Source organism: Nonomuraea sp. ATR24 (assembly GCF_041950485.1).
Taxonomy (GTDB): domain Bacteria; phylum Actinomycetota; class Actinomycetes; order Streptosporangiales; family Streptosporangiaceae; genus Nonomuraea; species Nonomuraea ceibae.
On the sequence record NZ_JBGNUU010000002.1, the window covers coordinates 230,185 to 340,739 of the forward strand.

Genomic DNA, 110,555 nt, shown 5'->3' on the forward strand with positions numbered 1-110,555 from the left:
GCCCGGAGGACCCAGCCGGGGCCGCGCCCGGGAAGACCAGGCCAGGGTGGCGGCGGCCTTCACGGGAGCCGGGGACGACCTGCCTGCGGGCCCAACGGGCTTCCCGCCACGCGGTTCGGCCGTCCGCGGTCCCGGGAGAGGCGTGAGGGCGGCGCGTCGGAATCGGGCGCGGGCCGTCGACGGCATGCGCGTACGCCGAACGGGGGCTGCCGCGCCGGGCAGCCCGGAGCGCCGCCACGGCAGGCGGCCCGGCCGCAGGCGTCACACCACGGGCGTGAGGCCGGGCAGCGGCGGCGCCCTCACGTGCCGGACGTGAGGGTCCACCCGCGTGCGAAGCGGGAGGGCGTCAGCCCGCGAGGGGGACGGCGGTGGGGAGCTGGGGCTGGGCGGGGACGCCCAGGAGGTCCTCCACCGTCGAGACGAACGTGTCGGCCTCGGCCAGCAGCTCGTCGGCGTCGGCGGCGCTGACGCCGCGGACCATGCCCGCCTCGGCGGCGGCGCGCTTGGCGGCGCTCACCGAGAAGTAGGCGGCCCACTCGGCGAGCTGGGGCTCGGCCTCGGGCAGCAGCTCCCAGGCGCTGCGCAGGCGACGCCGGCGGCCTTCCATGGGCCGGGGGCGGGCGGCGAGGATCGCCGCTGCCGCGCGCAGGGCCGCGAGGTGGGCCGACACGTAGCGCGAGGCCGGGGTGCGGGCGGCGGCCGCCTCCGCCAGGCAGGAACGGGAGTCGGTCAGGTGTGCCCGAACCGCAGGCGACAGCCGGGGCCCGGGCGTGTCTCTGTGCCGTGGTGCCATCTTGCGCGCCTCCTTCGAGTCGTGGGGCGACTCCCCGGCGTCCAGCCGGTGAGGTCAACAATCGCAGACCGCACCGACATTTCCGCCGGGCCGGCCGGACGAGGAGCTTCCCCTCTCCCCGTCCGGCCAGGACGCGCCCACTCGTCTCCGCCGACGACGAGGACGCGCCCTTCGCCCGTGGAGCCTGGCCGCGGGTGCCGCGTGGGGGAAGCGGCACCCACGACCAGGTCCGACGACGTGAGCCGCGAGCCTCACGCCACTAGGTCGAACATAATTTCGATCACGCTCGGTGTCAACCTGTTCCACGAACACAGGTTCGATCAGCGTGTCCCAAGAGCCGCCGAACCGTCGCCCGGGGGAGGCCTGACGCCCGTCCCGGCCCTGGCTAGCATGACCGGCATGGGCCCCGTTCTGATGACCGCGATCCTGACCCTTCCTGCTCTCGCGTTGCTGCTGGTCCCGTTCCACGACGAGTCCGGCGCGGCCGACTCCCGTAACGGCCTGGCCGGGTTGCGCACCCGCGAGACGCTGGCCTCGCGTGAGGCATGGGACGCGGCGCACGCCTGGGCGCGGGGGCCGATGCGCGGGCTGGCGCTGGTCATGGCGGGGGTGCTGGCCGCCGCCGTGGCCGCCGAGGCGGCGCTGGACCTGCCGGAGCCGGCCGGGGTGGCGTTCGCCCTGGCGCAGGCGCTGCTGCTGGTGGGCGGGCTGGCGCTGATCGGCCGGCGCGCGCACCTCGTGGCCGCCCGGGTGAACCGGGAGCTCGCGACCGGCTCCTGACGTCCGGGAGCGCGTACGCCCGGGAACGTGCCATCCGCCCCGACTTCACACCCCCGAGGAGAGGCTCCATGACCGTCGCGTACGACACGAGCTCGCTGGCCAGGTTCACCGGGGCGGTGCGGGGGCGGGTGCCGCTGCTGATCGGCGCGGTGGCGATCGGCGCGCCCGCCGCGTTCGCCTTCGACGCGGGCCTGCAGCTCGGCGAGGACGTGATGCACCTGGGCGGCCCGCTGAGCCTGCGCTCGGTGCGCAACCGGCTGTCGCGGCTGCTGTACGACCGGCGGTTCGGCGTCAGCACGGCCGATTTCGCCGATCTGTCGGACTTCGGGCTCGACCATCCGGAACGGGTCTACTACTCCCCCGCCCACTGGGGCACGCTGCGGCGCGCGCTGCCCCGGGACCACGTGGGCGGCGGCGACGTGTTCGTGGACCTGGGCGCGGGCAAGGGCCGGATGGCGCTGGAGGCGGCCAGCCGCTACCCGTTCAGGCGGGTGATCGGCGTGGAGCTGTCGGCGGAGCTGACCGAGGTGGCGCGGGCGAACCTGGCCGGCACCCGGCTGCGGCTGCGCGCGGGCGGCGTCGAGTTCGTCAACTCCGACGTGCTGGACTACGTCATCCCGGACGACGCCACGGTGGTGTTCCTGAACAACCCGTTCAGGGGCGAGATCTTCGCGGCCACGATGGACGGCCTGATCGCCTCGGCCGACCGGCGGCCCCGCCCGATCACGGTGATCTACTTCAACCCGGTCGAGGAGGCGTACCTGCTCGGGACCGGGCGTTTCCGCCACGTGCGCACGGTGACGCGCCGCGGCGGGCGGCCCGGCGACGTGTACGGGACGACCCGCGTGTACGAGGTCGTCCCGGCCGTCAGTGACGCCGGTGGCCGCCGGCCCGTGGAGGACGGGCGGCCACCGGCGTCAGGCGATCGCGATCGCCCCTGACGGGCAGAGGGTCACGGCCCGGCGGACCGCGTCCTCCTGGTCGGCGGGCGGCTCGGGCTTCAGCAGCATGACTGTGCCGTCGTCTTCGCTCTGGTCGAACACCTGGGGCGCGGTGAGCGCGCACATGCCCGCCCCGATGCAGACCGTGGTGTCGGCTTTGATCTCCATGTTCTAGACCTACCAGGTGACGGGCAGCCGGTGCACACCGTAGATGCTCATGTCCGTGCGCATGGGCACCTCGTGCGGCTCCACGGCCAGGCGCAGATCGGGGAAGCGGCGCAGCAGGGCCGCGTAGCCGATGCGCATCTCGATGCGGGCGAGCTGCTGGCCGAGGCACTGGTGGATGCCGTGGCCGAAGGCCAGGTGGCCGCCCGCGGGCCTGGTGACGTCGAGGGTGTCGGCGCCGGGGAAGCGGCCGGGGTCGCGGTTGACGACCGGCAGGTGGAGGGTGACGGCGTCGCCCTTGGCGATGAGCCGCCCGCCGATCTCGACGTCCTCCAGCGCCGCCCGGATCGGGCCCAGGTGGATGATGCTGAGGTAGCGCAGCAGTTCCTCGACGCCGTTGTCGACCACCGACGGGTCGTCGCGCATGGCGGCGAGCTGGTCGGGGTTGGTGAGCAGGGCGTAGGTGCCGAGGCCGAGCATGTTGGCGGTGGTCTCGTGCCCGGCGATCAGCAGCAGGATCGCGACGCCGGTGAGCTCGGCGTCGTCCAGCTCGCCGCCCACGGCCAGGCCGCTGAGCAGGTCGTCCTCGGGGTGTGCGCGCTTGCGTCCGATGAGGCCGCTCAGGTACGCGGAGATCCGGCCGAGCGCGGCGAGCGCGTCGTCGGCCTTGGTCTCCAGGTTGACCAGGATGCGGGAGTCGTCCTGGAACCGCTCGCGGTCCTCGTACGGGACGCCCAGCAGCTCGCAGATGACCAGGGACGGGATCGGCAGCGCGAACGCCTCGACCAGGTCGGCGGGGCGCGGCCCGGCCTCCATGGCGTCCAGGCAGGATTCGGCGATCTCCTGGACGCGCGGTTCGAGCAGTTTCATCCGGCGGACCGTGAACTGGCCGGTGAGGAGCTTGCGGTAGCGGGTGTGCTCGGGCTGGTCCATGCGCAGGAAGAAGCCGGGCGGGACGCTGAACCTGCCGGCGTCCTCCGGTTTGAAGCCGGGCCGGGCGATCGGCGGGTGCATGAGCTCGGGCCGGTTGCTGAAGCGCGGGTCGGCCAGCACGGCGCGGGCCTCGTCGTAGCCGGTGATCAGCCAGCCCTCGTGGCCGTCGGCGTACGTCATCCGGTGGACCGCGGCCTGCTGCCGGATGCGCGTGAAGGTGTCCGGCGGGTCGAAGGGGCGTTCGCGCCGGGTGGTCATGGTCAGATCGGTCATCTGATGGGCTCCTCTCGCCTCGATCTCCAGAAAAGCTCATCGGATGCAAATTTGCAACAGGTGAAAAACGAACTCGCATGCAGTACAGTTCGCACATGTCAGGACTGCGGGAGCGCAAGAAGCAGCGCACACGCCGGGCGCTGGCCGACGCCGCGATCCGGATGTTCACCGAGAAGGGCTACGAGGAGACGACGATCGCGGAGATCGCGGCCGCGGCCGACGTGTCGACGCGCACGTTCTTCGGCTACTTCGCCAGCAAGGAGGACGTGGTCTTCTACGACTCGGCCGCGCGGCTGGAGGAGTTGCTGGCCCGCGTCGCCGACCGGCGGCCGGGCGAGCCGGTGGCCGAGCTGCTGACGCGGGTGCTCCAGCACGGCATGGACTCCGCGGTCGGCGGTGCGAGCCACGTCCTGGACGAGGCCAAGGGGCGCATGGACCTCATCATGAGCGTGCCGGCGCTCCAGGCGCGTGGCCTGCGCCTGCTGTTCGACAGCCAGTTGCGGCTCGCCGAGGCGGTGCACGAGGCGTACGCCGGCGAGCTCGACCTGGTGGAGGCGGCGGCCGTCGTCGGCTCGCTGGTGGGCGCGGTCAAGCTCGCCACGATGGCGAGCCTGAACAGGGGCGACGTCGGCGATCAGGTGTGGGAGGTGATGGCCATGGCCGCCGGCGTCGCCGTGCGCGGCCTGGCCCACTGGGACCCGGCCGATCCGGGTGGCGCCCGTCCCGGGAGGATGTCCGCCTGAGTCACCTCCTGGGTGACGCGGGGCACGCCGGGTCGCGCCAGGCCGTCCACCCGTGCCCCTTTCCGCCCTCGCCGGTGGCTACCCACCCGGCGGGCGGCGGCCCGGCGTCCTCGGGCACGAGCGCGCTGCAGGCGCCCGGCGGCGGCCCCTGCTTGCGGCCGTCGTACAGGTCCAGGGCCGTCCACCACACGCGGTGGGTGAGCGGCACCCAGATCCCCCAGTGGACCCGCGTGTCGACCGCGAACCCACCGCCGGGCGGCGGCGCGTGCAGCCAGCCGGTGGCGGGGGCGGGCGGCGCCTTCGGGGCGAGGTCGGCGGCGAAGGCCACGTGCACCGCCGCCAGCACCGCCGTGGCCACCACGATCCGGGTACGGCGGCGGGCGAACAGGCAGGCGGCCGCCAGGCAGGCCAGCAGGATCAGCGCCGCCCGGGACGTCGCGACCAGGTCGAGCGCGTCGCGTACGCCGCTGAGGAAGGACGTCTCGGGGAAGTCGAAGGCGATGTACGCGTAGCGGCGCAGCCGGTCCCCCGCGTACCAGGCGGCGACGCCCCCGGTGGCGGCCAGCAGCGCGGCCGAGGCGGCCACGTGCCGCAGCGCCGCCGCCCGCCGGGCGCGCACCAGCACGAGCAGCCCCGCCAGCATCCAGGCGACCGCCACGCACGACAGGTAGCGGCCGTAGGCGTAGTTGCCGACCCGGTGCTCGTCGGGCAGCGCGGCCGAGGAGGCGTAGGCGATGCCGAGCGTCACGGCCAGCAGCGCGGCGGCCGTCACCCGGCGCGCGAGCGGCCCGCGCCGCACGGTGACGACGGCGGCCCCGGCCAGGCCGACGCCCGCGAGCCCCCACGTTCCGGCGATCAGGTACCAGAGCTGCCCGGCCGCCCCGGACAGCGCCCACGCCTGCCCGTCCGGCGTGGTGAGCCGGGAGACCAGCAGCGCGGTGAGGTCGCGGGGCCCGCGCGGGTAGAGGGCCGCGGACACCGCCGCGTTGAGCGCCCACCCGGCCGCCGCCACCGCAGCGGCCACCAGCGCCCCGGGGAGCACGGCGGTCCCGTACCCGCGGCGGGCGAGCACGAGCCCGGCCATGAGCACGACGAGGACGGCCAGGACGACCGTGCCGCGCAGGTGCACCGCCGTGGCGTACGCGGCGAGCGCGCCCGCGAGCACCCCTGCCCGTGCTCCCGGCCATGCCCTCGCCCGGCCGGGACCGCGCCTGACCAGGTCGTGCACGGCGAGCAGCCAGCCGAGCACGATGCTGGGCAGGATCGCGTCGGCCAGCGCCAGCCCCGAGAACAGCAGCCCCGGCGGCGCGAGGGCGGCGGCGAACCCCAGCGCCGACGCGCCCCGCCGGCCGATCCCGAACCGCCGCAGCAGCAGGTACGCCAGCGGGAACGCCGTGGCGGCGGCCACCGACCCGGCCACGACCACCAGCCGGTAGACGGTGGCGGGGTCGGAGGTCAGCCAGTGGATCGGCGCCAGCAGCAGCGGGTAGCCGCCCCGGTAGAACGTGGTGCCGCTGAAGTCGGCGGCGGGCCCGCCGGCCAGCCAGCGCGCCCCGGCGAGATAGCCGGTCTCGTCCGGGTTCGCCACCGGCCCGGCGTGGTAGCGCGACAGCCACAGCCTCACCAGCACCTGGGCCACGAAGCCCGCCACCAGCAGGCTCGGGAGCGCGAACCGGCGGCGGGCGCGCGGCGGCCGTTCCGGCGCGGCCGGCGGGACGACGGACGGGACGGCAGCGGACAGCACGGATCTCCCCCAGTGCCGTCACCGGGTCCCTCCCGGCGCCGGCCCGGAGAGTCCACCAAGCGCCGCATAACCCCCACGTCACCCGATGTGGTGACGCGGACGTTATGCGGGGGTCAGCGGGCCGGGGTCAGCGCCGGAACTTGCCGCGCACGTGCACGGGGACGCCGGTGCCGAGCAGGCCGGGCAGCTCCTCGGCCACGTTCATCGGCAGCCGGACGCAGCCGTGGGAGGCGGGCTGGAGCGGCACCGACAGCGCGCCGTGGAAGGCGATCCCGCCGTTGAAGAAGATCGGGTTGTACAGCTCGCCGAGGTAGGACTTGTGCCAGCCGTCGCGGCGCCAGGTGGTCTTGTACGTGCCCGTCGGGGTGGTGGCCGAGCCGCAGAAGCGCTGCTCCTTGCCCTGCCAGACGGTGGTCTCGCAGTAGGGGATGCCGCTGCCGGAGGAGATGTGGCTGATCAGCCTGGCCTCGCCGCGCACGTACAGGACCAGGATCTGGGTGGTCAGGTTGACCTCGGCGCGGGTCGGCTTGCCGTTGGGGGCCAGGACCTTCGGGGCCTTGGGCGCCTCCAGGGCGGACCAGGTGGCCTTGCCGACGGTGCTGGTCGGCTTGATGCCGTTGACCTTCTGGAACGCCCACACGGCGGCCAGCGTGGTGCCGCCGTAGCGGCCGTCGGCCTTGCCGGGGCGGTAGCCGAGGTCCCGCAGGCGCTGCTGCAGCCAGACGACGGCCTTGCCCTTGTCGCCCAGCTTGAGCTTCTTGTCCGGCGCCGTGACCGGGGCCGAGGCGGCGGCGCCCGCGGCCAGGGGCACAGCGGCGGGCACAGCGGCGGCAGGAACGGCGGAGGGAGCGGCTGCTGACGTGTGCGCCACCGTCGTCGTGCCGCATCCGGCGAGTGCGACGGCCCCCGCCGTCAGGAGAGCGGCCATCCCAGGTCGACCCCGCACCGGTATCACCTCTCAAATCATTAACAAACGAATCAACGGACCCTATACCACCACTGGACACGGTCAAGTGATGCTCAACCTGTTTAGAGTGTGCGCATGTCTGAGAAGTTGCCCGCCAACGCGATACGCGTGGAAGCCGCGCTCCGGAGCCTGGGAGCGGCCGGCGAGATCGTCGTCCTGCCGGAGAAGGCGCCCACCGCCGCCACCGCGGCGGCCCAGCTCGGCTGCGAGGTCGGCGCGATCGCCAACAGCCTGATCTTCGACGCCGACGGTGAGCCGCTGCTGGTGCTGACCAGCGGCGCGCACCGGGTCGACGTGGAGCTCGTCGCGCGCACCGCCGGCGTGCGGAAGGTGCGCCGGGCCACGCCGGAGTTCGTCAGGGAGGCGACCGGGCAGCCGATCGGCGGCGTGGCGCCCGTGGGTCACCCGGCTCCGGTGCGCACACTGGTGGACACCTGGCTGGGCAAGCACGAGGTGGTGTGGGCCGCGGGCGGCCATCCGCACACGGTGTTCCCGACGACGTTCGACGAGCTCGTGCGCATCACCGGCGGCACCCCGGCCGACGTCGAGTAGGCGCGTGACGGCGTGCCGGGCGCGTGGCCCGGACGGGAGTAGGGTGCGACGATGATCGAGTTTCGCGGTGCGGGGCCCGCCGAGTTCGCCGAGCGGCTGGACACGGTGATCGGCATCTACACCGCCGCCATGCGCCCGCCCGCCGAGCAGATCGCCGGCCGCACCACAATCATGCGAAATCATGGGACATATCCCTATTTCCAGTGCTACTTCGCAGAATTGCACGATTCACCCCGTACGGCCAGTCCGCTGGTCGTCGGGTTCGCGTACGGGTTCCGCGGCGCGCCGGGCCAGTGGTGGCACGAGGTCGTGCTGCGGGCCCTGCGCGAGCGCGCGGGCGACGAGGCCGCCGAGGCCTGGATGGGCCACGCCTTCGAGCTGGCCGAGATCCACGTGCACCCCGACTACCAGGGCAAGGGCATCGGCCGCGCGATGATCACCACGCTGTGCGCCGGCCGCCCCGAGCGCACCGCGGTCCTGTCGACGCACGACCGGCCGACGGCCGCCCGCCACCTCTACGCCAGCATGGGCTTCACCGACCTGCTGACCGGCTTCGTCTTCCCCGGCGGCCACGAGGCGTACGCGATCGCGGCCCGCCCGCTCCCCCTCCCGCCGCCCACCGCCTGACGCCTTCCGCCAGCCTCCGCCTGACGCCTCCCGCCGCCCTTCGCCTGACGCGAGGTTTTATCAGGCTTGGCACGGGGCACGAAACATTACAGAGAGCACACGCTCTTTTACTCTCCGATCGCAGGTCCCCTGCCGTCACCCGCCCGGTCCCCCTGCGGGCGGGTGGCGGCGCCGCTCAGCGCAGCACGGGGTTCGCCCTCGGCCGGCCCTTGAGCTCGTGGAAGTGCGGGGTGCCGGCCACCAGCAGCACGCCGTCCCACAGCCGCCCGGCCGCCTCGCCCTCGGGCACGCGGGAGATCACCGGGCCGAAGAAGGCGACGCGCTCCCCCGGTGACGTGGTCACGGCGACGACCGGCGTGCCCGACTCGCCGCCGATCGCGGCCATCGCCCTTGCGTGCGAGGCCCGTACGAGGTCGTCGGACTCGGGGGTGAGCGCCGCGTCGGCGAGGTCCTCCGGCAGGCCGGCGGCCCGCAGGGCCGTCGTCAGGTCGCCGAGCCAGTCCTGGTCGTCGCCGCCGGTGGTCCACAGCGCGGTGTAGAGCCGGCCGAGCGCGTCGGAGCCGTAGCGGTCGGCCACGGAGGCGCACAGCCGGGCGGGCACCCACAGGTAGCCCTCCGGGTCGCCCTCGGGATCGTCGTCGCGGCCCTCGTTGAGCACCGACAGGCTCATCACGTGCCAGCGTGCCTCGACCGGCCGCACCCGGGTCACCTCCACGAGCCAGCGGGAGGTGAGCCACGTGTAGGGGCAGGACGGGTCGAGCCAGAAGTCTGCGATCATCCGTCCAGTCAACAGGAGATCAGCCCGGGACGGGCGCCGGCTCGATCCGCTGGAACACCTCGCGCGAGGCGCTGGAGCGGTTGAAGGTGATGAAGTGGATGCCGGGGGCGCCCTCGTCGAGCAGCCGCTGGCACAGCTCGGCGCCGTGCTCGATGCCGAGCGCGCGCACGGCGGCCGGGTCGTCGGCGACGGCCTCGAAGCGGGCCGCCACGTCGGGCGGGAACGGCGCGCCGGACAGCTGCTCGGAGCGGGCGATCGTGCTCATCTGCGTCACCGGCATCACGCACGGGATGATCGGCGTGTCGCAGCCCCGGGCCGCCACCCTGTCGCGCAGCCGCAGGTAGTCGTCGGCCTGGAAGAACATCTGCGTGATCGCGTAATCGGCCCCGGCGCGGCACTTGCGCACGAAGAACTCGGTGTCGGACTCGATGGACGGCGAGCGCGGGTGCTTGTAGGGGAAGGCGGCCACGCCCACGCAGAAGTCGCCGGCCTGGCGGATCAGCCGCACCAGCTCCTCGGCGTAGAGGACGCCCTCGGGGTGCTGGACCCACTCGCCGCCCGGGTCGCCGGGCGGGTCGCCGCGCACGGCCAGGATGTTGCGCACCCCGGCGTCGGCGAAGCGGCCGACCAGGTGGCGCAGCTCGCGCACGGAGTGGTTGACGGCGGTGAAGTGGGCGACGGGCGTCAGCGTGGTGCCGCGCGCGACCCGCTCCACGATGTCGACGGTGCGGTCCCGGGTGGTGCCGCCCGCGCCGTAGGTCACCGAGACGAACGTCGGCCGCAGCGACTCCAGCTCCCTGATCGCCTTCCACAGCTGGCGCTCGCCCTCGTCGGTCTTCGGCGGGAAGAACTCGAAGGAGAACGACCGGCCGCCGGAGGCGAGCAGCTCCCGGACGGTGGGGACGCGATCGGGCAGGACGGAGGGTCGACCAAGGGCCATGCGACAAGATTACCCGGTGGCCGCGCGGCGCCCGACTCTCTACCTGCTCGGTATAGCCGATATGTCCGGCCACTAGTCTCAAGGCATGAGCACAGACGCCGCGAAGATGGACAACCTGCGCGCCCAGGTGGACCGTCGCATCAGGCAGTTCGTCGAACGGCAGTTGCCCGTCACCGGCGACCCCGACCTGGAACCGCTGCGCACCGCCGCCGACGAGCTGCTGGCGGGCGGCAAGAGACTGCGCCCGGCCTTCTGCTACTGGGGCTGGCGAGGCGCCGGAGGCGGCGACGTGCCGGAGATCTTCACCGCCGCCGCCTCGCTGGAGCTGCTGCAGGCCAGCGCCCTGGTGCACGACGACGTGATGGACAAGAGCGACCTGCGCCGGGGCATGCCCGCCGCCCACCGGCGCTTCCAGACGCTGCACGAGAAGTCGGGCTGGCACGGCTCGGCCACGCAGTTCGGCGAGGGCGCCGCGATCCTGCTCGGCAACCTGCTGCTGATCTGGTCGGGCGAGATGTGGCGCACCAGCGGCCTGCCCGCGCGGGCGCTGGCGGCGGCCCAGCCGGTGCACGACCACATGCGCACCGAGCTCATGTGCGGCCAGTATCTCGACCTGCTGGAGCAGGCGCACGGCGAGAACACCTTCGACTCGGCGCTGCGCGTGGCCCTGTACAAGAGCGGCAAGTACTCCGTCGAGCACCCGCTCCGTCTCGGCCTGGCGCTCGCCTCCGGCGGCCTGGAGCCGTGGATCGACGAGCTGTGCACCACGTACGGCACCCGGGTCGGCATCGCCTTCCAGCTGCGCGACGACATCCTCGGCGTGTTCGGCGACCCCGCGCAGACCGGCAAGCCGGCCGGCGACGACCTGCGCGAGGGCAAGCGGACGATGCTGGTGGCGCGCACCCTGGCCGCCGCCACCCCCGAGCAGGCCGGCGTGGTGCGCCGCCTGCTCGGCGACCCCGCGCTCGACGAGCCGGGCGTGGCCGCGCTGCGCGAGATCATCGAAGGCACGGGCGCGCTGCGGGCGTGCGAGGACATGATCGGCGACTATCTCGGCGAGGCGCTCGCCTCGCTCGACCAGGCGCCGATCACGCCCGAAGCCCGCACCGCGCTGGCCGGGCTCGCCGTGGCGGCTACGTCGCGGCGGACGTGAGCCGCTTGGCGAACTCGGCGGCGGCTGCCCCGGGGTCGTCGGCCTCGGTGATGGCGCGCACCACCACGACGCGGCGGACCCCGTAGGACATGACCTCGTCCAGGTTGGCCAGGTCGATGCCGCCGATGCCGAACCAGGGCCGGTCACTGCCGAGCGCCGCCGCGTGCCGGAGCAGCGACGGGCCCGGCGCGTGCCGGCCCGGCTTGGTCGGCGTGGGCCAGATCGGCCCACAGCAGAAATAGTCGACGCCCTCCTCCACCGCCGCGGCGGAAGCCTCGGCGGCGGAGTGGGTGGACCGACCGATGACGATGTCGTCGCCGAGCATTTCTCGCGCGACCGTCACCGGAAGGTCGTCCTGCCCCAGATGGAGCACGTCAGGCCGGGCGGCGAAGGCGATGTCGGCCCGGTCGTTGACCGCCAGCAGCCGGCCGTGCCGGTCGCAGGCGTCGCGGAAGACCTCCAGGAGCGCGAGCTCCTCGCGCGCCTCCAGGCCCTTCTCCCGCAACTGGACGATGTCCACGCCGCCGGCCAGCGCCGCGTCGAGGAACTCGGCCAGGTCGCCCCTGTCACGCCGCCCGTCGGTGCACAGGTAGAGGCGGGCGTCAGAAAGCGAGGGCTTGGGCACGGCGCTTGACCTCGGTGTGACGACCGGCCTTGATCGCCTGAACGGGCGACCCCGGCAGCGAGTCGTCAGGGGTGAACAGCCAGCGCAGCGCCTCCACATCGTCGTACCCGGCGTCGCGGAGCACGGTCAGCGTGCCCGGAAGGCCTTTCACCACGTCCTTTCCGTCGAGGAACACCGCGGGCACCTGTGGCCCGCCGCTGCCGCGGCGCACGCCGAGCAGCTTGTGATCCTTGAGGAGTTGCTTGGCCCGTCCCATCGAGAGGTCGAGGCGCTGGGCCACTTCGGGGAGAGTGAGCCACTCGTCAACGAGCTGGTCGGTCTCCCGGTCGATCTGTGCAACAGAAAGCGTCACGAAACCACAACTACCACATGCCGCGCTTGCTCAAACAACACAATCCCGTAGGGGTACATCTGGATCTACCAGGCGTTCCGCGTCCAGACGACGGCCCTCCTGAATGATCCGGCGGCCCTGCACGAGGTCGCGGGGCCGGTCGACGGCCAGCACCGCCGCCAGCCCGCCCTCGGCCGTCAGCCAGCAGGCCGACCACTTGCCCTCCGGCCCGCCCCGGTAGAGCAGGCGCTCGCCCGCCGGGTGGTGGCCGGCGTACTGCACCATGTGGCCGAACTGCTCCGACCAGAAGTACGGGACCGGATCGTACACGGCCTCCTCGCCCAGCAGCGTCGCGGCGGCCACCTCCGGGGCGCTCAGCGCGGTGTCCCAGTGCTCCACGCGCAGCCGGGTGCCGTAGCGGCTCGACCACCAGGCGGCGCAGTCGCCCACCGCCACCACGCCGGGCAGCGACGTGCGCAGCCGCTCGTCCGTGACCACGCCGTTGTGCAGGTCGACGTCCGAGCCCGCCAGCCACTCCACGGCCGGGCGGACGCCGATGCCCGCCACCACCACGTGCGCCTCCACGAACCCGCCGCCGACCAGCTCCACGCCGCCCTCGTCGACCGACGCGACCATCGTGTCCAGCCGCAGGTCGATGCCGTCGTACCAGCTCTCCGTCCGGGCGCCGATCTCCTCGCCGACCGCCTGCGCCAGCGGGGTCCGGCCCGCCTCCAGCACGGTGACGGCGCAGCCGGCCCGGCGGGCGGCCGTGGCCACCTCCGCGCCGATCCAGCCCGCGCCCGCGACCACCACCCGCGCGCCCGGCACCAGGCGGGCCCGCAGCTCCAGCGAGTCGTCCAGCGTCCGCAGCACGTGCTGCGGGCCGTCACCCGGCAGCGGGATCGGCTCCGCGCCCGTCGCGATCACCAGGCCGTCGTAACCCAGCTCGCCCTCGGTCGTCTCCACCACGCCCGCACGCAGCGACTTGGCCGAGACGCCCGGCCGGAAATCCACCTCCAGCGCGTCCAGGTCGGAGTCGACGAAGCTGGAGTCGGCGGAGCCCAGCAGCACCGCCTTCGACAACGGCGGCCGATCGTAGGGCCGGTGCCGTTCCTGGCCGATCAACGTGATCCGGCCGCCGAACCCCCGTGCCCGCAGCGCCTCGACGCTGCGCACGCCCGCAAGACCCGCTCCCACCACCACGACGCGATTCACGTTCATGACCATAACGGGGGCGGTGCCGCGGCGTCGCACCGAGGCCGTAGGCTGGGGGACGTAAGACGCGCGGGAGTCCGGCCGTAACCGGGCTGAGAGGAAGGCTTCACCGGGCCTTCGACCGCAAGACACCTGATCCGGATCATGCCGGCGAAGGGAGCGGACATGGACGTGATCGTGGGCGGCGGAGTCGTCGGACTGTCGATCGCCTGGCGCCTGGCCCGCTCGGGCCGCGCCGTCACCGTGGTCGACCCGGCCCCCGCTTCGGGCGCCTCCCACGCCGCGGCCGGGATGCTGGCGCCGGTCAGCGAGGTGACCTACACCGAGGAGCCGCTGCTCCGGCTCGGCATCGCCGCCCTGCGCCGCTGGCCCGCCTTCGCCGCCGACCTCACCGCCGACGCCGCCCTCCCCCCTGGAGGGACCGGCGCCCGCACGAGCGGCCCCACCGCCACCGGCGCACCCCCGCCCTCCGGGGGCGCCTCCCTGGGCGGACCTCCCGCGGGATCCGGCAGTACGGCACGGGCCGGGGGTGCGAGCGGTCCCGCCGTCTCCGGCCCCGGCAAGGCGTCCTCCCACGAGGGCGCCGCGGTTGACCCGTTCGGGGGGCTTCCGCTGCTCGGCGGGGTGCCGGCCGAGGGGCGGGACGTGCTGGATCTGCGGTCCGACGGGACGCTGGACGTGGCGTTCGGCGGGGACGACCTGGCCGCGCTCGGGGAGCTGGCCGCGTTCATGGAGAAGCTCGGCCTGCCGGTGGAGCGGCTGACCGGGCGCGAGTGCCGGCGGCTGGAGCCGATGCTGGCGCCGTCCGTGCGCGGCGGTCTGCTGGCGCCCGGCGACGCGTGGGTGGACCCGCGCCGCGTCACCGCCGCCCTGCTCGTGGCCCTGGAGCGGCGGGGCGTCCCGCTGGTACGGGAGCGCGCGGCCGGGCTGTCGCGCGAGGGCGGCCGGGTGACCGGCGTACGCCTGGAGTCCGGGGAGGAGATCTTCGGCGAGCGGGTGGTCCTGGCCGCCGGGGCGTGGAGCGCCGGGCTGGCCGACGTTCCGGTACGGCCGGTCAAGGGGCAGATCATGCGCCTGCGCTCCCCCGAGCCGCTGCTGGGCCGGTGCGTGCGCGGGATGGTGCACGGCACGCCGGTCTACCTGGTGCCCCGGGGCGACGGGGAGCTCGTGGTCGGGGCCACGCAGGAGGAGCTCGGGTTCGACACCCGGGTGACCGCCGGCGGGCTGTACGAGCTGCTGCGCGACGCCAGGGAGCTGGTCCCGGGGGTGACGGAGCTGGAGGTCGCCGACGTGGTGGCGGGGCTGCGGCCGGGCACGCCGGACAACCTGCCGATCATCGGGCCCGGCTCGGCCCCGGGGCTGGTGCTGGCCACGGGGCATTTCCGGGGCGGGGTGCTGATGGCCCCGCTCACGGCCGCGATCCTGCAGGGCGAGGAGGGCGACCTCGCGTCCCTGTGCTCACCCGCTAGATTTCGGGATATTTCATGAAATTGCTGATCAATGGAAGTACGCACGACGTGGCTGACGGCATGACCGTCGCGCAGGCCGTACAGACCCTGACCACCGCCACCACCGGCGTCGCGGTGGCCGTGAACGACGAGGTCGTCGCGCGCGGCGCGTGGGAGACGACGGCGCTGCGCGACAGCGACCGCGTGGAGGTGCTGACGGCGGTGCAAGGTGGATGACCTGATCATCGCCGGGGAGAAGTTCTCCTCCCGGCTCATCATGGGCACCGGCGGCGCGCCGTCGCTGGAGGTGCTGGACCAGGCGCTGGCCGCGTCGGGCACCGAGCTGACGACGGTGGCCATGCGGCGGCTCGACCCGGCCGCCCGCGGCTCGGTGCTGGACGTGCTGCGCGAGCGCGGCATCAAGGTGCTGCCCAACACGGCGGGCTGCTTCACCGCGGGCGACGCGGTGCTGACGGCCCGGCTCGCCCGGGAGGCGCTGGGCACCTCGTGGGTCAAGCTGGAGGTCATCGCCGACGAGCGGACCCTGCTGCCCGACCCGATCGAGACGTTCGACGCGGCCGAGCGGCTCGTGGCCGACGGGTTCACCGTGCTGCCGTACATCGGCGACGACCCGGCGCTGGCCCGCCGGCTGGAGCAGGCCGGGTGCGCGGCGGTGATGCCGCTGGGCGCGCCGATCGGCTCCGGGCTGGGCATCCGCAACCCGCACAACATCGAGCTGATCGTCGAGGCGGCCGGGGTCCCGGTCATCCTGGACGCGGGCATCGGCACGGCCAGTGACGCGGCGCTGGCGATGGAGCTGGGCTGCGACGCCGTGCTCCTGGCCACCGCCGTGACGCGGGCCCAGCGGCCCGACCTGATGGCTGCGGCGATGCGCGAGGCGGTCCGCGCGGGCCGCATGGCGCGGCAGGCGGGGCGCATCCCGCGCCGCCGCTACGCCGAGGCGTCCTCCCCGCTGGCCCCCTGACGGGACGTTCTTCCCGTCTGCCGGGGGCGCACCGGCTCTCCGGGGCCGGTGCCGGGGGGGCCTGTGCGACGGCGGGGCACGTGAGAGGCCGGGCGGGGCACGGGTCGGCATCGGTTTCGGATGGTCAGGCCCTCCCGGGTGCGAAACGCCCGTAAACTCAGCGGGGTGGACACGACGACTGCCGACCCGTTGGTCGGCCGGCTGCTCGATGGACGCTACCGCGTCGAGTCCCGGATCGCCCGGGGCGGCATGGCGACCGTCTACCTCGCGCTCGACATCCGGCTGGACCGGACCGTCGCGCTGAAGGTCATGCACCGCTCGCTCGCCGACGACCCGGCGTTCGTGCGCAGGTTCATCGGCGAGGCGAAGTCGGTGGCCAGCCTCTCCCACCCCAACGTGGTGCACGTCTTCGACCAGGGCACCGACACCGACGTGGTCTATCTGTCGATGGAGTACGTGCCGGGCAAGACGCTGCGTGACATCCTGCGCGAGCGCGACCGGCTGCCGGCCCGCGAGGCGCTGGAGATCATGATCCCGGTGCTGGCGGCGCTCGGCGCGGCCCACCAGGCCGGGATGGTCCACCGTGACGTCAAGCCCGAGAACGTGCTGCTGACCGCCGACGGCCGGGTCAAGGTCGTGGACTTCGGCCTGGCCAGGGCGATCGAGGCGACCAACCAGACGCGCACCGGCGTGATGATCGGCACGATCGGCTACATGTCGCCCGAGCAGGTGACGACCGGCGGCGCCGACGTGCGCAGCGACGTCTACGCGGCGGGCATCATGCTGTTCGAGCTGGTCACCGGCAGGCAGCCGTACGACGGCGAGACGCCCATGTCGGTGGCCTACCGGCACGTCCACGACACGGTCCCGGTGCCGTCGTCGCTGATCCACGACGTGCCGCCGCAGATCGACGCGCTGGTGGCGCACGCCACGGCCCGCGAGCCGCACGACCGCCCGGCCGACGCGACCGCGATGCTGGTGGCGGCCGTCGAGGCGCACCGCACGCTGCCCCGGCTGAGCGAGCCCGGCCGCGCGTCCGGCGCCCACTCCAGGCCGCACCCGATGCCGTCCACGATGCCGCCCGCCGCCGCTCCCGCGCACACGCTGATCCAGCCGCGCGCCGAGGTGCCGGCCGCGCCGCCGCCCCCGCCGCGCGGGCGGGGCAAGGGCGGCGGGTTCCGGCCCAACTGGTTCCTGGTGGGGCTGGCCGCGGTGATGGTCGTCGCCGTGGCGCTGACCGGCCTCTACTTCTCGCAGAAGACGCTGGCCGTGGTGCCCGACCTCGTCGGCAAGAACCTCGCGGTCGCCGAGCAGAACGCCCGCAACCTGGGCTTCAAGGTCCGCCGCGTGGAGGGCCGCCACGACGAGGAGGTGGCCGAGGGGCTCGTCCTGGAGATGGACCCGGCCGCCAAGACCGAGGTCGAGGCCGGGCAGACGATCACGCTGGTGCCGTCGCTCGGCCCCAAGCGGGTGCTGGTGCCGAAGGTGCAGGGCCTGACCGAGCAGGACGCCCGCAACGCGATCGGCAGCGCCGGCCTGACCGTGGGCAAGGTCCGCCGCCTGCAGAACCTGGAGGTCGCGCGCAACTCCGTCATCCGCACCTCCCCGCAGGTGGGCGAGAAGGTCAAGGAGGGCGCCAAGATCGACCTGTACGTGAGCGCCGGGCTGGTGATGCCCGACGTCGACGGCATGCCGAAGGACCAGGCCGCCGCGTTCCTCAGCCAGCAGGGCTTCCAGGTGCAGGTCACCGAGGTCGACGACGACGCTGAGCCGTGCACGGTGATCGCGCAGGCGCCCAAGGCCAAGGCGGAGGTCGACCAGGGCATCCCGGCGATGATCACGGTGTCGCGCTGCCAGACGGACTTCTGGCACTGGTTCAACGGTGACCAGGAGGCCCGCGACGACCAGCAGTTCGTCATCGTGCCGCAGGTGATGGGCAAGAACGTCAACGACGCCCGCAACGAGCTGCGGGCGCTGGGCTTCCGGGTGCGGGTGCGCACGGTGGGCGGCGGCGGCGTGGTGCGTTTCCAGCGTCCGGCCCCCAACAGCGAACGCCCGCCCAACTCCGAGGTGCTGCTCTGGCACTAGCCGCCCGGCGCTGAGAGGTCAGGCCAGGGTGCCGAGCAGGCGTACTCTGGCCAGCCCGCCGTCGGGGTGGATGTCGACGCGTACGCGCTCGACGGGCTCGGTGTGGCTCAGCCGGAAGCGGTGCGGCGTGTCGGGCAGCAGCGGGGTCGCCGGCAGCAGCTCGATCTCGCGGTCGCCGTCGAGGCCGGTGAGCGTGACGGCGGCGGGCGCGTTGTGCAGCAGGTGGGTGGTGTCGATCTCGGCGACCCTGATGAGGCCGCGCCCGGCCAGCCGGATGACCAGCCAGTCGTTGCCGCCGTCGCGGCGGCGCGCGGTCTCCCAGCCTTCGGCCTGGTGGCGGGGCAGGCCGGGGGCGATGACGTGGTGCGGCTCGGAGTAGAACGCGTCGGAGCAGGCGGTGACCAGCCCGCCGTTGGCCATGGCCGCCAGGTCGAGGCCGAGCCCCTCGTACACCGACAGGTCGGCTCGGGGCTCGCCGTGCACCCGCAGCCGGGCGACGCCGCCGTCGGGGAAGATGTTCAGCCGCACGTGCGTCCAGCGGCGCTCGCCCGTGACCTCGAACGGGTGGGCGGCGTCGCCGCCGAGCGGGCTGCGCGGCACGATCTCCGTCCACGCCGCCCCGGCCAGCTCGGCGGGCGCAGGATGCCCGGCGACCTCGGCGGCCTCGACGGACGCGGACGAGGGATGGTTGCCGGTGAACCAGGCGGTGTCGACGACGACGCCGCGGATCACGCCGGGCAGGCCGAGCCGCACCAGCGCCCAGTCGTGGCCGGGCTCGCGGCGGCGGCGGGTCTCCCAGCCGTCGTAGACCTGCCCCTTGCCGCCGAACGTGGCGGGCCGGAACTCCGGGCGGCCGGGCCTGATCAGCGCCTCCTTCTCGGCGAACGCCTCGTCGCTGGCGGCGACGACCGCTCCGCCGTGGCCGCGCAGCGCGAGGTCGGGCAGGTGGGTGAAGCTCGGCATCTACGTTCCCCTCAGCAAGGTCCCGTGCGGCACGCCGTCGGCGGGCCTGCCGCGCAGCCAGGTGGTCAGGACGGCGCCCCTGAGCGCGTGGCCGTGGTAGGGCGTGATCGGGTGGCGGTGGTGCAGCCGTGCTGCGTCGACGGGCTCGACGGCGTCGGGGTCGAAGGCCACCAGGTCGGCGTCGTTGCCGGGGACGATGCCGCCCTTGCCCGGCAGCCCCGCCAGCGCGGCCGGGCCCGCCGCCATCCACCTGGCCACGTCGGCGAGCCCGTGGCCGCGCCGCGCCGCCTCCGTCCACACGACGCGCAGCCCGAGCTGCAGCGAGGCGACGCCGCCCCACGCGGCGGCGAAGTCGGGCACCTTGAGGTCGGCGGTGGCGGGCGAGTGGTCGGAGACGACGCAGCTCAGCACGCCCCGGGCGAGCCCGTCCCACAGCAGGTCGCGGTTGCCGGCCGAGCGGATGGGCGGGCAGCACTTGTACGCGGTGCCGCCCTCGGGCACCCGTTCGGCGTCGAGCGCCAGGTAGTGGGGGCAGGTCTCGGCGCTGACCGGCAGCCCGGCGGCTCGCGCCGCCTCCAGCACCGGCAGGCACTCGGCGCTGGAGACGTGCAGGACGTGCGCCCGCGCGCCCGTCTCGGCCGCCAGCCGGACCACCAGTTCGACCGCGCTGCGCTCGGCCGCTCCCGGCCGCGACGCCAGGAACTCCCGGTACGAGGGGCCCGCGCAGTCCGTCAGCAGCGCCGGGTCCTCGGCGTGCACGATCAGCATCCCGCCGAACCCGGCGATCTCCGCCATGACCTCCCGCAGCTCGCCCGGCCCGAGCGGCGGGAACTCCGGCACGCCCGACGGCGACAGGAAGCACTTGAACCCGTATACGCCCGCCTCGTGCAGCCGCCGCAGCTCCTTGAGGTTGCCGGGCACGGCGCCGCCCCAGAAGCCGACGTCCACGTGGCACCGGCCCTCGGCGGCGCGCCGCTTCACGGCGAGCGCGGCGGCGTCCACGGTCGGCGGGAGCGAGTTGAGCGGCATGTCGACGATCGTCGTGACTCCTCCGGCCGCGGCGGCCCTGGTGGCGCTGGCGAACCCCTCCCAGTGCGTGCGGCCGGGCTCGTTCACGTGCACGTGCGTGTCGACCAGGCCGGGCAGCAGCGCCAGGTCGCGCAGGTCGACGTCCTCGGCGGCGGCCAGCTCGGCGTCGTACGGGCACAGCGCCTCGATCCGGCCGCCGCGCACCGCCACGGCCACCGGCCGCACCCCGTCGGGCGTCACCCCCCTCCGCGACCGCACCACCAGCTCGTACGCACCCCCGCCCGAGCTGACGGAGGCGAAGGCAGCCGCCCCCGGAACGGAGTCCGCCGAGCCCGGAGCGGACGGCACCTTGGCGGGCGGGACCGAGTCCGCCGAGCCCGGGGCGGCCCCAACCGAAGCCGCCGAGACCGAGGCAGCCTGAGCCGAGGCCACCGGGGTCGGGGCAGCCTGGGGCGGGGGAACCGGGGGCGGGGCGGGTGGGGGCATCAGGGTAGGTGGGCGGCGGCCACGCGGGCCGCGAGCTGCTGGAGGAGGGGGGCCGCGGCGGCCATGCAGCGGGCCGGGTCGGGCTCCAGGTCGGTGAGGGCGTAGGCGGCGGCGAAGCCGGCGGCCCGCAGGTCGTCGTCGGAGAGCGTGCGCCGGCCGCAGACGGCGACGACGGGGACGCCCGCGCGGGCGGCGGCCCGGGCGACGCCGGCGGGGGCCTTGCCGCGCAGCGTCTGCTGGTCCAGGGAGCCCTCGCCGGTGATCACCAGGCGGGCGCCCTCGACCTGCTCGTTGAAGCCGAGCAGGTCGAGCAGGTAGTCGATGCCCGGCTGGATGTCGGCGCGCAGGAAGGCGAGCGCGGCGAACCCGACGCCGCCGGCGGCCCCGGCGCCCGGCGCTCCGGCGACGCCCATCGGGCGGGGGACGTCGTCGTGCTCGACGGCGCCGACGAGGCCGTGGATGCGGGTGGCGACGGCGGCCAGCCGGGACAGCGCGCTCTCCAGCAGGGCGACCTGGTCGGGCGTGGCGCCCTTCTGCGGCCCGTAGACGGCGGCGGCGCCGTGCGGGCCGAGCAGCGGGTTGTCGACGTCGCTCGCCACGACCACCTCGACGCCCGAGAGGTCGAGGAAGCCGGACATGTCGATCCGGTCGAGGTCGCGCAGGGCCGCGCCGCCCGGCGGCAGCTCGCGCCCCTCGGCGTCGAGCAGGCGCGCGCCGAGCGCCTGGACCATCCCGGCGCCGCCGTCGGTGCAGGCGCTGCCGCCGAGGCCGAGGACGACGCGGGTGGCGCCCTGCTTGACGGCGTCGGCGATCAGCTCGCCGGTGCCGTGGCTGGTGGCGGTGAGCGGCTCGGGGCCGCCGGGGAGGCGGCGCAGGCCGGACGCCTCGGCGAGCTCGATGACGGCCGTGTCGCCGCGCCTGGCGTAGGAGGCGTCGACGGGCTCGCCGGTGGGGCCGGTGACGCGGGCGGTCACCCGGGTGAAGCCGCCTGCCACGGCGGCCTCGACGGTGCCGTCGCCGCCGTCGGCGACGGGCAGCTGCACCGCCGGGACGCCGAGCCCGGACGACACGGCGGCGGCGACCTCCGCCGCCGTCAGCGAACCCTTGAACTTGTCCGGGGCGACAAGCACGTGCTCAACCACTGCGAACTCCCACACGAGACGGACACGGGCGGCCCCCCTGCCGGGGGCGGGCGGGCCGGCGGTCCCCATCATCACACCCCGCCCGCGGCCCCGTGCGCGTGCCCCGGCCCCCTGTGGAAAACCGGGGCGGAAGTCGGCGGGCAGAGGGCGGGCGCCAGCGGTCATCGGCCGGGCACCCACGGGCACCGGCCGGGCATCGGCCCGTCATCGGCGCTCCGCCGCGAGGCGCAGGAGGCGGCGGTGGGCGGCGACGCCCGCGCGGCCGGCGGCGTCGTGCGGGACGGTGCGCAGCTCGCCGCCGGCGACGACGGTGCGCCCGCCGACCAGGAGCCGGGCCAGCGGCGGCTGGGGGCCGAGGACGAGCGCGCACACCGGGTCGTCGACGGCGGCCGTGAAGGGGCCGTCGACCCGCCACAGCGCCACGTCGGCGAGCTTGCCGGGCTCCAGCGTGCCGAGGTCGGCCTGGCGGCCGAGGTTGCGCGCGCCGCCGAGCGTGGCGAGCTCCAGCGCCTGCCGGGCGGTGAGGGCGTCGGGCCCTGAGTGAGCGCGTTGGAAGAGCAGCGCCTGCCGCATCTCCCCCGCCATCGTGGTCAGCTCGGAGGAGGCGCTGCCGTCGACGCCGAGCCCGACGTTGGCGCCGCCCCGCAGCAGGTCGGCGACCCGGGCGACGCCCGCGCCGAGGCGGCCGTTGGACGAGGGGCAGTGGGCGACGCCGGTGCCGGTGGCGGCGAGCCTGCCGATGTCGCCGTCGCTGAGGTGCACCGCGTGCGCCACCCACACGTCGGGCCCGAGCCAGCCGAGCCGCTCCATGTACGCGACGGGCCGCACGCCGAACTGGGCCAGGCAGTGCTCCTCCTCGTCCAGCGTCTCGGCCAGGTGGGTGTGCAGCCGCACGCCCTTGTCCCTGGCCAGCCGGGCCGCCTCGGTCATCAGCTCGCCGCTGACGGAGAACGGCGAGCAGGGCGCCACGGCGATCCGCAGCATGGAGGAGGGCGACGGGTCGTGGTGGGCGTCGACGGCGTCGGCGGTGGCGGCGAGGATGCGGTCGATCGGCTCGACGACGTCGTCGGGTGGCAGCCCGCCCGACGAGCGGCCGCGGTCCATGGAGCCGCGCGCCGGGTGGAAGCGCAGGCCGACGTCGCGGGCGGCGGCGATCTCGGCGGCGAGCAGGTCGCCGCGGCCGTGCGGGAAGAGGTAGTGGTGGTCGCTGGAGGTGGTGCAGCCGGACAGCGCCAGGTGGGCGAGCCCGGCGAGCGCGGCCCCGTGCACGACCTCGGCGTCCATGGCGGCCCACACGGGATAGAGCGTGACGAGCCAGTCGAACAGGGTGGCGTCCTGGGCGAGGCCCTGGGTGGCCCACTGGTAGAGGTGGTGGTGGGTGTTGACCAGGCCGGGCGTGGCCAGGCAGCCGGTGGCGTCGACGCGTTCGGCGTGCGGGAGGGCGGGCAGCCGGTCCATGGGGCCGAGCGCGGTGATCCGGTCGCCGTCGATCCGCAGGTAGCCGTGCGGGATCTCGGGTCCGGCGACGGGGGCGAGGTAGGCGTTCTCGATCAGCAGGGTCGTCACGCGGACGCCTTGCGCTCAGCGGCGAGCCGTACGGCGTCGAGGATCTTCTCGTAGCCGGTGCAGCGGCACAGGTTGCCGGCCAGGGCCTCGCGGATCTCGGCGTCGGAGGGCCGTTCGACGCGGGCGAGCAGGTCGTGCGCCTGGACGATCAGCCCGGGGGTGCAGAAGCCGCACTGCACGGCGCCGCACTCGACGAACGCCTCCTGGACGGGGTCGAGCCGGTCGCCGTCGGCGAGCCCTTCGACGGTGCGGACGCGGCGGCCCTCGGCCTGCCCGGCGGCGACCAGGCAGGCGCAGACGGGGACGCCGTCGAGGTAGACGGTGCAGGAGCCGCATTCGCCCTGCTCGCAGGCGTTCTTGGAGCCGGGCAGGCCCATCCGCTCGCGGAGCACGTACAGCAGGCTCTCGCCTTCCCAAACGTCCTCGACGGTTTCCTCGCGGCCGTTGACGGTGCAGGTCAGACGCATCAGGCGGCCCTCCTTCCCAGGTGGTCGCGCCACGCCCAGGCGAGCGTGCGGCGGGCCATCACGGCGACGGCGTGGCGGCGGTAGGCGGCGCTGCTGCGTACGTCGTCGATCGGCGAGGCCGCGGCGGCGCACAGCTCGCCGAAGCGGTCCAGCAGCGCGGGGGTGAGCGGCGCGGCCCAGTCGAGCTCCTTGGCCAGGAACTCCTCGGCTTCCAGGGCGCGGCGCGGGGTGGGCGCGGCGGAGCCGAGCCCGGTGCCGACGCGGCGCTCGCCGGGGTGCAGCGCGATCGCGAACGAGCAGACCGCGATCACCATGGCGTTGCGGGTGCCGACCTTGGAGAAGTACTGGGGGCCGGTCGCCGGGGCCAGGTGCACGGCCCTGATCAGCTCGTCGGGGCGCAGCGCGTGGCGTTTGACGCCGGTGTAGAACGCGTCGGCGGGGATCATGCGGACGCCGCCGTCACGCGACTCGGCCTCGACCAGCGCGCCGGCGGCCAGCAGCGGCGGGTGGCTGTCGCCGGCGGGCGAGGCCGCGCCCATGTTGCCGCCGACGGAGCCGCGGTTGCGGATCTGCGGCGAGCCGACCGTCCGCGCCGCCTGGGCCAGCCCAGGCAGCTCGCCGCCGAGCCGGTCGATGATCACGCTGTACGGGACGGCGGCGCCGATGCGCAGGCGCCCGTCCTGGTTCGTCCAGGTGGCGAGCTCGGCGATCCGGGTGAGGTCGAGCAGCGCGGCGGGCCGGCGCACGCCGAAGTTGATCTCCACCATGACGTCGGTGCCGCCCTGGATCGGCACGGCGTCCGGCCGGTCGGCCTTGGCGGCCAGCGCTTCGGCCCACGTGGTGGGGCGCAAGAAGTCCATCGGTGCTACTCCCAGGCGAATCCGGCGTCGGGGGCGTCCTCGCGCAGCACCGTGCCCTCGATCAGGCCGTAGGGTCGGTCGGCGGCGTGGAACACCTCGTTGTCGTTGCCGAGCCCGAACGGGGTCAGGTCCACGGCGACGTGGTGCTTGTTGGGCATGACGAGCCTGATCTCGCACACCTGCGGGCAGGAGGCGAGCACCCGCTCCCCCATCGCGTACAGGGTCTGCTGGAGCGAGAGGCTGTGCGTCCCGGCGAAGGCCTCCAGCAGGTGGCGGCGTACGGTCGCGTGGTCGGCGCGACCGCCGTGCTGGCGCCAGCGGGCGTCGACGGCGGTGGCCAGGACGCGGTCGGCGGCCGGGCGCAGCGTGGTGTACTCGTCGACGGCGAAGCCGCGGAACTCCGAGCCGGTCGAGTTGAGCACCACCAGGCCGCTCAGCCCCGACACCACGCTGGTGCGGCCGTCGCGGTCGTGGTGGACCAGGCAGGTGCGGCTCTCGCCGCCGGCGCGCACGAACGAGTGGTCGCCGAGCCGGTCCCAGGCGTACTCCTCGATCTCGACCCTGGCGTGGTGGATGGAGGGCCGGGCGTTCACGTAGTGGCGGGCGAGCAGCAGCGCGAAGTCCTCGATCTCGCCGACGCCGTGGCGGGCGGCGAAGGCGTAGACGGTGTTCTTCTGCGTGTCGGTCGGCAGCACGGCGGCGTTGTCGCCGGTCAGGTGGACGGCCGTCATGTCGCCGGACAGGGCGGTGCTGACGTTGAGGTCCTTGAGGTGGTGCACGCCGCCGTCCTTGGTGACGCGCACGAGCCGGGTCTCCGCCTTGCCGTACCGGTTGGGTCCCAGGACGATCGCCATCTAGCTCCCTCGGTAGGTGGAGTAGGCGTACGGGCTCAGCAGCAGCGGCACGTGGTGGTGCTCCGCGGGGTCGGTCACGGTGAAGGCGACGACGACCTCCGGGTAGAAGGGGCCGCCGGTGTCGAACACCACGCGGTTCGTGCCGTTGCCGGGCTGCCAGCCGGTGATCCTGCCGTCGGCGTCGGTGCGGCCCTCGGCGAGGGTGCGGCCGTCGTGCTCCAGCCGTACGCGCATCCCGGCGGCGGGGCGGCCGGTGGCCGCGTCGAGCACGTGCGTCGAGAAGCTCATCGGCCGGCCTCCAGGAGCTTGCCGGCCCGCAGGCGGGTGATCGCGGCCAGTTCGGCGCGCACGGTCCGGCGTTCGGTCTCGTCGTCGTCGCGCAGCCGCGCGCGGAGCCTGGCCAGCATCTGGGCGCCGGTCAGGCCGGTGGCGCATATCAGGTAGACGTGGCCGAAGCGGCGCTCGTAGGCGCGGTTGGCCTCGGCGAGGTCGGCGCGCAGGGCGTCCTCGACGCCGGACTGCTCCTGCCGCGACCAGGCGCCGCCGGTCCGCTCGCCGATCCTCGGGTGGGCGGCCAGCGCCTCCAGCACGTCGTCCCAGGCGAGCTCGCGGGCGGCCAGGGCGGCGGCGTCGGCCAGGGCGTCCGGCGACGGGTAGGGGCGGCCGGCGGCGACCCGGCCGGCGAACGCGCGGGAGGCGCAGCAGGCCAGCAGGTCGCGCTCCGCCTCCTCGGGAGGCAGGGCGTTGAAGCGGGCCAGCGCGTCGTCGGGCATGACTCGAGTACACACATGGCGGTGGTGCCCGGTCCATCCCCGGGAACTCCCAACCGGGGCGGCGGTTGGCCAAGACTTTTGTGTCATGCTCCAAGGCCGCATCCGGACGGGTCCTGGCCTGGCCATACACTGAGTGCCATCATGACCCCTACCTCTCTGATCGGCGGGCACGTCTCCGTCACGGGCGGTCTGGCCAAGGGCGGGCTCGCCTACATGGCCGACATCGGCGCCGAAATGATCCAGGTGTTCGTCACCAACCCGCGCGGGTGGGCGCTGGCCGTGGGCCGTCCCGACCAGGACGCGCTGCTGGCCGAGTCCGGCGTCGACACCTTCGTCCATGTGCCGTATCTGGCGAACTTCGGCTCACCCAGCGCGGAGACGCTGGCCAACTCGGTGGCGATCGTCCGTCACACGCTGCGCCGGGGCGTCGACATCGGCGCCAAGGGGGTCGTGGTGCACACCGGCTCGGCGGTGACGCAGCCGCGCGACGACGCGATGCGGCAGCTGCGCGAGCATCTGCTGCCGCTGCTCGACGAGATCCCCGACGGCGGTCCCGACCTGCTGCTGGAGCCGATGGCCGGGCAGGGGGCGATGCTGTGCGCGACCGTGCAGGATTTGGAGCCCTATCTGGCGGCGCTCGACTGGCATCCTCGGGCCGGGGTGTGCTTCGACACCTGTCACGCCTTCGCGGCGGGTCACGACCTGGCGGCCGAGGGCGGGGTGCGGGAGACGTTCGACCTCCTGCACAAGCTCGCGCCGGGGCGGCTGAAGCTCATCCACGCCAACGACTCCAAGGACGCGTGCGGGTCGAAGAAGGACCGCCACGAGAACATCGGGGCCGGGCTGATCGGCGCCGCGGCGTTCGGCGAGATGATGCGCCACCCGGCGGTGGCCGGGGTGCCGGTCTGCATCGAGACGCCCGGCAAGGCCGACAAGCACCGCGAGGACATCGAGACGCTCAAGCGGCTGCGTGACGGCTGACGGGGCGCGCACGGCCGCCCCCCGCTCACGCCCTTGACCTGTCGTGACAGGGGTGCCCGCCCGGCACCGTCCGGCCGCCCCCGTGTGGCCGGATCGGGGCCACGGCGGGCACCCCCTCACGTGGTCGGCCGGCGGGCCCTACCCCCCGGTAAAGGGCCCGGCAGCCGCGGTGACCCAGGTGGTCACCAGGGAGTCCGGCGCATCCGCTGGGAGCCTTGCGGCTCGCCTCCCGATGCTCCGGAGTGGCTTCCGATGCCGAAACACTACGGTCGCGATCTTGCCGGGGAAACCCCGTTGGCCCATAGCTCGGTAAGCGGTGCGTAGTCATCGATGTACGGAGCGTGTCCGATCGACGAGCGGTCACCCTGGCGCGACGAGCGGTCGGCCGGCAGGCCCTCCGGACTGTCATCGGATCGCCGTCACGGCCCGGCCCGACCGGTGTGACCTGGGAAATCTCCCCGGCATGACAAGGGGCGCGAGCACGGGGCAGGATGCCCGCGCGCCCGCGTTCACGCCTGCCCGCCCGCGCACGCCGCGCATGGCGATCACGCCCCCCTCGCAGGGGGGCGCAGGCGGGCGGCACCGTCAGGTGACGGCGCCGCGATGCTGGCGGACGAGCTGCTCGCGCACCTGGCGGGTGTGGCGGCGGCTGACCTGGAGCGTCTCGGAGCCGACGGTGAGCATCACGCGCCCGCCCTCGAAACGCAGCTCGCTGACGTGCCGGGCCGACACCAGCGTGCTGCGGTGCACGCGGATGAAGCCGGCCTCGGCCCAGCGGCGCTCGAGCGCCGCCAGCGACATGCGCACCAGGTAGCTGCCGTCGACCGTGTGCAGGCGCACGTAGTCGCCCTTGGCCTCGGCGAAGCGCACCGCCTGCTGCGGCACGAACCGGGTGCGCCCGCCCAGCTCGACGGGGATGACGTCGTCCTGCCCCGGCTCGGCGGGCGGGCCGGGCGCGGAGGCGACCTCCAGCCGGCGCACCGCCTCCGACAGCCGCTCGGCCCGCACCGGCTTGAGCAGGTAGTCGACGGCCTCCAGCTCGAACGCCTGGACGGCGCACTCGTCATGGGCGGTGACGAAGACGAGCTTGGGCGGGCTGGGGAACCCGCCGACCAGCCGGGCCAGGTCGAGCCCGTCGAGGCCGGGCATGCGGATGTCGAGGAACACCGCGTCGAGCCGCTCGCCGCCGCCGATCATCGCCACCATGTCCTGCAGCGCCGCGACACCGTCGCAGGCGGTGCGCACGTGCTCGATCCGGCTGTCCTGACGCAGCAGGTAGGCCAGCTCCTCCAGCGCGGGGACCTCGTCGTCAACGGCCAGAACACGTAGCATGCCCTCTAAGCTGCCGTAAGAAAGCCTTGCTCACAACCCCCTCGGCCACGTTCCGTAAAGAATCGATTACAGTTCGGGTCCGATCAGGGCGCGCCGAGTTGCGCCTTGGGCACGCGCAGCCGCACCTTCGTGCCCGTGCCGGGCGCGGTCTCGACCACGAGGCCGTAGTCGTCGCCGTAGATCTGGCGCATCCGCAGGTCGACGTTGGCCAGGCCGATACCGGCGCCCTCGCGGCCCGGGTCGTCGTCGAGGACCTTCCTGGCCCGGTCCGGGTCCATGCCCACGCCGTCGTCCTCGACCGTGATGTGCGCCTCCGGGCCCGCGTCGCGGGCCACGACGCGCACCTCGCCGGTGCCGCCGCGCCCCCGCATGCCGTGCTTGATGGCGTTCTCCACCAGCGGCTGCAGGCACAGGAACGGCACGGGGACGGGCAGCACCTCGGGCATCACCTGGAGGCTGAAGCGCAGCTTGTCGCCGAACCTGGCACGTTCCAGAAGCAGGTAGCGGTCGACGCAGGTGAGCTCGTCGGCCAGCGTGGTGAAGTCGTCGGCCCGGCGCAGCGCGTAGCGGGCGAAGTCGGCGAAGTCCAGCAGCAGCTCGCGGGCCCGCCCCGGATCGGTGCGGACGAACGACGCGATCGTGGTGAGCGCGTTGTAGACGAAGTGTGGGGAGATCTGCGCCCGCAGCGCCCGCATCTCGGCCTCCAGCGCGCGCCGCCGCGAGGAGTCGAGCTCGGCCAGCTCCAGCTGGCCCGACACCCACCGGCCCACCTCGGTGACCGTGCGGACCAGGGCGGCGCTCAGCTCCTCGTCGTACGCGGCCAGCGCCCCGATGATCTTGCCGTCGGCGGTCAGCGGCACCACGACCGCCCCGTACGGCTCCCCGGGGAAGACCTGCGCGCGGCCGGCGGCCAGCGTGGTGCGCGCGTAGCTGAGCACCTCGTCGGTGCACGGGCCGTCCCAGGCGAGCGCGGCGTCGGTCGAGGTGATCGCGACGGAGTGGGTGCCGAGCAGGGCGCGCAGATGACGCACGGCCTTGCGGGCGGAGTCGCGGTGCAGCCCGGTCCGCAGCGCGGGGGCGGCCAGCGCGGCCGTGTGCAGCGTGGTGAAGGTCGCCTCGGCCCCGGAGCGGCCCTCTTCTCTGGCACGGCGTCGGGCCAGCGTGTAGCCCAGGGCGAAGGCGAGGAGGGGCAGCACCACGCACGCGGTGGTCAGCATGCGCAAACCGTAACCAACATCGTCGCGCGTGGGGGCGGAAACCCTACGGCGGGCCCTCGCCGGGTTCTTCCTGGTAGGAGTAGCGCTGCTCGCGCCACGGGTCGGCGACGTTGTGGTAGCCGCGCTCCTCCCAGAAGCCGCGCCGGTCCTCCAGGAGGTATTCGACGGCGCGCACCCATTTGACGCTCTTCCACGCGTACAGGTGGGGCACGACCATGCGCACCGGGGCGCCGTGCTCGGCGGTGAGCGGGGCGTCGTCGAGGTCGGTGGCGAACAGCGTGCCGGGGGCGGTGAAGTCGGACCACCTGAGGTTGGCGCTGTAGCCGTACTCGGCCCAGATCATGACGTGGCGCACGCCGGGGTCGGGCGGCGCGGCGGCCATGAGGTCGGCCGGGGTGACCCCGCGCCAGCGCTGGCCGGGCACGGAGAACTTGGTGACGCAGTGGAAGTCGGCCACGACGTCGGTGCGCGGCAGCCGGTCGAAGTCGTCCCAGCCGAAGCGGTGCTCCTCCCCCGACGCGGTGGCGCCGGACACGCGCAGGTCCCACGTGGCGGGCTTGAACGGGGGGACCCTGCCGTAGTGGATCACGGGTAGGCCGCGGGGCACGTACTGGCCCGGTGGCAGGCGCGGCTCCTCCACGATCACTCTCCTCACGGGACTCGCGGTCCCGACCATCCTGCCACCGGCCGCGCGCCGGTTCGTCAGCGGGTCGAGTGCGCTACCATTGGCGCACTATGCGCACCGCGTTCGTGTTTTTTTATGGCGACGGACCCACAGGTCGGACCGTTCGCCACCTGACGCTGCGCTAGCAGACAGGCGAGCAGAAAGGCCCCGGGTCCACCAGGACCCGGGGCCTTTCGCGTTTTCCGGAGGAGTACAGCATGGTGATCGTGATGGGCCAGGAAGCCACGGGCGACGACGTCGCCTCGATCGTCGCCGTCGTGCGGGCGGCCGGGGTGGAGGCGTTCGTGAGCAAGGGCGTGACGCGGACGATCGTCGGCCTGGTGGGCGACGTGACGCAGCTCGACGCGGGCAGCCTGCGCGGGATGGCGGGGGTGCGCGACGTGATGCGCGTCTCGACCCCGTACAAGCTGGTGAGCAGGGAGAACCACCCCGAGCGGTCGACGGTGCGGGTGGGCGGGGTGCCGATCGGGCCGGGCACGGTGACGCTGATCGCCGGGCCGTGCGCGGTGGAGACGCCGGAGCAGACGCTGCAGGCGGCGCGGATGGCGCAGGCGGCGGGCGCGACGCTGCTGCGCGGCGGCGCGTTCAAGCCGCGCACGTCCCCGTACGCGTTCCAGGGGCTGGGCGAGAAGGGGCTGCGCATCCTGGCGGACGTGCGCGAGGAGACCGGCCTGCCGATCGTGACCGAGGTCGTCGACGCGCGGGACGTGGAGCTGGTCGCCTCCTACGCCGACATGCTGCAGGTCGGCACCCGCAACGCGCAGAACTTCGCGCTGCTGCAGGCGGTGGGCGCGGCGGGACGGCCGGTGATGCTCAAGCGCGGCATGAACGCCACGATCGAGGAGTGGCTGATGGCGGCCGAGTACGTCGCGCAGCGCGGCAACCTGGACGTGGTGCTGTGCGAGCGGGGCATCAGGACGTTCGAGACCGCCACCCGCAACACGCTCGACGTCTCGGCGGTGCCGGTGGCGCAGCGGCTGTCGCACCTGCCGGTGATCGTGGACCCGTCGCACTCGGGCGGCCGGCGTGACCTGGTGATGCCGCTGACCAGGGCGGCGCTGGCGGTGGGCGCCGACGGCGTGATCATCGACGTGCACCCGCACCCCGAGCAGGCGCTGTGCGACGGGCCGCAGGCGCTCGTCGACGCCGACCTGGGCGAGCTGGCCCAGGTCATGCGGGACCTGCCGCCGCTGCTGGGCAAGACGGCGGCGGCCCCGGCGACGGTCTGACCCGGTTAGAGGGTGTATTCCTGGATCGAGTCGGCGAGCTGGACGGCGAGTTCCTCGGCGTCCAGCCGCTTCTCGATCTGCTTGAGGTCCTCGATCTTGGCCCGGGTCTCGGCCCGCTTGGGGGCGAGCAGGCTGCAGCAGTCCTCGTCGGGCAGCTCGGAGATCTCCAGCGTGCCGATGCGGCGGGCCTCGGCCATGATCTCGGTCTTGTCCCAGCCGACGAGCGGGCGCAGGATCGGCAGCTCGACGGCGTGGTCCTGGGCGGTGATGTTGGCCAGCGTCTGGGAGGAGACCTGGCCGAGCGCGTCGCCGGTGACGAGGGCGGCGGCGCGGATGCGGTGGGCGACCTCCTCGGCGGTCTTGAGCATGAGCCGCCGCTGGGCGATCACCGCGAGCCGGTCCTGGCCGGAGTTGCGGATCGACTGCTGGGCCTTGCCGAACGGCACCACCCACAGCCGTGACTTGCCCTGGAACCGGTCGAGCTTCCTGACCAGCGCGTAGGCCTTGTAGATCGACTCGGAGGTGGTGAACGGGATGCCGGAGAAGTGCAGGAAGTCGACGTGCAGGCCGCGCCGCATCATGCGGTAGGCGGCGACCGGCGAGTCGATGCCGCCCGACATGAGCACCAGCGCCCGGCCGCTGCTGCCGACGGGCAGGCCGCCCTGGCCGGGCAGGCCGCCGGTGAAGACGAACACCTCGTCGCGGTCGACCTCGATGAACAGGGTCAGCTCGGGGTTGCGCAGGTCGACGGGCAGGCCGTAGGCGTCGTTGATGGCGCCGCCGACGAGCCGGTCGAGCTCGTTGGAGCGCAGCGGGAAGCGCTTGTCGCGGCGGCGGGAGCGGACCGCGAAGGCGGGCTTGCGGGCGATCTCCTCGCGCTCGCCGACGAGCTCGAGACCGGCCTTGAGCACCGCGTCGGGGTCCTTGGCGACGCGCCAGGCCGGGTGGATCCACACCAGGCCGGGCACGTCGGCGACCCGCTCGGCGACGGTCATGGCCTGCTCGGCCGACGAGCCGTCGGGCAGGAAGATCGCGATGACGCCGTGGCGGCGGCGCACGTCGAGCTTGAGCCCGAGCTCCTGGAGCGCGTCGCGGATGTTGCTGATCAGGCGGCGTTCGAACAGCTCGCGGTTCTTGCCCTTGAGGACGATCTCGCCCAGCTTGAGCAGAACGCATGGCTCGCCCAGGGCGGACATCGTCATGGTGGAACCTCCGGGGAAGACAGGGAATGCGCGCGCTCGTACCAACGCGGCGACCCACCGAGTTTAGTCCGTGACCGGCCACCGAGGGATCCATGAGCACATCTCACATTTCCGACTTGTCAAGTTGACAGATAGTCGAGATATCCATGCGAAAGGGACAGTGCTCCTGGCACAATCCGGAGACCCCTAATGCAAGGAATCTCACTACATGTCCGCTGTTGACCATTTCACCCACGGTCCGCTCACGCCGGTCCTCGCCTACGTGATGTCGTGCATGGGATCGATGCTCGGACTGCGGCTCACCGCCCAGGCCCACGCGTCGCGAGGTGCCTCGCGGATGCGCTGGCTGATCGGCGCGGCCATCTCCATCGGCGGCACCGGGATCTGGGTCATGCACTTCATCGCCATGATGGGCTTCGAGGTGGAGGGCACCCAGATCCGCTACGACGTGCCGCTCACCGTCGCCTCGGCCCTGGTCGCGATCATCGTCGTCGGCACCGGCCTCTTCCTCGTCTCCTACGGCGGGGGCCGCGTCCCCGCGCTGCTAGGCGGCGGCCTGCTCACCGGGCTCGGCGTGGCGAGCATGCACTACCTCGGCATGTACGCGATGAACATGTCCGCGCACGTCTCCTACGACCGCACCCTCGTGATCGCCTCGGTGGTCATCGCCGTGGTCGCGGCCACGACCGCCCTGTGGTTCACGCTGCGGGTCAAGCGGACCGTGTGGATCACCGCCGCGGCGCTCGTCATGGGCCTGGCCGTGGCGGGCATGCACTACACCGGCATGTTCGCGATGATCGTCCAGCTCCACCCGCAGCCCGCGGCCGTCTCTGGGGCCGACGCGCTCGACTTCCTGGTGCCGCTGATGACCGTGATCAGCCTCATCACGCTGACCATGCTGCTCATGGTCATCCTGGCGCCGTCGGAGCAGGAGCTGAACGAGGACGCCGAGCTCCTGGCCCGCCTGGAGCTGCGCCGCAAGGCCGCGCAGGAGCAGCAGCAGCTCAGCTACCCCGCCGCCGCTCCCGGGCCGCAGCCGGTCTACCCCGCGCCGGTGCCCCACCAGCAGGCCGCGCCGCGCAGCCGCCGGAGATAGTCGCCTCTGCGGCGGTGTGCCCCCGTACTCCCTGCGTTGGCTTATGGGGGCACACCGCTGACCGCCGCCTCGGTGCTGCCGGCCGTCGCCCTGTCGCCCTCGGAGCGGGAGCTGCGCAGCAAGCGGGAGTTTCTCGACCGGCTGCGGGGCGGCGACGAGGGCGCGCCGGAGGTGGATCTCTTCGGCACGCCCCGCGGTTGAACTATGCGTAGGTACGGCTTGCGACGCGTGGTGGGCCGCCGACTCTCCGCGGCGCAAGCCGTACCCTCGAAGGGGGTTGTAGCGGTAACCCCGCTGCTCCAGAAGGTACGGCCGCCCGCTTGCAAGCCGCTTTCAATCAGCCGAAGAACACCTCCGCCTCGGCGTAGCGCGAGGCCGGGACGGTCTTCAGCTCGGCCGTGGCCTCGTCGAGCCCGACCCGGACGATGTCGGTGCCGCGCAGCGCCACCATCATGCCGAAGTCGCCCTCGTGCGCCGCGTCGATCGCCTGCAGGCCGAACCTGGTGGCCAGCACCCGGTCGTAGGCCGTCGGCGTGCCGCCGCGCTGGATGTGGCCGAGCACGGTCGTGCGGGCCTCCTTGCCGGTGCGCTTCTCGATCTCCTTGGCCAGCACCTCGCCGATGCCGCCGAGCCGGACGTGCCCGAACGCGTCGAGCTCGCCCGCCTGCAGCGCCATCTGCCCCTCGATCGGGTGGGCGCCCTCGGCGACGACGATGATCGGCGAGTAGCGGGTGCGGAAGCGGGACTCCACGTACTCGCAGACCCGGTCGATGTCGAAGGGCTTCTCCGGGATGAGGATGACGTTGGCGCCGCCCGCCATGCCGGCGTGCAGCGCTATCCAGCCGGCGTGGCGGCCCATGACCTCGCAGATCAGCGCCCGGTGGTGCGACTCGGCCGTGGTGTGCAGCCGGTCGATGGCCTCGGTGGCGATGTTGACGGCGGTGTCGAAGCCGAAGGTGTAGTCGGTGCCGGACAGGTCGTTGTCGATCGTCTTGGGCACGCCGACGACCTTGACGCCGCGGTCGTAGAGCTGCTTGGCGACGCCCAGCGTGTCCTCGCCGCCGATGGCGATCAGCGCGTCGACGCCGGTCGCGGCCAGGTTGTCCTTGATCCGGTCGACGCCGCCCTCTATCTTGATCGGGTTGGTCCGCGACGAGCCGAGGATGGTGCCGCCCCTGGGCAGGATGCCCCGCACGGCCTGGATGTCGAGCGGCATCGTGTCGCCTTCGAGCGGGCCGCGCCAGCCGTCACGGAAGCCGACGAACTCATGACCGTAGACGCCCACTCCCTTCCTGACGACAGCCCTGATCACAGCGTTGAGACCGGGGCAATCGCCACCTCCGGTGAGCACTCCGATACGCATAACGGGTTCCTCCCGACGGGGTTCACGACCAGAATCGCATTGTGCCCATACAGGCGGGCATTGGTCTAGACCAAACGCGTGTGGACCGAGTGAAAGGCGATTTCGTGAGCGTGTTGGCCATCGACGCCGGCACCACGGGCGTCACCGCTCTCGTGGTGTCCGAGGACGGCCGGGCCGAGTCCCGCGGCTACGAGGAGTTCGCCCAGCACTTCCCGGAGCCCGGCCGGGTCGAGCACAACCCCGAGGACATCTGGCAGGCCACGCTGAGCGCCTGCGCCGAGGCGCTGCGCGGGGCCGCCGCCACGCCGGTCTGCGTCGGGATCACCAACCAGCGCGAGACCGCGGTGCTGTGGGACCGCGAGACGCTGGCCGCGCCGCGCCGCGCGATCGTCTGGCAGGACCGGCGCACCGCCGGGATCTGCGCCCGGCTGCGCGAGCGGGGCCACGAGCCGCGCGTCGCCGAGCTGACCGGCCTGCGCCTCGACCCCTACTTCACCGCCTCCAAGCTGGCCTGGCTGGCCGCGCACGACCCGCGCGCCTGGGAGGGCGTCACGTCCGGCCGGGTGGTGACGGGCACCGTCGACTCCTACCTGATCGCCCGGCTCACGGCGGGCGCGCGCCACGTCACCGACCCGTCCAACGCCTCACGCACGCTGCTGTACGGGCTGGAGTCGGGCGGGTGGGAGCCGGAGCTGTGCGAGCTGTTCGGCGTGCCGGAGTCCGCGCTGCCGGCGATCGTGCCCAACTTCGGCGAGCTGGGGCGTACCGAGCCCGCCGCGTTCCTCGGCCTGGACCTGCCGATCAGCGGGGTGGCCGGCGACCAGCAGGCGGCGCTGTTCGGGCAGACCTGCTACACGCCCGGCGAGGTCAAGTGCACGTACGGGACGGGCTCGTTCATCCTGTCCAACACCGGCACGGAGATCGTCAGGTCGCCGGACGGGCTGCTGACGACGGTGGCCTGGCAGGCGCCGTCGGGCGAGCGCACGTACGCGCTGGAGGGGTCGATCTTCGTGACCGGCGCGGCGGTGCAGTGGCTGCGCGACGGGCTCGGCCTGATCGGCACCGCGCCGGAGTCGGAGGCGGTGGCGCGCACGGTGCCCGACAGCGGCGGCGTGGTGTTCGTGCCCGCCCTGACGGGGCTCGGGGCGCCGTACTGGGACCCGGACGCGCGGGGGCTGATCTCCGGCATCACGCGCGGCACCACGCGGGCGCACCTGGTGCGGGCGACGCTGGAGGCGATCGCGTTCGAGGTGCGCGACGTGGCGGCCGTGATGGGCGGCGACGGCATCCCGGTGCTCAAGGCCGACGGCGGGGCCAGCGCGAACGACCTGCTCATGCAGTTCCAGGCCGACCAGCTCGGCACTCCGGTGGAGCGCCCGGCGGTGCGGGAGACGACGGCCCTGGGCGCGGCGTTCCTGGCGGGGCTGGGCGCGGGGGTGTGGGGGTCGGCGGACGAGCTGCGCGAGACGTGGCGGCTGGAGCGGCGCTTCGAGCCGGGCGCGCGCGACGACGCCGCCTACGACCGCTGGCGCGCGGCCGTGGCCCTGGCGTGTGACGACCGGCGCTAACCTGCCCCGCACCCGTGTGCCCGGCGGGGCGTGGCCTGGCATGTAAATAAACTTTGACATCGTGTCCGCGGCGTTTTACATTGACCAATGTCAGCTTTGTTTTACATAAGGAGCCGGCATGGCCTTCGAGGAAAAGCGCGCCTGGGTGATGATCGTGCTCTCCGTCGGCGCGTACGCGATCTACGTGGCGATCGTCCTGGGCCGGGCCGGCGACGGCCCGTTCGCCGACGTCGCCTACGCCGGAGCCCTGCTGTGGACCATCGGCGGCGCCGTCGTCGCCGGGATCGCGGCCAACATCGCGATGGCCGTCGCGGGCGGCAAGGGCGCCGACCGCACCGACGAGCGCGACCGCGAGATCAACCAGGTCAGCGAGCGCATCGGGCAGTCCTTCGTCGTCATCGGCGCGCTCGCCGCACTGATCATGGCCGTCGCCGAGCTGCGCCACTTCTGGATCGCCAACGCCGTCTACCTGGCGTTCGTGCTGTCCTCGGTGCTCAGCTCGATCGCCAAGATCATGGCCTACCGCAAGGGCGGCTTCCAGACGTGGTGAAGCCGACGCAGGTCACCAACACGATCCGGGCCCTGCGGTTCGCGCACGGCGAGATGACCCAGGCCGAGCTGGCCGACCGGGTCGGCGTCACCCGCCAGACCATCATCGCGATCGAACAGGGCCGCTACTCCCCCTCCCTGGAAATGGCGTTCCGCATCGCCCGGGTGTTCCGGGTCGGGCTCGACGACGTCTTCCAGTACCCCGACACCGAAGGAGACCCCCCATGAAGGCGATCGTCCAGGACGAGTACGGCCCGCCGCGCACGCTGAGCCTCGGCGAGGTCCCGACGCCGGAGCCGGGCGCCCGCGAGGTGCTGATCCGGGTGCACGCGGCCGGCGTCGACTACGGCGTGTGGCATCTCATGACCGGGCTGCCGCTCGTCGGCCGCGTCGCCTTCGGCCTGCGCCGGCCGCGCAACCGCGTGCCGGGCATGGACGTGGCCGGCGTCGTGGAGTCCGTCGGCGCCGGCGTGAGCGGCTTACGCCCCGGCGACGAGGTGTACGGCGCGGCGACCGGCGCGTACGCGGAGTTCGCCGTCGCCCGCCCGGGCAAGCTCGCCCGCAAGCCCGCCAACCTGAGCTTCACCGAGGCGGCGGCCGTGCCCGTGTCGGGGGTGACCGCGTTACGGGCCGTCGGCCGGGTCACGGCCGGCGAGAAGGTGCTGGTCATCGGCGCGGGTGGCGGAGTGGGCAGCTTCGCGACGCAACTGGCGGTCGCCGGCGGCGCCGACGTCACCGGCGTGTGCAGCACGGCCAAGGCCGGCCTCGTCCGGTCGCTGGGCGCCGGGGCCGTCATCGACTACACCCGCGAGCCGCTCACCGGGACGTACGACCTGATCATCGACATCGCGGGCAACCGGCCGCTGCGCGAACTGCGCGGGCTGCTCGCCGAGCGCGGCCGGCTCGCCCTCGTCGGCGGCGAGGGCGGCGGCCGGTGGTTCGGCGGGCTCGGCCGGCTGCAGGCCGCCCGGCTGATCACTCCGTTCACGCGCCAGCGCCTGGACCCGCTGCTGTCGCTGACCCGCACCGCCGACCTGGACACGCTGCGGGACCTCATCGAGGCCGGGGCCGTGCGACCGGCCGTCGGGCGCACGTACGCCCTCGCGGAGGCCGCCACCGCGGTGGGCGACCTGGCCGCGGGCGACGCGCCGGGAAAGCTCGTCATCACGGTGCGCTGACCCGGGGCCAGGGCCGGCCGGGACCTGGCGCGGGCTAGGCCGGGAGCACGCAGGACGGGCTCTCGACCTCGATCACCTCGCCGGTCGCCGCCGGCACGCCGCCGGTCAGCGCGAAGACGGTGACGCCGCCCGACTGCTGGTTGGCCACGTAGAGGCGGTCGCCGTCAAGGGCGAAGTGGCGCGGCCAGTCGCCGCCCGAGGGCACCTCCGCGACCGGGCTCAGGTCGTCGGCGCGCAGCACGGCGATCGTGTTGGGGCCGCGGTTGGCCACGTACACGAAGTCGCCGGCGAGCTCCAGGTGGGACGGGTAGTTGGTCTCCCCGGAGGCAGAGGCGGGCACGGTGGTGACGCTCCCGCCCTCCAGCAGCGTGACGGTGCCGTCGAGCTCGCCCGCCACGTAGAGGCGCGAGCCGGCGAAGGCGAAGTGGCGGGGACCGGTGCCGGGCGGCAGCCGGATCGGCTCCAGCGGCGCGCCGTCGAGCGAGTAGCGGCGGATCTCGTCGGTGCCCAGGTCGGAGACGTGCAGCACGTCGTCATGGAAGACGCACTGGTGGGCGTGCGGGCCCTGCTGGCGCTCGGGGTCGGGGCCGGAGCCCTCGTGCCGCAGCACGATCGGATCGCCGGTGAACACGCCGCGCCCGTCAAGGCGGTGCAGGCTGGCCACGCCGTCGCCGTAGTTGGCGACCGCGAGCAGCTCGCCCGACGGGTGCACCGCCAGGTGGCAGGGGCTGTCGCCCTCGGAGGAGCGCTCGTCCCAGGGCGAGAGCCCGCCGTCGGTGCCGAACGCGGTGATCCAGCCCTGGGCGAGCTCGCCGGCCGCGTAGAGCACCGGGAGCGAGGGGTGCGGGGCCAGGAACGACGGCGAGGCGAGGCGGGTCAGCCCTTCGCCGGTGCTCAGGATGCCGGGACCGTAGCCGCCGACGTAGAGGTGCCTCTTCACACCCGCCATCATCTCATGCTTGACTGAGGCAATGGATTCGCTGACGGAGTCAAGAGCTTTCGAGGTACGGGCGTTCAACCGCTTCTACACGCAGGCCATCGGGGTCCTCCAGGCCGGCATGCACCACTCGCCCTATTCGCTGACGGAGAGCAGGGTGCTGTTCGAGATCGCCCAGGCGGGCAAGCTGGAGACCGGCGAGGTGCGGGCCCTGCTCGACCTGGACGCGGGCTACCTCAGCCGCATCCTGACGCGCTTCGAGAGCGACGGGCTGATCGTCCGCGAGCGCTCGGCCACCGACGGGCGCAAGCAGGTCATCCGGCTCAGCGCGGCCGGCACGGAGGCGTACGGCATGCTCGACCGGCGCTCCCAGGAGGAGATCGGCCGCCTGCTGGCCCGGCTGCCCGAGGAGGGCCAGCGGCGGCTGGTCGAGGCGATGGCGACGATCCGCGACGTGCTCGGCCCGCCGCCCGAGCGCGAGCCGGTGGTCATCAGAGCGCCGCGCGCGGGCGACCTGAGCTGGGTCGTCCACCGGCACGGCGTGCTCTACGCGCAGGAGTACGGCTGGGGCATGGCCTTCGAGCGGACCGTGGCGAAGGTCGTCGGCGAGTTCGACCCGGGGCGCGACGCGGCGTGGATCGCCGAGGCCGGCGGCGCGCCCGCGGGCTGCGTGTTCTGCGTGCGCAAGGACGCCACGACGGCGCAGCTGCGGCTGCTGCTCGTCGAGCCGTCCGCGCGCGGGCTCGGCCTGGGCCGGCGGCTGGTCGAGGAGTGCGTGCGCCACGCCCGGGCCGAGGGATACCGGCGGATGGTGCTGTGGACGCGCTCCTGCCTGGAGAGCGCGCGGCGCATCTACCGGGCCGCCGGGTTCACGCTCGACTCGCAGGAGCCCGCTCTGGAGAACGGGGTCGAGGTGGTCGACGAGATGTGGTCGCTCGACCTCGCGGCCACCAGTTGAGCGGCCCGGCCAGCCGCATCAGGCTCGGCACCAGCACCGCCCTGATCACCGTCGCGTCCACCAGCACGGCCACCGCCATGCCGACGCCGAGCATCTGCACGAACGACACCGACGCGGTGGCGTAGGCGGCGAAGCTGAGCGCCAGGATGCCGCCCGCCGCCGTGATCAGCGGCGCGCCGCGCTGCAGCCCGGCGGCCACGGCCTGCTCGGTGTCGCCGGTCCTGTCGTACTCCTCCTTGACCCGCGACAGCAGGAACACCTCGTAGTCCATCGACAGCCCGTAGGCGACGCAGAGCATGAGGATGGGGATGCTCGGGTCGAGCGAGCCCGTCGGGGTGAAGCCGAGCAGCCCCGACAGGTTGCCCTCCTGGAAGACCCAGACGATGGCGCCGAACATGACGCCGAGGCTGAGCACGTTCAGGATCGTGGCCTTGACCGGCAGGATCACGCTGCGCGTCATGAGCGCCAGCACCGCGAGCGTCACGCCGAGCATGAGCGCCAGCAGCAGCGGCAGCCGGTCCACCACCGAGGCGCGATAGTCGGCCAGCTCGGCGGGATAGCCGCCCACCAGCACCTCGAACGGCGGCTCGACCGCGCGCACCGCCCCGGCGAGGCGTACGGGGTCGTCGGCGAGCGCCTCGGCCGAGGGCACCACCGACAGCCAGCTCCCCCGCCCCTCGAACCGGGACGGATCGCCGTCGCCGGTCCGCCGCCCCTCGGTGAAGACGCCGGCGGCCGAGTCGACCTGGGCGACGCCGGGCAGCCGTGACAGCTCGGCCGCGTAGGCGGTGACGTCGCCGCCCGCGCCGGTGGAGACGACCTGGATCGCGTCGGTCTCCTCGGCGGGGAAGGTCTGGCGGATCACGTCCTGCACCTGGCGGGGCCCGGCGTCCGGGGGCAGGATGCGGTCGTCGGCGACGCCGAAGCGCAGCCCCAGGAACGGCGCGGCCAGCACGAGCAGCACCGCCGTGGCCACCCCGCCGTACAGCAGCGGGCGCCGCATCACCCGGACCGCCAGCGCGTGCCAGAACGTGCCAGGCCGCTCGGGCCGGGATCGGCGCGGCAGCATCGCGCCGCCCGCGACGGCCAGCACCGCCGGCAGCACGAACACCGCCGCGACCAGCCCGCCGATCACCACGGCGATGCCGGAGTACGCGAACGACCTGAGGAAGTCGAACGGCAGCGCGAACAGCACGGCCAGGGACGCGGCCACCGTCAGGCCGCTGAACAGCACCGTCCGCCCGGCGTGCTCGACCGCCCCGGCCACCGCCTCGGCCCGGTCGCGGCCCAGCGCCACCTCCTCGCGGAAGCGCGCGATCACGAACAGGCAGTAGTCGATGCCCAGCCCGAGCCCCATGGCGAGCGTCAGGTTGAGCGCGAACGTCGAGATGCCGGTGAACAGCAGCGGCCCGCGCAGCAGCGCCAGCGCGATCGCCATCGCGAACACCCCGGCCAGGATCGGCACCAGCGCGGCCAGGCCCCGGCGCAGGTAGAGCCAGAGCAGCGCGAACGCCAGCGGGAAGATCACCAGCTCGGCGCGGACGAAGTCCTGCCTGGCCAGCGGCACCGTGGCGCGGAAGACCTCCTCCCCTCCCCCGGCCCGCACCCGCAGCAGCTCGTGCTCGGCGGTGATCGCCGGGACCAGCCGGGGCAGCACGCCCGCCCGCACGTGGTCGGCGTCGCCGGGGACGCGCACGAGGATCAGCGCGTGCCTGCCGTCCGCGCTGCGCAGGGTGGCGGGCCTGCCCCGGCCCCAGTACGAGGCGACCTCGGCCACTCCGTCGTGCGCGGCGGCGCGGGCCGCGAGCTCGCGCCCGGCGGCCTCCACGGCGGCGTCGTCGACCGTGCCGCGTTTCGCGGTCACCAGGAAGATCAGGTCCGGGCTGCCGGTGCCGAACCGGGCTGCCAGCTCGGCCCGCGCCCGGTCCGACTCCGATCCCGGCGCCTCGAACCTCGCCAGCGACAGCCGGGGCACCGCGCCCGCCGCCAGCGCCCCGGCCAGCACGGCCAGCGCCAGGGCCAGCCCGAGCACCGCGCGCCGCCGCCTGACCAGGAAGAACCCCAGCCTGCGCAGCGGCGCGTCCCGCCCTTGGGTCGTCACCACTCCCCGCCCCCAAACTCGGTAAACTACTCGTGTTTCATTGGCCGAACCAGAAATACAAGTAAATGCTCGCATTTGTCAATGGGGAGACCGCATGACCGAACGCGCGGTGCGCCGGCAGGCGCGCGGGCTGAAACGGATGGCGGAGATCCTCGACGCCGCCGAGCTGGTGATCGCCGACGTCGGCTACCCGGACCTGACGACCAACCAGGTCGCCGCCCGCGCCGGGCTCTCACCGGGCTCGCTCTACCAGTTCTTCCGCAACAAGGAGGAGATCCTCGACGGCCTGGTGACCCGCTACACCACCGACCGGGAGGAGTTCTGGGCGGCCCGGCTCGCGGCGGTCACACCCGACGTGCCGCTGGAGGCGCTGGTCGGCGCGCTCGTGGACGAGAGCGTCGCCTTCAAGGCCGCCAGCCCCGCCTACTGGTCGCTGCTGTACGGCAGCGCGACCGGCGACAAGCTGGCCGCCGCCGCCCGCGTGCTGCACGAGGCCGTCGCCGCCCAGGTCGCCGCCATGCTGCGCCGCCGCTCCCCCGGGCTGGACGAGGAGCGGGCGTTGATGATGGGCACGATGGCGGTGGCCATGGTCAAGGCCGTGATGCCGCTCGCCGGCGACGCCACCCCCCGGCGGGCCGCCGAGCTCGTCGAGGAGCTCAAGGTGATGCTGGTGCGCTACCTGAGCTGATCAGCTCCGGAACGGGCCCGCCACCTCGTACGTGGTCGCCTCGCCGGACGCCGCCGTGGCCGAGAAGTAGAGCCGGTCGCCGCCGGGCGCGAACGCCAGGCCGGACAGCTCGGCGTCGCCGTCGAGCGTGAGAAACGGCGCCATCTCCCGGTCCGGCGTCACGACGTCGATCCGGGACCCCCGGCGAGCCACGTACAGGTCACCGGAGGGCGCGGCCGTGACGGCGCCGACGCCGTCGCACACCCGCTCCACCGCGCCGGTCCGCGTGTCGTACGCCCACAACGCCCCGCCACCGCCTTGGATGCTGTCGCCTCGGGTGGTGAGGAAGCAGACGCCGTCCGCGTAGTGGCAGGCGTCGCCGCCGTCGAAGCGGCGTGCCCCCGCGACCTGGTGGCGGACCGGCTTGAGCAGCGCGGCCGGTGACGGCACCCGCTCCCACGCGCCGGAGCCGCACAGCACCTCCAGCGTGCCCTCCGTCAGGTCGCCCCAGTCGCCCGGCCGGAACCGGTAGAAGCAGCCGTCACGCTCGGCCTCCGTCAGGTAGACGACGCCGAGCCCGGGGTCGCAGGCCGCCCCGCCGTGCGCGAACCGTCCCATCGCCAGCCTCGGCCTGCCCGCGCGCATGCCGTACGGGTCGCACTCGAACACCCGGCCCCGGTGGCCGAGCTCGCAGGACAGCCAGGTGTGCCACGGGGTGGCGCCGCCGCCCCGGTTGACCTCGGTGCCGGACAGGATGCGGTAGGCGCCGCCCACGCTGCCGTCGGGCCGGAAGCGCAGTGCCGACGCGCCGCCGACCACCGGCAGCGCGGCGTTGGAGACGTAGATCCAGCCGGGGCCGTCGGGGAAGCACGCGCCCGCGCCGGGCGCGGCGTGCCACGTCAGCCCGGCCACCTTGCCGCCGGAGCGTGCCACCACCCGCCCCCGGAACCCGCCGGGCACGGCCGGCCGCCCCGGCCCCGCCGAACCGCCCGAGCCCGCCTGACCGCCCAGGCCGCCTGTGCCGCCTGGGACCGCGGGCTCGCCGGGGCTCGGCTCGGTGATCGGGCCGTACGGGCTCGCGCCGCTCTGCCGGATCGGGCCCGTGCGGAGGAGAGTCTTGCGGGACATCGTCAGGCCTCCCTCTTGATGCCACGCTAGTCCACCGCACCGACGTGAATGGGGAGGATCCCCAAGTCCGAACAGTACGCAAACTGCCACGCGAAAGCCCGGGGCGCGGGACTCCGGCTCCGGGCTTCGGTTTCGAATCTCGTCCCCCCGGCAGGGTCAGCGCTGGGCCTGGAACATCCAGCGCTGCTTCTCCACGTCCTGCGTCACGGCGATGAGGATGTCCTGCGACACCTGGTCGGGCTCCTCGGTGGCGTCGATGCGCTCGCGCATCCGCTTGCTGATGCCGTCGAGGACGTCCGTGATCGTGGCGACCACCTTGCCGTCCTCGATCCAGCCGTGCTCCGGCTGCGGGAGCTTGGTCGCCTTCGCGACGGTGGCGGCGCGGCCGTCCGGGCTCACGCCGAGCGCCACGAGCCGTTCGGCGACGACGTCGGTGTGCTGGCGCGCCAGGTCGGTGAGCTCGTCCAGCTGCAGGTGGATGGGGCGGAAGTGGGAGCCGATCACGTTCCAGTGCGCCTGCTTGGCGACCAGGGACAGGTCGATCAGGTCGATGAGAGCGCCCTGGAGAGCCTGGGCGGTGGTCTTCTGCGCGTCACCCTTGATCGGGCCGGAAATCGTAGACATGTCCTCCCCTCTCCCCGGGGAAGCGGGCTTCATTCCCCTCGTTCTTGACAGTGCAACAATGACAGTGTCAGTGTGGTGGCATGAGCGAGACGTGGACGATCGGCGAGCTGGCGGAGCGCGCGGCCGCCCAGCTCCGCTCGCGGGCGCAGCCGCTCAACGGCCGGGTCCGCGAGGTGCCGGGCGAGCGCCTGATCAGGTGGTACACCACGATCGGCCTCGTCGACCCGCCCCTCACCCGCCAGGGCCGGATCGCCCGCTACGGGCGCAGGCACCTGCTCCAGCTCGTCGCCGTCAAGCGCCTCCAGGCCGCCGGGCTGTCCATCGCCGACATCCAGACGGCCCTCGCCGGAGCCACGGACGCCATGCTGGAGGAGGCGGCCCGCCTCACCCCGGATCCCGGCCCCCGGTTCTGGACCCGCCACCCGGCCCCCGACTCCTCCTCGGACGGGCCCCGGGATTTGCCGTACGTCCAGGACGCCCCGGCCGCGGCGCAGGACCTCTCAGGGCCGCGAGCCCCTGCCCGGGCACCCTCGGGGCCGCCGTCCGGGGGTGCGGGCGGGCCCCGGGGATCGGACGGGCCGGAGGGTCCGGCGGTGCGTGGCCGGGGGGCTGCCGGTGGGCACGGTCCCGGTGAGGCCTCGCCCCTGTGGGGGGTCAGGCTCGGGGAACGGGTGACGCTGCTCGTGGAGGGACGGGCTCTGTCGGACGAGGACATCCAGGCCGTGCTGGCGGCTGCGGAGCCGCTGCTCGCGGTGCTCGAAGAGAGGAATCTGGCATGAACATCACGACACTCGAGCCCGCCCGGTGCGCGCCGGTGCCCGACGCCGGGATCGGCGCGCTGCGGACCGCGCGCGGCAACCTGCCGCTGGAGAGCGTGGACGTGTCCGCCGAGGTGTCCGGGCTGGTCGCCGGGGTGAAGGTGGCGCAGGGGTTCCGCAACCCGTTCGACGTCACGCTGGAGGCCACGTACGTGTTCCCGCTGCCGGACCGGGCGGCGGTGACGGCGTTCCGGATGGAGGCGGACGACCGGGTCGTGGAGGGCGTGCTGAAGGAGCGCGGCCAGGCGCGGGCCGACTACGACCGGGCGCTGCGGGAGGGGCGGCGGGCGGCGATCGCCGAGGAGGACCGGCCTGACGTGTTCACGATCCGGGTGGGCAACATCCTGCCCGGGGAGCGGGTGACGGTGCGGCTGGAGCTGAGCCAGCCGCTGCCGTACGAGGACGGGGCGGCCACGTTCCGGTTCCCGCTGGTGGTGGCGCCGCGTTACGTGCCGGGCACGCCGCTGGACGGGCCCGCGGCGGGCGACGGGGTGGCGCCCGACACGGACGCGGTGCCGGACGCGTCCAGGATCAGTCCCCCGGTGCTGCTGCCCGGCTTCCCGGACCCGGTGCGGCTGTCACTGGCGGTCAAGGTCGACGCGGGCGGCCTGGAGCTGCGGGAGCTGGCGTCCAGCCTGCACGTGGTGGAGGAGGCCGGCGGTGTCGTACGGGTGCGTCCCGGCGAGCGGCTGGACCGCGACTTCATCCTGCGGATGGCGTTCGACGCCTCGACGGCGCTGCAACTGGACGGCGCGGGCACGTTCGCGCTGACGGTGGTGCCCCCGGCGCTGGAGTCGCCGAGGGCGCCGCGTGACCTGGTGCTGCTGCTGGACCGGTCGGGCAGCATGGCCGGCTGGAAGATGGTGGCGGCGCGGCGGGCGGCGGCGCGGATCGTCGACACGCTGACGCCGCAGGACCGGTTCGCGGTGCTGGCGTTCGACTCGGTGGTGGAGGAGGCGTTCGAAGGGCTCGCCGAGGGCGGCGACCGCAACCGCTACCGGGCGGTGGAGCATCTGGCGCGGGTCGACGCGCGGGGCGGCACCGAGCTGCTGGAGCCGCTGCGCCGCGCGATCGACCTGCTGGGCGGCGGCGACGGCGGCCGGGAGCGGGTCGTGGTGCTGGTGACCGACGGCCAGGTGGGCAACGAGGACCAGATCCTGGAGCGGGCCGGTGGCGCGCTGTCGGCGATGCGGGTGCACGCGGTGGGCATCGACCGGGCGGTGAACGCGGCGTTCCTGGGCAGGCTGGCCGGGCTGGGGGCGGGCCGGTGCGAGCTGGTGGAGTCGGAGGACCGGCTGGACGCGGCGATGGAGCAGATCCACCGCCGGATCGGCGCGCCGCTGGTGACGGACCTGTCGCTGAAGGGCCTGGACGTGGAGCCGGGCACGCTCACGCACCTGGGCTCGATCTTCCCGGGCGTTCCGCTGCGGGCCTTCGGGCGGTGCCGGGAGGGCTCGGCGGTGACCGTGCGCGGGCTGGCGGCCGGGGCGGCGTGGGAGCAGCGGGTCGAGGTGACGGCCGTCGGCAGCCCGGCGCTGCGCGCCGTGTGGGCGCGCGCGCACCTGCGCGAGCTGGAGGACCGCTACGCGATGGGCGAGCACGGGCTGGAGCCGGAGATCGTCCGCGTGTCGCTGGAGCACGGGGTGCTGTGCCGCTTCACCGCGTACGTGGCCGTCGACAGCAGGCAGGTGGCCGAGGGCGCGCCGGAGCACCGGGCGATCCAGCCGGTCGAGCCGCCGAGCGGCTGGGAGATGCCGGCGCCGGCGGGCGGGTTCGCCTGGATGGCGGCGGAGGCGCCGCGCGGGATGCGGGCCATGGCCGCGCCCGCTCCCGGGCTCAACCCCGGCGGCGGGGGCGACCCGGTCGTCATGGCGGCGGCGCGCGGGCCGCTGTTCGCCGCGCCGATGGCGGCCGGACCGGCGCGGAGCGCGCCGATGGGAGCCAGGCCGGTGCCGCACGGGCTCGACACGGTCCGCGCGCAGCTCGCCGCCGAGCTGGACCGGCTCAAGGCGCTGACCGTGCCGGACGTGCTCTACCTGGCGGACCTGGGCTCCCGGCTGGCGGCGCTGGCGTCCTACCTGGGCGGGCACGCGGAGCTGGCGGCGCTGGCCCGCGAGCTGGAGGCGGCCGAGCGGCCGGGCGCCGACCCGGAGGCGCTGCGCCGCCGGGCAATCGAGGTCCTGACCGCCCTGACCGCCCCCGACCGGCCCGGCGGCCCCACCCCGGAGGGCGGCCCCGGCCGGCCCGACGCCCCCGCCCCCGAGGGCGGCCCCGGGCTGGGCGGACCTGCCACCGGCGGCGGCTCCGGGCCTGGTGGAGGGGCCGGGCCGGAGGGGCGGGCCGGGGATGAGGGGCCGCGGCGGCCCTTCTGGAAGCGCGCCTGAGCCGGGGCAGCGGCACGTCAAGGGAAGGGCAAGGCGGGGCCGGCGCACGCGGGCGCGGCGGCCCCGCGCACCCGTCCGGGGACCATACTCTGGACGGGTGACCACACTCGTGCTGGACGGCGGCCTGTCCACCCATCTCGAAGCGCTCGGCGCCGACCTCGGCGACGCGCTCTGGTCGGCCAGGCTGCTGCTGGAGGACCCCGGGCTCGTCCGGCAGGTGCACGCCGACTACTTCGCCGCCGGCGCCGACGTGGCCACCACCGCGAGCTACCAGGCGTCCATCCCCGGCTTCCGGCGCCGGGGGCTGGACCTGGCCGAGGCCGAGCGGCTGATCGGGCTGTCGGTCGAGCTGGCCGCGCAGGCCCGTGACGAGGCGGGCGGCGGGCTGGTCGCCGCCTCGGTCGGCCCTTACGGGGCGTTCCTGGCCAACGGCGCCGAATACACCGGCGACTACGACCTGGACGAGGACGGCCTGCTGGCCTGGCACCGGCCGCGCTGGGAGATCCTGGCCGCCTCCCAGGCCGACCTGCTGGCCTGCGAGACCATTCCCTCCTACGCCGAGGCGCGGGCACTGGCCCGGCTGCTGGCCGAGACGCCGTCGGTCAAGGCGTGGGTGAGCTTCTCCTGCCGTGACGCGGCCCGCATCAGCGACGGCACCCCGATCGCGGAGGCGGCGGCGCTGTTCACCGGCAACCCGCAGGTGGTCGCCGTCGGCGCCAACTGCACCGCGCCGCGCCACATCCCCGGCCTGATCACCGAGCTGACCGGCAAGCTGCCGGTCGTCGTCTACCCCAACTCGGGCGAGACGTGGGACGCCGGCGGGCGCCGCTGGCTGGGGCTGTCGGACCCGCTGGAGTACGGCCAGGCGGCCAAGGAGTGGCAGGCGGCGGGCGCCGCGCTGATCGGCGGCTGCTGCCGCACCACTCCCGACCACATCCGCGAGGTCCGCGCCCACCTGTCCTGACCGACCGCCCTGACCGAACTGTCCTGACCGGGTGCCGCGTCGCCCCGGTCAGGCGGCGCGGCTGCCGGCCAGCTTCTTGTCCAGGCCGAGGATCCGGTCCAGGGCCAGCGCGCCGCCGCCGGTGAAGCCGATGGCCAGGCTGGCCGCGGCGAGCGCGAGCACGTACTCGTAGCCGCCGTCGCCGACGGCGAAGCCCGCCTGGAGGTGGGCGAAGAAGATCGCGCCCACCATGTCGAGCGCGAGGAGCGTGCCGAAGACGGGCAGCCCGACGCCGAGGATGAGCGCGATGCCGCCGACGACCTCCAGCACGGCGACGAGCGGGGCGGCGAGGCCGGGGAGCGGGATGTCGATCGACTCGAAGAACTGCGTGGTCCCGGCGATCCCCATGGTGGCGAACTTCTGGTAGCCGTGGACGAGGAAGATCACGCCTGTGGCCACCCGGGCGAGCAGCAGTGCGATGTTACGCGCTCGGTCAAGCATGTTGACTCCTTGAAGTTCGTACAGATTTGAACGAGACTCTACCGCGAAAGTTCAAATGTGAACAACAAGTAGACTGATCTGATGAGTGACACCCGGTGGCTCGACCCGACGGAAATGGCGGCCTGGCGCGCGTTCCTCTCCACCGCCCACCTGCTCGAACGGCGCATCGAGGAGCAGCTCAAGGCGGCGGCGGGGCTGACCCATCCGCAGTGGGAGATCCTGGTCAGGCTGGCCGACGCGCCCGACCGGCGCATGCGCATGACCGAGCTCGCCCGGGGCGTGGTGGTGTCCAAGAGCGCGCTGACGTACCAGATCACCCAGTTGGAGAAGGCGGGGCTGGTCGAGCGGACGACCTGCCCGTCCGACGACCGGGGCGTGCTGGCCGTGCTCACCGACGCGGGGACGCGCTGCCTGGAGCAGGTGGCCCCGGGGCACGTGGAAGTGGTGCGCGCCTATCTGATCGACCGGCTCACCCGCGAGGAGCTGGAGACGATGACCAAGGCGATGGGCAGGACCGAGCAGGCCCTGCGCGACTGACCTGGGCGGGCGGCCGTCAGCCCGCCGCCGCGGCGCGGGCGGCGCGCTCCATCTCGACCTTGGCGCTGGCGGCGTACTTGTCGACGTACTCCTGCTCCGACAGCTCCATCAGCGCGTACATGATCTCGTCGGTGACCGCGCGCAGGACCAGCCGGTCGTCCTCCATCCCGTAGTAGCGGGAGAAGTCGAGCGGCTTGCCGAACCGGACGCCGGGCCGGATGCCGAGCTTGGGCAGCGGCCGGCCGGGCGGCATCATCTCGAACGTGTTGACCATGGCCCACGGGATGACCGGGGCCCGCGACTCCAGCGCGAGCCGGGCCACGCCGGTCTTGCCCTTGTAGAGGCGGCCGTCGGGCGAGCGGGTGCCCTCGGGGTAGATGCCGAGCAGGTTGCCCTCGCGCAGCACGCGCAGGCCGGTGCGGAGCGCCGCCTCGCTGGCCTTGCCGCCGGACCGGTCGATCGGCACGGTGCCGACGCCGCTGAAGAACAGCCGGGTGAAGAAGCCCTTGACGCCGCGCCCGGTGAAGTAGTCGGACTTGCCCAGGGAGATGACCTTGCGCCTGAGCTGCAGCGGGCCGAAGAAGTGGTCGGCGAAGGACAGGTGGTTTCCGGCCAGGATGGCGGGGCCCTGCCGGGGCACGTTGTCGATGCCCTCCGCCCACGGCCTGAAGACGAGGTGGAGGATCGGCGCCAAGATGGCCTTGACCACCCAGTAGAACACCCGGCCACCTCTTCCTCATGCGACTGTCTGCGAGCACTCTGCGCGAGCACAGTCATCTTCCCATCCCGGTCCCGATGCTCCTACACCAGCTCTCGCACAATTGCCCCTGATCGTGCGACGATCGGGCAGTTCGGGGATGAAAATGCATGGAGGAGCTGTTATGCCGCTCATGCCAGGCGCTGAGCCCTATCACCATCACGCAGGTCAGGTCGGCGTGCTGCTGTGCCACGGATTCACCGGCAGCCCGCAGTCGCTGCGCCCCTGGGGCGAGCACCTGGCCGCGCACGGCGTCAGCGTCTCGCTGCCCCGCCAGCCCGGGCACGGCACCACCTGGCAGGAGATGAACCACACCCGCTGGGAGGACTGGTACGCCGAGGTGGAGAAGGCGTTCAAGGACCTCCAGGGGCGCTGTGCGGAGGTGTTCGTGGCGGGGCTGTCGCTGGGCGGCTGCCTGGCGCTGCGGCTGGCCGAGGTGCACGGCGACGCCGTCCGGGGCGTCGTGGTGGTCAACCCGTCGATCACCAACGACGTGCCGCTGCTGCGGCTGGCGCCGGTGCTCAAGTGGTTCGTCGCCTCGGTGCCGGGCGTGGCCAACGACATCAAGAAGCCGGGCGCGACCGAGCTCGGCTACACGCGCACCCCGGTGAAGGCCGCCGCGTCGCTGCCCCGCCTCTGGTCCCTGGTCCAGGCCGACCTGGAACGGGTGACGCAGCCGCTGCTGGTCTTCCACAGCACCGAGGACCACGTGGTGAAACCGGCCAGCGTGGCGATCATCCGCCGGAAGGTGCCCCAGGCCACGATCGAGGAGCTTACCGATAGCTACCATGTTGCGACGCTTGACAACGATGCCGACAGGATCTTTGCCGGGAGCCTCGACTTCATCCGGACACATGCCTCGGTACCCTTGCAGAGGGACTGATCGCACCCAGGGGGAAGTCGCGATCGCTGTGGAGAGGCCCATCTAGGTGACGCCCCAGAGTGACGAGGACGAGGTCTGGCGGCAGATCGTCGCGTCCTTCAACGACACGGCCGAGCGCGACTCGGCTGATCAGCCATGGCCGGACAGCGAGAACGTCCCCGCCGAACCGCTGCGGCGGGTGGTGAAACCACCGGAGGAGTTCGCCGACCTCGACCTGAACGGGGAGCCCAGGGAGCCCCGCGAGTCCCGTGACGGCGACACGCTGGACCGGGGTGACGAGGGCGACACGCCGGGCGACGAGGAGGACGAGGGTCACTTCGAGCCGCCGCCTCCTCCCCCGCTGCCCAAGCTCGACCTGCCGACCAAGCTGGCCTGGCTGGCGCTGTTCGGCGGTCCCGCCTACCTGCTGGTGGCGGCGATGGCCGACTGGCGTATGGAGGGCTGGGCGCTGTTCACCGCGGTGGCGGCCTTCATCGGCGGCTTCGTGGCGCTGGTGGTGCGTATGGGCGACGGCCCGCCGAACGACGGCGGCTGGGACGACGGCGCGGTGCTCTAGCGGGCTCCAGCGGTGTTCCAGAGGACCGGGTCAGGAGTCGGGGTCGTCCGGCTGGCCCGGGCCGAACGACTCCACCACGTCGGTGTAGCGCTCCTGGTCGTCGACGGCGTGCCCGACGGCCCACACCGCCTGCCTGCCCGCCAGGTAGGCGACCGCCTGCAGCCGCACGCTGCTGCGCCCCTCGGCGGCGGCGCCGCGCAGGACCTCGCACGAACGCTTGTCGCAGCGCAGCATGAACGCCTGCGAGGCGCGCGCCGGGTCGTAGCCCGAGATCCAGTAGCGGCCCTTGCCGTCGCCGGTGACGCCGTAGAGGCGGGCGCCCTTGACCGGCAGCGACAGCCGCTTCCACCGCTTGCCGTTCCAGGCCAGGGCGAGCGGGCCGACCTTGCCGGGGCCGTGGTAGACACCGCCGACGGCCAGCGCCCGCTTGCCGCTGTCGACGTGGATGTCACGCAGGTAGCCGCCGGGCACCGACGGCACCGGCATGCTCTTCCAGTCGCCGCCGGACTGGTGCACGATCAGCGGCGCCCGCCCGGTGTCGCCGACGGCGAAGCCGCCGGACACCGCGTACAGGGCGCCCTTCTCCTTGGTCGGCTGGAACGTCCACTCGTTGTCGTGCCAGGTGACGATGAGGCCCTTGTCGTCGCGGCTGCCGACGGCGGTGACCCGCTCGCCCGCCGCGTCGATCCCGCCGAGCCAGTCGCCGCTGCGCAGCCCCTCCGGCCGGACGCGGTCGAAGCCGCCCGTGTCGCCGCGGGCGATGAACGGGACGCCGTCGTGGCCGTCGCCGGCCGCCCACACGTCGCCGGAGGAGGCGGCCGAGATCGAACGCAGGCTGCCCGCCCCGGTGGTGTCGCGGATGGGGGCCTCGCTCCAGCGCTCGCCGTTCCAGTGGCGGATGGTGCCGCGGTTCTTCCACACGTCCCAGATCTGCTGCTGGCCGACGGCCCACACGTCGCCGGAGGACAGGGCAAGCACGTCGGAGAGCGAGCCGTCGGCCACCAGCCGCACGCTCGTCGTCCGCTCCCACGCGTCGATGGCGGCGGGGCGGGGCTCGGCATGCGCGGCGGGCGTGACCCCGGACAGGGCCACGGACGTCGCCAAGGTCAAGGAGAGCGCACGCCGCTGATAGCGACGGGTCATGGATCAAATGCTATTGGCTGAACGCCGCTGATGCCCCGTTAGGGGAAGACTCGCAGTTCGGCGAGCACCGGGAGGTGGTCGCTGGCCCCGGTCAGGTCGGGGCTCGCGGCTTCCACGCCGCCGCACGACACGACACGCAGCCCGCGCGCGGCGAACAGGGCGTCGATGCGATGGCGGGGCTTGGCGGCGGGGAAGGTGAGCCCGTCGCCGCGCGGCGCGGCGGCGTGGCAGTCGGCCAGGCGGGCGGCCAGCAGCCGCCAGGCCGGCCGGCAGGGGTGCTCGTTGAGGTCGCCGCCCAGCACCACCTCGGCGTCGTGGCGGGCGGCGACGGCCTCGGTCAGCTCCAGCGCCTCGGCGGCGTGGCACGTCCTGGCGGCCTCGTGCAGGTCGAGGTGGAACGAGCCGACCGCCAGCCGCGCCCCCTCGACCTCCACGACGGCCACGGCCAGCGCGCGGGCCTCCAGCCCGGCGAACACCTTGAGCACGTGGCTCTCGGCGTGCAGCACCCGGGCGCGCGGCCCGGCCAGCACCGCGACGCCGCGCCTGGTGTGCCCGCCGGCCGTGCGCAGCCCGTGGCGCGCGATCAGGCGGCGCCAGCGCAGGCGCCGGTGCGGCAGCCGCGGCACCTCCTGGACGCAGATCACGTCGGCGCGGGCCGCCGCGATCACCCGCTCCAGCGCGGCCCCGTCGTCCCTGAGCCCATGCAGGTTGTACGTGACCACCCGGACATCCGGGACAGCGGGAACGTCACGGCCGGGCGGGCCCGGCACGGCGGCAGACTCAGGCCCGGCGGCGCCGCCGGCGGTCAGCGGCGGCGGGCGAGGTCGGCGGCGCCCACGACGCCGGCCGAGGCGCCCAGCTCGGCCATCCGCACCTCGGCGACGGGCCGGTGGCCCCGGCCGGTGAGCCGCTCCTCGAAGGCCGCGCGGGCCCGGTCGAGGAACAGGTCGGCGGCCCTGGACACGCCGCCGCCGAGGATGAAGCACCCGGGGTCGAGGACGGCGGCGAGGTCGGCCATGCCCTGGCCGAGCCAGTCGGCGACGCTGGCGAAGGCGGCGAGCGAGGCCTCGTCGCCCATCCGGGCCGCCTCGGTCACCTCCTCGCCCTCGATCCGGCCGCCGGCCAGCCCGAGCAGCGTCCGGGCGCGCTCGGGGTGCAGGGCGGCGGTCTCCCTGGCCTCGGCGACGAGCGCGTTGCCGCTAGCGTACTGCTCCCAGCAGCCGTGGCGGCCGCAGCCGCACAGCCGCCCGTCGGGCACCACCTGCATGTGGCCGAGTTCGGCGCCCATGCCCCAGTGGCCGCGGTAGAGGTGGCCGTCGAAGACGATGCCGCCGCCGATGCCGGTGCCGATCGTCAGGCAGACCACGTGGGACTGCCCGCGCCCGGCCCCGAACCTGGTCTCGCCCCAGGCCATGGCGTTGGCGTCGTTCTCGATCACCACGGGCAGGCCGACGAGCCCGCTGATCTTCTTCTGCAGGGGCTCCTCACGCCAGGCGAGGTTGGGGGCGAAACGTACGATCGACCGGGTCTCGTCGACGAACCCTGCCGCGCCGACGCCGACGGCCTCGATCTCGCGGTCGCCCGCGAGCTCGCGCACCACGTCCGCGACCGTCTCGGCGACCAGGTCGGGCCGGTCGGCGGCGGTGGGCCTGAGCGCGTGCTGGACGATCTGTCCGTCGTCGTCGACCACACCGGCGGCGACCTTGGTGCCGCCGATGTCCACACCGATCGTGAACATTGCCCGCCTTCCCCTTTTTATCCCAGGTCTATGTGCTCGACATTGTCGCGGTCGCGGTCGCGGTCGCGCTCGTCGCGCGGCCGGCGGGGGGCGGGCCTGCTCAGCGCGTCGAACGCCTCGCGGAAGGCGGCGAACAGCTCGCCGCCGGCGGCCATGATGTGCCCGGCGACGTCGCCCGCCGCCTCGCCTGCCCGGTTCGTGGCGCCTTCGCGCTGTGCCGCGATCGCGCGGCAGAAGGGGCACGCCTTGCAGACGTACTCGCCTTCGGGCTCGGACACGGCCTCGCCCCAGACGTCCTTCTGCTCCCGCCCGCCGCCACCGCCCGTGAACGAGTTGAACACGGTCTTGCCGACCTGGCGGGTGGCCCGGCCCTGGATCGCGTCGAAGAGCTTGCGCGCCTCTTCGGCGACGGTCCCGATGGGATCTCTGTCGTTGTTGTCGGTCATGTGGCCCTCCCGGCTGATGCGGCGCTCATCCCGTCGCGTGCGCTTCGTCGGATTTCGCCTCCGAGGTGAACCGTACCCGGAGCGCGCCGTCGCGGAGCACCGCCGAGCTGATCTTCCTGCGGGCGAGGGCGGCGGGCAGCGCCAGGATGCGCCGGTAGGGCCCGGCGGTGATGATCAGTTCGTCGCCCTTGCGGGCCAGGTCGACGTCGCCGTGGCGGGCGCCCGGCAGCGCCAGCGTGAGCTCGTCGGCCGACAGCCGCAGCGGCGGCGGCGCGGCGGGCGGGGCGAACGGGTCGGCCTCGCCGTAGAGCGCCTCGCCGAGCCTGGCCAGCGCCTCCTTGCCGACCGGCTCGGCGGGCAGGTAGGGGACGACGTGCACGGGCAGCGGCGCGAACGACTCCTCGGCCTCGGCCAGCAGCCTGCTCTGGGCCTCCACCCACTGGGCGCGCCACGGGTCGGCGTCACCGGCGGGGAAGACCCGGTTGGCGACGACGGCGTCGACGCGGTAGCCGTACAGGTTGAGCGACGTGAGGGTGCGCCGGGCCTCGGCGAGCACCACCGACTCGGGCGTGAGCACGAGGCGGACGGAGGCGTGGCCGCCGGTGAGCAGGTCGCGCACCTCCATCAGGCCGCGGTGGAAGCGTTCGGCGGCGCCGACCACCTCGTCACCGGGCGCGCTGACGCGGGCGACGCCGCGCACGAACGGCGCGGCGACCCGCAGCAGCCGGCGGCCGAGCGGCATCAGCCGGTTGACGTGCCAGTCGAGCGCCTCGGGCAGCGCGAGCAGGCGCAGCGTCTCGGCGGTGGGCGCGCAGTCGACGACGATGACGTCCCAGCGGCCCTCGCGGGCGTGCTCGCGCAGCTCCATGAGGGCGATGAGCTCCTCCGCGCCGGGCAGCACGGTCAGCTCCTCGGAGGTGATCTCGTCCAGGCCCAGCTCGGCGAGCAGGCCGCGGGCGTAGTCGCGCAGCTCGCCCCAGTGGCGCTCCAGCGAGCGCTGCGTGTCGACCTGGTGCAGGTGCAGGCCGGGCGCGACCTCGCCGGGCTCGACGGCGAGCGCGTCGGCCAGCGAGTGGGCGGTGTCGGTGGAGACGATCAGCGTCTTGAGCCCGCGCCGGGCGGCGAGCGTGGCGGTGGCCGCGGCGGCCGTCGTCTTGCCGACGCCGCCCTTCCCGGTGAACAGCAGGACGCGGGGGCTCACCTCAGCGGCCTTCGACGCGCTTCTTGAGGCCCTTGAGCGCGGTGTCCACGATCACCTTCTCCGCCTTGCGCTTGATCATGCCGATCATCGGGACGGCGAGGTCGACCGCGAGCTCGTACGTCACCTCGATCCCCCTGCCCGTGTCGGCGAGCAGATAACTGCCGTCGAGGCGGGAGACCATCTTGCCGGGCTCCGACACCCGCCAGCTCACGCTCTGGTCGTCGTTCCAGGTGTAGGCGAGGGTGTAGGTGTCGCTGATCATGCCGGCGTCGAGGACGAACCGCACGGACTCGGGCCTGCCGTCAGCGCCGGTGGACAGGACCTCGGCGCTCTTCACCTGGCCGGCCCACTCGGGGTAGGCGGGCAGGTCGGCGATGACCGCCATGACGCCGGCGCGATCGGCGTCGATGACGATGCTCGAACTGGTGCGATCAGCCATGCGACCAAGATACTGGGCCGCTCACCATTCGAGGATGTACGGAACGCCCTTTCCCCGGAAATGGCCCACGTTCACGCATTCGGTGCGGCCGATGCGCAGGCGCGGGTAGAGCGGCTGGTGGACGTGGCCGAACAGGGCGTAGCGCGGCTGGGTCCGCCTGATCAGCTCCAGCGTGGCCTCGCTCCCCCGCTCGAAGCGCCGGGCGACCACGTCGTAGAGCAGCTCGGGCACGGCGGGCGGGATGTGGCAGCACAGCACGTCGACCTCGCCGAGCGCCTCGACCTTGGCGGCGTACGCCTCGTCGCTGATCTCGTACGGGGTGCGGTAGGGGGTCTTGAGCCCGCCGCCGACGAACCCGAAGCGCAGCCCGCCGATCTCCGCCGTCTCCCCGTCGAGCACCCGGTGGCCGGGGCGCAGGTAGTCGGCCCACAGGCGCGGGATGTCGACGTTGCCGTAGGTGAGGTAGGCGGGCGCGGGCATGGCGGCGAACAGGTCGCGGTACTGGGCGCGCACGTTGCGCTCGATGTGCTCGCGCGGGTCGCCGTCGAGGCTCGCCCACAGCGCCGCCGACATGGCCCTGGCCTCGTCGAACCGCTTGGCCGTGCGCAGCGCGATGAACCGGGCGGCCTGCTCGGCGCCGAACAGGTCGGCGAAGATGCCCTGCGCGTGGTCGTCGTAGTCGATGAACAGGATCAGGTCGCCGAGACAGATGAGCGCGTCGGCGCCGTCGCCCGCCCGCGCCAGCGCGTCCGCCCTGCCGTGCACGTCACTGACCACGTGGACCCTCATGGGCCGATCCTATGAACAACGGCTGCTAGCGTGATGAATGCCCTTCATCACGTCTGGATGACGAACCTACCGGCGCGTAACTTGTCGCGGTAACGTCCAGCGCATACCAGAAGCGTGCACCCGACTAGGAGTGGATCCGTGCGCGAGTACAGCGTCCCGGTGCTGGTGGATGTGCCTGCCGCCGCCTGCCTGCCCGACACCGTGTTCCGGCGGGGCGAGCAGGAGCCCGGCCGGGTCGTCATGCGCCGCAAGCAGGACGACGCCTGGCCGGTCGTCACGGCGGGCGAGTTCCGCGACCAGGTGGTGGCGCTGGCCCGTGGCCTCGTCGCGGCCGGCATCGAGCACGGCGACCGGGTGGCGCTGATGTCGCGCACCCGCTACGAGTGGACGCTCATCGACTACGCGATCTGGTCGATCGGCGCGGTGACCGTGCCGGTGTACGAGACCTCCTCGGCCGAGCAGGTCCGCTGGATCCTCGCCGACAGCGGCGCCAAGGCCGTCTTCGTCGAGCTCGACACGCACGAGGAGACCGTGCGCGAGGCCGCGCCCGACCTCAAGCTCGTGTGGCGGGTCGACGCCGGCCCCGAGGGCGCCGACGTGGAGGAGGCCGCGGTGCACGAGCGGCGCTCCCTGGTGTGCGCCGCCGACCTGGCCACGATCGTCTACACCTCGGGCACCACCGGCCGGCCCAAGGGCTGCCGGATCACCCACGACAACCTGCTGTTCACCGCCGTCAACGTGCTGCGCGGGCCGCTGGAGCCGCTGTTCGCCGCCAAGGACCCGGCGGCGCTGCTGTTCCTGCCGCTGGCGCACATCTTCGCGCGGATGATCCAGGTGGTGCTCGTCGAGGCGGGCGCGATCATGGCGCACACCCCGAACATGAAGAACGTCGCCCCCGACCTCCAGGACTTCAAGCCCACGTTCCTGCTCGGCGTGCCGCGCGTCTTCGAGAAGGTCTACAACGCCGCCGAGCAGAAGGCCATCGCGGGCGGCAAGGGCAAGATCTTCGCCCGCGCCGTCGACGTGGCCGTGGCCTGGAGCAAGGCCGAGAGCTCCGGCGGCGCCCCCCTCGGCCTGCGGCTGCGGCGGGCGCTGTTCGACAAGCTCGTGTACGGCAAGCTGCGCGCGGCCACGGGCGGCAGGCTCACCGCGGCGGTGTCGGGCGGATCGGCGCTCGGCGACCGGCTCGGCCACTTCTTCCGCGGCGTCGGCATCGAGGTGTACGAGGGCTACGGGCTCACCGAGACCTCGGCCCCCTGCTCGGTCAACATGCCGGGCGCCAACAAGATCGGCACGGTCGGCAAGCCGCTGCCCGGCGTGACGCTGCGCATCGGCGACGACGGCGAGATCCTGGCCCGGGGCCGCAACGTGTTCGCCGGCTACTGGAACAACGACGAGGCCACCGCCGAGGCGATCGACGAGGCCGGCTGGTACCACACCGGCGACGTCGGCGAGCTCGACGCCGACGGCTACCTGCGCATCACCGGGCGCAAGAAGGAGATCCTGGTGACGGCCGCGGGCAAGAACGTCGCCCCCGGGCCGCTCGAGGACTCCCTGCGCGCCCACCCGCTCATCTCGCAGGCCATGCTCGTCGGCGACGGCCGGCCGTTCGTCGGCGCGCTCGTCACGCTCGACCCCGAGGCGCTGGAGCAGTGGTCGTCCGGCAACGGCCGCCCCGCCGACCCGCGCACCGACCCGCGCATCCTGGCCGAGGTGCAGGGCGCGGTCGACCGGGCCAACGCCATGGTGTCGAAGGCCGAGCAGATCAAGAAGTTCACGATCCTGGCCGCCGACCTCACCGAGGAGAGCGGCCACCTGACCCCCACCCTCAAGGTCAAGCGCAACCTCGTCATGCGCGACTTCGACCCCGAGATCGAGGCCCTGTACGGGTAATGCTGGGGCTCCAGCATTGCCAAGAAACCGTATGGAGTCGTCTGCACACGCGGAGTAGCTTTTGGATGACATCGGGACCGGAGATCGCCAACATCCCCGGTCCCTGCCTTCGAAGGTAGGGGAGCTCCATGGTGAGTGTCATGGAAATCGCGCAGGATCTGACGGAGAGGATCAACGGCGTCGCCGCCCGGGTCAAGACCCTCGACGGAAAGGTCACCCTGCTCGACAAGCGCGTCGAGCGCCTGGAGGTCAAGGTCGACCGCCTGGAAGTCAGGGTCGAGCGTCTGGAGGTCAAGGTCGACCGCCTGGAGGAGAAGGTCGACGCGGGCTTCCAGGCCGTGGAGCGCAGGTTCGAAGCGGTCGACCGCCGGTTCGAGACGATGGACCGCCGGTTCGAGACCATGCAGAAGACGCAGAACGACATGATGGGCATCCTGGTCGACATCCAGCGCAGGCTGAGCGACCCGAGCGCCTGTAACTAGCCGGTCAGCTGAGAGGCCGTCGGCCCGCGGGAGCGGGTTCGGCGGCCTCTTCGGCGTTCGTGGGGCGGAAACGCACACGTTGACAGTTTGAAATGGTGCGTTTTCGATGAAGGGTGAGTGAACTCGGGGGAACTTGAGGGTCCGGCAAGGAGGAACCATCATGGACCAACGTCCGCCACTCTCCCGCCGCAATCTCCTGATAGGGGCCGCCGCAGCGTTCGGCGTGCCCGCCGTCCTGACCGGGTGCGGCTCCGGCGCGCCCGCGCCCGGCGGCAGCACGACCGGCAACACGGCCGCCGGCGCCGTGACGCTGGGGTCCAACGCCTCGGACGAGGTGCCGAAGAAGTCACTGGAGACCGTGCTGAAAGGCTTCACCTCCGGCCAGGTGAAGGTCAACACGGTGGACCACAACACCTTCCAGGAGAACATCAACCGCTACCTGCGCGGCACCCCGGACGACGTGTTCACCTGGTTCGCGGGATACCGGATGCAGTTCTTCGCCGAGCAGGGCCTGGCGACGGACATCTCGGACGTGTGGCGGGAGATCGGGGCCGACTACACCCCGGCTTTCAAGGCGGCGTCGACGGGCACCGACGGCAAGCAGTATTTCGTACCGTTCACGTACTATCCGTGGGCGGTCTTCTACCGCAAGAGCGTGTGGGAGGAGAAGGGGTACGAGCCTCCGAAGACGCTGGACGAGCTGACGGCGCTGTCGCGGCGGATGAAGGCCGACGGGCTGGTCCCGATCGCGTTCGCCGACAAGGACGGCTGGCCGGCGATGGGCACGTTCGACATCATCAACATGCGCACGAACGGCTACGACTTCCACATCGCGCTCATGGCGGGGAAGGAGTCGTGGACGGATCCCCGGGTGAAGCAGGTGTTCGAGACGTGGCGCGGGCTGCTGGAGCACCACCAGCCGGCCGCGCTGGGCCGCACCTGGCAGGAGGCCGCGCAGTCGCTGGCGGAGAAGAAGACCGGCATGTACCTGCTCGGCATGTTCGTCGCCCAGCAGTTCCCCGAGGCGGACCGGGACGACCTGGACTTCTTCACGTTCCCCGAGATCAACCCGGCCTACGGCACCGACTCGATCGACGCGCCCATCGACGGCTACATGGTCTCCGCCAAGGCCAGGAACGTCGACGGCGCCAAGGCGCTGATCAAGCACTTCGCCCAGGCGGCCGCGCAGAACGTGGCCACCGAGGCCGACCCCGGCACGCTGGCGGCCAGCTCCAAGGCCGACACCAGCGGCTACAGCGCGCTGCAGAAGCGCGGCGCCGAGCTGGTCTCGCAGGCGTCGCACATCGCCCAGTTCCTCGACCGTGACACCCGGCCCGACTTCGCCTCCACCGTGATGATCCCGTCGCTGCAGTCGTTCATCGACAAACCCGCCGAGATCGACTCCTTACTCGTGTCCATCGAGAAGCAGAAGGCCAACATCTTCCGTTGATGGCCGTCAAGACCCGTCGCTACTCCGCCCGCGACGTGACCGTGCTGGTCATCGGGCTGGGGGTGGCCGTCATCGCCAGCGTGGGCCTCGTCTGGGGGCCCACGCTCGCCTCCGTGGTGCTGTCCGCGACCGACTGGAACGGCTTCGGGCCGATCGAGTGGGTCGGCGGGCGCAACTACGGCGACCTGGCCGGCGAGTATCCGCCGTTCTGGTCGGCCGTGCGCAACAACGTCCTGTGGCTGGGCTTCCTCGGGCTGGTCGCGACCCCGTTCGGCCTGTTCTGCGCGGTGCTGCTGGACCGGCGGCTGCGGCTGTCGCGGTTCTACCAGAGCGCGCTCTACCTGCCGGTGGTGCTGTCGCTGGCCGTGGTCGGGTTCATCGCGCAGCTCGTCTACTCCACCGACTACGGCGTGCTGAACGCGGTCACCGGGCTGTCGGTCGACTGGCTGGGCGACCGGTCGGTCAACATCTGGGTGGTCATGGTCGCGGCGGCCTGGCGGCACGTCGGCTACGTGATGATCATCTACCTGGCGGGGCTGAAGGCCGTCGACCCGGCGCTGAAGGAGGCCGCGGTCATCGACGGAGCCAATGAGGCGCAGACGTTCTTCCGGGTGGTGTTCCCGACGCTGCGGCCGGTCAACGTGATCGTGCTGGTGATCACGGTGATCGAGGCGCTGCGCGCGTTCGACATCGTCTACGCGATCAACAAGGGCCGCAACGGGCTCGAACTGCTGTCGGTGCTGGTCACGGAGAACATCGTGGGCGAGGCCAGCCGGATCGGGTTCGGCTCGGCGATCGCGGTGGTGCTGCTGGTGATCTCGCTGGGGTTCATCGTGACGTACCTGTCGCAGCTGTTCAGGGAGGAACGATGACGGCCCTCGCCCCGGCCCGGCGGCGGGCCAGGCCGCTGCGCGTCCTGCTGCACGCCTTCCTCGCGCTGGTGGCGCTGGGCTGGCTGCTGCCGCTGGCGCTGGCCGTGTACGCCTCGCTGCGCCCGTACGAGGAGACGGCCAGGCTCGGCTACTTCTCGCTGCCCGAAAGTCTCACGCTGGACTACTACGGGCAGGCGTGGAGCCAGGCCGAGCTGCCCCGCTACTACCTCAACACGCTGATCATCGTGATCCCGGCCCTGCTGCTGACGCTCTTCCTGGCCTCGTTCGCCGCCTTCGCCATCGCCCGGGCCAGGATCCCCGGGCGCCGGACCCTGCTCATCGTCTTCACCGCGGGCAACCTGCTGCCGCCGCAGGTGCTCATCACCCCGCTCTACACGCTCTACACGCTGGTCCCGCTGCCGCTGTGGCTGTCGGACTCCCAGGCGCTGTACGACTCCTACCTGGGGCTCGTCCTCATCCATGTGGCGTTCCAGTTCGGGTTCTGCGTGTTCGTCCTGGCGAACTTCATGCGCACGATCCCGGAGGAGATCACCGAGGCGGCGCTGGTGGACGGGGCGAGCGTGTGGCGGCGCTACTGGAAGCTGACGCTGCCGCTGTGCCGCCCGGTGCTGGCGGCGCTGGCGACGTTGCAGTTCACCTGGATGTACAACGACTTCCTGTGGGCGCTGGTGCTCATGTCGTCGGGTGACAAGCTGCCCGTCACCTCGGCGCTGAACAACCTGCGCGGCCAGTTCTTCACCGACTACAACCTGCTGGCGGCCGGGTCGGTGCTGGTCGCGCTGCCGACGCTGATCGTCTTCCAGCTCCTGCACAAGCAGTTCGTCGCCGGGCTCACGCTCGGGTCCACGAAGGGGTGATCAGGCAGGGAGGATCACAGCAGGGCGCGGAAGCGGTCGGCGACCCGGTCCCACGACCATTCGGCGGCGATCCAGTCGCGGCCGGCCTCGCCCAGCTTCCGCGCCCGCTCGGGCGCGCTCAGCAGCTCGATCAGGGCCGCGGCCACCTCCCCGGTGTCGCGGCCGTCGACGACCAGGCCGGTCTCGCCGTGCCGCACCGCCTCGGGCGCGCCTCCGGACGCGCCCGCCACCACCGGCAGCCCCGTCGCCGACGCCTCCAGGAACACGATCCCGAGCCCTTCCACGTCGACCCCGCCCCACCGGGTACGGCACGGCATCGCGAACACGTCGCCGGCCGCGTAGTAGCCGGGCAGGTCGGCGGCCGGGACGCTGCCGGTGAACACGATCGACGGGCTGCCTGCGGCCAGCCGCTCCAGCCTGCGCCGGTGCGGGCCGCCGCCGACCAGCAGCAGCACCGCGCCCGGCACCTCGCGCAGGACCCTCGGCCAGGCTCTGATGAGCTGGTCCTGCCCTTTGCGCGGCACCAGCCGGGACACGCACACCACCACCGGCCCGCCGCCGGGCCGCCGGGGCTCCACGTCGGGCCGGAACTGCGTCACGTCCACGCCGGGGGCCAGCCGTACCAGCTTGTCCTCGGGGACGACCGGCGCCAGCCGGGCGCGGGTGTAGGGGCCGAGGTAGGTGACCACGTCGGCGTGGCCGGCGATGCGGCGCAGCACCGAGCGGAACCCCGGCGCGCCCGCCCAGGACGCCTCGTGGCCGTGCGTGAGCATGACGATCCGCCGCGCGCCCGCCGCGCGCAGGCGCGGCGCGAGCAGGCCGAGCGGCGCCGCCGCGCCGAACACGACGGTGTCGGCGCCGTGCTCGGCCACCAGCCGCGCCGCCCGCCGGGCGACGGCGGGCGTCGGCAGCATCAGCCGGCCCGGGTGCCGGACGACCCGGTACGGCTGCCGCCGGTCGAACTCGGCGCAGCCGGGCCAGGCCGGGGCGTAGACGGCCACGCCGGGGGTGCGCAGGGCCAGGCCGTGCACGAACGACTGGATGCCGCCGGGGCGCGGCGGGAAGTCGTTGGTGACGACGACCACCCGGCGAGGTGCGCTCACGGCTGGGGACGGCCGTTCAGCTCGGCCCAGGAGCGGGCCATGGCGATCCGCTGGGCAGCCGTGGGATGGGAGGCATAGAGCACATATTCCACCGCATCTGGCGACAAGTCGGAAATATTGGCTGTTGCCAGGCGTTTCTGCATCGCGACGAACGTGGCCGGGTCGCCCGTCAGGTCCAGGGCGTGCGCGTCGGCCCTGGCCTCGATGTGGCGGCTGATCACGTTCTGCGCCGGGCCGGACAGGAACGTCGCCAGCGTCATCAGCCCCAGCACCACGCCCACCGCCCGGGGATCGGTGATCGGCGCGCCGCCCGTACGCCGCCGTGCCGCTCCGAACACCAGGAACAGCAGGACCGCCCCCAGCGCCGCGCCGAGCGCCCCGACGAGCGTGCCGTGCAGCACGTCGCGGTTCTTCGCGTGGCCGAGCTCGTGCGCCACCACCAGCTCCACCTCGCGCGGCGGCGCCTTGAGCAGCGTGTCGTAGACGACGATCCGGCGGGTCGCGCCGAACCCCGAGACGTAGGCGTTCAGCGCGGTCGTCCGGCGCGAGGCGTCGGCCACCAGCACGTCCTCCACCGGCACTCCGTCACGCTCGGCCATCGCCATCAGGTTGGCGCGCAGCGGCGAGTCCGGCATGGCGTGGAAGTCGTTGAACACCGGCTCGAACACCACCGGGTAGACGAACGACGCCCCCACGGTCAGCGCGAACGCCCCGGCGGCGGCCGGGATCCACCAGCGCCGGACCCGCCGCGCCAGCGCCACCACGGCCAGCACCATGACGGCCAGCAGGGCCGCGTTGATGCCGACGCTCTTGAGCCGGTCGCCCGTCCAGGCCGCCCAGTCCTGCGTGGACAGCCCGAAGTCGCGCAGCGCCCCCTCGAACCACATGCCGAGCGGCCACCGCACGGCCTCCTCGATCACCGTGAGCACGAGGACGCCCAGCAGCACCCGCGCCCACCACGGGCCCCGCAGCCATCCCAGCAGCCTCGCGCCGAGCGGCGTGGCCACGAGCAGCCCGGCGAACACCAGCGTGACGCCCAGCGACAGGTAGCTCGGCACGCTGGTGGCCGCGTCGAACGCCTGCGAGCGGGCGATCTCGGCGGCGCCGAAGTCACGCGCCGGGTCGGGCGTCACCTCGGGCGCCCCGGCGGGCAGCGCCGTCCACGGCGTCGTGAACGCCACCACCCCGGCGATCACCGCCCCCAGCACGGCCAGCCCGGCCCCGGCCTCCCGCCGCAGCCTCGCCTCCCGCCCGCCCCCATCGCCTGTCACGTGCCCGTCCCCGTCCCCGGCCACGTCCTCGTCCCCCGTCTCGGGCGACGGCTCGGCGACGTCCGCCCCCTGCAGGGCGCGGGTGGCGGGCGGGCCGACGTCCTGTTCGGTCGTCTCGCGCCGTTCCTGCCGGTCGTCCATGTCGCGTCCCCTCACGCCAGTCGGTCCCGGACGTACGCGCGCCACAGCCGGGTCAGCGTGCCCGCCGAGAGCCCCAGCGAGGCCAGCGCCCGGCCGGCGCCGTACGTCTGGGCATCACGGTAGAGCCTCACCAGGCTCTTCTCACCCCAGCGCGCGGCGACGAAGCGACACACCAGCCAGGCTTCCTGGTACGCGCGGGCGAGCCGGCCCGCGTCGGCCCCGGGGACGAAGTCGGCCCCGTCCGGCAGATCGGACGGCGTCCGCCCGGCCCGCACCTCGGCGGCCAACTCGGCGGCGGCCACCTCGACGGGCAGCCCGGCGTCCCGGTAGGCCACGTAGTCGGCGAAGCCCTCGTACAGCCAGACGGGCAGCCCGTCGGTCCCGGCGGCCACGTGGGTCAGCTCGTGCGCCAGCACGACGTCACGCCCGACCGGGGTGAGCCGGGCGAAGTGCTCGGGCACCACGATCACGCGTCCCCGGTCGGCCACCGCCGCCAGCCCGTCGACCGACGCGACGCCGGCCAGCGCGGCGGCCTCCCGCGCCGAGGCGGGCACCAGGACCACGGCCCGGACGTCGCCGCCCAGCACTCCGCCGACCCGCCGCCCCGCGGTGTCGGCCCGGCGCGCCAGGTCCGCCAGCAGCCCGGGGGGCGCGTCCTGCCCGGCGACGAGCGACCGCTCACCGCGTACGACGTCGAGCCCGTCGCCCCAGCGCGCCCGCACGCCGGCGAGCACCCCCGCCTCGACGGCGGCGCCTCCCGGCCCCGGGACCGGGCCGGACCCACCGGCCAGGAACGCCGCGACAACCAGCAGCACCACCGGCACGACCCGCCGACGCATCCACGCGGACACCCTGCCGGGCGCGCCGCCGGACGTGCTGCCGGGCCCATTTCCAGGCCCGCTGCCGGACCCCCTGTCGGACACGCTGCCCGATCGTAGCCGCCGATCCTGAGCGTCGCCCGGGAAGGCCGAAGGCCCCGTCCCGGGGCGGGGACGGGGCCTTCGGCGCAGGTCACAGACCGGGACGCACCGCGCCCGCGAACGACGCCTTGCGCCAGCCGCGAAGCTTCTCGACGCGCACGCGCTGGCCCGTTCTCGGCGAGTGGACCATCTTGCCGTCGCCGACGTACATGCCCACGTGCCCGAGCCCGCGGAAGAACATCAGGTCACCCGGCTGCAGGTGCTTGTAGGAGACCTTCTTCCTGATGCGCGCGAACTGGCTGTTCGTCACGCGCGGGATCTTCACCCCGGCCTTCTTCCAGGCGTACTGGACGAGGCCCGAGCAGTCGAACGACCCGGGGCCGGTGGCGCCGTAACGGTACGGGTCGCCGATCTGCTTCTTGGCCACGGCCACGGCCTTGCGGGCCTTGGCCTTCTGCCGAGCGACCTTGGCCACCTTCGACGACTTGACGGACTTCTCCGTCTTGGTCACCGCAGTGGTGGCGAACTCATTCGTCGTCGCCGCCTGCGCCGCCGGGGCGTGGACGACCAGACCTCCGGCCGTCACGGTGATCAGCGCTACGCCACTCAGGGCGAGACGGGACAGACGGGGGTTGTGCGAGAGGGTAGACAGGATTGCTCCTAGGGGCTTCCACGAACGCCTACCGGGTTAGCTGACGGATTCGGGCCTGGAAGTCGCCCTACGGCGCTGAACGCGCCGATTCACCCCTGATCACCGCGTACGGGATCGTTGGGTCCCCGGCTCCGTGCCTCCTGGCTGCACGGACTCGGCAGGCCACCGCCGCGTCTTCGCGCCTCGGGGGCGCTGGCCGCGGTGACCGGCGGATGATTCTCTCTGTCGAACATCGGGGGACCCGATGGTGACCGGCGGGCGTCCTGGCTGGAACGCCGCGACGCCAGAAGTTACGCCGAAAAGTCACGTAATGGCAAAGCCTGAGTAAGCGAGTAAAGATCAGACACGCCGGGAGTCAGGTCCTCATACCCCGCCGGAGCAGCGGGTTTCGTTACCCAAGTGTGACCCTCCTCACACTTGGGCCGACCCCGTCTTGTCAGGGGCGTACGGCGCCCACGAGACGGCGCCCGTACGACGAGAGTGTGACCACCTTCACCACGTCACCCGTCTGCGGCGCATGCACGATCTTGCCGCCGCCCGCATAGATGCTCACGTGCCCGAGGCCCTCGCTGAAGATCAGGTCGCCGGGCTCCAGCGCGTTGAGCGACACCTTGCGGCTGGCGCCCCACGACCACTGCTGCCAGGTCGTGCGCGGCAGCGACACGCCACCGGCCCGCCAGGCGGCCTGCGTGAGCCCCGAGCAGTCGTAGCCGCCCGGCCCGGTGCCGCCGAACACGTACGGCTTGCCGACCTGCGCGTACGCGAAGCGCAGCACGGCCGCCGCGTTGCCCGAGGCGGGACCCGTGTACTTGAGGCCGGTGCTGTTGGGATTGCCCGCCTTGTACGCGCCCAGCCGGTCGAGGAGCTTCTTCTGGTCCTTGATGAGGTCCAGGATCTCCGCCCGGTCCTTCTTGACCGCGTCCCGCTCCTTGTCGGCCGCGGCCAGCGCCTCCTCGGCGCGGTCACGGTCGGCCTTCAGCCCCCGGTTCGCCCGGTCGAAGGCGGCGAGCTTCTGGGTGCGCTCCTGCGCGAGCTGCCCGCGTAACGCCATCCCGTACAGCAGATCGGCCGGATCGTCGCTGGTCATCATGCTGGGCAGGGTCGAGAAGTCGCCCCCCAGCTTGTACGTCTCGACGGCCATGTTGACGACCTCGCCGCGCAGATCCGCGACGGTCGCCAGCTTGCGCTTGTACGTGTCGTTCAGCCGGCTGTAGCGCGCCTTGGCCTCTTTGTACTTCTCGGTGGCCGTGTTGTAGCGGTCCACGACCTTGTCGGCCTTGTCGTTGAGCTTGTCGAGCTTCGCTCTCGCCTGCGCGAGAGTCGGCTTGGGATCGGCCAGCACCCCTCCGACGGGGGTCATCACCAGTCCGAACACCAGACCCGCGGCCAGCGGCACCCGGCCCAACCTCACAGCGTCGCCTCCCAGGGGATCATCCTCGGGGCGAAATAGTACAGAAGTGGCGAGTAATCCTCACCTAAACGCCATATTCGTCATCTATGCGCGACCGAGCCGCCTCAGCAGCAGCGCGGACGGAACGGGCCTGGCGCCCATCCGCCTGACGGACTCGGCCACCTCGCGGTCGGAGGACACCACGGCGATCGCCCGGCCGGGCGGCTCGGCCCGGACGAGCTGGCGGATCAGGTCGTCGGCGATCTCACCCGGCGCGCTGAACAGCACCCGCACCCCGCGCGGCGCCACCACCTGCACCGGAGAGTTGAGCTCGGCGCCGTCGAACACCACGGTCACCTCGACGCGCGTCTGCGCGACCAGCCCGCCGAGCCCGGTCATCAGGCGGGCGCGCTGGTCGGCGAGCGTGAGCGTGCCGTAGCCGGACTTGGTCACGTTGTAGCCGTCGATGATCAGATGCACCTGCGGCAGCGCCAGAAGCTGATCGAGCAGCTGCGGGTCGTCGTCGGCCAGCGCGCGGGCGGGCACGCCGCGCACGCCCGGCCGCTCACCGGTGAGCGCCGCGACCGAGTCGGCCGGCCGGCTGATCATTGTGGGCAGCGCCAGCTCCCTGCGCAGCCCCGCCGAGGCGTCCTGCAGCGCGTCGAGCAGCACCCGGATGCGCGCGTCCTCGACGCTGCGGCCCTCACGCGCGGCCCGGCGCGAGGCTTCGAGCTGCTTCTCCACATCGGCCAGGCGCTCACGCAACCGCCGCAGCTCCGACTCCCCCGCGCTGCCGGCGGCCGTGGCGGCGTGCCTGGCCTCCTCCGCGGCCTGCTCCATCTCCTCGGCCCGCCGCACCGCGCCCTTCGCGCGCTCGCGGGCCTCGTGCAGCTTGCGGCGCAGCTCGGAGTTCTCGCCGCGGGCCGCCTTCAACTGCTCACGCAGCCGCTCGGCCTCCTCCTTGGCCGCGCTCTTCTGCGCGGCGAGCTGCTCACGCAGCCGGGAGACGACCTCCTCGCGCTCCGACCCCTCGGCCGCGGCGGCGGACTGCTCCAGGTCGGCGCGGGCCGACTCCACCATGTCGGCCCAGCCGGGCGGCCGCGTGAGATAAGCCGCGGCGGCGACCAGCACCGGATCGGCGGCGGGCGGCACGTTGCCCTCGGCCAGCGAGGCCACCAGCTCCGGCCAGCCGGAGGCCACCGACTCGGCGACCACCTCGCGGAACTTCTTGTCGTTCTCCAACTGCGCGGCGATCGGCGCACTGCCCAGCCGGGCACGCTTACGCGGGTCGAACTTGGCGATGCCGCGCAACGGCGCCGGCACCGCCACAGCGGGCATCGAACCGAGAACCTGGGCCGCGAGGTCGACCACATTGAGCCGCACCTGCTCGGGAAGCGGGCGAGACAGGCCTTCACCCGCTGAACTCATCCCACTGTCCCTTCATGACATGCCCTTTCAGACAAGGGTACGGCTGCCCGCTACCTGTCCGTAACGGCCACCCATGATGGGACAAGCGCTCGTCCAACCCTCGCACCCCCACACGCAGCCCCCACAGGCCCCGGCAGCACCCTCTCCGAACCCGGCACAGCCCGCACAGGCCCGACCACAGCACGCACGGAGTCGGACCCGGCCCCTCCCCCTCCCCGGGACCGGACGCGGCACCCCCGGGCCCGGCACTCCGCGTAGCCGACACGGCAACCCCAGGGCCTGACCTCGCCGATGCCCACACGGCGCTGCCGGGACCCCGCACAGTCCCCCAGGGATCCTGCACAGCATCCCCCGGACCCCGCACGGCACCCTCCTGGCCTGGCAGGGCACCCTCCGGACCCGGCACGGCCCTCGCGGACCCGACACCCACGCCCCAGCTACGGCGCCCAGCCCCGCCCCCAAATGCCCGCTCCCAGCCTCGCCTCCGGCCGGTACGCCTCACGGACCGGTGGCCTGCCTGGACGGCTCCGCTGCGACAGAGCCCGGGAAAGCTGGAATCCCAGCCCCGTCAGCTCGCGTCGTAGACCAGCAGCGCGATCTGGACCCGGTTGTTCAGCGCCAGTTTGGTAAGGATGCGCGAAACGTGCGCCTTGACCGTGGGCACGCTCATGTACAGCTCGCGGCCGATCTCCGCGTTGGACCTGCCCCTCCCGACCGCCAGCGCCACCTCACGCTCGCGCTCGCTGAGCCGGGCCAGCAGCCCGCGCGCCCGCTCGGCCCGTCCGACAGCGCCGCCGTGCGACACGTGGGTGATGAGCTGCCGGGTGACGGCGGGCGACAGGATCGGCTCCCCCGCGGCCACCTTCCTGATCGCGGCCACCAGCTCGACGGGCGGGATGTCCTTGAGCAGGAATCCGGCGGCACCCGCGCGCAGCGCCCGCAGCACCTGCGCGTCGGCGTGGAACGTGGTCAGCACCACGACCTCCGGCGGCGCCTTGGTCGCCCGCAGCGCCTCGGTCGCGGCCAGTCCGTCGACGCCGGGCATCCTGATGTCCATCAGCACCACGTCGGGCCGGTGCTCGGCGACCAGCGGCGGCACCTGCGCCCCGTCACCCGCCTCGCCCACGATCTCGATCCCGTCCACGCCGCCCAGGATCATCGCCAGCCCGGCCCGCACCAGCGCGTCATCATCAACGATCAGCACCCGAATCGACCCAGCCGCCGACCCGGCCGTCAGCCCACGCCTTGACTCGCTCATCACCCCGCCTGTCGCCCTTGTCAGCCCGCTCACCGCCCCGGTCGTCACCCCGTTCTCCGCCCCGCTCATGGCCCCGGGAGGGGCCCAGCGACCGGTCCAGGAACCCGCTGTGGGGTCGGTCCGGAGATCGGTTCGGCGGCCGCCCCGGCATCGCTCCGGGACCGGTCCGGAGGCCGACCCGGCGGCCCGCCCCGGGATCGGCCTGGCGGTTGCTCCAGGGACCGGTCCGGAGGCCGGTCGGCAGGTCGGCCCGGAGGCCGGGCGGGACGTCGGCCCGGGAGTCGGGCGGGACGTCGGCCCGGGAGTCGGGCGGCAGGTCGGTTCGGGAACCCGGCCCGGGATCGGGTCCGTCATGCGCTCTCCTCCGGGCAAGGCCACGGCAGCCAAGCACGCACCACGAACTCGCCGTCCGGCGTCGGCCCGTGCTCCAACCGGCCGCCCGCGAGCTCAGCCCGCTCGGCCAGCCCGATGAGCCCGGCCCCGGCGCCCGGGATGCGGGCGGCATGCCGCGACCCGAGTGCGTTGTGCCTGGACCCCAGCGCGTTGCGTACCTCGGCCGACAGCCCACGCCCCGGCGCACCCGTCACCGTCACGGTGGCCGGTGCCCCGCCCGCATGCTTGCGCGCGTTGGTGAGCGCCTCCTGCACGATCCGGTAGACGTTGCGCCCCAACGCCTCGGGCAACCGCTGCCCTCCGTACGGCGCGGGCCCTTCGGGCGACGCGGGCATCTCGGACGGCGCAAACCCTCCAGCGGCCGGTCCGACAGGGGGCGCGCCGGTGGGAAGGGCGGCGGGCACGTCGGCAGGCACGATGGCGGGCACGGCAACGGGCGCGTCCGTGGACACAACGACAGGCGCGGCGGCGCGTACGTCGGAGGGCGCTTCTGCGGACACCTCGGCAGGCGGGTCCACGTGCAGGTCGAGGCGGACGTCGAGGCCGGCGCGGCGGCATTCGGCCACCAGCGCGGGGAGGTCGTCGAGGGTGGGCTGGGGCCGGTCGGGGACGGGGTCGTCGGCGGGCGCGCCGGAGTGGCGCAGCACCCCGATGACCTCCCGCAGGTCCTGGAGCGCCTGGTGGGCGCCCTGGCGGATGGCGCCGGCGGCGCGGGCGACCTCGGCCTCCGGCGCCCCGGGACGGAACTCGAGCGCGCCGGCGTGCAGGCTGAGCATCGACAGACGGTGCGCGAGCACGTCGTGCATCTCGCGGGCGATCCGCTCGCGCTCCAGCCGTCTGGCCTCCTCGGCGGCCCCGTCAGCGCGCTGCCGGAGGGACCAGACGAGCTGCCGCCTGGCCCGTATGACGATGCCCCAGGCGAACACGGTCAGCAGGATCGCCAGCCCGAAGACGAACGTGCCGAGCCAGCCGAGCTCGGCGTCGGGCCAGATCATCGCGTTGGGCGCCAGGGTGAGGACGCCGAGCAGCGCGACCGGCCCGGAGATCTTGAACGGCCGGTGGACGGCGACGGTGAACAGGGCGACCACGGCCGCCCCGCCGATGAGCAGCAGCGAGGAGGACAGGGTCAAGGTGACCAGCGCGAGCGCGACCGGCCATCGGCGGCGCAGCCAGACGGCGAGGCAGGACAGCACGCCCAGCGCCTGCTCGACGGCCTGGACGGGCTCGGGCGCGTCGCGGATCTCGGCGAGGGTCATCAGGGTCAGGCCGCAGGCGCCGAGGAAGAGCGTGAGGTCGACGATCCAGTCGCGCGTCGAGCGGCGCACGGGCCGGCCCGCGCCGCCGTCGCCGAGCAGCACGGACGGCAGGGCCCACCGGTATTCGGGGGCGTGCTCGGGTCCGTTCACGTTTCCCGAGGTTATGCGGTGGGCACGGGCGGGCGGTAGCGACCAAAGTCGATGCTTCCCCCTGACCTGGGTCGGCCCCCGCCGCGTCACCAGGCGGCGAAGCAGCGAGCCGCCCCGGTCGTGAGCCGCGCGAATCCCCATCGGTCCTGCCCAGGCCCCTGTGCTGGGCAGGCGTGCTCGCGCGGCTCACGTACTGCTTGCTGACATAACCGTATTTGTCACGCTTGCAGGGGAGTTGCAGGATCTTTAACTGTTGACGTATGCCCCCGGCTGGCGGAGGATCTCCGCGTGGCGCCCGGACCGGTGATCTCGTGCCGCGCTCTCACCTGCCGTGCGGGCGGCCGCACGGTCGTCGAGGATCTGTCGCTCGACCTGGGCGAGGGCGAGCGGGTCGCGCTCATGGGCCCGTCCGGGTCGGGCAAGACGACCCTCCTCACGACGCTCGCCGGGCTGGCGCCGCCGGTGGCGGGCCGGGTGCTGGTGGGCGGCGTGCCGCTGGACGAGCAGCCGGGGCTGCGGGCCGGGCTGGCGCTCGTCTTCCAGTCGTACGGCCTGCTGAGCCTGCTCACGGCGGCCGAGAACGTCGAGGTGGCGTTGCGCGCGGCCGGCCGGTCGCCGCGTGAGGCGATGCGGCTGGCGGCGGAGGCGCTGGACCGGCTGCGGGTGGAGAGGTTCGCCGATCACCTGGTGGAGGAGCTGTCCGGCGGCCAGCAGCAGCGGGTGGCGGTGGCCAGGGCGCTGGCGTTGCGGCCGGTGGCGCTGCTGGCCGACGAGCCGACGGCCGAGCAGGACGCCGGGCACCGGGAGGTCGTGCTGGAGGAGCTGCTGGCGGCGGCCGGTGACGGCGTCGCGCTGCTGATCGCGACCCACGACCCCGAGGTGGCCGAGCGGTGCGACCGGGTGGTCGAGCTCCGCGCGCCCCGGGCCCGGCAGGCGGTGGGCGGCCCGTGATCGACGAACCCTGGCGCGGCGGGGAGCGGCCCACGAGCCCCACGAGCCCCACGAGCCCCACGAGCCCCACGAGCATGGTGCGCTGCGACGGGGTCGTGCAGATCTACCGGGCCCGCGACGTCGAGGTGGTCGCGCTGCGCGACGTGGACCTGGTGATCGACGCGGGCGAGACGGTGGCGCTGCTGGGCCCGTCCGGGGCGGGCAAGTCGACGCTGCTGTGGCTGCTGGCGGGGCTGTTGCGGCCGAGCGCCGGGCGGCTGTGGCTGGACGGCGTGGAGGTGGGCCGGCTCGACCAGCGCCGCCTGGACCGGCTGCGCGCCCGGCGGATCGGCACCGTGCTGCAGAACCCGGCCCGCAACCTGATCGGCTACCTGCCGGCCGCGCAGAACGTGGCGTTCGCCCAGCGGGCGGTCAGGCGGGATCGTGGCAGGGTGCGTGAGCTGCTGCGCCGGGTCGGCCTGGACGACGCGGGCAACCGGCCGGCGAACCGGATGTCGGGCGGCGAGCAGCAGCGGCTGGCCCTGGCGGTGGCGCTGGCGCTGGCGAACGCGCCCGCGCTCCTGCTGGCCGACGAGCCCACGAGCCAGCTCGACGCCGCGTCGGGGGCGCGGGTGATCGAGCTGATCAAGCATGCGGCGCAGGCGGACGGCACGACGGCGGTGGTGGTGACGCACGACGTGGCGGTCAGCGAGGCGCTGAGCCGTACGGTGACGATCCGCGACGGCCGGGTCGGCTCGGAGGGCAGGCGCGGCGAGGACCTGGTGGTGGTCGGCCGGGAGGGCGCGGTGCAGGTGCCGCCGGAGTTCCACCATCTGCTCCCGCCCGGCTCGATGGCCCGCATCGAGCCGCTGGACGACGGCATCGTGCTCAGGAGGGCCGGCTCGTGACCCTGCGCGGCCTGTGGGAACGCCGTACGCTCTCGCTGGTCGTGCTGCTCATCGCCGTCGTGCCGATCGCCTGCGCGGCGGTGGGCCCGATCTACACGGCGGCGGCCGCCACCACGGTGGTCCGTGACGCGCTGCTGGCGGCGCCGGTGGACGGGCGCGGCTGGCGTTACACGACCAGGACCGGCGGCATCCAGGCGAAGGCCGCCGCGCTGACGGCGTCGTTCACGGCCGCCCCGGTGTACGGGATGGAGATCTCCAGCGGCGACGCCGACCTGTCGAGGGAGCTCTCGTACACCCTGGTGTGGCAGGACGGCCAGTGCGAGCGCCTGCGGCCGGTCGAGGGCCGCTGCCCCCGGGCGGCGGGCGAGGTGATGGCGAGCCGGGCGTCGGGGATGGCGGTCGGCTCAGAGGTGCGGCTGGCGGCTCTGGTCAGGCGCGAGCCCGGCACCACGGAGCTGCGGCCCGCGCCGCTGAAGGTCGTCGGCGTCTACGGGCACGAGTCGGCGGGCGACCCGTTCTGGTTCGGCCGCACGCTGACCACGCCCGGGGGCGAGAGCGGTTCGTCGCGGATCGACCCGCTGTTCACGGTGCCGCAGACGCGCGAGGAGACGGCCGTCGCGGGCGCCGCGCTGACGGCGGACCCGGCGCAGCGTGGCGGGTGGACCGACTACGCCATCGTCACCGTCGACGCGGGGCGCGTCCTCGGCTCCGACCTGGGCGCGCTGACGGCCCTGCAGGCGGCGGCCGACACGGCGGGCCGCGAGACCGGCGACATCGTCTACTCACGGATGCCCGTCACGCTGCGGGCGATGACGACGAGCTCAGAGACGCTCGGCGTGCCGACGCTGCTGGTGTCGGCGCAGCTCGTGGGGCTGGCCTGGCTGCTGCTGTTCCAGACCGTGGGCGATCTGGTACGGGCGCGCGGCGCGGAGATCGCCCTGGCCCGGCTGCGCGGTCACGGCCGGGCGCGGGTGTGGCGGTTCGCGCTGGCCGAGCCGCTGCTGCTGCTCGCGCTGGCCGTGCCGCTCGGGCTGGCGGCGGGGCTGCTGGCCGCGCGGGCGATGGTGGAGGCGCTGCTCCCGCCGGGCATCCCCGCCGTGTTCCCGGCGCAGGCGGCGTACGCGGGGCTGGCCGCGACAGCGGGCGGCCTGATGGCGGCGGTCGTGTCGGCCTGGCGGGTGGCGACGCGCCCGGTCACCGAGGAGTGGCGGCGCACACCGCGCCGCAGCGCGCGCGGCTGGGTGCCGGACGCGGTCGTGCTGGTGGTGACGGCGCTCGGCCTGGTCGAGCTGCTGGCGGGCGGGGTGATCAGCGACACGACGGGGCAGTCCTCCAGCGCGCTGGCCGTGCCCGGCCTGATGGCGCTGGGCGTGGCGCTGCTGGCCGCGCGCGGGCTGCCGGTGCTGGCGCGGCGGCTGTTCGGCCTCACCCGGCGGCGGGGCGGCCTCGGCCCGTTCCTGGCGTTGCGGCAGGTGGCGCGCGGGCCGGTCACCACGGGGAGCGTGATCGTGCTCGGCACGGCGTTCGGGCTGGCGACGTTCGCGGTGTCGGCGTGGACGGCCACGTCCGCCGACTACCGGCGGGCCGCCGCCTTCCACAACGGCGCCCCGGCGGCGATCACGGTCCAGCCGGTCGGGCCGCGCGCGTTCGCCGACGCGGTGGAAGCCGCCGACCCGGGCGGCACTGCAGCCCCGGTGATCAAGGTTCCGGGCCCGCCCCAGCTGATCGCCACGGACCCGGAACGGCTGGCCCGCGTCGCGGCCTGGGACCCGGAGCTGGCCGGTGGGATGCGGCTGGCCGAGGCGGCGGCGGCGCTGCCCGGACCCGGGACGCCCAGGGTCATGGTGAGCGGCGACCGGTTCCGGCTCACGGCCCGCCATGACGTGCCGCCCGAGGGCTGGCAGGTGCGGCTGTTCGCCACGTTCCGCATCCCGGACCGGCTCAAGCCCGCCGCGATCCCGCTCGGCGTCCTGCGCCCGGGCGGCCGCGGCTCGTACGCGTGGAACCTGCCGCTGTCCTGCCGTGACGCGCCGTGCGAGCTGCGCCGGGTGCACGCCGAGTTCACCCCGCTGGACGAGCAGGCGACGATCCCGCGGATGGAGGTCGTCGTGACGCGGCTGGAGCTCCGGGACGAGGGCCGCTGGCAGCGCGTCCCCACCCCGCGCTGGCGGGTGGACGGCGACCCGGGCCGTGACGACGGCGGCTTCGTCGTCTCGCTCCAGAACAACCAGACGCTCCGGCCCGCCACCTACGATCCGCGGCCGGCCGCCGTGGTCGTCGGCGTGGGCGCCAAGCTGGTGCCGGGCCTGGACCACGCCTTCGCCACGGGCGTGCGGGCGGTCGCGACGGCCTCGGCCGCGCCCGGCCTGACCGGGCCCGGCGTCGTGATGGATCTGGAACAGGCCGACCGGATCGCGTACGGAGTGCACGAGCAGGCCGTCTACCAGGTGTGGACCCGTGCGGCGGGCGTCCCGGCGCTGGAGCGGGCGCTGCGCGAGCAGGGGCTCACCGTGGTCTCCACCCGCTACGAGAGCGAGGTGGCCGCCGCCTTCGTCCGGCAGGGTCCGGGACTGGCCCTGGTCCTGCTGCTGATCTCCGCGCTGGCCGCCGCCTCGCTCGCGCTCGGCCGCACCGTGCTGGCGCTGCACACGGCGGCCAAGCGGCGCGGCTACGAGCTGGCCGCCCTGGAGGCGTCCGGCGCGAAGGTGGCGGCGCTGCGCGTGGCGCTGCTGCTGGAGCAGCTCATCACGGCGGCGGCCGGCACGCTGGCCGGGCTGGTCGCCGGGCTGCTCGCGGCCGGGGCCGCGCTGGGCCGGATCCCGCAGTTCGCCGAGCCGCTGGTGACGCCGCCGCTCGCGCACGACGTGGCGGCGGCCCCCGTGGCGCTGCTCACGGGCGCCGGCCTGCTGGCCGCCCTGCTGTGCGCGGTCGCCGTGTCGGAGGCGCTGCTGCGCGGCATCCGCGTGGAACGCCTGCGCGACACCCCCGCGTGAGCCTCAGCTGCCGACCGGCTGCTGCGACAGCGCCTGCATGAACGCCCTGGCCATGGTCAGCGCGCCGTCGAGCCCCTCCTTCTCGGGGATCAGCACGACGTTGCCGGAGGCCGCGGGCTCGCCCTTGGGCCGCTGCGCGCCCGCGTAGTCGATCTCCACCACGACGGCGCCCCGCCGCACGGTCACGGTGCCGCTGCCCGCGAACACCTCGCCCTTACGGGTCCCGACATAGACGCTGTACGCCTCCTCGCCCAGGCCGGGCACGTCGCGCACCTTGCCCCACGAGATGCCGCCGAGCGACGACTGCGCCAGGTTCTTGTCGCCGCCGAGCTGGCCCGTGTAGAACGACCGGGCGGCGGTCTCGTCGGCCACGCCGGCCCGGTTGGTGAAGGAGTGCACGGTGATGAGCACGCTGCGGATCTTGGTCACCTTGTCGCCGGCGGGCACGTCCAGGTTGAGCCAGCGGCACTCGGTCTGCGTGTCGTCGCCCACCTCCAGGCCGCGCGCCCGGGGCGTGTGGCCGGGCACGAGCTTGGCGGCCGTCGGCGTGACCGTCTCGCAGACGGGCGGGAAGACGACCAGCGGCGTCGGCGAGGGCGTGGCGGCGGCGCTGGGCGAGGCGGTCGCCGCCTTGTACGGCTGCGCCAGGACGTCCGGGTGCTGCGCCTTCCAGTCGGCCACGCCCTTGGCGAAGTGCTTGACCAGGCCGCTGACCTCGCGGATCGCGTTCGACTCGGTGACGGACTGGGTGGTCTCGTTGCTGAGGATCTGCGCGTCCTTGCGCTGCTGGCTCGCCTGGTAGCGGATTTCGATCGTGATGTCCTGGACGCGCGCGTACGCCTTGCCGTAGGAGTACCACATCAGGCTGCCGGAGCGGCGCCAGGTGTACTGGGCGAAGGCGGCGTCGCCGGCGCCCTGGATGTCGGTGACCGGGGAGGTGTAGTCCTTCTCGCCCTTCTTCGGCGTGGGCTTGGCGGTCTCGGCGTACTTGGCGCCGCCGTAGTCGACCTCGTAGGAGTTCTGCGCCATGGCGCGGCCGGTCTTGGCGCCGTCGCCGCGGTGCTGCTGGACCTTGACGTCGACCTCGCGGCTGCGCCACCACTCGCCGTGGGAGATGCGCTGGTTGTTCCAGTTGCAGGAGAAGTTGACCGTGTATTCGCTGTCGCGGGAGTCCTTGGACACGGTCGCGCCGGGCACGAGGCGCTCGGCCTCCTCCTTGGGCAGCATGGCGCACACGTCGGGGCCGGTCACGGCGGCGGGCTTGGTCAGCCCGGCCGTGGACGGCTGGCCCGTGGCGGGCGGCCCGGCGATGCCCTGGCCCCGGGTGAGCTGGCCGTACAGCAGGTAGGCGCCCGCGCCCGCGCCGACGAGCACCACGAGGGTGGCGGCGACGACCGGCAGGATCCACGGGCGGCGCCGCGGCGGCCGAGGGGGCAGCGGCACGGGAGGCGGCATCGGCGGCTGGGTCGGCGGCTCGAACTGCCCTCCGGGCACCGGGTGCGGGTGGGTCGGCGGCTGGTGCTCGCTACCGGGATTCACGAGGGACTCCTGGGGTTTGCCATGACGTGCGGTGAAACATGCTAGTCAGCCCGGTTGCAGGATGCTTGCACCAGTTCAGGACCGCAACGCGGCCGAGACCATCGCGGCGGCGGCGCGGGCGGGCTCCTCGTCGGCCGGATCGTCCTTCGGCAGGTCCCTGCGCTGCCAGACCACCTCGGCGAGCACGTTGCTGGTGCGCAGCAGCACGGTGCTGGTGCCGGTGCCGAGCTGATCGGAGTTGCTGTAGAAGCGGAAGGAGTTCTGGACGAACGCGGCCTCCCCCAGGCCCGGCACGTCGCGGACCTTGCCGACGTGGTTGCTGAACGCCTTTCCCGCGGCTCCGGCGCGGCTGGCGCGCTCGATGGCGAAGCGCTGGACGGCCACCTCGGGCGCGCCCCGGCCGGCGGCGGGCCGCTCGGCCCACACCCTGACGGTGAGCGAGGAGATCTCGCGCGGCCCCTTGCTCAGGCGCCACTCGCACTCGCCGGGTCTGGTCTGCTGCCCCCGCACCTCGCTCTTCATCACCTCGGTCACCTGGGCGCCGGTGAGCAGGCCGCAGGCGGCGGGCGCGGCGGCGAACCGGCCGGTGTCCTCCTGGGTGAGCGCGCGCACGCCGTACCAGCCGCCGGCGCCCAGCACGGCGACGGCGGCGAGCGCGGCCACGGCCGGCCACCAGCGGCGGCGAAGGGCGCGCGGCGGGACGGCGCCGGGGCCCGTGCTCGTGCCGAGCAGCCGCTGGAGCCCGTCGCGGACCTGCGCCGCGCCGGGCCGGACGGCCGGGTCCTTGGCGAGCATGGCCAGCAGCAGCCCGCCGAGCTCGCGCCCGGCCCGGACCGGCGGCGGCGGGTCGTGCAGCAGCACCGCGGCGGCGACGGCGGCGGGCATCGCCCGCTCGAACGGCGCCCGCCCCTCCACGGCGGTGTAGAGGCTGGCGCCGAGCGACCACAGGTCGGAGGCGGGGCCGGAGGGCTGCTCGTTGAGCCGCTCGGGCGCCATGTAGCCGGGCGAGCCGGCGCTGCCGTAGCGGTCGCCGCGCCCGCCGAGCGGGACGGCGATGCCGAAGTCGGTGAGCATGGCGGAGCCGTCGGCGTCGAGCAGGATGTTGGCCGGTTTGACGTCCTGGTGCACGATGCCGTGGGAGTGGGCGACGGTCAGCGCCGACAGCACGCGCAGGCCGATGCGGGCCACGGCCTCGGGCGGGAGCGGCCCGTCCTCCTTGATCACCCGGTCGAGCGACCGGCCGCTGACCAGGTCGAGGATGATCCACGGCTGCTCGCCGGTGAGCACCACGTCGTGGACCAGCACGATGGCCGGGTCGCGCAGCCGCCCGGCGGACCTGGCCTCGTGGATGGCCCGGTCGGCGAACTCGGCGCGCTCACGCGGCGACAGCTCGGCCGGGACGCGGACCTGCTTGACCGCGACCTCCCGGTTGAGCATCTCGTCGCGGGCCCGCCACACCGTGCCCGCGCCGCCCTCCCCGAGCCGCTCGACGAGCCGGTAGCGGCCCGCCAGCACGTAGCCGTCACCCCGCACCGCGAAGCTCCCGCTCGGCCGTCCTGGCCGCCCTCAGGGCGGACTCCTTGATCTGGTCGTCGGTGGTGCGGTCGTCGACCCTGGTGAACTCGGCGGCGACCACGAGGTTGGCCAGGCGGAAGTAGACGATGGCCGAGTGCATCCGGCCGGTCTGCCCCAGCAGCTCGAACGCGAACGCCTCCTGCCCCAGGCCGCCGAACGACCTGACGGAGGTACGGGTGACGTCCTGCGGCTTGGTGACGCCGATCTCCTTCCACACCCAGCCGAAGCTCCCGTGCTTGGCCCAGTAGCGCTGCTGGTTGGCGAAGAGGCTGCGGGCCGTGACGGGGGTCATGCTCCACGGGTCGCGGGTGTCGGAGTCCTTCTGGAGCTGCACCGAGACGCCGATGCCGGGCTTGGTCCAGTTGCACTCGGGGCCGTACTCGTCGGAGGCCGGCACGCCCTTGGGGATCTGCTGGGTGCGCATCAGCAAGCCGACGTCCTGTGGGGGGAGCAGCGTGCACAGGTCCATCGGCACGGTGAAGGCGGCCGGCACCCCGTTGTCCTGATTTTTCAGGACCAGGAAGACGATGGTGGTGGCCGCCGCGATCGCCAGCGCCGCCGCCGACGCGATCCACAGCACGGCCCTGCTCCGCTTCCTGACGTGGCCGGGCACGGTGGCGTCGTGCTGCGGCGGCAGCGCGGCCGGCTCGCCCGCGGCGACCCGGCGCAGCGCCTGGGCCATCAGCGGCGCCACCGGCCGGGCCGCCGGGTGGCGCGCCATCATCGCGGCCAGCAGCGGGCCGAGCGGCTGCGGCGCGACCGGGACCGGCTGGGTCAGCGTCGCCCTGATCCGGTCGGCGGTGGTGCCGTCGTAGGCGGCCCTGCCGGTGGCCGCGAGGAACAGCGTCGCGCCGAGCGACCACACGTCGCTGGCCGGGCCGCCGGGCTCGCCCTCCAGCCGCTCGGGCGCGATGAACCCGGGCGAGCCGATCATCAGGCCCTGCTCGGTGAGCGTCGCCTGGCCCTCCTGCCGCGCGATGCCGAAGTCGGTGAGCACCACCCGGCCGCTGTCGGTGAGGAACACGTTGCCCGGCTTGACGTCGCGGTGCTGCAGCCCGCGGGCGTGCGCGGCCGACAGCGCGTCGAGCATGTCGGCGCCGATCCTGGCCACGTACTCCGTCGGCATGGGGCCGTGCGCCTGCACCGCCTCGCCCAGTGTGCGGCCGCGCAGCAGCTCCATCACCAGCCACGGCCGCTCGTGCTCGACGACGACGTCGTGCAGCGCCACGATGCCCGGATGGCGCAGCTGCGCGGTGGCCTGCGCCTCGCGCACCGCCCGGGTGACCAGCTCGGCGCGCTCGCCGGGGGACAGCCCCTCGGGCAGCGTCAGCTCCTTGACCGCCACCTCGCGGTCGAGCATCTCGTCCCTGGCCAGCCACACCCGGCCCATGCCGCCGCTGCCGAGCGGCCGCAGCAGGGAGTAGCGGTTGGCGAGTCTTGCCCCGGACATAGAGGGAAGACTAACTAAGGATCAAGCGCAATAGTTATTCGTTCGGATCCGTATCTGTCGGTGCCCGTCTCTATGGTCTTGGTTCGTGGACCCGGTACAAGGCACTCTCGACGAGCTCGGCACCCCGCTGAGCGACGTCACGTTCGTGGTGTTCGACCTCGAGACCACCGGCGGCTCGCCGGCCGAGCACATGATCACCGAGATCGGGGCGGTCAAGGTCCGGGCGGGCGAGGTGCTCGGCGAGTTCTCCACCCTGGTCGATCCCGGCGGGCCGATCCCGCCGTTCATCTCCGTGCTGACCGGCATCACCGACGCCATGGTGGTGGCCGCGCCGCGCATCGAGTCGGTGCTGCCGAGCTTCCTGGAGTTCATCAAGGGCGCCACGCTGGTCGCCCACAACGCGAGCTTCGACACCCGCTTCGTCAAGGCCGCCTGCGCCGCCCACGGCTATCCCCCGCCGGTCAACCCGGTGGTCGACACCGTCGACCTGGCCCGCCGGGTGCTGACCCGCGACGAGACGCCCAACGCCAAGCTGTCCACGCTGGCCCGGTTCTTCCGCAGCGCCACCGAGCCGTGCCACCGCGCCCTCCAGGACGCCAGGGCCACCGTCGACGTGCTCCACGGCCTCATCGAGCGGGCCGGCTCCTTCCAGGTCCACACCCTCGAAGAGCTCAAGTCGTTCGTCCGCGCCCCCACGCCCGAGCAGCAGCGCAAGCGCCACCTGGCCGAGTCGGTGCCGCACGCCCCCGGCGTCTACATGTTCGAGGACGAGCGCGGCGAGGTCCTCTACATCGGCAAGTCCACCAACCTGCGCAACCGCGTGCGCTCCTACTTCACCGCGAGCGAGACCAGGCCGCGCATCCGCGAGATGATCGGCATCGCCGAGCGGGTCCGCCACATCGTCTGCGCCACCGCGCTGGAGGCCGAGGTCAGGGAGCTGCGCCTGATCGGCGGCGCCAAACCGCGCTACAACCGCCGCTCCCGCTTCCCGGAGAAGGTCGTCTGGCTCAAGCTCACCGGCGAGCCGTTCCCGCGCCTGTCGATCGTGCGCGACCTGAAGGACGACGGCGCCTCCTACCTCGGCCCGTTCTCCAGCACCCGGCTCGCCGACGAGGCCCGCATCGCGCTGCACGAGGCGGTGCCGCTGCGCCAGTGCACCCAGCCGATCAGCCTGCGCACCCGGCGCTCGGCCTGCGTGCTGCACGAGATGGGCCGTTGCGGCGCGCCGTGCGAGGGCAAGCAGTCGCAGGCCGACTACGCCGTCCACGTCGAGACCGCGCGCCGGGCCATGACGCTCGACGCCTCGCCGGTCTTCTCCGCCGTCTCGGCCCGGATGGAGCGCCTGTCGGTCGAGCAGCGCTACGAGGAGGCCTCCGTCGACCGCGACCGGCTGGCCGCGTTCGTCCGCGCCGCCGCCCGCATGCAGCGGCTCACCTCGATCACCAGCATCCCCCACCTCGTGGCCGCCAGCCCGGCGTTCGACGGCGGCTGGGAGATGCACGTCGTGCGCTACGGGCGGCTCGCCGCCGCCGCCGTCATGCCGCGCGGCGCCCACCCCAAGCCGTTCGTGGCCTCGCTCACCGCCACCGCCGAGGCGGTCATCCCCGGCCCCGGGCCCGTCCACGCGGCCAGCGCCGAGGAGACCGAGTGCATCCTGCGCTGGCTGGAGTCGCCGGGCGTGCGGCTGGTGGAGGTCGACGGGCAGTGGAGCCTGCCCGCCCACGGCGCCGCCCGCCACAAGGCCCGCATCGACCTGGCCTATCGCGGCCTGTGATTCGATACAGTTGGCACATGGTCACGGCTATCGTTCACATCAACGCCGAGGTCGACCGGATTCCGGAGGTTGCGGCGCAGATCGCCGAGATCGACGGCGTCAGCGAGGTCTACTCCATCACCGGCGACTACGACCTGCTGGCGATGGTCCGCGTGGCGGCCTACGAGCAGATCGCCGAGGTCGTCCCGGGCCGGCTCAACAAGGTCCCCGGCGTGCTCCAGACGGAGACCCACATCGCCTTCCGCGCCTACTCCAAGCACGACCTCGACGCGGCGTTCTCCATCGGCCTGCACGAGGCCGACTGACCCGTCCCGCCCCTCACCTCACCGGAGCCCCCGCCCGCGGCGGGGGCTTTCGCGTTCCCGGAGCCTCCGCGAGCCCCGGGAACGGGACAGGCCCGGACCTCTCGCGAAGTCCGGGCCTGTCCGTCAGCGGTGTGTCAGTGGGTGAGCGACTTGTCCTCGCCCGGGCCCACCGCCGCGTGCTCGTCCTCGTGGCCGTGCTCGTGCCCCTCGTCCAGCGGGATCTTCTCCCCGCCGTACGCCTTGGACATGCGGCCGCGCAGCTTGCCGAGCGGCCCGCGCATGCCCTTGGGCGGGATGCCCGAGGTGTCCTCGTCCACCGGGAGCATCGGGACGGCTTCCTTGCCGCGCATGTGCGCCGCGATGTCCTCCGCCGGAGGGGTGTGGACCTCGATGAACTCGCCGTGCGGCAGACGCTTGATCACACCCGACTCCACACCGTGGCTGATCACCGCGGCGTCGGAACGCTGCAGGCCCAGGCAGATGCGGTAGGTGATGATGTACGCCAGCGCCGGCCCCACGAAGATGAGCGCCCGGCCCACGTACGTGGTCATGTTCAGGTTGATGTGGAAGAACGCCGACAGTTCGTCGTTGGCGCCCAGCAGCCACAGCACGCCGTAGAACACGATGGCGGACATGCCGATCGAGGTGCGGTGCGGGTTGTTGCGCGGACGGTCGGCCACGTGGTGCTCGCGGTGGTCGCCGGTGATCCACCGTTCGAGGAACGGATAGAGCGCCAGGCCCGTCATGACCAGTCCGAGCGGCACCAGGGCCGGGATGATCACGCTGAGCGGCAGCGTGCCCGCCTGGGCCGTGCCGAACAGGTTGATCTCCCACGCCGGCATCAGGCGCAGCGAGCCTTCGAGGAAGCCCATGTACCAGTCAGGCTGCGAACCCGCCGAGATGTCGGCCGGTGTGTACGGGCCGAAGATCCAGATCGGGTTGATCTGCGCGAACGTGCCCAGCCCCGCGACCACGGCCAGCGTGAACAGGAAGTACGCGCCCGCCTTGGCCATGAAGGCCGGGTAGAACGGCGCGCCCACCACGTTCTTGTTGGTGCGGCCCTTGCCGGGCATCTGCGTGTGCTTCTGCACCCACATGAGCACCATGTGGGCGGTGACGAGCGCCAGCAGGATGCCGGGGATGAGCAGGATGTGCAGCGAGTAGAAGCGGGCGATGACGTCCTCGCCCGGGTACTCGCCGCCGAACAGGAAGAACGAGATGTACGTGCCGACCAGCGGCAGCGAGATCGCCACACCCTGGGTGATCCGCAGACCGGCGCCGGAGAGCAGGTCGTCGGGCAGGGAGTAGCCCGTCAGGCCCTCGGCGAGGGCCAGCGTCAGCAGCAGGATGCCGATGATCCAGTTGATCTCGCGCGGCTTGCGGTAGGCGCCGGTGAAGAACACCCGGAGCATGTGCACCATCATGCCCGCGACGAAGAGCAGGGCCGCCCAGTGGTGCATCTGCCTCATGAGCAGTCCACCCCGGACGTCGAAGCTGATGTTCAGCGCCGACGCGTAGGCCTCCGACATCATGACGCCCTTGAGCGGGGCGTACGAACCCTCGTAGATCACGTGTCCCATGCCCGGCTGGAACCAGAACGTCAGGAACGTACCGGTGAGCAGCAGGATGATGAACGCGTAGAGGGCGATCTCCCCCAGCAGGAACGACCAGTGGTCAGGGAAGATCTTGCGCATGTTGCGCTTGAGGAAGTTGGCCCCGCCCAGCCGCTCGTCCAGGACGCTGGATGTGCCGGCGATGGCCTTGGGCACCTTGTTCAGGTCGTCACTCATGCCTGGCCTCCCTTGGCCCGGACAGCGGCCTCGGCGTCGCCACGCTCCCAGAAGCTGGGACCGACCGGCACCGCGAAGTCACCCTGCGCGATGAGGTAGCCCTGGTCGTCGACCGAGATCGGCAGCTGCGGCAGCGGCCGCGCGGCCGGACCGAAGATCACCTTGGCGCCGTCGGCGGCGTCGAAGGTCGACTGGTGACACGGGCACAGGATGTGGTGGGTCGTCTGCTCGTACAGGGCCGCCGGGCAGCCCACGTGCGTGCAGATCTTCGAGTAGGCCACGATCCCGTCGTGCGTCCAGTTCTTGTTGGTGCCCGACTTGATCTCCTCGGGCCGGAACTTGATCAGGATCAGCGTGGCCTTGGCGAGCACGGTCAGGTCGTGCTCGTAGCCCTCGGGCACCACCGACAGGATGCCGCCGGGCGAGTTGAAGTCGGCCGCGCGGATCGGCTGGCCGGTGCCCTCGACGACCAGGCGGAGGTTCTTGCCCTCCTTGGTCTTCTCGCCCCACACCGTGTGGCGCAGCTCGTTGTGGAACTGCGACGCCGGCATGTCGTTGTTGTCCAGGTCGCGCAGCAGGATCAGCGGGATCAGGCCGAGCGGCGCGGCGCCGAGCAGCAGCGTGCGGCGCAGCATCTTGCGCTTGACGAAGCCGCTCTCGTTGGCGCCCTGGAGGAACGTCTCGGCCACGACGGCCCGGTCCTCCTTGGCGGAGACCATGTCGTGGCGGTCCTGGACCAGGGAGTACTTCGGCATGATCTGGCGGACCCAGACCACGATGCCGACCGCCAGGCCCAGCACGGCCAGCGTGAGCGTGCCGCCGAGCGCCAGGTTGGACAGGCCCGTCGCCTCCGGGCTGCCCACCGGGAGGATCACGTAGAAGATGAGGAAGGCGATGCCGGCGGCGAAGGTGATCAGGAAGCAGAGCGACACGATCCTCTCCGCCTTGCGCGCCTTCTGCTCGTCCTGCAGGGTGACGCCGGGAGTCTCGCCGCCGGCCGTCGCGGCGGCGCCGGCCTCGGGCTGGTCGCCGAGCAGCGAGGTGCCCGGCGCGGGGGTGCCGATGACGCGCTTGGGGACGCGCTCGTCCGGCTGCTCGATCTCGTGCTCGTTGTCTGTCATGACTTCTGTCGCTTCTTCGCGGTGATCCAGATCGAGGCGAGGACCAGGGCCAGGATGCCCACGATCCACACGACGAGGCCTTCGGTGACCGGGCCGATGCGCCCGAGGCCGAAACCTCCGGGATCCTTCTGCTCGCGGACCTGGGTGATGTAGGCGATCATGTTGCGCTTCTCTTCGGGCGTGATCGTCGAGTCGTTGAAGACCGGCATCGCCTGGGGACCGGTCACCATGGCCTCGTAGATCTGCTCGGGGGTGGCCTCGTTGAGGTTGGGCGCGTACTTGCCGCGCGTCAGCGCGCCGCCGGCGCCCGCCCAGTTGTGGCACTGGATGCAGTTGGCGCGGAACAGCTCACCGCCCTTGGCCGCGTCGCCGAGCTTGGGGTCGACCTGCTCCTTGCCCGGCACCTGCGGGCCGCCGCCGAGCGACTGCACGTAGGCGGAGATCTGCCGGATCGCGTCCGGGTTCTTCTTCACCCAGTCGGGCAGCGGCTTGCGCGGCACCTGGGCGCCCGGGTCGGAGGCCGGCATGCGGCCGGTGCTCATCTGGAAGTCGACCGCCGCGGCGCCCACGCCGATGAGCGTCGGCCCTGTCGCCGTGCCCTGCGCGTTGAGCCCGTGGCAGCTGGAGCAGTGGGCCTCGAAGAGGCTCTTGCCCTCCGCCACGTCGTCGACCTTGCCCGCCGCGAGTGCCGCGTCAGCGGGCCTGCTCACCTGCACAAACGTGGCATATACCGTCCCGACCAGCGCCAACGCCAGGATCAGGACGGCGTATCTCGCGAGCGGATGCCGCCGCCATGCGGTGATCCTAGTCACAGAGATCCCGTTCCTTACTGAATGATGTAGATGGTCGCGAAAAGGCCGATCCAGACGACGTCCACGAAGTGCCAGTAATAGGACACGACGATCGCACTGGTGGCCTGCTCATGCGTGAAGCGCTTCGCGGCGTACGTACGTCCCAGCATGAACAGGAACGCGATCAGTCCACCGGTCACGTGCAGGCCGTGGAAGCCTGTCGTGAGGTAGAACACCGAGGTGTAGGCGTTGGCGGACAGGGTCGCGCCCTCGCTCGCGAGCTCCATGTACTCGTACAGCTGGCCCGCGATGAAGACGGAGCCCATGAGGAAGCTGACGAAGTACCAGAACCGGAGCTTGCCGACCTGCCCCTTCTCCGCGGCCCACACGCCGAGCTGGCACGTCACACTCGACAGAACCAGGATGATCGTGTTGGCCGTCGCGAACGGGATGTTCAGGTGAGCCGCGTGCTCGCTCGAGGCGCCCTGCTGCAGGAGCGCGGGACCCCACTCGAGACCTTGGCCGAGGCTCACCGACCGGATGGTGAAGTACATCGCGAACAGCGCCGCGAAGAACATGAGCTCAGAGGACAGCCAGACGATCGTCCCGACGCTGACCAGGTTCGGTCGTCGGTACGGCTGGGCTGTCGTCGTCGAAGTTATTGCGGATGCTGTCGCCACGGGCAGCATTATTGCGGCTCCGGTGGTCGGTCCGGCGCACGACCCCCCGTTAGCGGGTACAAACCGGGAGCCAAGCTGGGATAATTGCCACAAAACACCCACAAGAGGTGCCAGCCTGGGCTTCCACACCACACCACCGGTACGATCCCAGGTGACCATACCGCTACGACCGATAGTGAGCGCGACCGTGAGCACCGACGACACGATGAGGGTCCTCGTCTACAGCGACGACGCCGCCACCCGTGAAGAGGTCCGGCAGGCCATCGGACGGCGGCCGGCTGCTGACGTCCCCTTCGTGGAGATCGTGGAGTGCGCCACCGAGCCCAAGGTCCACCAGTGGCTCGCCTCCGGCGAGATCGACGTGGCCGTGCTCGACGGCGAGACCCAGCCCGCCGGCGGCATGGGCGTCGCCCGCCAGGCCAAGGACGAGGTCTACGACTGCCCTCCCATCTGCCTGATCATCGCCAGGCGCGACGACCGCTGGCTGGCCGAATGGTCCAAGGCCGACGCCGTCGTCCCGCAGCCCCTCGAGCCCATCGCGCTCGCCGACGCCGTGGCCGGCCTGATGCGCCGCCGCTCCTCCAGCCGACTCAACGCTAAGTAGGTGCCTACCGTGGACTCGCGGACGACCTGGCCGGCGCTGCTCTCCGCCCTCCTGTCCGGCGAGCACCTCACGGCCGACGAGGCCGCCTGGGCCATGCGGGAGATCATGTCCGGCTCGGCGACGCCCTCGCAGATCGCCGGGTTCGTGATCGCGCTGCGCGCCAAGGGCGAGACCGTGGCCGAGGTGGTCGGGCTGGCCCGCACCATGCTCGACCTCGCCACCCCGCTCCACGTCGAAGGCCCCGTCGTCGACGTCGTCGGCACCGGCGGCGACCGCGCCCACACCGTCAACGTGTCCACCATGGCCGCCATCGTCGCCGCCGCCGCCGGCGCCCGCGTCGTCAAGCACGGCAACCGCGCCGCCTCCTCCTCCTGCGGCGCCGCCGACGTCCTGGAGCACCTCGGCATCCGCCTCGACCTCACCCCCGAGCAGACCGCCCGGGTGGCCGCCGAGGCCGGCATCGCCTTCTGCTTCGCGCCCGTCTACCACCCCGCGCTCCGCTTCGCCGGGCCGACGCGCAAGGAGATCGGCGTCCCCACGGTCTTCAACTTCCTCGGCCCGCTCACCAACCCGGCCCGCCCCTCCGCGCAGGCCATCGGCGTCTACGACGCCAACATGCTGCCGGTCCTGGCCGGCGTCTTCGCCGAGCGCGGCGTGTCCGCCCTGGTCTTCCGCGGCGACGACGGCCTCGACGAGCTCACCATCGCCACCACCTCGACGGTCTGGACGGTCCACGACGGCGCCGCCACCCGGACGACGTTCGACCCGGCGGTCCTCGGCATCCCGCGCGCCGAGGTCGGCGCCCTGCGCGGCGGCGACGTCGCCTTCAACGCCCAGGCGGTGCACGACCTCGTCGGCGGCAAGACCGGGCCGGTGCGCGACGCCGTCCTCCTCAACACCGCCGCCGCCCTCGTGGCCCTCGACGGGCCCGGCGACGACCTCGACTCCGCCATGATCGACGCCTACTCGCGCGCCGTGCAGGCCGTCGACTCCGGGCAGGCCGCCCGGACCCTCGACAACTGGATCGCCGTCAGCAGCGCCTTCCCCGCCCGCTGACCCTCGTCCAGGCCCTCAGGGGGCTCTGCCGCCCTTCAGGGCCTGCGGCGCGCTCGTACGGGCGCGCAAGGGCCCGGGGCCCGGCCGGAGGCGTCAGGAGAAGGCCAGGGTGGGGCCCGCCTTCAGAGAGCTCCACCTGAGCCACTGCTTCCAGCTCTCCTGCCAGTGCCCCCACCCGTTGGTCGGCTCCAGCTTGCGCGGCGACCCGGTGATGACGATGGGGTCGCCGATCAGCGTGTTCTTGATGAACCAGGCCGCGTTGTCCGGGCTGATGTTCACGCAGCCGTGGCTGACGTTGGAGTTGCCCTGGGAGCCCACCGACCAGGGCGCGCTGTGCACGTACTCGCCGCTGTTGGAGATGCGGACGGTGTTGTAGACGGTCATCCGGTAGTAGCCGGGAGAGCCGGGCCCGATGCCGGGCGAGATCATGATGGTGACCGGTTCGCGGGACATGGCCAGGTGGATGCCGGAGGTCGTGTAGTACTTCCACTGGCCACCCTGCCCGGCGCTCATCGGCATCTCGCGGATCTTCTTGCCGTCGCGCCTGACGTGCAGGACGTGCTCGTCGGTGCTGCCCTTGGTGATCTGGGAGCGGCCGATCCTGAAGTCGAGCGCCAGGTCGCGCTTGCCGTACAGGCCGTTGCCGCCCCGTACGCCCGCGAGGTTGGCCTCGACGCGGACGTCGGTGCGGGCGGGCCAGTACTCGCGCGGCCGGAAGTCGACGTGGCGGTCGTCGAACCAGTGCCAGGCCCCCTCGACGGGCTTGGAACTGCGGACGAGCAGGTTGCGCTCGACGGAGACGCGGTCGGTGATCGGCTGGTCGAAGGCGATCATGATGGGCATGCCGACGCCGACGGTGAGGCCGGTGTCGTCCCGGTTCGGGGTGATGCGCTCGATGTCGAACGTCTTGACCGCCTTGACCGTGGAGAACGTGCTCTTCTGCTCGGACTCCTTGCCGTCGGCGTTGGCGACGACGGAGGTGATCGTGTACGTGGTGCCGGGGCGGGCGGTGGCGGTGCTGCGCCAGCGGGTGCGGTCGGCGCTGAGCGTGCCCGGCAGGGCGCCGTCCTTGCCGCGCACGGTGACGCTCTTGAGCGTGCCCGCCTGGGCCGCCACGACGACGGTCTGGTCGGTCGGCACGTTGGCGGCCCTGTCGTGCGGGTACATCGTCACGGTGGCGTCGGGCGCCTTGGCGGCCTTCTCCTCGTCGGCGGCGCTGCTCGTCGAGCAGGCCGTCAGCAGCGCCAGTGCCAGCAGGCCGGCTGTTCGATACGCAACGCGCCCCACGAGTACTCCCCCGTCCGAGTAGAGCAGATTCACCTCCCTTATTACCCTGAGTGATCGAATCACCACATCCGCCCCCCGGTAAAGAACGCCAAAAAGCGGGCGTCCCTCCCGAAAAGGAGGGGCGCCCGCCCGGCGGGGTCGCTCAGTGCGAGAAGTGGCCCCGGTAGTACTGGAAGACGAATCCGATCATCGCCATGATGACCAGGAACACGCCGATGATGAACATCCACAGGCCGATGACGAACCCGGCGAAGGCGAAGGCCGCCGCCAGGCAGACGAACAGCGGCCACCAGCTGCTGGGGCTGAAGAAGCCGATCTCGCCGGCCCCGTCGCTGATGTCGGCCTGCTTGTTGTCCTCCGGCTGGGCGCCGATGCGCTTGGCCGTGAACATCAGGTAGTAGCCGATCATGAACGCGAAGCCGACCGAGATCGCCATCGCGGTGGTGCCGACCGGCTCACCCTGCCCCGTGGCCGCCTTGGTCCAGAACCAGTAGGCGACGTCGACGCCGGCGAAGAACAGGCCGCACAGGAGGAACAGCCAACCCTGGACCTTCATCAGTCCTCAACCTCCTTGGCGGGCTTCGCGGACGTGTGCGGGTACTTCAGGTCGAACGCGGGGCGCTCGGACCGGATGGGCGGCAGCGAGGTGAAGTTGTGCCGCGGCGGCGGGCAGGAGGTCGCCCATTCGAGCGAGCCGCCGTAGCCCCACGGGTCGTCCACGGTGACCTTGGGCGCGGTGCGCCAGGTCTTCCAGACGTTGTAGAAGAACGGCAGCGTCGAGGCGCCCAGCACGAACGCGCCGACCGACGAGATCATGTTCAGGTCGGTGAAGCCGTCAGCCGGGCTGTAGTCGGCGTAGCGGCGCGGGAAGCCGAGCACGCCGAGCCAGTGCTGGATGAGGAACGTGGCGTGGAAGCCGACGAACAGCAGCCAGAACTGGAGCTTGCCGAGCTTGTCGTCGAGCATCTTGCCGGTGAACTTGGGCCACCAGAAGAAGAACCCGGCGAACATCGCGAACACCACGGTGCCGAACACGACGTAGTGGAAGTGCGCCACCACGAAGTACGTGTCGCTGATGTGGAAGTCGAGCGGCGGCGAGGCCAGGATGACGCCCGTCAGGCCGCCCAGCAGGAACGTCACCAGGAAGCCGATGGAGAACAGCATGGGCGACTCGAAGCTGAGATGCCCTCGCCACATCGTGCCGACCCAGTTGAAGAACTTCACGCCCGTCGGCACCGCGATGAGGAACGTCATGAACGAGAAGAACGGGAGGAGCACCTGCCCGGTCGGGAACATGTGGTGCGCCCAGACCGTGATGGAGAGGCCCGCGATGGAGATCGTGGCGCCCACCAGGCTGATGTAGCCGAAGATCGGCTTGCGGCTGAAGACCGGCAGGATCTCGGTCACGATGCCGAAGAACGGCAAGGCGATGATGTAGACCTCTGGATGGCCGAAGAACCAGAACAGGTGCTGCCAGAGCATCGGCCCGCCGTTGTCCGGCGAGAAGATGTGGGTGCCGAACTTGCGGTCGGCCTCCAGGGCGAGCAGCGCGGCGGCCAGCACCGGGAAGGCCATCAGCACGAGCATGCTGGTCAGCAGCACGTTCCAGGTGAAGATCGGCATGCGGAACATGGTCAGGCCGGGCGCCCGCATGCAGATGATCGTGGTGATGAAGTTGACCGAGCCGAGGATGGTGCCCAGGCCGCTCAGCGCCAGACCCATGATCCACAGGTCACCGCCGATGCCCGGCGAGCTGATCGCGTTGGACAGTGGCGTGTAGGCGAACCAGCCGAACGCGGCCGCGCCCTCCGGGGTGAAGAAGCCGGAGACGGCGATGATGCTGCCGAACAGGTAGAGCCAGTAGCTGACCATGTTGAGGCGCGGGAACGCCACGTCGGGCGCGCCGATCTGCAGCGGCATCAGCTCGTTGGCGAAGCCGGCGAACAGCGGCGTCGCGAACATCAGCAGCATGATCGTGCCGTGCATGGTGAACAGCTGGTTGAACTGCTCGTTACTGGTGAACTGCAGCCCCGGCTGCGCCAGCTCGGCCCGCATGACCAGCGCCATGATGCCGCCGATCAGGAAGAACACGAACGAGGTGATCAGGTAGAGGTGTCCGATGATCTTGTGATCGGTGGAGGACAGCCACTTGGCGATCACCTGACCCTTCGTCACGGGCCGGGGGGCACTCGTCACGAGTGGTTCATGGATGGCGGTCACTGGGCACTCCCAGCCTGGTTGGACGCGATGTACGACTTGAACTCATCCTGGCTGACGAGCTTCACCGAGAAGAGCATGCGACTGTGGTCGGCGCCGCACAGCTCGGCGCACCGTCCGGCGTAGACACCGGTCTCCCCCAGCGTCTTGATCTCGAACTTGCGCCCGGGGTTGTCGTCCGGGATGCCGGGGATGATGTCACGCTTGAAGATCATGTTCGGCACCCAGAACGAGTGGATGACGTCATCGGTGAACAGGTCGAACTCGACCGTGGAGTTCACCGGCAGCACGAGCTGCGGGCCCTGCTGGTAGTCGCTGACCGGCATGCCGACCACCGGCTTGCCGGTCTTCCCGTCGACGGTCGTGGTGAAGCGCCAGCTCCACTGGAACGCCTCGACCTTGACCTTGACGTCAGGGTTGCCGGACACCTTGGTGAGCGTGTCGCTGTCGCGCGCGGTGAAGAAGAAGAACACCGACACCATGACGAGCGGGACCAGGGTGTAGAGCATCTCGATCGGCAGGTTGTAACGCACCTGCGGCGGAAGCTCGGCCTTGGCCTTGCGCTTGGTGTGGAAGATGCACGCCCACACGATCAGGGCGATGACCACGGCGCCCGTGGCCAGCGCGGCGATCCACGCCCCGTTCCACAGATTCGTGACGACGTCACCCTGCGTGGTGATGGATTCCGGCAGAAGGCCACGGGACCAATCGGCCTCGGGAACGTCATTTGCACACGCCGTAGCGGAGGCCAGAAGCAACGCCAAAGCGGCGGCGCGCGGCACTCTACGCCGGGCCAACGAACGCCGCGTCGTACGGCGGGTCGGACTCACGGATCGCCTACCCCACAGATGAAGCCCAGGAGTCTTCTCCTGAGCGCTCGTATTTCCAGATGCACAGCTGATTGCAGACACATTAGCGTGCAAGGGCCTCGCCCTTCCGCGCGCCCCCTCGGTGGCGCGCCGCGGATGGGACGATAGGTCTCGTGGCGTACTTTGACGCGGCCTCGACCGAACCGCTTCACCCTCAGGCGCGCGAAGCGCTCCTGGCGGCGATCGACGTCGGCTGGGCCGACCCCGCGAGACTCTATGGCCAGGCCCGCCGTGCCCACCTGCTGCTGGAGCAGGCTCGCACGGAGGTGGCCGAGGCGCTGGGCGCGCGCCCCGACGAGGTGTCGTTCACCTCGTCCGGCACGCAGGCCGTGCATCTCGGCGTGCTCGGCACAATACAGGGCAGACGCCGAGTCGGCCGACATCTGGTGACCAGTGCCGTCGAACACTCCAGCGTCCTGCACGCCGCCGCGCTGCACGAGCGCGACGGCGGCACGGTCGAGACGGTGGGCGTGGATCTGATGGGCCGGGTCGACCTGGCGGCCTTCACCGAGGCCGTGGCCAGGCCGGACACCGCGCTGGCCTGCCTGCAGACGGCCAACCACGAGGTCGGCACGCTCCAGCCGGTGGCCGAGGCCGCCGCGGCGTGCCGGCGCAACGGGGTGCCGCTGCTGGTCGACGCGGCCCAGACGGCGGGCCGGATGCCGGTGCCGCCGGGCTGGTCGGTGCTGACGGCCAGCGCCCACAAGTGGGGCGGGCCGCCCGGGGTGGGCGTGCTGGCCGTGCGCAAGGGCACCCGGTTCCGCTCCTTCGTGCCGGAGGACGAGCGCGAGCGCCGCCGGGTGCCCGGGTTCGAGAACGTGCCGGGCATCGTGGCCGCCGCCGCGGCGCTGCGCGCGATGGCGGCCGAGGCGTCGCGGGAGCGCTCCAGGCTGTCGGCCCTGGTCGACAAGATCCGCGAGACCGTGCCCAAGGTCGTGCCGGACGTGGAGGTGATCGGCGACCCGGTCGAGCGGGCGCCGCACATCGTCACGTTCTCCTGCCTGTACGTCGACGGCGAGGCGCTGCTGGCGGAGCTGGACAAGGCCGGGTTCGCCGTGTCGTCCGGCAGTTCGTGCACCGCTAGTACGCTTCGTCCATCGCACGTCCTGGAAGCGATGGGCGTGCTGACGCACGGGAATGTCCGGGTGTCACTGCCCAGGGGCGCTTCGGCGGCCGAGGTCGACAGGTTCCTCGCCGTGCTGCCCGAGCTGGTGAGCCGGATCCGCCACGACGCAGGAGTCTCATGACCGAGGCCACTCAGCCGGCATTGACGATCGACGCGCTCGGGAAGAAGTGCCCGATCCCGATCATCATGCTCGCCGAGCAGATCAACCACATCCCGCTCAACGCGGTGGTGGCCGTGCTGGCCGACGACCCCGCCGCGTTCACCGACGTGCCCGCGTGGTGCCGGCTCAAGTCGCACCGCCACGTGGGCTCGTACGAGCTTCCGCAGGGGGGCTGGGCGATTCACGTACGGCGTAACTACTGACGCCCGAACTGGGTAGGGCCCCCGGAAAGCACCGATATCCGGGGGAAAGAGACATGACCGATCAGACTGCTCGCGACCTCATGAATCCGGGCGCGGAGTGCATCCAGGCTCACGAGACGCTCGACCGCGCCTCGCAGATGATGCGTGACATGGGGGTCGGGGCGCTGCCGGTGTGCACCGACGACCGCGTGAGCGGCATCATCACCGACCGCGACATCGTCATCAAGTGCGTGGCGGCGGGCCACGACCCCGCCAAGGTGCGGGCCGGTGACCTGGCGACCGGGCTGGTGTGGGTGGCCGCCGACGCCACCGTGGAAGAGGCGCTGGCGCGCATGGAGGAGCACCAGATCAAGCGGCTGCCGGTGATGCACGACAACCGCATCGTCGGCATGATCACCGAGGCCGACCTGGCCAGGCGCCTGCCCGACGACCAGCTCGCCGAGTTCGTGCACCGCGTCTACGCGCGGTCCTGAGCGGCCCCGCCGCCGGGCGGGGCCTGCCCGGGCCCGGGATCAGGGGTGGTAGCAGCGGATGTGCGGGGCGATCTCGGCGGCCGCCTCGGCGCCGTAGGCGGAGCTGAAGCGCTCCATGAACGCCCGCTGCCCCAGCTCGTACTCCTGGCCGCCGACGCGCTCCAGCACGTGCGTGGCGGTCAGGTTGCCGATCTGGCCGCACCGCTCCAGGGACAGGTCCCAGGCCAGGCCCGCGAGGAAGCCGGCCCGGAAGGCGTCGCCGACGCCGGTCGGGTCGGCCTTTCCGCGCTCGGGGGCGGGGGCGACGGCGATGGACGGCTCGCCCTTGCGGTCGATGACGGCGCCCTTGGGCCCGAGCGTGGTGACGCGGACGCCGACGCGGTCGAGGATCTCCTCGTCGCTCCAGCCGGTCTTCTGCTCGATGAGGCCCTTCTCGTAGTCGTTGGAGAAGAGGTAGGCGGCCCCGTCGACGAGCTGGCGGATCTGCTCGTCCTCCATGCGGGCGAGCTGCTGGGAGATGTCGGCGGCGAACGGGATACCGCGGTGGCGGCACTCGTCGGTGTGGCGCAGCATGCCGTCGGGGTCGTTGGGGCCGACGAGCACCAGGTCGAGCCCGCCCACCCGGTCGGCGACCGGCTGCAGCTCGATGAGCCGCGCCTCGGCCATCGCCCCGGTGTAGAAGGAGGCGATCTGGTTGTGGTGCTTGTCGGTGGTGCACAGGAATCGCGCGGTGTGCTGGGTCTCGGAGACGTGCACCGAGTCGCAGTCGACGCCGTGGCGCTCCAGCCAGGACCGGTAGTCGGCGAAGTCGTTGCCGACGGCGCCCACGAGATAGGGCTTCAGGCCGAGACAGGCCATGCCGAAGGCGATGTTGGCGGCGCATCCTCCGCGCCGGATCTGCAGATCGTCGACCAGGAACGACAGTGACACCCGGTCGAGTTGCTCGGCGATGAGCTGATCGCCGAAGCTGCCGGGGAACGTCATCAGGTGGTCTGTGGCGATGGAGCCGGTGACGGCGATGCGCACGGGATTCTTCTTCCTCGTTGTCAGCAGGCCATGGACATCCTCCCCCTCCGGGAGCGAGGGGGGTCCTCACGGTCGCCCGTGAAGGTTCCTGCTTCACCGCCGGTCGCCCTCCTGAGAGGACTCTCGTCAGGGTCGTGCGCCGGATCCGCAGGCGTTTCAGCTCTCCGCCGGCCCGGCGGCGAGGTGGTGCCGATGTTCGTCCGGTGGCTCGGTTGCGGCCACCGCCCGGACACCCTACCGAACCGTGCGGCCCCCTGGGGCCCGGCCAAGGGCACGCGAAGGCCCCGTACGCACCAGGGCGGACGGGGCCTGCGGGCGCACCCGACTAGTTGAAGGAGTCGCCGCAGGCGCAGGAGCCCGTGGCGTTCGGGTTGTCGATGGTGAAGCCCTGCTTCTCGATCGTGTCGACGAAGTCGATGGAGGCGCCCATCAGGTAGGGGGCGCTCATCCGGTCGGTGACGACGCTGACGCCACCGAAGTCCGTCACGACGTCGCCGTCCATCGAACGGTCGTCGAAGAAGAGCTGGTAGCGCAGGCCGGAACAGCCGCCCGGCTGCACGGCCACGCGCAGCTGCAGGCCCTCCTCGCCCTGCTGCTCGAGCAGGCTCTTGACCTTGGCGGCGGCCGCGTCGGTCAGGATCAGGCCCTGCGTCGTGGTCTCGCTGCTCTCAACCGTCATCTGCTGACTCCCTAACCCGGCTGTCTGTTCCGACGTCTACTGATGACGCTACCAACACCTGCCGGGTGCTACACATTCCCTCCCCCACCGGACCCCGGAATATATGCCCCCATACCGTGTGTCATAGTTAGTCGTCAGTTAGACGATAAGGGGGTACGGCCATGGCCACCCAGACTGGGCTGCCACTCTTCGTCCTCGGCCGGGGCGCCGATCCGCACAGCGAGACGGGGGTGGACTGTCCGGGCGAGCTGCCGCCCGCCTCCGACCCGCACCTGGTGGAACGGGCGCGCAAGGCCAAGCAGGCGCTCGGCGACCGGCTCTTCGTGCTCGGCCACCACTACCAGCGCGACGAGGTCATCCAGTTCGCCGACGTGACCGGCGACTCCTTCAAGCTGGCGCAGCAGGCCGCCGCCCGGCCCGAGGCCGAGTACATCGTGTTCTGCGGCGTGCACTTCATGGCCGAGTCGGCCGACATCCTGACCACCGGCTCCCAGCGGGTGGTGCTGCCGGACCTCGCGGCGGGCTGCTCGATGGCCGACATGGCCACCTTCGACCAGGTCGAGGAGTGCTGGGAGGCGCTGGAGGACGCGGGCCTGGCCGACCAGGTCGTGCCCGTCACGTACATGAACTCCAGCGCCGACATCAAGGCCTTCTGCGGTCGCAACGGCGGCGTGGTGTGCACCTCGTCCAACGCCAGGCGTGCCCTGGACTGGGCCTTCGAGCAGGGCTCCAAGGTGCTGTTCCTGCCCGACCAGCACCTGGGCCGCAACACGGCGGTGCTGGAGATGGGCATGTCGCTCGACGACTGCGCCGTGTGGAACCCGCACCGCCCCAACGGCGGCCTCACCCCCGAGCAGCTCGAGCGGGCGCGCATGCTCCTGTGGAAGGGCCACTGCTCGGTCCACGGCCGCTTCACGGCCGAGTCGGTCGACGACGTACGCGAGCGCGTCCCGGGCGTGAACGTGCTGGTGCACCCCGAGTGCCGGCACGAGGTGGTGCTCAAGGCCGACCACGTGGGCTCGACCGAGCACATCATCAAGACGCTGGCCGCCGCCCCCGCCGGGTCGAGCTGGGCCGTGGGCACCGAGCTCAACCTGGTCAAGCGGCTGGCCCAGATGTTCCCGGACAAGAACGTCTCGTTCCTGGACCGGACCGTCTGCTACTGCTCGACGATGAACCGCATCGACCTGCCCCACCTGGTGTGGGCGCTGGAGTCGCTGGCGCTGGGCGAGGTCGTCAACCAGATCACGGTCGACGCCGACACCGCCCACTGGGCGCGCGTCGCCCTGGACCGGATGCTCGCCCTGGCCTAGCCCCGGCTAGGACGCCTGGTCGCCGAAGGCGTGCACCACCCGCACAGTGACGGTCAGGCCCTGCTGCCCGGGGCTGACCGAGCCCTGCTCGGCGGCCGCGGCCAGCCGCATCGGCTGCGGCCCCCGCTCCACCTCCTCGCTCACCGCGACGACCCCGCCCAGGGGTCGTCCGGCGAGCTCGGCGTACTGGGCGGCCTTGGCCCGGGCGTCGGCGAACGCCGCCGCCCTGGCCTCCCTGAGCACGGCGGCCGGGTCGGAGACCTCGAAGACCACGCCGTGCAGCCTGGCCTCCTCGCCCACCCGGGCGACGGTGTCGATGACCTCGTCGGCCCGGGACAGGTCGCGGATCACGGCCTCGACGCCCTGGGCCGCCCGGTAGGCCGACACCTTCGGGTACGCCTCGTACTCCGGGCCGAGCGACAGCTCGGTGGTGCGCAGGTCGCGCTCGGCGATCCCGGCCTGCCGCAGCGCCTCGGCGAGCCTGCTCGCGGCGGCCCTGGCCCCGGCGAAGGACTCGGCGGCCGTCTGCCGGCGCACCTCGACCCCGGCCTGCAGCCGCATGACGTCCGGCACGGCCGCGACCGTGCCCTCTCCGACGACGGTGATGTCCACCCTTGCCCCTTTCCCGAGGGCCATGCCGACCACACTAGCCTTCAGACGGCGTCGGCGATCGCGGGCAGCACGTTCAGGTGCACGCGCAGCCGCGTGACGGGCAGCCGGACGAGCCTGCCGTTCAGCTCCTCCACCAGCCTGGCGCCACGGGCGCGCCCGCTGACGAGCACGGTCACCGGCACGTCGGGGAAGGCGTGCTCGGCGCGGATGAGACGCAGGTCGGCGGCCATGTCGCGGCGCGCCAGCCACTCCCCCACGGCGGCGGCGAGCACCCGGCCCTGGCTGTAGAGGCCGTGGGCGTCGGCGGTCCCGCAGAGCAGCCGGTGGAGCGCCGGGCCGGTGAGGCGGGCCAGCGCCGCCGCGCCCCAGGTGCCGCCCAGCGCGGGCAGCCAGCGGCCGAGCGCCCTGCCGGGCGAGGACGTGCCCCGCCGGCCCCGGGGCGCCGCCGCAGGGTCGACGAGGACGAGCGCCGACACGCGCAGCGGGTGCAGCCGGGCGAACGCCTCGGCGTGCCAGGCGGCGGCCCGGTGCGCGACGACCGTGACCCGTTCGGGGTGCTCGGGGGCCAGCGCCGCCAGCCGTGCCGCCTCGCCGTGCAGCGTGGGCGGCACCGGGGAGGCGGGGCTGAGCCCCAGCCCCGGCCGGTCGAACCTGATCACCGTACGGGTGCGGGCCAGCTCCCTGGCGACGCCGTCCCAGTGGCACCAGGCCGCCGAGGGGCCCCCGGCGATCAGCACGGCCGGTCCCCGGCCCTGGCGGACCACGTGCGGCAGGGCGGGCGCCGGGACGGGCACGTCCGCGACGAGCAGCCGCAGCGCCGCGTACACCAGCCAGGCGGCCACGACGAGGAGCTGAAAGCGCTGCGCCAGCCCGGCCAGGTGCCCGGCGGCCAGGGCGGCGGCGGTGACGAGCGTGGAGGCGACGGTCAGGCCGGTGAGGACCCAGGCGGGCCAGGTGCGCCAGCGGGCGGCCAGGAGCGCCATCGCGGCCGGCGCGGCGACGGCCGCGAGCAGGCCGGTCACGACGTGCGCGTGGTGGGCCGGCGTCAGCGGGCCGCGCCCGCACGCCGGGGAGCTCAGCGCGGCGCAGTCGAGCGGGAACAGCCCCCCGGCGGTCGTCAGCGCGCCGAACGCGGCCAGCGCCAGCCAGCCGGGCCACTCACGGCCGGCCCTCGGCATCAGCGCCACCCCGGCCAGGCAGGCCAGCCCCGCCAGCGCGTCGCTGGTGCGGAACAGGCGCGTCCACGGCTGGTCGCGGGCCGCCAGCTCGCTCACGTAGCCGTGCGCGCGGTCGACCGCCGGCGTGGTGAACTGGCCGGTGATCCACGCGGAGTACAGCACGGCGGTCACGATGAACGCGGAAGCCGCGAGCACGTACAATCTTCGCTCCACGTGATGATTACATCACCGAGCGCACTCAAAGGCCCGGAGCGCCCCAGACCGGGAACCAGCGGCCGAGGTCCTCCTCCAGCGGCAGCTCCCCCGCCAGCGCGCCTCTGACCTGCAGCTCGAGCGCGTTGTCGCGGCGGTCGCCGTCCAGCGGGGCGAACGGGTAGAAGGTGCCGCGCTTGTAGAGGTAGACGACGGCCAGCCTCCTGCCGTCGGGGCCGGCGAACGACACCAGCGAGCACAGCAGCGACGGGCCGAACCCGGCCGACTCCAGCGACGAGTTGACCGCGTGCAGCTCGGTGACCAGGTCGCCGAGCAGGTCGGGCGCGCGCCGCACCAGCAGCCAGGTGTAGCCGTAGCCGTCGTCGGACTCCTCGACCCGGCCGCCGAGCAGCGCCTTGACGTCCTGTTCGAGCCGGGCGAACGCGCCGCCCTCAGCCGCGCGGAAGGCCACCGAGCCGCGCCCGGTGGGCGCCAGCCCCGTGGCCGCCTGCAGCGTCACGGCCGCCGACGGCAGCGCGAACAGCGCGTCCAGGTCGGGCTTGGCCGGCTTGGAACGGCCCAGGATCGCATCGAGCCAGCCCATCGTCGTCAGCCCCTCCCGAGCTGCGCGGAGATCCGCGCGAGCTGCTCCAGCCGCCGCTCCAGCGGCGGATGCGTGGAGAACAGGTTGGCCAGCGTCTCCCCCTTGGCGAGCGCCGGGGCGAAGTAGAAGGCGTTGAACGGCTCGGCCTCGCGCAGGTCGCGGGTCGGGATCCTGGCCATCTCGCCGGACACCTTGGTCAGCGCGCTGGCCAGCGCCGACGGCTGCTGCGTGAGCAGGGCGCCGGCCCGGTCGGCCGACAGCTCACGGTAGCGCGACAGGGCACGGGTGAGGACGAAGCTGATCGCGTACACGAGAACCGAGACCAGCATGACGATCAGGCCGATGGGAAGGCCGCCCTGGCCGTTCTGGCGGCGGCCGCCGAGGCCCGTGTAGAGGGCGACGCGCGTCATGAGCCCGGCGACGATGCCGAGGAACGAGGCGATCGTCATCACCGCCACATCGCGGTGCGCGACGTGGGACAGCTCGTGGGCCAGCACGCCCTCCAGCTCGCGCGGCTCCAGGCGGCGCAGGATGCCGGTCGTCACGCACACGACCGCCTTCTTCTGGTTACGGCCGGTGGCGAAGGCGTTGGGCACGTCCGACTGGGCGACGGCGACGCGCGGCTTGGGCATGTCGGCCAGCGCGCACAGCCGGTCGATCAGGCCGTGGAGCTCGGGGGCCTCCTGGGGCGAGACCTCCCGCCCGTGCATCGCGTAAAGGGCGATGCGGTCGGACAGGAAGTACTGCGCGAGCAGCAGGACCCCCGCGATCACCAGCACGGTCAGCGCCCGCACGCCCAAGGCGACGAGGACGCCGACGAACACCACGTAGAGCAGGCCGAGCAGGAACATCGTCACGACCATGCGGCGGGTCAGGCCGCGGTCGGCCGCGAACCGGGTGCGCACGGGCTCAGCCCGGGATGAGGCCCTGGTCGCCCAGCATCTCCCGGACTTCCTCGATCGAGGCGTCCGCGGGGGGAAGGATCAGCTCTGACGGCTCAAGGCTGTCGTCGGGAAGCGCCTTGCCCACATGGCGCACCTTGTCGAGCAGGGCGTGCAGCTTGACCCGGAAGGCCTTCTGGTCGTCGGCGTCGATGGCCGCCTCGAGCTCGGTGTCGAGCTCGTTGAGCACGGCGATGTCGTCGGCCGAGATCTCCACCTGGCCCTCGCCCATGATCCTGACGATCATGCGCCCTCCCCTGGCTGGCGCAACTGCTGCGTCTGCTGGTTGGGCTGCTGCTGAGGCTGCTGCTGCTGCCCCTGCTCGATGGCGCCCTGCGGGGCCGGGCCCTGGCCGAGCTCGGCCTTCATCCGGGCCAGCTCCAGCTCGACGTCCATGCCGCCGCCCATGCGGTCGAGCTCGGCCTGGATGTCGTCACCGCGGGTGCCGCTGAAGTCGTCGAGCGCGCCCGAGGCGAGCAGCTCGTCGATGGCGCCGGCGCGGGCCTGCATCTGGGCCGTCTTGTCCTCGGCACGCTGGATCGCCAGGCCGACGTCGCCCATCTCCTCGGAGATGCCGGAGAACGCCTCGTTGATGCGGGTCTGCGCCTCGGCCGCGGTGTAGGTCGCCTTGATGGTCTCCTTCTTGGTGCGGAAGGAGTCGACCTTGGCCTGCAGCCGCTGGGAGGCCGTGGTGAGCTTCTCCTCCTCGGCCTGCAGGTTGTCATGCTGCACGCGCAGATCCGCGATCTGCGACTGCAGGCCGGAGCGGCGCGACAGCGCCTCACGGGCGAGGTCCTCGCGCCCCACCGACAGCGCCTTGCGGCCCTGCTCCTCAAGCCTCTTGCCCTGCTGCTCCAGACCGTTGATCTGGAGCTCCACACGCTTGCGAGAGGTGGCGACGTCCGCCACGCCACGACGCACCTTTTGCAGCAGCTCCAGCTGCCGCTGGTAGGAGTAGTCGAGGGTCTCGCGTGGATCCTCCATCTTGTCCAGGGCCTTGTTGGCCTTGGACTTGAAGATCATCGAAAGTCTCTTCATCACGCTCATGCGCGTCGGCCGTCCCCTTCTTAGGTCGTGCTGTCGTTCACCCACTGCAGCGCAGCCGCCTTGGGATTACCCTACGCATAACGCACGAGGGCGTCACTAAGTTGCACTCCAGGTAGGGTTGACGTCGTGTTGCGACGCCGTTCCCAAACCTCCGTGGACGACACCCCCGTCCCCGTTGACGATCCTAAGCCCCAAGGTAAGGGTCGTCCCACACCCAAGCGCCGAGATGCCGAAGGCAGGCGGCGCCAGCTGGTCAGCGCGCCGAAGGACCGCAAGGAGGCCTATCGGCAGATGCGCGCCAAGCAGGCCGCCGAGCGCGACCGGGCCCGGCGCGGCATGCTGGCCGGTGACGAGCGCTACTTCCCGGCCCGTGACAAGGGGCCGGCGCGCAAGTTCGCCCGCGACTGGGTCGACTCCCGCCGCCTCCCGAGCCAGTACTTCCTGCCCTTCTCGCTACTGATCCTGCTGGCGACCTGGGTGCCGTGGCCGCCGGCCGTCCGCGTCCAGGTGCTCAACGCGGTGATCGTGTTCGGCTGGCCGATCATGATGATCGGCGTCGTCTTCACCTCCGTCTACGTGGCGTGGAAGGTGAAGAAGGAGGTCGCGGCCAAGCTGCCCAACGAGAGCCTCAAGGGCGTGGGCTTCTACGCGGCGATGCGGGCGCTGCAGATCCGCAAGCTGCGCTTCCCGCCGCCCCAGCTGCTGCCGGGCGGCAAGCCGGTGCCGCCCAAGAAGTAGCTCAACGGGCGCGGGTCCACCGCAGGACGCCGCCCTTGACGACCGGGCGGCGGCCGTCGACCGGGGCACCCGTCTCCAGGGCGGCGGCGACCTCGCGCATCAGCGCGTAGTAGGACGGCCGGTCACCGGCCGCGGCCGCTCGCCCTGTCACGGCCTCCCGCCCCGCCGCGCCGTCCCGCCTGGCGGCGGTGACGAGCGTGTGGCCGCCGCGCCCCGGTCTGAGCCCGAACGGGACCAGCCCGCGGTGGCGGCCCTCGGCGTCGCGCGCGCACCTGGCCCGCCAGGCGTCCCTGATCTCCCGGACGCGCAGGTTGACCCCGCCGCCGAACCCGAAGCCCCGCGCGCCGTCGTGGCGCAGCAGCGAGGCCCTCAAATCGTCGGGGAACTCCAGCCCCGTCTGCGCCTCGGCGACCGCGATCGTGCGCGCCCTGCCGGGACGGCCGAGCCCCGCGTAGGTCTTCGGCGCGTGTGTCCTCAGCCAGCGCTCGATGCGCCGCCACTGCCGGTTGACGGCCCGCTTCACCTGCGGGTCCAGCGGGCGCACCGTCACCACAGGGTGCCCGGGATCGCACGGCTGCGGCGCCGCGCTCCCCTGCCGCGAGGGCAGGGCATGCGGCTCCGTGGGGAACTCCGCCGGCGGCTCGGCCCGCTCCGTCGCGGCGTCGCGTACGGGAGAGCCGCCGGGCGAGGACGCCTCACGCGCGGGCTGCCCCGGCCACAGGCCCGTCCCGAGGAGCGCCAGCGCGGCCACGACGGCCACCGTGGCCGCCACGGCGCCCGCCACGAGCGCGCCCGTCCGCCCCAGGCCCGGCCGCCGCCGTCGCGGGCGCGGCGCGGGGAGGGCGTCGGGGACGGGCGGCTCGGTGCGTGGCAGGCGGGCGCGACGGCGCAGCCGCACGGCGATCGCCGCCAGGACGGCGGCGGTGAGCGCCGCCCGGAGGAGATTGGGCACCGGCCGACCCTATCGCCCCGCACCGACGGATGATCTCCCCTCCGCGCCCCTGGTGACCGTGATGCCGGGACAACCCCTAAGGTCGGATGTATGGAATTCCGTCACCTCGGCCGCAGCGGTCTCCTGGTCAGCGAGATCAGCTACGGCAACTGGCTCACCCACGGCTCCCAGGTCGAGGAGGACGCCGCCAAGCAGTGCGTGCAGGCGGCTCTCGACGAGGGGATCACCACGTTCGACACCGCCGACGTCTACGCGGGGACGAAGGCGGAGGAGGTGCTCGGCAGGGCGCTCAAGGGCGTCCGCAGGGAGTCCCTGGAGATTTTCACCAAGGTCTACTGGCCGACGGGGGAGGGCCCGAACGACCGCGGCCTGTCGCGCAAGCACATCACCGAGTCGATCAACGGCTCGCTGCGCCGCCTGCAGACCGACTACGTCGACCTCTACCAGGCGCACCGCTACGACTACGAGACGCCGCTGGAGGAGACGCTCAAGACCTTCGACGACCTGGTGCGCCAGGGCAAGGTCCTGTACGTGGGCGTCAGCGAGTGGACCGCCGGCCAGATCGCCGACGCGCTCAGGATCGCCGACGAGATGGGCTTCGACCGGATCGTGTCCAACCAGCCGCAGTACTCGATGCTGTGGCGGGTCATCGAGTCGGAGATCGTGCCGCTGAGCGAGCGTGAGGGCGTCAGCCAGATCGTCTGGTCGCCGATCGCGCAGGGCGTGCTCACCGGCAAGTACCTGCCGGGCCAGGCCCCGCCCGAGGGCTCGCGCGCCACGGACACGGCCGGCGGCAGCGGCATGATCGCCCGGTTCATGAACGACGACGTGCTGGCCCGCGTGCAGGAGCTCAAGCCGATCGCCGCCGACCTGGGCCTGACGATGGCGCAGCTCGCGGTCGCCTGGGTCCTGCAGAACCCGAACGTGGCCAGCGCCATCGTCGGCGCCTCCCGCCCCGAGCAGGTGCGCGACAACGTCAAGGCCGCGGGCGTCAAGCTCGACGCCGAGGTGATGAAGCGGATCGACGACGTGGTGGCGCCCATCATGGAGCGCGACCCGGCCAAGACCGCCAGCCCGCCCAAGCGCCCCTAGTCACGCGCGTAACGAAAACCCCTTGAGCGGCGTACGCGCTCAAGGGGTTTCTCCATTCCGGCGGTTATTGCTGGCGCAATGACAGACCCGTGTACTCGACCCGGTCCTCGTCGAGCAGGGCTACCTGCTCGACGCCGGATTCGAGGAGTTCACGCCAGTTCTCCCCGAGCCAGGACTCCGCGTCGGCCTGGCTCGGGAAAACCTCTCGCGGCAAAGGGCGATCCGTCACCTCACCGCCCTGCGCGTTTTCATAACGCCACCGCCATGTCATGCCATACGCTCCTTTTTCCGCGGGTTCGCCGGCGCAGCCTCTCGACGGCACTGGAACCCTACTCCGGCTCGCCGCCGCGCCCGGCACGGCCGTCCTCCTGTCCTCCCCCGTCCCACCGGCGCCACTCGTGCGGGGCGTGTGACGGCCGGCTCACGGAGGTTTGTACGCTCGGCCCGGTGGAGCTGCTTCTCACCGGGACCGCCGGCGACGCGGGCTGGCCCGAACCGGGCTGCCCCTGCGCGTCGTGCCTGACCCGCCCGTCGGGCCGGGCGCCGTTCGGGCTCGTGGTCGACGGGAGGGCGGCGTACCCGTGGACGGACGCGCCGCCCGGCTACCGCGCGCACGCGGGCGGCCTCGGGCTCACCGCCCCGGACGGCTCAGCCCTCCTGTACGCGCCCGCGGGGGCGCCGCCGCCCCCCGACGGCCCCGGACGCTACGACGCGGTGCTGATCGACCTCCTGGAGCGCCCTGAGCGGCTGGGGGAGATGCGCCGGGCCGGGCTGGTGGACGAGGGCACCCACGTCGTCGCCGTCGGCCTGGACCACCGCGTCCGATCCGAGGACGAGCTGGCCAGGCGGCTGCGCCTGTGGGGCGCCCGCGCGGTGCCCGACGGCGCCGTCCTGGACACGCGCGTGCCGCCGTCGCCGCCCGCCCCCGCGCCCCGGCGGACGCTGCTGCTGGGCGGGTCGCGTTCGGGCAAGTCGGCCGAGGCCGAGCTGCGCCTGGCCGCCGAGCCGTACGTGACCTATGTCGCCACCGGGCCCCGCGGGGAGGGCGACGGCGAGTGGGCGGCGCGGGTGCGCGCCCACCGGGTGCGCAGGCCCGCGCACTGGGCGACGGCCGAGACGACGGACCTGACGGGCGCGATCGGGGCCGCCACGGGGCCGCTGCTGGTCGACGGGCTCGGCACCTGGCTGGCGGCGGTGTTCGACGAGCACGCGGCCTGGGAGGGCGACCGCGCGCCGGTGGAGCGGCGCTGCGACGAGCTGGTGCGCGCCTGGCGGCACGCGCCGCGCCGGGTCGTGGCCGTGTCGGACGAGACGGGCATGGGCGTGGTGCCCGCGACGGCCGGCGTGCGCGCCTTCAGGGACGCGCTGGGCCGGCTGAACGAGCGCCTGGCCGCCGAGTCGGAGGACGTCGCCCTGGTCGTGGCGGGGCGCCCGCTGCCGCTGTGAGCCTCAGGGCCGGACCGAACGGGCGTACCAGCGGCCGTCGAGGCGGTCGACGTGCAGCGGCAGGCCGAAGCAGTCGGACAGGTTGGCCGGGGTGAGGACGTCGTCGACCGGCCCGGCAGCCAGCACGCGGGCGTCGCGCATGAGCAGCGCGTGCGTGGTCGTCGCCGGGACCTCCTCCAGGTGGTGGGTCACGGTGACGGTGGTGAGCACCGGCCGGGTCCCGGCCAGGTTCTCCACGGCGCTGATCAGGTCCTCGCGGGCCGGCAGGTCGAGACCGGCGAACGGCTCGTCCAGCAGCAGCACCGCCGGGTCCCCCATGAGCGCCCTGGCCACCCTGACCCGGGCCCGCTCGCCCTGGGAGCACACCCGGAAGGGCCGCTCGGCCAGGTCCTTGCAGCCGAGGTCGGCCAGCAGGCGCAGCGCCCGCTCCCGCTCCGCGTCGCCGTACTTGTCCCAGATCGGGGCGCTCGTGCCGGTGTGGCCGGTGAGTACCACGGTGTGGGCGGTCGCCCCCTCCTCCTCCATCAGGTCCTCGTCGATCAGCCGCTGGCTGGCCGCGACCAGGCCGATGTGGCGGCGCAGCTCCCGCAGGTCGACGCGGCCGAGCCGGTGGCCCAGGACGTTCACCGCGCCCGTCGTCGGATGCCGCACGGCCGCGGCCAGCGAGAGCAGCGTCGTCTTCCCGGCGCCGTTGGGACCCAGGATCACCCAGTGGTCGCCGTAGGCCACCTGCCAGTCGATCCCGTCCAGCAACGTCTTGCCGACGACCCGGACGCCTACGCCTTCGAGTTCAAGCACGTGCATCCGGCCACCCTAGTCGGCCCCATAGGATCGTCGGTTATGCAGCTCCCTGGGCGGATGTTCGATCTCTTCGGCGAGGACGCGATCTGGTCCGACGACCACGAGGGTCTCAGCGGCGAGACGCTGCGCGTCACCGGCCCCACCGGCGCCTTCTACGTCAAGCAGGGCCCGGGGGCGCGGGCCGAGCACGAGCGGCTGCTGTGGCTCAAGCGGTGGATGAGCGTGCCGGACGTGGTGGCCTTCGAGGGCGACGCGCTCGTGCTGGCCGACGCCGGGTGGCTCAGCCTGGAGCGCAGGCCGTCCGCGGACGCCGGGGCCGTCATGGGCGCGGCGCTGCGCGCGCTGCACGACGTGCCGGTCGCGGAGTGCCCGTTC

At 72.9% G+C, this 110,555-nt stretch carries 113 protein-coding genes and 2 riboswitches (1 of these 115 running past the window's edge); of the genes, 46 read left to right on the forward strand and 67 right to left on the reverse strand.

The genetic code is table 11. From position 1 onward, the window contains the following. Positions 1-346: 346 nt before the first annotated feature. Positions 347-793 (reverse strand): SAV_6107 family HEPN domain-containing protein, encoded by a 447-nt coding sequence (locus tag ACBI99_RS04920; protein ID WP_219507219.1) that lies wholly within the window; start codon positions 791-793, stop codon positions 347-349. A gap of 399 nt (positions 794-1,192) precedes the next feature. Between ACBI99_RS04920 and ACBI99_RS04925 the strand changes: the two genes are divergently transcribed. Together ACBI99_RS04925 and ACBI99_RS04930 are read left to right on the forward strand one after the other, a co-directional pair. Beyond that, entirely contained in the window at positions 1,193-1,573 is a 381-nt protein-coding gene (locus ACBI99_RS04925) for an SdpI family protein (protein ID WP_219507218.1), read from the forward strand. A gap of 68 nt (positions 1,574-1,641) precedes the next feature. Then, positions 1,642-2,514, forward strand: a complete 873-nt coding sequence (locus ACBI99_RS04930; protein WP_246645234.1) for a trans-aconitate 2-methyltransferase — start codon at positions 1,642-1,644, stop codon at positions 2,512-2,514. On the opposite strand, the gene ACBI99_RS04935 is transcribed toward ACBI99_RS04930, so the two are convergent. Beyond that, on the reverse strand, positions 2,491-2,682 hold the full coding sequence (locus ACBI99_RS04935; protein ID WP_219507217.1) for a ferredoxin: 192 nt from the start codon (positions 2,680-2,682) through the stop codon (positions 2,491-2,493). The two genes, ACBI99_RS04930 and ACBI99_RS04935, sit on opposite strands and share 24 nt — an antisense overlap. Positions 2,683-2,691: 9 nt before the next feature. After that, positions 2,692-3,885, reverse strand: a complete 1,194-nt coding sequence (locus tag ACBI99_RS04940) for a cytochrome P450 (protein WP_375071746.1) — start codon at positions 3,883-3,885, stop codon at positions 2,692-2,694. Between the two features lie 95 nt (positions 3,886-3,980). Here ACBI99_RS04940 and ACBI99_RS04945 point away from each other — a divergent pair, with 95 nt between their 5' ends. Next, entirely contained in the window at positions 3,981-4,628 is a 648-nt protein-coding gene (locus ACBI99_RS04945) for a TetR/AcrR family transcriptional regulator (protein WP_219507214.1), read from the forward strand. Position 4,629: 1 nt separating this feature from the next. Here the strand turns inward: ACBI99_RS04945 and ACBI99_RS04950 are convergent, their stop codons facing one another. Continuing rightward, entirely contained in the window at positions 4,630-6,372 is a 1,743-nt protein-coding gene (locus ACBI99_RS04950) for a hypothetical protein (protein ID WP_375071747.1), read from the reverse strand. 127 nt (positions 6,373-6,499) lie between these two features. Next, a complete protein-coding gene (locus ACBI99_RS04955) occupies positions 6,500-7,300 on the reverse strand; it encodes a peptidoglycan-binding protein (RefSeq protein WP_375071748.1) in 801 nt (266 codons plus the stop codon). 114 nt (positions 7,301-7,414) lie between these two features. Between ACBI99_RS04955 and ACBI99_RS04960 the strand changes: the two genes are divergently transcribed. Continuing rightward, a complete protein-coding gene (locus tag ACBI99_RS04960; RefSeq protein WP_219507209.1) occupies positions 7,415-7,891 on the forward strand; it encodes a YbaK/EbsC family protein in 477 nt (158 codons plus the stop codon). A gap of 51 nt (positions 7,892-7,942) precedes the next feature. Next, positions 7,943-8,518 carry a GNAT family N-acetyltransferase gene (locus ACBI99_RS04965; RefSeq protein WP_357586561.1) on the forward strand — a complete coding sequence of 192 codons (576 nt, stop codon included), beginning with the start codon at positions 7,943-7,945 and terminating at the stop codon, positions 8,516-8,518. A 175-nt stretch (positions 8,519-8,693) separates the two neighbouring features. On the opposite strand, the gene ACBI99_RS04970 is transcribed toward ACBI99_RS04965, so the two are convergent. Continuing rightward, the gene (locus tag ACBI99_RS04970) at positions 8,694-9,296 is read right to left on the reverse strand and encodes a disulfide bond formation protein DsbA (RefSeq protein WP_219507206.1); all 603 of its coding nucleotides are present in this window, start codon (positions 9,294-9,296) and stop codon (positions 8,694-8,696) included. Between the two features lie 19 nt (positions 9,297-9,315). Next, positions 9,316-10,236, reverse strand: coding sequence for a methylenetetrahydrofolate reductase [NAD(P)H] (gene metF / locus ACBI99_RS04975; protein WP_219507204.1), 921 nt, complete (start codon positions 10,234-10,236; stop codon positions 9,316-9,318). 85 nt (positions 10,237-10,321) lie between these two features. Here metF and ACBI99_RS04980 point away from each other — a divergent pair, with 85 nt between their 5' ends. Then, the gene (locus ACBI99_RS04980; RefSeq protein ID WP_219507202.1) at positions 10,322-11,389 is read left to right on the forward strand and encodes a polyprenyl synthetase family protein; all 1,068 of its coding nucleotides are present in this window, start codon (positions 10,322-10,324) and stop codon (positions 11,387-11,389) included. Here the strand turns inward: ACBI99_RS04980 and thiE are convergent. Genes thiE through ACBI99_RS04995 form a run of 3 tightly spaced genes read right to left on the reverse strand, consistent with a single transcriptional unit; the run spans position 11,370 to position 13,560 of the window. After that, positions 11,370-12,014 carry a thiamine phosphate synthase gene (gene thiE, locus ACBI99_RS04985; RefSeq protein ID WP_357586558.1) on the reverse strand — a complete coding sequence of 215 codons (645 nt, stop codon included), beginning with the start codon at positions 12,012-12,014 and terminating at the stop codon, positions 11,370-11,372. The genes ACBI99_RS04980 and thiE overlap by 20 nt on opposite strands. Further along, on the reverse strand, positions 11,992-12,366 hold the full coding sequence (locus ACBI99_RS04990) for an Rv2175c family DNA-binding protein (RefSeq protein ID WP_219507199.1): 375 nt from the start codon (positions 12,364-12,366) through the stop codon (positions 11,992-11,994). Before ACBI99_RS04990 ends, thiE begins: the two co-directional genes overlap by 23 nt. Positions 12,367-12,396: 30 nt before the next feature. Next, a complete protein-coding gene (locus tag ACBI99_RS04995; RefSeq protein ID WP_372455368.1) occupies positions 12,397-13,560 on the reverse strand; it encodes an NAD(P)/FAD-dependent oxidoreductase in 1,164 nt (387 codons plus the stop codon). Between the two features lie 59 nt (positions 13,561-13,619). Further along, a riboswitch (TPP riboswitch) is annotated at positions 13,620-13,736 on the forward strand. Here ACBI99_RS04995 and ACBI99_RS05000 point away from each other — a divergent pair. The 4 genes from ACBI99_RS05000 to pknB all read left to right on the forward strand — a co-directional run bounded on the left by ACBI99_RS05000 (position 13,726) and on the right by pknB (position 18,081). Next, a complete protein-coding gene (locus tag ACBI99_RS05000; RefSeq protein WP_375071749.1) occupies positions 13,726-15,048 on the forward strand; it encodes an FAD-dependent oxidoreductase in 1,323 nt (440 codons plus the stop codon). (Overlaps the previous riboswitch by 11 nt.) Further along, the gene (thiS, locus tag ACBI99_RS05005) at positions 15,045-15,245 is read left to right on the forward strand and encodes a sulfur carrier protein ThiS (protein WP_219507196.1); all 201 of its coding nucleotides are present in this window, start codon (positions 15,045-15,047) and stop codon (positions 15,243-15,245) included. Before ACBI99_RS05000 ends, thiS begins: the two co-directional genes overlap by 4 nt. A gap of 40 nt (positions 15,246-15,285) precedes the next feature. Beyond that, positions 15,286-15,993, forward strand: coding sequence for a thiazole synthase (locus tag ACBI99_RS05010; RefSeq protein WP_375071965.1), 708 nt, complete (start codon positions 15,286-15,288; stop codon positions 15,991-15,993). 165 nt (positions 15,994-16,158) lie between these two features. Next, complete coding sequence (pknB, locus tag ACBI99_RS05015; protein WP_308125836.1) at positions 16,159-18,081, forward strand: Stk1 family PASTA domain-containing Ser/Thr kinase; 1,923 nt, start codon at positions 16,159-16,161, stop codon at positions 18,079-18,081. A gap of 18 nt (positions 18,082-18,099) precedes the next feature. Here pknB and alc read toward each other — a convergent pair whose 3' ends face one another. The 9 genes from alc to uraD all read right to left on the reverse strand — a co-directional run bounded on the left by alc (position 18,100) and on the right by uraD (position 26,221). Continuing rightward, positions 18,100-19,044 carry an allantoicase gene (gene alc / locus ACBI99_RS05020; protein ID WP_375071750.1) on the reverse strand — a complete coding sequence of 315 codons (945 nt, stop codon included), beginning with the start codon at positions 19,042-19,044 and terminating at the stop codon, positions 18,100-18,102. Next, positions 19,045-20,331 carry an allantoinase AllB gene (gene allB, locus ACBI99_RS05025; protein WP_375071751.1) on the reverse strand — a complete coding sequence of 429 codons (1,287 nt, stop codon included), beginning with the start codon at positions 20,329-20,331 and terminating at the stop codon, positions 19,045-19,047. It lies immediately after the preceding gene. A 227-nt stretch (positions 20,332-20,558) separates the two neighbouring features. After that, the gene (locus ACBI99_RS05030; RefSeq protein WP_375071752.1) at positions 20,559-21,701 is read right to left on the reverse strand and encodes a glycerate kinase; all 1,143 of its coding nucleotides are present in this window, start codon (positions 21,699-21,701) and stop codon (positions 20,559-20,561) included. Positions 21,702-21,905: 204 nt separating this feature from the next. Continuing rightward, on the reverse strand, positions 21,906-23,267 hold the full coding sequence (locus ACBI99_RS05035; RefSeq protein ID WP_375071753.1) for an 8-oxoguanine deaminase: 1,362 nt from the start codon (positions 23,265-23,267) through the stop codon (positions 21,906-21,908). Then, positions 23,264-23,734 (reverse strand): (2Fe-2S)-binding protein, encoded by a 471-nt coding sequence (locus ACBI99_RS05040; protein ID WP_219514257.1) that lies wholly within the window; start codon positions 23,732-23,734, stop codon positions 23,264-23,266. The genes ACBI99_RS05035 and ACBI99_RS05040 overlap by 4 nt, the downstream gene beginning before the upstream one ends. After that, on the reverse strand, positions 23,734-24,594 hold the full coding sequence (locus tag ACBI99_RS05045) for an FAD binding domain-containing protein (protein WP_375071754.1): 861 nt from the start codon (positions 24,592-24,594) through the stop codon (positions 23,734-23,736). Before ACBI99_RS05045 ends, ACBI99_RS05040 begins: the two co-directional genes overlap by 1 nt. Before the next feature lie 5 nt (positions 24,595-24,599). Further along, positions 24,600-25,448, reverse strand: coding sequence for a factor-independent urate hydroxylase (pucL, locus tag ACBI99_RS05050; protein WP_375071755.1), 849 nt, complete (start codon positions 25,446-25,448; stop codon positions 24,600-24,602). Next, a complete protein-coding gene (uraH, locus tag ACBI99_RS05055) occupies positions 25,449-25,736 on the reverse strand; it encodes a hydroxyisourate hydrolase (protein ID WP_219514250.1) in 288 nt (95 codons plus the stop codon). Then, positions 25,733-26,221, reverse strand: coding sequence for a 2-oxo-4-hydroxy-4-carboxy-5-ureidoimidazoline decarboxylase (gene uraD / locus ACBI99_RS05060; RefSeq protein ID WP_219514229.1), 489 nt, complete (start codon positions 26,219-26,221; stop codon positions 25,733-25,735). The genes uraH and uraD overlap by 4 nt, the downstream gene beginning before the upstream one ends. 141 nt (positions 26,222-26,362) lie before the next feature. Here uraD and ACBI99_RS05065 point away from each other — a divergent pair, with 141 nt between their 5' ends. Then, a complete protein-coding gene (locus ACBI99_RS05065) occupies positions 26,363-27,202 on the forward strand; it encodes a deoxyribonuclease IV (protein ID WP_219514227.1) in 840 nt (279 codons plus the stop codon). Positions 27,203-27,787: 585 nt separating this feature from the next. Here the strand turns inward: ACBI99_RS05065 and ACBI99_RS05070 are convergent. The 3 genes from ACBI99_RS05070 to ACBI99_RS05080 all read right to left on the reverse strand — a co-directional run bounded on the left by ACBI99_RS05070 (position 27,788) and on the right by ACBI99_RS05080 (position 30,391). Continuing rightward, positions 27,788-28,534, reverse strand: a complete 747-nt coding sequence (locus ACBI99_RS05070; protein WP_219514225.1) for a LytTR family DNA-binding domain-containing protein — start codon at positions 28,532-28,534, stop codon at positions 27,788-27,790. A gap of 83 nt (positions 28,535-28,617) precedes the next feature. Further along, on the reverse strand, positions 28,618-29,751 hold the full coding sequence (locus ACBI99_RS05075) for a histidine kinase (RefSeq protein WP_357586538.1): 1,134 nt from the start codon (positions 29,749-29,751) through the stop codon (positions 28,618-28,620). A 43-nt stretch (positions 29,752-29,794) separates the two neighbouring features. Further along, positions 29,795-30,391, reverse strand: coding sequence for a molybdopterin-dependent oxidoreductase (locus ACBI99_RS05080; RefSeq protein ID WP_308126112.1), 597 nt, complete (start codon positions 30,389-30,391; stop codon positions 29,795-29,797). 242 nt (positions 30,392-30,633) lie between these two features. Between ACBI99_RS05080 and aroF the strand changes: the two genes are divergently transcribed. Further along, the gene (gene aroF, locus ACBI99_RS05085) at positions 30,634-31,665 is read left to right on the forward strand and encodes a 3-deoxy-7-phosphoheptulonate synthase (RefSeq protein ID WP_219514213.1); all 1,032 of its coding nucleotides are present in this window, start codon (positions 30,634-30,636) and stop codon (positions 31,663-31,665) included. Positions 31,666-31,670: 5 nt separating this feature from the next. Here aroF and thiI read toward each other — a convergent pair whose 3' ends face one another. Further along, positions 31,671-32,867: a tRNA uracil 4-sulfurtransferase ThiI gene (gene thiI, locus ACBI99_RS05090; RefSeq protein ID WP_219514211.1), complete on the reverse strand. Its 1,197-nt coding sequence runs from the start codon at positions 32,865-32,867 to the stop codon at positions 31,671-31,673. Positions 32,868-33,075: 208 nt separating this feature from the next. On the opposite strand from thiI, the gene ACBI99_RS05095 reads away from it, so the two are divergent. Together ACBI99_RS05095 and ACBI99_RS05100 are read left to right on the forward strand one after the other, a co-directional pair. Further along, positions 33,076-33,963 carry an MHYT domain-containing protein gene (locus tag ACBI99_RS05095; protein ID WP_219514209.1) on the forward strand — a complete coding sequence of 296 codons (888 nt, stop codon included), beginning with the start codon at positions 33,076-33,078 and terminating at the stop codon, positions 33,961-33,963. 36 nt (positions 33,964-33,999) lie between these two features. Next, on the forward strand, positions 34,000-34,164 hold the full coding sequence (locus ACBI99_RS05100; RefSeq protein ID WP_375071756.1) for a hypothetical protein: 165 nt from the start codon (positions 34,000-34,002) through the stop codon (positions 34,162-34,164). Between the two features lie 136 nt (positions 34,165-34,300). Here the strand turns inward: ACBI99_RS05100 and ACBI99_RS05105 are convergent, their stop codons facing one another. Then, positions 34,301-35,326 (reverse strand): 6-phosphofructokinase, encoded by a 1,026-nt coding sequence (locus ACBI99_RS05105; protein WP_219514207.1) that lies wholly within the window; start codon positions 35,324-35,326, stop codon positions 34,301-34,303. Positions 35,327-35,430: 104 nt separating this feature from the next. Here ACBI99_RS05105 and ACBI99_RS05110 point away from each other — a divergent pair, with 104 nt between their 5' ends. The 4 genes from ACBI99_RS05110 (at position 35,431) to ACBI99_RS05125 (ending at position 38,621) form a co-directional block, all read left to right on the forward strand. After that, entirely contained in the window at positions 35,431-36,894 is a 1,464-nt protein-coding gene (locus ACBI99_RS05110; protein WP_375071757.1) for an FGGY family carbohydrate kinase, read from the forward strand. A 118-nt stretch (positions 36,895-37,012) separates the two neighbouring features. Further along, positions 37,013-37,444, forward strand: a complete 432-nt coding sequence (locus ACBI99_RS05115) for a hypothetical protein (protein ID WP_219514198.1) — start codon at positions 37,013-37,015, stop codon at positions 37,442-37,444. Then, the gene (locus ACBI99_RS05120; RefSeq protein WP_364172424.1) at positions 37,438-37,671 is read left to right on the forward strand and encodes a helix-turn-helix transcriptional regulator; all 234 of its coding nucleotides are present in this window, start codon (positions 37,438-37,440) and stop codon (positions 37,669-37,671) included. The genes ACBI99_RS05115 and ACBI99_RS05120 overlap by 7 nt, the downstream gene beginning before the upstream one ends. Continuing rightward, positions 37,668-38,621, forward strand: a complete 954-nt coding sequence (locus tag ACBI99_RS05125; protein ID WP_375071758.1) for an NAD(P)-dependent alcohol dehydrogenase — start codon at positions 37,668-37,670, stop codon at positions 38,619-38,621. The genes ACBI99_RS05120 and ACBI99_RS05125 overlap by 4 nt, the downstream gene beginning before the upstream one ends. Before the next feature lie 34 nt (positions 38,622-38,655). On the opposite strand, the gene ACBI99_RS05130 is transcribed toward ACBI99_RS05125, so the two are convergent. Then, positions 38,656-39,561 carry a lactonase family protein gene (locus ACBI99_RS05130; RefSeq protein WP_375071759.1) on the reverse strand — a complete coding sequence of 302 codons (906 nt, stop codon included), beginning with the start codon at positions 39,559-39,561 and terminating at the stop codon, positions 38,656-38,658. A gap of 31 nt (positions 39,562-39,592) precedes the next feature. On the opposite strand from ACBI99_RS05130, the gene ACBI99_RS05135 reads away from it, so the two are divergent. Then, the gene (locus ACBI99_RS05135) at positions 39,593-40,516 is read left to right on the forward strand and encodes a GNAT family N-acetyltransferase (RefSeq protein ID WP_375071760.1); all 924 of its coding nucleotides are present in this window, start codon (positions 39,593-39,595) and stop codon (positions 40,514-40,516) included. On the opposite strand, the gene ACBI99_RS05140 is transcribed toward ACBI99_RS05135, so the two are convergent. Beyond that, positions 40,428-42,617, reverse strand: coding sequence for an MMPL family transporter (locus ACBI99_RS05140; RefSeq protein WP_375071761.1), 2,190 nt, complete (start codon positions 42,615-42,617; stop codon positions 40,428-40,430). The two genes, ACBI99_RS05135 and ACBI99_RS05140, sit on opposite strands and share 89 nt — an antisense overlap. Positions 42,618-42,711: 94 nt before the next feature. Between ACBI99_RS05140 and ACBI99_RS05145 the strand changes: the two genes are divergently transcribed. Then, positions 42,712-43,305 (forward strand): TetR/AcrR family transcriptional regulator, encoded by a 594-nt coding sequence (locus tag ACBI99_RS05145; RefSeq protein ID WP_364172438.1) that lies wholly within the window; start codon positions 42,712-42,714, stop codon positions 43,303-43,305. Here ACBI99_RS05145 and ACBI99_RS05150 read toward each other — a convergent pair whose 3' ends face one another. Continuing rightward, positions 43,306-44,412: an alkaline phosphatase PhoX gene (locus ACBI99_RS05150; RefSeq protein ID WP_375071762.1), complete on the reverse strand. Its 1,107-nt coding sequence runs from the start codon at positions 44,410-44,412 to the stop codon at positions 43,306-43,308. Positions 44,413-44,568: 156 nt separating this feature from the next. Further along, the gene (locus ACBI99_RS05155) at positions 44,569-45,036 is read right to left on the reverse strand and encodes a Dps family protein (RefSeq protein ID WP_219514154.1); all 468 of its coding nucleotides are present in this window, start codon (positions 45,034-45,036) and stop codon (positions 44,569-44,571) included. Positions 45,037-45,116: 80 nt separating this feature from the next. On the opposite strand from ACBI99_RS05155, the gene ACBI99_RS05160 reads away from it, so the two are divergent. The 3 genes from ACBI99_RS05160 (at position 45,117) to mmuM (ending at position 49,202) form a co-directional block, all read left to right on the forward strand. Next, complete coding sequence (locus ACBI99_RS05160; protein WP_375071763.1) at positions 45,117-45,815, forward strand: helix-turn-helix domain-containing protein; 699 nt, start codon at positions 45,117-45,119, stop codon at positions 45,813-45,815. Continuing rightward, complete coding sequence (locus ACBI99_RS05165) at positions 45,812-48,238, forward strand: VIT domain-containing protein (protein WP_375071764.1); 2,427 nt, start codon at positions 45,812-45,814, stop codon at positions 48,236-48,238. Before ACBI99_RS05160 ends, ACBI99_RS05165 begins: the two co-directional genes overlap by 4 nt. A 97-nt stretch (positions 48,239-48,335) precedes the next feature. Beyond that, positions 48,336-49,202, forward strand: coding sequence for a homocysteine S-methyltransferase (mmuM, locus tag ACBI99_RS05170; protein ID WP_308126110.1), 867 nt, complete (start codon positions 48,336-48,338; stop codon positions 49,200-49,202). A gap of 48 nt (positions 49,203-49,250) precedes the next feature. On the opposite strand, the gene ACBI99_RS05175 is transcribed toward mmuM, so the two are convergent. Beyond that, positions 49,251-49,682, reverse strand: coding sequence for a DoxX family protein (locus ACBI99_RS05175; RefSeq protein WP_375071765.1), 432 nt, complete (start codon positions 49,680-49,682; stop codon positions 49,251-49,253). A gap of 81 nt (positions 49,683-49,763) precedes the next feature. Between ACBI99_RS05175 and ACBI99_RS05180 the strand changes: the two genes are divergently transcribed. After that, on the forward strand, positions 49,764-50,219 hold the full coding sequence (locus ACBI99_RS05180) for a MarR family winged helix-turn-helix transcriptional regulator (RefSeq protein WP_219514133.1): 456 nt from the start codon (positions 49,764-49,766) through the stop codon (positions 50,217-50,219). Between the two features lie 16 nt (positions 50,220-50,235). On the opposite strand, the gene ACBI99_RS05185 is transcribed toward ACBI99_RS05180, so the two are convergent. Beyond that, complete coding sequence (locus tag ACBI99_RS05185; RefSeq protein ID WP_219514132.1) at positions 50,236-50,940, reverse strand: 1-acyl-sn-glycerol-3-phosphate acyltransferase; 705 nt, start codon at positions 50,938-50,940, stop codon at positions 50,236-50,238. Positions 50,941-51,100: 160 nt separating this feature from the next. Here ACBI99_RS05185 and ACBI99_RS05190 point away from each other — a divergent pair, with 160 nt between their 5' ends. Both ACBI99_RS05190 and ACBI99_RS05195 read left to right on the forward strand, forming a co-directional pair. Further along, on the forward strand, positions 51,101-51,859 hold the full coding sequence (locus ACBI99_RS05190; RefSeq protein ID WP_375071766.1) for an alpha/beta hydrolase: 759 nt from the start codon (positions 51,101-51,103) through the stop codon (positions 51,857-51,859). A 46-nt stretch (positions 51,860-51,905) separates the two neighbouring features. Next, entirely contained in the window at positions 51,906-52,415 is a 510-nt protein-coding gene (locus ACBI99_RS05195) for a hypothetical protein (protein WP_357586520.1), read from the forward strand. A 30-nt stretch (positions 52,416-52,445) separates the two neighbouring features. On the opposite strand, the gene ACBI99_RS05200 is transcribed toward ACBI99_RS05195, so the two are convergent. The 7 genes from ACBI99_RS05200 to ACBI99_RS05230 form a co-directional block, all read right to left on the reverse strand. Beyond that, positions 52,446-53,558 carry a hypothetical protein gene (locus ACBI99_RS05200; RefSeq protein WP_246646484.1) on the reverse strand — a complete coding sequence of 371 codons (1,113 nt, stop codon included), beginning with the start codon at positions 53,556-53,558 and terminating at the stop codon, positions 52,446-52,448. Positions 53,559-53,596: 38 nt separating this feature from the next. Beyond that, positions 53,597-54,280, reverse strand: coding sequence for an endonuclease/exonuclease/phosphatase family protein (locus tag ACBI99_RS05205; RefSeq protein WP_357586518.1), 684 nt, complete (start codon positions 54,278-54,280; stop codon positions 53,597-53,599). Between the two features lie 83 nt (positions 54,281-54,363). Continuing rightward, entirely contained in the window at positions 54,364-55,296 is a 933-nt protein-coding gene (locus ACBI99_RS05210) for an ROK family glucokinase (protein WP_219511203.1), read from the reverse strand. A 17-nt stretch (positions 55,297-55,313) separates the two neighbouring features. After that, a complete protein-coding gene (locus ACBI99_RS05215; protein WP_375071767.1) occupies positions 55,314-55,742 on the reverse strand; it encodes a hypothetical protein in 429 nt (142 codons plus the stop codon). Positions 55,743-55,767: 25 nt separating this feature from the next. Next, positions 55,768-56,943, reverse strand: coding sequence for an ArsA family ATPase (locus tag ACBI99_RS05220; protein ID WP_357586514.1), 1,176 nt, complete (start codon positions 56,941-56,943; stop codon positions 55,768-55,770). Position 56,944: 1 nt separating this feature from the next. Beyond that, positions 56,945-57,382: an SRPBCC family protein gene (locus ACBI99_RS05225; protein WP_219511194.1), complete on the reverse strand. Its 438-nt coding sequence runs from the start codon at positions 57,380-57,382 to the stop codon at positions 56,945-56,947. 21 nt (positions 57,383-57,403) lie between these two features. Then, positions 57,404-58,171, reverse strand: coding sequence for a metallophosphoesterase (locus tag ACBI99_RS05230; protein ID WP_219511192.1), 768 nt, complete (start codon positions 58,169-58,171; stop codon positions 57,404-57,406). A gap of 138 nt (positions 58,172-58,309) precedes the next feature. Between ACBI99_RS05230 and ACBI99_RS05235 the strand changes: the two genes are divergently transcribed. From ACBI99_RS05235 to ACBI99_RS05255, 5 genes are all read left to right on the forward strand, one after another. After that, on the forward strand, positions 58,310-60,064 hold the full coding sequence (locus ACBI99_RS05235) for an AMP-dependent synthetase/ligase (protein ID WP_357586510.1): 1,755 nt from the start codon (positions 58,310-58,312) through the stop codon (positions 60,062-60,064). A gap of 140 nt (positions 60,065-60,204) precedes the next feature. Further along, entirely contained in the window at positions 60,205-60,546 is a 342-nt protein-coding gene (locus tag ACBI99_RS05240; protein ID WP_375071768.1) for a hypothetical protein, read from the forward strand. Positions 60,547-60,706: 160 nt separating this feature from the next. Further along, a complete protein-coding gene (locus ACBI99_RS05245; RefSeq protein WP_219511186.1) occupies positions 60,707-61,996 on the forward strand; it encodes an ABC transporter substrate-binding protein in 1,290 nt (429 codons plus the stop codon). Next, complete coding sequence (locus ACBI99_RS05250; protein ID WP_375071769.1) at positions 61,996-62,868, forward strand: carbohydrate ABC transporter permease; 873 nt, start codon at positions 61,996-61,998, stop codon at positions 62,866-62,868. Before ACBI99_RS05245 ends, ACBI99_RS05250 begins: the two co-directional genes overlap by 1 nt. Next, complete coding sequence (locus tag ACBI99_RS05255; RefSeq protein WP_357586506.1) at positions 62,865-63,746, forward strand: carbohydrate ABC transporter permease; 882 nt, start codon at positions 62,865-62,867, stop codon at positions 63,744-63,746. Before ACBI99_RS05250 ends, ACBI99_RS05255 begins: the two co-directional genes overlap by 4 nt. Before the next feature lie 14 nt (positions 63,747-63,760). Here the strand turns inward: ACBI99_RS05255 and ACBI99_RS05260 are convergent, their stop codons facing one another. The 8 genes from ACBI99_RS05260 to ACBI99_RS05295 all read right to left on the reverse strand — a co-directional run bounded on the left by ACBI99_RS05260 (position 63,761) and on the right by ACBI99_RS05295 (position 73,708). Then, entirely contained in the window at positions 63,761-64,849 is a 1,089-nt protein-coding gene (locus ACBI99_RS05260; RefSeq protein WP_357586505.1) for a glycosyltransferase family 4 protein, read from the reverse strand. Further along, positions 64,846-66,261 (reverse strand): M48 family metallopeptidase, encoded by a 1,416-nt coding sequence (locus ACBI99_RS05265; protein WP_375071770.1) that lies wholly within the window; start codon positions 66,259-66,261, stop codon positions 64,846-64,848. The genes ACBI99_RS05260 and ACBI99_RS05265 overlap by 4 nt, the downstream gene beginning before the upstream one ends. Before the next feature lie 11 nt (positions 66,262-66,272). After that, positions 66,273-67,100, reverse strand: coding sequence for a hypothetical protein (locus ACBI99_RS05270; RefSeq protein ID WP_375071771.1), 828 nt, complete (start codon positions 67,098-67,100; stop codon positions 66,273-66,275). Positions 67,101-67,272: 172 nt separating this feature from the next. Continuing rightward, on the reverse strand, positions 67,273-67,767 hold the full coding sequence (locus tag ACBI99_RS05275) for a C40 family peptidase (RefSeq protein ID WP_357586499.1): 495 nt from the start codon (positions 67,765-67,767) through the stop codon (positions 67,273-67,275). Positions 67,768-67,843: 76 nt separating this feature from the next. After that, positions 67,844-68,003, reverse strand: a riboswitch (cyclic di-AMP (ydaO/yuaA leader). A 266-nt stretch (positions 68,004-68,269) separates the two neighbouring features. After that, on the reverse strand, positions 68,270-69,244 hold the full coding sequence (locus tag ACBI99_RS05280) for an NlpC/P60 family protein (protein ID WP_375071772.1): 975 nt from the start codon (positions 69,242-69,244) through the stop codon (positions 68,270-68,272). Positions 69,245-69,328: 84 nt separating this feature from the next. Then, on the reverse strand, positions 69,329-70,594 hold the full coding sequence (locus ACBI99_RS05285) for an NYN domain-containing protein (protein WP_357586495.1): 1,266 nt from the start codon (positions 70,592-70,594) through the stop codon (positions 69,329-69,331). 625 nt (positions 70,595-71,219) lie between these two features. Beyond that, the gene (locus ACBI99_RS05290) at positions 71,220-71,909 is read right to left on the reverse strand and encodes a response regulator transcription factor (RefSeq protein WP_219511171.1); all 690 of its coding nucleotides are present in this window, start codon (positions 71,907-71,909) and stop codon (positions 71,220-71,222) included. A gap of 350 nt (positions 71,910-72,259) precedes the next feature. After that, on the reverse strand, positions 72,260-73,708 hold the full coding sequence (locus ACBI99_RS05295; RefSeq protein WP_308126053.1) for a histidine kinase: 1,449 nt from the start codon (positions 73,706-73,708) through the stop codon (positions 72,260-72,262). A gap of 288 nt (positions 73,709-73,996) precedes the next feature. On the opposite strand from ACBI99_RS05295, the gene ACBI99_RS05300 reads away from it, so the two are divergent. The 3 genes from ACBI99_RS05300 to ACBI99_RS05310 are packed head-to-tail and all read left to right on the forward strand — an operon-like array spanning position 73,997 to position 78,539. Then, positions 73,997-74,659: an ABC transporter ATP-binding protein gene (locus ACBI99_RS05300; RefSeq protein WP_375071773.1), complete on the forward strand. Its 663-nt coding sequence runs from the start codon at positions 73,997-73,999 to the stop codon at positions 74,657-74,659. Then, the gene (locus ACBI99_RS05305) at positions 74,656-75,546 is read left to right on the forward strand and encodes an ABC transporter ATP-binding protein (protein ID WP_375071774.1); all 891 of its coding nucleotides are present in this window, start codon (positions 74,656-74,658) and stop codon (positions 75,544-75,546) included. The genes ACBI99_RS05300 and ACBI99_RS05305 overlap by 4 nt, the downstream gene beginning before the upstream one ends. Beyond that, a complete protein-coding gene (locus ACBI99_RS05310; RefSeq protein WP_375071775.1) occupies positions 75,543-78,539 on the forward strand; it encodes an FtsX-like permease family protein in 2,997 nt (998 codons plus the stop codon). Before ACBI99_RS05305 ends, ACBI99_RS05310 begins: the two co-directional genes overlap by 4 nt. Before the next feature lie 3 nt (positions 78,540-78,542). Here the strand turns inward: ACBI99_RS05310 and ACBI99_RS05315 are convergent, their stop codons facing one another. The 3 genes from ACBI99_RS05315 to ACBI99_RS05325 all read right to left on the reverse strand — a co-directional run bounded on the left by ACBI99_RS05315 (position 78,543) and on the right by ACBI99_RS05325 (position 83,103). Further along, positions 78,543-80,078 (reverse strand): hypothetical protein, encoded by a 1,536-nt coding sequence (locus ACBI99_RS05315; RefSeq protein WP_375071776.1) that lies wholly within the window; start codon positions 80,076-80,078, stop codon positions 78,543-78,545. A 75-nt stretch (positions 80,079-80,153) separates the two neighbouring features. After that, positions 80,154-81,611 (reverse strand): serine/threonine-protein kinase, encoded by a 1,458-nt coding sequence (locus ACBI99_RS05320; protein ID WP_219511161.1) that lies wholly within the window; start codon positions 81,609-81,611, stop codon positions 80,154-80,156. Then, a complete protein-coding gene (locus ACBI99_RS05325) occupies positions 81,601-83,103 on the reverse strand; it encodes a serine/threonine-protein kinase (RefSeq protein ID WP_375071777.1) in 1,503 nt (500 codons plus the stop codon). Before ACBI99_RS05325 ends, ACBI99_RS05320 begins: the two co-directional genes overlap by 11 nt. A gap of 85 nt (positions 83,104-83,188) precedes the next feature. Here ACBI99_RS05325 and ACBI99_RS05330 point away from each other — a divergent pair, with 85 nt between their 5' ends. Next, positions 83,189-84,877 carry a DEDD exonuclease domain-containing protein gene (locus ACBI99_RS05330; RefSeq protein ID WP_357586485.1) on the forward strand — a complete coding sequence of 563 codons (1,689 nt, stop codon included), beginning with the start codon at positions 83,189-83,191 and terminating at the stop codon, positions 84,875-84,877. Positions 84,878-84,894: 17 nt separating this feature from the next. Beyond that, positions 84,895-85,182 carry an Lrp/AsnC family transcriptional regulator gene (locus ACBI99_RS05335; protein WP_219511155.1) on the forward strand — a complete coding sequence of 96 codons (288 nt, stop codon included), beginning with the start codon at positions 84,895-84,897 and terminating at the stop codon, positions 85,180-85,182. Positions 85,183-85,316: 134 nt separating this feature from the next. On the opposite strand, the gene ACBI99_RS05340 is transcribed toward ACBI99_RS05335, so the two are convergent. Genes ACBI99_RS05340 through ACBI99_RS05355 form a run of 4 tightly spaced genes read right to left on the reverse strand, consistent with a single transcriptional unit; the run spans position 85,317 to position 89,573 of the window. Further along, entirely contained in the window at positions 85,317-86,972 is a 1,656-nt protein-coding gene (locus ACBI99_RS05340) for a ubiquinol-cytochrome c reductase cytochrome b subunit (RefSeq protein ID WP_219511153.1), read from the reverse strand. After that, positions 86,969-88,093: a Rieske 2Fe-2S domain-containing protein gene (locus ACBI99_RS05345; RefSeq protein WP_357586481.1), complete on the reverse strand. Its 1,125-nt coding sequence runs from the start codon at positions 88,091-88,093 to the stop codon at positions 86,969-86,971. Before ACBI99_RS05345 ends, ACBI99_RS05340 begins: the two co-directional genes overlap by 4 nt. After that, positions 88,090-88,905 (reverse strand): c-type cytochrome, encoded by an 816-nt coding sequence (locus tag ACBI99_RS05350; RefSeq protein ID WP_219511150.1) that lies wholly within the window; start codon positions 88,903-88,905, stop codon positions 88,090-88,092. Before ACBI99_RS05350 ends, ACBI99_RS05345 begins: the two co-directional genes overlap by 4 nt. Positions 88,906-88,919: 14 nt before the next feature. Beyond that, on the reverse strand, positions 88,920-89,573 hold the full coding sequence (locus tag ACBI99_RS05355; protein ID WP_219511148.1) for a heme-copper oxidase subunit III: 654 nt from the start codon (positions 89,571-89,573) through the stop codon (positions 88,920-88,922). Positions 89,574-89,769: 196 nt separating this feature from the next. Between ACBI99_RS05355 and ACBI99_RS05360 the strand changes: the two genes are divergently transcribed. Both ACBI99_RS05360 and trpD read left to right on the forward strand, forming a co-directional pair. After that, positions 89,770-90,168, forward strand: a complete 399-nt coding sequence (locus tag ACBI99_RS05360; RefSeq protein WP_219511207.1) for a hypothetical protein — start codon at positions 89,770-89,772, stop codon at positions 90,166-90,168. Positions 90,169-90,177: 9 nt separating this feature from the next. Then, entirely contained in the window at positions 90,178-91,224 is a 1,047-nt protein-coding gene (trpD, locus tag ACBI99_RS05365; protein WP_357586479.1) for an anthranilate phosphoribosyltransferase, read from the forward strand. Between the two features lie 93 nt (positions 91,225-91,317). Here the strand turns inward: trpD and ACBI99_RS05370 are convergent, their stop codons facing one another. The 4 genes from ACBI99_RS05370 to ACBI99_RS05385 all read right to left on the reverse strand — a co-directional run bounded on the left by ACBI99_RS05370 (position 91,318) and on the right by ACBI99_RS05385 (position 95,336). Continuing rightward, the gene (locus ACBI99_RS05370) at positions 91,318-92,511 is read right to left on the reverse strand and encodes an Ig-like domain-containing protein (protein ID WP_219511143.1); all 1,194 of its coding nucleotides are present in this window, start codon (positions 92,509-92,511) and stop codon (positions 91,318-91,320) included. 142 nt (positions 92,512-92,653) lie between these two features. Continuing rightward, positions 92,654-93,067, reverse strand: coding sequence for a cytochrome c oxidase subunit 4 (locus ACBI99_RS05375; RefSeq protein ID WP_219511142.1), 414 nt, complete (start codon positions 93,065-93,067; stop codon positions 92,654-92,656). Beyond that, a complete protein-coding gene (ctaD, locus tag ACBI99_RS05380; protein WP_375071778.1) occupies positions 93,067-94,731 on the reverse strand; it encodes a cytochrome c oxidase subunit I in 1,665 nt (554 codons plus the stop codon). Before ctaD ends, ACBI99_RS05375 begins: the two co-directional genes overlap by 1 nt. Further along, positions 94,728-95,336 carry a cytochrome c oxidase subunit II gene (locus ACBI99_RS05385; protein ID WP_308126051.1) on the reverse strand — a complete coding sequence of 203 codons (609 nt, stop codon included), beginning with the start codon at positions 95,334-95,336 and terminating at the stop codon, positions 94,728-94,730. Before ACBI99_RS05385 ends, ctaD begins: the two co-directional genes overlap by 4 nt. A gap of 374 nt (positions 95,337-95,710) precedes the next feature. Here ACBI99_RS05385 and ACBI99_RS05390 point away from each other — a divergent pair, with 374 nt between their 5' ends. Genes ACBI99_RS05390 through ACBI99_RS05400 form a run of 3 tightly spaced genes read left to right on the forward strand, consistent with a single transcriptional unit; the run spans position 95,711 to position 97,559 of the window. Further along, the gene (locus tag ACBI99_RS05390) at positions 95,711-96,844 is read left to right on the forward strand and encodes a cysteine desulfurase family protein (protein ID WP_219511136.1); all 1,134 of its coding nucleotides are present in this window, start codon (positions 95,711-95,713) and stop codon (positions 96,842-96,844) included. After that, positions 96,841-97,086 (forward strand): sulfurtransferase TusA family protein, encoded by a 246-nt coding sequence (locus ACBI99_RS05395; RefSeq protein WP_049566388.1) that lies wholly within the window; start codon positions 96,841-96,843, stop codon positions 97,084-97,086. Before ACBI99_RS05390 ends, ACBI99_RS05395 begins: the two co-directional genes overlap by 4 nt. 53 nt (positions 97,087-97,139) lie before the next feature. After that, entirely contained in the window at positions 97,140-97,559 is a 420-nt protein-coding gene (locus ACBI99_RS05400; protein WP_375071779.1) for a CBS domain-containing protein, read from the forward strand. A gap of 39 nt (positions 97,560-97,598) precedes the next feature. Here the strand turns inward: ACBI99_RS05400 and ACBI99_RS05405 are convergent, their stop codons facing one another. Beyond that, on the reverse strand, positions 97,599-98,585 hold the full coding sequence (locus ACBI99_RS05405) for a PfkB family carbohydrate kinase (protein ID WP_219511133.1): 987 nt from the start codon (positions 98,583-98,585) through the stop codon (positions 97,599-97,601). Between the two features lie 325 nt (positions 98,586-98,910). Beyond that, on the reverse strand, positions 98,911-99,264 hold the full coding sequence (erpA, locus tag ACBI99_RS05410; protein ID WP_049566397.1) for an iron-sulfur cluster insertion protein ErpA: 354 nt from the start codon (positions 99,262-99,264) through the stop codon (positions 98,911-98,913). A gap of 161 nt (positions 99,265-99,425) precedes the next feature. Here erpA and nadA point away from each other — a divergent pair, with 161 nt between their 5' ends. Next, positions 99,426-100,577, forward strand: a complete 1,152-nt coding sequence (gene nadA, locus ACBI99_RS05415) for a quinolinate synthase NadA (RefSeq protein ID WP_219520059.1) — start codon at positions 99,426-99,428, stop codon at positions 100,575-100,577. Positions 100,578-100,583: 6 nt separating this feature from the next. Here the strand turns inward: nadA and ACBI99_RS05420 are convergent, their stop codons facing one another. From ACBI99_RS05420 to ACBI99_RS05445, 6 genes are read right to left on the reverse strand one after another with little or no spacing between them, the layout of a single operon-like run. Next, positions 100,584-101,189 carry an SIMPL domain-containing protein gene (locus ACBI99_RS05420; RefSeq protein ID WP_219519630.1) on the reverse strand — a complete coding sequence of 202 codons (606 nt, stop codon included), beginning with the start codon at positions 101,187-101,189 and terminating at the stop codon, positions 100,584-100,586. A 41-nt stretch (positions 101,190-101,230) separates the two neighbouring features. Beyond that, positions 101,231-102,580, reverse strand: coding sequence for an alpha/beta fold hydrolase (locus tag ACBI99_RS05425; RefSeq protein ID WP_375071780.1), 1,350 nt, complete (start codon positions 102,578-102,580; stop codon positions 101,231-101,233). Between the two features lie 25 nt (positions 102,581-102,605). Further along, positions 102,606-103,163 (reverse strand): hypothetical protein, encoded by a 558-nt coding sequence (locus tag ACBI99_RS05430; RefSeq protein WP_357586471.1) that lies wholly within the window; start codon positions 103,161-103,163, stop codon positions 102,606-102,608. A gap of 5 nt (positions 103,164-103,168) precedes the next feature. Beyond that, positions 103,169-104,068: a zinc metalloprotease HtpX gene (htpX, locus tag ACBI99_RS05435; RefSeq protein ID WP_219519617.1), complete on the reverse strand. Its 900-nt coding sequence runs from the start codon at positions 104,066-104,068 to the stop codon at positions 103,169-103,171. Between the two features lie 4 nt (positions 104,069-104,072). Further along, complete coding sequence (locus ACBI99_RS05440; RefSeq protein ID WP_219519616.1) at positions 104,073-104,351, reverse strand: hypothetical protein; 279 nt, start codon at positions 104,349-104,351, stop codon at positions 104,073-104,075. Then, a complete protein-coding gene (locus ACBI99_RS05445; RefSeq protein ID WP_375071781.1) occupies positions 104,348-105,151 on the reverse strand; it encodes a PspA/IM30 family protein in 804 nt (267 codons plus the stop codon). Before ACBI99_RS05445 ends, ACBI99_RS05440 begins: the two co-directional genes overlap by 4 nt. 153 nt (positions 105,152-105,304) lie before the next feature. On the opposite strand from ACBI99_RS05445, the gene ACBI99_RS05450 reads away from it, so the two are divergent. Next, entirely contained in the window at positions 105,305-105,889 is a 585-nt protein-coding gene (locus ACBI99_RS05450) for a DUF3043 domain-containing protein (RefSeq protein ID WP_364172555.1), read from the forward strand. A 1-nt stretch (position 105,890) separates the two neighbouring features. Here the strand turns inward: ACBI99_RS05450 and ACBI99_RS05455 are convergent, their stop codons facing one another. Next, complete coding sequence (locus tag ACBI99_RS05455) at positions 105,891-106,841, reverse strand: hypothetical protein (protein WP_375071782.1); 951 nt, start codon at positions 106,839-106,841, stop codon at positions 105,891-105,893. 90 nt (positions 106,842-106,931) lie between these two features. Here ACBI99_RS05455 and ACBI99_RS05460 point away from each other — a divergent pair, with 90 nt between their 5' ends. After that, positions 106,932-107,933 (forward strand): aldo/keto reductase family protein, encoded by a 1,002-nt coding sequence (locus ACBI99_RS05460; protein ID WP_219519607.1) that lies wholly within the window; start codon positions 106,932-106,934, stop codon positions 107,931-107,933. 64 nt (positions 107,934-107,997) lie between these two features. Here the strand turns inward: ACBI99_RS05460 and ACBI99_RS05465 are convergent, their stop codons facing one another. Continuing rightward, complete coding sequence (locus ACBI99_RS05465) at positions 107,998-108,204, reverse strand: hypothetical protein (RefSeq protein ID WP_357586467.1); 207 nt, start codon at positions 108,202-108,204, stop codon at positions 107,998-108,000. Between the two features lie 176 nt (positions 108,205-108,380). Here ACBI99_RS05465 and ACBI99_RS05470 point away from each other — a divergent pair, with 176 nt between their 5' ends. Beyond that, a complete protein-coding gene (locus tag ACBI99_RS05470) occupies positions 108,381-109,379 on the forward strand; it encodes a bifunctional adenosylcobinamide kinase/adenosylcobinamide-phosphate guanylyltransferase (protein ID WP_375071783.1) in 999 nt (332 codons plus the stop codon). Between the two features lie 3 nt (positions 109,380-109,382). Here ACBI99_RS05470 and ACBI99_RS05475 read toward each other — a convergent pair whose 3' ends face one another. Further along, positions 109,383-110,183 (reverse strand): ABC transporter ATP-binding protein, encoded by an 801-nt coding sequence (locus ACBI99_RS05475; protein WP_219516319.1) that lies wholly within the window; start codon positions 110,181-110,183, stop codon positions 109,383-109,385. Positions 110,184-110,237: 54 nt separating this feature from the next. Here ACBI99_RS05475 and ACBI99_RS05480 point away from each other — a divergent pair, with 54 nt between their 5' ends. Beyond that, a protein-coding gene (locus ACBI99_RS05480; protein WP_375071784.1) for an aminoglycoside 3'-phosphotransferase crosses the window boundary here: on the forward strand, positions 110,238-110,555 show its start. 384 nt of this gene lie beyond the right edge of the window; the window shows 318 of its 702 coding nt (coding positions 1-318); its start codon is at positions 110,238-110,240; its stop codon lies beyond the right edge, outside the window.

What these genes read in the sequence shown, in the direction of transcription:
- ACBI99_RS04925 (WP_219507218.1), top strand. Translation starts at nt 1,193, where the DNA reads ATGGGCCCCGTTCTGATGACCGCGATCCTGACCCTTCCTGCTCTCGCG.
- ACBI99_RS05250 (WP_375071769.1), top strand. Translation starts at nt 61,996, where the DNA reads ATGGCCGTCAAGACCCGTCGCTACTCCGCCCGCGACGTGACCGTGCTG.
- ACBI99_RS05270 (WP_375071771.1), bottom strand. Translation starts at nt 67,100, where the DNA reads ATGCGTCGGCGGGTCGTGCCGGTGGTGCTGCTGGTTGTCGCGGCGTTC.
- ACBI99_RS05245 (WP_219511186.1), top strand. Translation starts at nt 60,707, where the DNA reads ATGGACCAACGTCCGCCACTCTCCCGCCGCAATCTCCTGATAGGGGCC.
- thiS (WP_219507196.1), top strand. Translation starts at nt 15,045, where the DNA reads ATGAAATTGCTGATCAATGGAAGTACGCACGACGTGGCTGACGGCATG.
- pucL (WP_375071755.1), bottom strand. Translation starts at nt 25,448, where the DNA reads ATGGCGATCGTCCTGGGACCCAACCGGTACGGCAAGGCGGAGACCCGG.
- ACBI99_RS04935 (WP_219507217.1), bottom strand. Translation starts at nt 2,682, where the DNA reads ATGGAGATCAAAGCCGACACCACGGTCTGCATCGGGGCGGGCATGTGC.
- ACBI99_RS05345 (WP_357586481.1), bottom strand. Translation starts at nt 88,093, where the DNA reads ATGACAGACAACGAGCACGAGATCGAGCAGCCGGACGAGCGCGTCCCC.
- ACBI99_RS05065 (WP_219514227.1), top strand. Translation starts at nt 26,363, where the DNA reads ATGACCCCTACCTCTCTGATCGGCGGGCACGTCTCCGTCACGGGCGGT.
- erpA (WP_049566397.1), bottom strand. Translation starts at nt 99,264, where the DNA reads ATGACGGTTGAGAGCAGCGAGACCACGACGCAGGGCCTGATCCTGACC.
- ACBI99_RS05175 (WP_375071765.1), bottom strand. Translation starts at nt 49,682, where the DNA reads ATGCTTGACCGAGCGCGTAACATCGCACTGCTGCTCGCCCGGGTGGCC.
- ACBI99_RS04955 (WP_375071748.1), bottom strand. Translation starts at nt 7,300, where the DNA reads ATGGCCGCTCTCCTGACGGCGGGGGCCGTCGCACTCGCCGGATGCGGC.
- ACBI99_RS05355 (WP_219511148.1), bottom strand. Translation starts at nt 89,573, where the DNA reads ATGCTGCCCGTGGCGACAGCATCCGCAATAACTTCGACGACGACAGCC.
- uraH (WP_219514250.1), bottom strand. Translation starts at nt 25,736, where the DNA reads ATGAGCTTCTCGACGCACGTGCTCGACGCGGCCACCGGCCGCCCCGCC.
- ACBI99_RS05105 (WP_219514207.1), bottom strand. Translation starts at nt 35,326, where the DNA reads ATGCGTATCGGAGTGCTCACCGGAGGTGGCGATTGCCCCGGTCTCAAC.
- thiI (WP_219514211.1), bottom strand. Translation starts at nt 32,867, where the DNA reads ATGACGATGTCCGCCCTGGGCGAGCCATGCGTTCTGCTCAAGCTGGGC.
- ACBI99_RS05230 (WP_219511192.1), bottom strand. Translation starts at nt 58,171, where the DNA reads ATGAGGGTCCACGTGGTCAGTGACGTGCACGGCAGGGCGGACGCGCTG.
- ACBI99_RS05290 (WP_219511171.1), bottom strand. Translation starts at nt 71,909, where the DNA reads ATGAGCGAGTCAAGGCGTGGGCTGACGGCCGGGTCGGCGGCTGGGTCG.
- metF (WP_219507204.1), bottom strand. Translation starts at nt 10,236, where the DNA reads ATGGCCCTTGGTCGACCCTCCGTCCTGCCCGATCGCGTCCCCACCGTC.
- ACBI99_RS05155 (WP_219514154.1), bottom strand. Translation starts at nt 45,036, where the DNA reads ATGTCTACGATTTCCGGCCCGATCAAGGGTGACGCGCAGAAGACCACC.
- ACBI99_RS05000 (WP_375071749.1), top strand. Translation starts at nt 13,726, where the DNA reads ATGGACGTGATCGTGGGCGGCGGAGTCGTCGGACTGTCGATCGCCTGG.
- ACBI99_RS05045 (WP_375071754.1), bottom strand. Translation starts at nt 24,594, where the DNA reads ATGGACTTCTTGCGCCCCACCACGTGGGCCGAAGCGCTGGCCGCCAAG.
- ACBI99_RS05115 (WP_219514198.1), top strand. Translation starts at nt 37,013, where the DNA reads ATGGCCTTCGAGGAAAAGCGCGCCTGGGTGATGATCGTGCTCTCCGTC.
- ACBI99_RS05375 (WP_219511142.1), bottom strand. Translation starts at nt 93,067, where the DNA reads ATGAAGGTCCAGGGTTGGCTGTTCCTCCTGTGCGGCCTGTTCTTCGCC.
- ACBI99_RS05165 (WP_375071764.1), top strand. Translation starts at nt 45,812, where the DNA reads ATGAACATCACGACACTCGAGCCCGCCCGGTGCGCGCCGGTGCCCGAC.
- ACBI99_RS05240 (WP_375071768.1), top strand. Translation starts at nt 60,205, where the DNA reads ATGGAAATCGCGCAGGATCTGACGGAGAGGATCAACGGCGTCGCCGCC.
- ACBI99_RS05160 (WP_375071763.1), top strand. Translation starts at nt 45,117, where the DNA reads ATGAGCGAGACGTGGACGATCGGCGAGCTGGCGGAGCGCGCGGCCGCC.
- ACBI99_RS04960 (WP_219507209.1), top strand. Translation starts at nt 7,415, where the DNA reads ATGTCTGAGAAGTTGCCCGCCAACGCGATACGCGTGGAAGCCGCGCTC.
- ACBI99_RS04970 (WP_219507206.1), bottom strand. Translation starts at nt 9,296, where the DNA reads ATGATCGCAGACTTCTGGCTCGACCCGTCCTGCCCCTACACGTGGCTC.
- ACBI99_RS04940 (WP_375071746.1), bottom strand. Translation starts at nt 3,885, where the DNA reads ATGACCGATCTGACCATGACCACCCGGCGCGAACGCCCCTTCGACCCG.
- ACBI99_RS05145 (WP_364172438.1), top strand. Translation starts at nt 42,712, where the DNA reads ATGACCGAACGCGCGGTGCGCCGGCAGGCGCGCGGGCTGAAACGGATG.
- ACBI99_RS04930 (WP_246645234.1), top strand. Translation starts at nt 1,642, where the DNA reads ATGACCGTCGCGTACGACACGAGCTCGCTGGCCAGGTTCACCGGGGCG.
- ACBI99_RS05075 (WP_357586538.1), bottom strand. Translation starts at nt 29,751, where the DNA reads ATGCTGACCACCGCGTGCGTGGTGCTGCCCCTCCTCGCCTTCGCCCTG.
- ACBI99_RS05210 (WP_219511203.1), bottom strand. Translation starts at nt 55,296, where the DNA reads ATGTTCACGATCGGTGTGGACATCGGCGGCACCAAGGTCGCCGCCGGT.
- ACBI99_RS05360 (WP_219511207.1), top strand. Translation starts at nt 89,770, where the DNA reads ATGAGGGTCCTCGTCTACAGCGACGACGCCGCCACCCGTGAAGAGGTC.
- ACBI99_RS05335 (WP_219511155.1), top strand. Translation starts at nt 84,895, where the DNA reads ATGGTCACGGCTATCGTTCACATCAACGCCGAGGTCGACCGGATTCCG.
- ACBI99_RS05255 (WP_357586506.1), top strand. Translation starts at nt 62,865, where the DNA reads ATGACGGCCCTCGCCCCGGCCCGGCGGCGGGCCAGGCCGCTGCGCGTC.
- aroF (WP_219514213.1), top strand. Translation starts at nt 30,634, where the DNA reads ATGGTGATCGTGATGGGCCAGGAAGCCACGGGCGACGACGTCGCCTCG.
- ACBI99_RS05460 (WP_219519607.1), top strand. Translation starts at nt 106,932, where the DNA reads ATGGAATTCCGTCACCTCGGCCGCAGCGGTCTCCTGGTCAGCGAGATC.
- ACBI99_RS05180 (WP_219514133.1), top strand. Translation starts at nt 49,764, where the DNA reads ATGAGTGACACCCGGTGGCTCGACCCGACGGAAATGGCGGCCTGGCGC.
- ACBI99_RS05150 (WP_375071762.1), bottom strand. Translation starts at nt 44,412, where the DNA reads ATGTCCCGCAAGACTCTCCTCCGCACGGGCCCGATCCGGCAGAGCGGC.
- ACBI99_RS05225 (WP_219511194.1), bottom strand. Translation starts at nt 57,382, where the DNA reads ATGGCTGATCGCACCAGTTCGAGCATCGTCATCGACGCCGATCGCGCC.
- ACBI99_RS05400 (WP_375071779.1), top strand. Translation starts at nt 97,140, where the DNA reads ATGACCGATCAGACTGCTCGCGACCTCATGAATCCGGGCGCGGAGTGC.
- ACBI99_RS05430 (WP_357586471.1), bottom strand. Translation starts at nt 103,163, where the DNA reads ATGGGCTGGCTCGATGCGATCCTGGGCCGTTCCAAGCCGGCCAAGCCC.
- ACBI99_RS05215 (WP_375071767.1), bottom strand. Translation starts at nt 55,742, where the DNA reads ATGACCGACAACAACGACAGAGATCCCATCGGGACCGTCGCCGAAGAG.
- ACBI99_RS04980 (WP_219507202.1), top strand. Translation starts at nt 10,322, where the DNA reads ATGAGCACAGACGCCGCGAAGATGGACAACCTGCGCGCCCAGGTGGAC.
- ACBI99_RS05190 (WP_375071766.1), top strand. Translation starts at nt 51,101, where the DNA reads ATGCCGCTCATGCCAGGCGCTGAGCCCTATCACCATCACGCAGGTCAG.
- ACBI99_RS04920 (WP_219507219.1), bottom strand. Translation starts at nt 793, where the DNA reads ATGGCACCACGGCACAGAGACACGCCCGGGCCCCGGCTGTCGCCTGCG.
- uraD (WP_219514229.1), bottom strand. Translation starts at nt 26,221, where the DNA reads ATGCCCGACGACGCGCTGGCCCGCTTCAACGCCCTGCCTCCCGAGGAG.
- ACBI99_RS05200 (WP_246646484.1), bottom strand. Translation starts at nt 53,558, where the DNA reads ATGACCCGTCGCTATCAGCGGCGTGCGCTCTCCTTGACCTTGGCGACG.
- ACBI99_RS05395 (WP_049566388.1), top strand. Translation starts at nt 96,841, where the DNA reads ATGACCGAGGCCACTCAGCCGGCATTGACGATCGACGCGCTCGGGAAG.
- alc (WP_375071750.1), bottom strand. Translation starts at nt 19,044, where the DNA reads ATGCCGAGCTTCACCCACCTGCCCGACCTCGCGCTGCGCGGCCACGGC.
- ACBI99_RS05070 (WP_219514225.1), bottom strand. Translation starts at nt 28,534, where the DNA reads ATGCTACGTGTTCTGGCCGTTGACGACGAGGTCCCCGCGCTGGAGGAG.
- ACBI99_RS05465 (WP_357586467.1), bottom strand. Translation starts at nt 108,204, where the DNA reads ATGACATGGCGGTGGCGTTATGAAAACGCGCAGGGCGGTGAGGTGACG.
- ACBI99_RS05125 (WP_375071758.1), top strand. Translation starts at nt 37,668, where the DNA reads ATGAAGGCGATCGTCCAGGACGAGTACGGCCCGCCGCGCACGCTGAGC.
- ACBI99_RS05010 (WP_375071965.1), top strand. Translation starts at nt 15,286, where the DNA reads ATGGGCACCGGCGGCGCGCCGTCGCTGGAGGTGCTGGACCAGGCGCTG.
- ACBI99_RS05135 (WP_375071760.1), top strand. Translation starts at nt 39,593, where the DNA reads ATGGATTCGCTGACGGAGTCAAGAGCTTTCGAGGTACGGGCGTTCAAC.
- ACBI99_RS05340 (WP_219511153.1), bottom strand. Translation starts at nt 86,972, where the DNA reads ATGAGTGACGACCTGAACAAGGTGCCCAAGGCCATCGCCGGCACATCC.
- ACBI99_RS04965 (WP_357586561.1), top strand. Translation starts at nt 7,943, where the DNA reads ATGATCGAGTTTCGCGGTGCGGGGCCCGCCGAGTTCGCCGAGCGGCTG.
- ACBI99_RS05040 (WP_219514257.1), bottom strand. Translation starts at nt 23,734, where the DNA reads ATGCGTCTGACCTGCACCGTCAACGGCCGCGAGGAAACCGTCGAGGAC.
- ACBI99_RS05265 (WP_375071770.1), bottom strand. Translation starts at nt 66,261, where the DNA reads ATGGACGACCGGCAGGAACGGCGCGAGACGACCGAACAGGACGTCGGC.
- ACBI99_RS05440 (WP_219519616.1), bottom strand. Translation starts at nt 104,351, where the DNA reads ATGATCGTCAGGATCATGGGCGAGGGCCAGGTGGAGATCTCGGCCGAC.
- ACBI99_RS04945 (WP_219507214.1), top strand. Translation starts at nt 3,981, where the DNA reads ATGTCAGGACTGCGGGAGCGCAAGAAGCAGCGCACACGCCGGGCGCTG.
- nadA (WP_219520059.1), top strand. Translation starts at nt 99,426, where the DNA reads ATGGCCACCCAGACTGGGCTGCCACTCTTCGTCCTCGGCCGGGGCGCC.
- ACBI99_RS05475 (WP_219516319.1), bottom strand. Translation starts at nt 110,183, where the DNA reads ATGCACGTGCTTGAACTCGAAGGCGTAGGCGTCCGGGTCGTCGGCAAG.
- ACBI99_RS05445 (WP_375071781.1), bottom strand. Translation starts at nt 105,151, where the DNA reads ATGAGCGTGATGAAGAGACTTTCGATGATCTTCAAGTCCAAGGCCAAC.
- ACBI99_RS05325 (WP_375071777.1), bottom strand. Translation starts at nt 83,103, where the DNA reads ATGTCCGGGGCAAGACTCGCCAACCGCTACTCCCTGCTGCGGCCGCTC.
- ACBI99_RS05095 (WP_219514209.1), top strand. Translation starts at nt 33,076, where the DNA reads ATGTCCGCTGTTGACCATTTCACCCACGGTCCGCTCACGCCGGTCCTC.